The sequence below is a fragment of the Kitasatospora sp. NPDC088160 genome (assembly GCF_044741445.1).
GTDB lineage: Bacteria > Actinomycetota > Actinomycetes > Streptomycetales > Streptomycetaceae > Kitasatospora.
Genome location: NZ_JBIUSS010000003.1, coordinates 118897 through 229286, shown reverse-complemented (window position 1 = coordinate 229286; position 110390 = coordinate 118897). Strand labels below are relative to the sequence as shown.

Here is a 110390-nt window from a genome sequence, read left to right as displayed (position 1 = left end):
CCGGCTCGGCGCGCCCGTGCCGTTCGAGTTCTCCCGGGTGCTGCTGCCCGCCCTCGGCGAACCCGCCTGGTTCAAGGTCTTCGCCCCGCAGCACGCCTACCTGGAGGGCCGGCCCGGCGGCGTCGGCGGCGAACTCACCGTCAGCCCGTTCGCCCTCGACCCGACCGCCAAGTACTTCCTGGTGCTGCTCGCGCTCTGCGAGCCCCGGCTGCGCTCGCCCTCCGCCGCCGTCGTCCCCGGTGTGACGGAGGTGCTGGCCCGGCTGCGCGCCCTGCCCTCCTGCCACGGGCTGACCCGCTCGGCGGTCAACTACCACATCGACTACCTGGTGTGGACGAAGCTGCGGCTGCGCGAGCCCTACGAGGACGGCCCCGGCGGCAAGCGCGAGGAACTCGCGGCCCTGGCGCTGAAGTTCGACCTCGTCCGGGAGGAGCACCTGGCCCTGCTCCCGCCCCGGCGCCCGGCCGCCCGACCGTGAGGCCCGCCGGCCAGGCGCCCGACGGGCAGCCGCCCGACGAGCCGGCGTCCGAGCAGTGGGTGCCGGAGAAGGACCAGCCCCCGCCGGACCAGCAGTTCGAGGTACCGGCCGGCTACCGGCTCGCGGGCTACCGCACCGGCGCCTACCTCGGGGCCGGCGCCTGGGGCAGCGTGTACGCGGCCGAAGGCCCCGACGGTGCCCCGGCCGCCGTCAAACTGCTCAGCCCCGCCCGGCTCAGCCCCGGCCAGCGGCGGACCATGACGGAGGTCGCCCGCAGCGAGATGCGCTTCAGCCGCCGCGCGGACCACCCCCACCTGATCCGCACCCTCGCCGTGACGGTCGTCGACGACCCGGCCCACCCCGGCCTGGACGGCGCCGTCGCCCTGGTGATGGAACGCGCCGCCCGCAGCCTCCAGGACGTCCTCGCCGCCGCCCGCCCCGGCACCCCGGTGCCCGGCGCCGGACGCGTCCTCACCGAGGTCTGCGCCGGGCTCACCCACATGCACCGGGGCGGCTGGGTGCACGGGGATCTCAAACCGGCCAACATCCTGCTGATGCCCGACGGCACCGCCAAGATCGCGGACTTCGGCCTCACCGCCGAACTGGAGGGCACCCACGCCTACACGCCGCCGCTCGGCTCGCCCGACCACGTCCCGCCCGAGTGGTGGTCCGAGCGCACCGGCGCGCGCGGCGTCGCGGTGCGCCCCAGCGCCGACATCTGGGCCTTCGGGGTGATCGCCCACCAGGTGCTCACCGGCGGCCTGCACCCGTTCCTCGGCGCCACCGCCCGGGCCCGCTCGCTGGCCGCCCAGGCGTACGCGCGCGGCGCGGCGCCGCTGCGGCTGGACGAGGCGCTGCCCGGGCCCTGGCGGGCCGTGGTCACCGCCTGCCTGGCCCCCGGGCGGGAGGAGCGGGCCCGCGCCGACCTCGCCGCGCTGGTCGCCCGGGCCGGCGCGCGTCCGGCCTGCCGCCGCGGCGGCGCCCTGCGGGCCGCCACCGGCCTGCTGGCCTGCGCCGCCGCCGTCCTCGCCCTGACCGGGGCCCCCGAGCCGGAGGCCGCGGAGCATGGCGCGGCAGTACCCGCCGTGCGGTCGGCCGCCCGCCCGGCCGCGCCCCCGCCGCCCGGCGCGATCCCGGCCGGCTCCGACGTCCCGGTGGCCTACCGCGGCATGATCGAGGTCGCCGCCCGGCGCTGCCCCGAGCCCGAGATCACCCCGGCGCTGCTGGCCGCGATGCTCAAGGCCGAGAGCGGCTTCGACCCGAACGCGGCCCGCCCCGAGACCGGCGAGTACGGCATCGCCATGTGGACGCCCGCCGTCTTCGACGCCTGGGCGAAGGCCGCGGCCCACGACGGCCCCAAGTCCTACCTGGATCCGGGCGACGCGATCGCCGCGATGGGCAACTACGTCTGCTGGCTGGACCAGCAGCTCAAGCACCGGGGCCTCACCCGCGACCTGCCGGCCCTGGTGACCGCCGCCTACCGGACCAGCGACAAGACCGTGGCGGCCGCCGGAGGCGTCCCGGAACGGGTCCGCCCGCACGTCGACAAGGTGCTCCGGTACCTCGCCGACTACGGCGGGTGAGCGGGCAAAACGGGATGAGTTGTACCACATCCCTACGTATCCCGGCGCGGGCAACCGGGTGGGCGGTCCCCGGTCTGGGATGCTCGGCGGCATGATCACGAAGCTCCGCGCGGCCGCCGCGCAATGGACCGTCGTCGTTCCGGTGGTGTCGTTCGTCGTCCTCGCCCTGACCTGGCACCGGGACCTGCCCGGTTGGGTGGTGGGCGTCGTCGCCTGCTTCCTGGCCGGCGCCGTGCTCGCCGCCGTGCACCACGCCGAGGTGATCGCGCACCGGGTCGGGGAACCCTTCGGATCGCTCGTGCTCGCGGTGGCGGTCACCGTGATCGAGGTCGCGCTGATCGTGACGCTGATGGCCGACGGCGGCTCCAAGTCCGCCACCCTGGCCCGGGACACCGTGTTCGCCGCCGTGATGATCACCTGCAACGGCATCCTCGGCCTGTCCATCCTGGTCGCCGCGATCAAGTACCGGACCGCCGTCTTCAACGCCGAGGGCACCGGCGCCGCGCTCGCCTGCATCGGCACCCTGGCGACCCTCAGCCTGGTGCTGCCGACCTTCACCACCAGCTCCCCGGGCCCGCAGTTCTCCACCACCCAGCTGGTCTTCGCGGCCACCGCCTCGATCGTGCTGTACGGGCTGTTCGTGACCACCCTGACCTTCCGGCACCGGGACTACTTCCTGCCGGTCACCCCCGAGGGCCGGGTGCTCGACGAGGAGGACCACGCCGCGCCGCCGACCGCCAGGGCCGCCTGGATCAGCCTGCTGCTGCTCGGCGTGGCCCTGGTCTCCGTGGTCGGCCTCGCCAAGGGCGTCTCGCCGACCATCGAGTCCGCCGTGGACGACGCCGGACTGCCGCACTCCGTCGTCGGCGTCGTGATCGCCCTGCTCGTCCTGCTGCCGGAGACCATCGCGGCGCTGCGCGCGGCCCTGCGCAACCGGTTGCAGACCAGCCTCAACCTGGCCCTCGGCTCGGCGCTCGCCAGCATCGGCCTGACCATCCCGGCCGTCGCGATCGCCTCCTCCTGGCTCTCCGGCCCGCTCGTCCTCGGCCTCGGCCCGGCGCACATGGTGCTGCTGACCCTGACCATCGTGCTCGGCACCCTGACGGTCATCCCGCGCCGGGCCACCCCGCTCCAGGGCGCCGTGCACCTCGCCGTGCTGGCCGCCTACGTGGTGCTGGCGCTCAACCCCTGACGCCGCCGGTGGCAGTTCCACGGAGCCCTTGCCGTCCGACACCGCCGTCGGAGGCAGGGGTCCCGTGGTCTCCCGGGGGAGCGTGTCGGACGGCGGCCCGCCGACGGGCCGGGCCCCGTCTCCGGCGCGGTGGTCAACGGCGGGCCCCGACCCGGCGGGTGACCGCGCAGCCGCCCCCGTGGCCGGTATTGACCGGTCATCGGGGCGGGCCCGCGTGTCGGGGCGGCGGGCGGGTGCCGTGGTTCTCTATCGTCCGTCTCGGACCGCCGAGTCCGGCCGCGTCCGAATGGCCCCGTCCGAACAACCTGTCCGAATGACCCTGTCCGAGTCCGTCCGGGCAGCCCTGCGGCCCCGGCGGGCCCGCAGTCGATCCGACCCCGTGGGAGTGCGTGATGCCCGGCCCAGAGCAGCAGGTGCCCGCAGACGGCGGCCGGGCCCCCCGGCCCGCCCGGACCGAGGAGAACGCCGACGTCATCGTGGTCGGCGCAGGCCCGGCCGGCTCCACCGCCGCCTACCACCTCGCCCGCACCGGCCTGGACGTCCTGCTGCTGGAGAAGTCCGCGTTCCCGCGCGAGAAGGTCTGCGGCGACGGCCTCACCCCGCGCGCCGTCAAGCAGTTGACCGACCTCGGCATCGACGTCTCCGAGCAGGCCGGCTGGCTGCACAACCAGGGGCTGCGGCTGATCTCGGGCCGGCGCGCGCTGGAGTTCGACTGGCCCGAGCTGTCCGCCTACCCCGGCCACGGACTCGTCCGCCGGCGCGCCGACTTCGACGAACTGCTCGCCCGCCGGGCCGCCTCGGCCGGCGCCCGGCTGATCGAACGGGCCAACGTGGCGGGCCCGTTGGTGGACGAGCGGAGCGGCCGGATCACCGGTGTCACCGCGAAGCTCGGCGACGAACGCCGGCCCGTCAGCTACCAGGCGCCGGTCGTGGTCGCCGCCGACGGCAACTCCACCCGCCTCTCCGTCGCGATGAAGCGCTACCGCCGCACCGACCGCGCCATGGGCGTCGCCTACCGCACCTACTTCACCACCCCCCGCCACCAGGACCGCTACCTGGAGGCCTGGCTCGACCTGCGTGACCCGGGCGACCCCGCCCGCCGCCTGCTGCCCGGCTACGCCTGGGTGTTCGGCATGGGCGACGGCACCGCCAACGTCGGCCTCGGGGTCCTCGACACCGCCCACGTCGACCTCGACTGGCGCGACCTGCTCCGCCGCTGGTGCGACAACCTGCCCCCCGCGTACGGCTACACCCCCGACGCCGTCACCGAGCCCGTCCGCGGCTCCGCCCTCCCGATGGGCCTCAACCGCCAACCCCACTACGCCGACGGCCTGTTGCTCATCGGTGACGCCGGCGGCACGGTCAGCCCCGGCACCGGCGAAGGCATCGCCTACGCGATGGAATCCGGCCGCTACGCCGCCGAGACCATCGTCCAGGCCCTCGCCCGGCGCACCGACCGCGGCCGCGAACTGGCCCTGCGCGCCTACCCGCAGGCGCTGCGCTCCGCCTACGCCGGCTACTTCGCGCTCGGCCGCCTCGCCGCCGACCTGCTCGGCCGGCCCAGGCTGCTCGGCGCGGCCGGCGCCGCCGGGCTCGGCCACCCGGCGCTGCTGAAGGTGGCGTTCCGGCTCATGGTCAACCTCACCGAGCCCAACTCCAAGGACGCCCTCGACCGGCTGCTCCACCTGGTCGGGCGGGTCGCGCCGGGGCGCTGACGGGGCGCTGACGGGGCCGGCCGTCCGGAGTGTCCGGCCGGTGCCGAACCGTTCATTCTTTCGGGTGAACCGGTCCGGCGTCCGGGGGTTGGCCGGAACCGGGGAATTCGGTGCGCCTTCGGCCAAGTCGTGTTGACGGATGATCAGCTGATCCGCTTGCCTGGTGCCGAAACGGACACGGAGGGTGAGCAGGACGCCCCCTCCGTGCGACCCCCCTCACGACGGAGACACCGTGCGCCTTCGCCTTCGCCTGCTCGTCGCGCCACTCGCCGCGGCCGCCGCCCTGATCGCCCCGAGCATCCCGGCCGCCGCGGCCGACACCGCCACCGCGGGCACCTCCGCCCGGGCCGCCACGCCCTCCGACGAGTGCTCCGCCGACTTCTACCAGGGTGACAAGCGGCTCGGCCCCGCCGACCTGCCCACCACCGGCCGGGTCGGCAGGGAACTCGTCGGGTACCAGCGCACCGGCTCCCTGAGCGAGCAGCAGTTCCTCACCACCTACTACGACCCGGCCGGCAACAACGGCGCCGGCGGCTGGATCTACCCGCCGTCCGACGGCTACGTCACCCTGCCCGACGGCACCCCGGTCGAGTTCGATCTCACGCTCTACCCGAACCAGAACATCGACCGCTACGGCAGCGAGTACGGCGCCTTCCTCGCCCCCGAGGGACTGCCCTACTCCACCCGCTCCATCCCGCCGCAGAGCCTCGACGGCACCCCGCCGGCGGGCTGCAACTACCACGACTACAAGGTGGTCAAGCCCTTCAAGGTGCACGCCGGCCCGATCGCCCCGTGGTTCGGCCAGCCCGGCTGGGGCCTGCAGTACCAGCTCGACGCGAGCCTGGTGCCTGGCGGCCCGGCCAAGCTGAACGTGCTCTGGCTGGTCGACAACGGGTACCTGTCCCGGATCGTCTGACCCGGCCGTCCGGGCGGCGCACGGCGGGCCCGCCGTGCGCCGCCCCGCTCACCGGACGTCCCGGGCGTCACCGCTGGGCCGCTCGACCACCGGCCGGGCCGCACGCCCCCGCCGGCCGGGCGGGGGCGGATTGCCGGCCGGGAAAATTCGCTGGCGGGCACCGGAGCGGGCGGGATAGGAAGGCCGGATGAGCACTACCGAGACCTCCGCCGAGCGGCGCGTCCTGCGGCCCGCCACCCTCGACCTGGGCGACGTCGCGCTGCGCCCCTGGGGCAGGGCCCTCGACGTGCCCGGCGGCACCGTCCCCGCCCTGGTGGCGGCCGCGGCCGACCCGGAGATCGCCCGCTGGAACCCGCTGCGCATCGCCGACCCGGCCGGCGCCGAGGCCTACCTCGACCGCTGCGACACCGGCTGGGCCGAGGGGCGCGCGGCCGCCTTCGCGATCACCGACGCCCTCGACGGGACCCTCCACGGCAACGCCTTCCTGGGCTGGACCGACCAGTCGGACGGCATCGCCACGGTCGGCTACTGGCTGCTCCCCACCGTCCGCGGCCGGGGCATCGCCACCCGCGCCGTCACCGCCGTCACCCGCTGGGCCGTCGCCACCGCCGACGCCCGCCGCATCGAGCTCTGGCACGCGGTCGGCAACGAGGCCTCCTGCCGCGTCGCCGACCGCGGCGGCTTCCGCCACGAGGGCACCACCCGGGCCTCCTACCGCTACGGCGACGGCGACTACGTCGACGAACACCTCCACGCCCGCCTCGCCACCGACCCGGACGCCGGGTAGCCGGGTTCGCCGACCGGCTGCCGCGCGGGTCCTCCCGGTGCCGGGAAACCGGTGGGCCGCAGGCTGCGCGCACGGCGGGGGAGCGGCCTAACCTGGAAGGGCGCGTACGGTGCGTGGCCCGGGAAGGGAAACGGTCGGCCATGACGGTGATCTCGGCGGCTCTCTTCGGTACCGATTGGCGCCCTGCGCCGCCCGGTTCCGCCGAACTGCTGCGCGAGTGCGCCGCCCGGGGCTGGACGGTCGTGCTGACCGGGCCCGGGCCGGGCGGGGCACCGGCCCTGACCGTGACCGCCCCCGGGCGTGACCCGGTGCGGGCCGCGCTGGAACTGGTCGGCGGCACACCGCCGCACGCCGTGGCGGTGGCCGGCAGCGTGCGCGAGGTGCTGGCCGCGCGGCGGGCCGGGGTGCCGTGCGTCGCCCTGGCGGCCGGTGCGGACGCCGGCCCCGAGCTGAGGGCGGCGGGCGCGGTCGAGGTCCACCGCGACGCCGACGCCCTGCTGCGCGTCCTGGACGACAGCCTGCTGGCCCGGCCCCGGGCCTTCGGCCCCGTGGGCGCCGCCGCCGGCGCCGCACCACACGCCGCAACCGGCGGCCCCCTGAGCGGTTAGCGCCTGCCCGTACCGGGCAACCGCCCGGGTGCGAGCACGTCACCGGAAGTGTCGGAGGTGACCGAGATGGACGGACCCGCGTTGAGCGGATGGGAGCGACGGCTCCTTGAGGAGATCGAGTCCGATCTGCGCCAGGACACGCGCCTCGACCGGAAGTTGAGCACGATGGGCGCCAAGTCGCCGAGCCGGGCCCGGCGCGTGCTGCGCGGCGTCGGGCGCCGCCTGTCCGCCGGGGTGGTGCTGACCGCCCTGGTGATGTCCGCGATCTGCCTCAGCATCGGCGTGCGGACCCCGACCACCGCGGTGCTGACCGCCCTCGGGCTGGTGTGGGCGGCCTCGGTGGCGGCGGCGATCGCCACCTCGGCGCTGCTGCTGCGCCGCCGGGCCGCGGGCCGGGGTGAGGGCCGGGACCGGGCTGCGGGCCGGGACCGGGGCGAACACCGTGCCGCACCCCCCGACCGGGACGAGCGCCGCGAACGCCGCCCCTGGGACCAACCGGAGGCGTGATGACCACCGACCTGTGGGAGTACCGTCCGGGCCCCCACCACGCTGCCGACCTGAACCTGACCGGGTACGAGGTGCAGGCCACCGACGGCCCGCTCGGCCGGGTCGAACAGGACACCGGGGACCACCTGCTGATCGACGCCGGGCCCTGGGTGGCGGGCACCCGGCTGTCCGTTCCGGTCGGTCTGGTGTCGCGGATCGACCACCTGGAGCTGACCGTCCACCTGGACTGCCCGCGCGCCCGGCTCAGCCCCGCCCCGGCCGCCGCCGTCCACCTGGGTTCCGCCTGCGACCCACACCGGCGCTGAGCCATGGGCTGGCCGTCCACCACGCTCACCGGCCGGACGATCGCCTTCCTGGTCGCGCCGTACGGGGCGGAGCAGGTCGAGCTGACCTCGCCGTGGCAGGCGGTGGCCGAGTCCGGCGGCACCCCGCGGTTGCTGTCCACCGGGCCCGGCCGCGTCCAAGCCGTCCGGCACCGAGCCCCGGGCGACACCTTCGCCGTCGACCTCCTCGTCGCCGGGGCGCGGCCGTCCGCCTTCGACGGCCTGGTCCTGCCCGGCGGCGTCGCGAGCCCCGACGCGCTACGGCTGGACGAGGCCGCGGTGGTCTTCGTCCGCGCCTACTGCGCCTCCGGCCGCCCGGTCGCCGCGATCTGCCACGCCGCCTGGACCCTGATCGAGGCCGACGCCGTCCGCGGCCGCACCCTCACCTCCTGGCCGAGCCTGCGCACCGACCTGCGCAACGCCGGAGCCCACTGGGTGGACGAGGAGGTGCACGTCTGCCGCGCCGGCCCCGGCCCCCTCGTCACCAGCCGCCGACCCGCCGACCTGCCGGTCTTCAACGACACCCTGGTCACCGAGTTCGTCCACGCGGCGAAGCGGCGGAAGGGGTGAACCCGCTTCCCGCCCCGGGGAGTTCCCGGCGTGCCCGGCGCGAGCTGCGCAGGGGGGTCAGTCGCCGCGCAGCCGGACGAAGGCGGCGACGGGTGGGCGGCCGGTGAGGGTCAGTTCGGCGCGCAGCGGTCCGGTGAGGGGGTGGACCGGGCCGTGCTCGGGGTCGGTGACGGGCGGGCCGGCGAGGGGACCGACGGCCTCGGCGACCTCGCGGGCCTGGACCGGGGTGAGCCGGGGAGTGCTGAGGAGCACCCGGCCGTCGTCGAGTTCGAGGACGAGGGCGTGCGGACGGGAGGCCGGACCGGTGAAGGCGCGGACGGTGGCGTCGAGGGTGTCGCTGCGGCGGTACTTGACCCAGGCACGGCCGGTGCCGCGCGGGCGGTAGGGGGAGCCGGCGGCCTTGCAGACCAGGCCCTCGACGCCGGTGTCGGCGAGGCGGGCCATCCAGTCCAGCGCCTCCGTCCGGTCGGTGGTGGCCAGTACCGGCTGGATCGGCGGAGGGACGTCGGCCAGCGCGGCGAGCAGCAGCCGGCGCCGGTCGGTGAGCGGCAGCCGGCGCAGGTCGCGGCCCGGCAGGGCGAGCAGGTCGAAGGCGATCAGGCCGAGGACGACGTCCGGGGCGGCGGCCCGGGCCCGGCGGGTGCGCAGCAGTTCCCCGAAGGCGAACCGGCCGGCCCGCCAGGCGACGAGTTCGGCGTCCAGCACCAGCCCTTCGGGCAGCCGGGCGACGGCGGCGGCGATCGGCGGGAACTCGGGGGCGAGGTCGCGGCCGGTACGGGACTGCAGGACGGGCGGGCGGGCGCCGCGGGCGAAGGCGACGCAGCGGAAGCCGTCCAGCTTCAGCTCGTACTGCACGCCCGCGCCGCCCAGGCCGTCGGCGGGCGGGACGGCGGTGACGGCGGCGGGGCGCATCACCTCGACGGGCGGGTGGAGCACCTGGCGGGGCTGCTCCTGCCGGGTCGCCGGGCCGGTGGGGAGCGGCCGGGCCCGCTCCGGGTCCAGCAGCGGCGCGAACAGGTCGCCGTGGGCGGCGAGGCGCTCCGGCACCTCGGCGAGGGTGAACACCAGGTCGTCCGCCGTGCCGGCGCGCTCCAGCTCGGCCCAGGTCAGCGGGGTGGAGACGGTCGGCAGCGGCCGGGCCCGGAGGGTGTACGGCGCGGCGGTGGTCTTCCTGGCGTTGTTCTGCGACCAGTCGACCAGCACCCGGCCGGCCCGCCGGGCCTTCGCCATGGTGTGCACCACCAGCTCCGGGCGGTCGCCCTCCAAGGCGGCGGCGAGCGCCTTCGCGTACGCCGAGACCCGGGTGCTGGGAGTGGGCTCGATCGGGACCAGCAGGTGCAGGCCCTTGGAGCCGGAGGTCTTCACCCACGCCGCCAGGCCGTCCGCCGCGAGCCGCTCGCGCAGCAGGACGGCGACGGTGCGGCAGGTGAGGACGGACGCGCCCGCACCGGGGTCGAGGTCCAGGACGAGGCGGTCGGCGAGCCCGGGCGCGGCCGCGTGCCACTGCGGGACGTGCAGTTCCAGACAGCCCAGATTGGCGGCCCAGAGCAGCGCGGCGCCGTCGTCGAGGACCACCTGGCGCAGGCCACCGCCGCTGCTCGGCACCTCGACGGTGCGCACCCAGCGCGGGGTGCCGGCCGGCGGGTTCTTGGCGATGAACACCTCGGCCTCCACGCCGTCCGGGCAGCGCAGGAAGGAGACCGGGCGGTCGCGCAGGTGGGGGAGCAGGGCGCCGTGCACGGCGGCGTAGTAGCGCAGCACCTCGCCCTTGAGGGTGCCGGTGCGCGGGTAGTACACCTTGTCGAGGTGGGAGAGCGCGAGGGTGCGCCCGTCCACCGTGAGCTGCGGCATGGGTGCTCCCCGGAGCCTGGGTGGGCCTGTGCGTGGCCCCCGCAGCCAGTCTGCCCGGGCGGCGGCGGGGGCGCAGCCGGTCCACCGGCGTCGGAGGCGGGCCGCTCAGCCCCGCGCGGGGGCGGCGGGCCGCGGCGCACCCCGGTAGGTGCCGAAGTACCACTGGTTGCCCTCCGGGTCGGCGGCGGCGAAGTCGCGCGAACCGTAGTCCGTCTCGGTGAGCGCGGTGGTGATCCGGGCCCCGGCGGCGACGGCGCGGTCGTGCACGCCGTCCGGGTCCGCGGTGACCACGTACGCGGTGAAACCGCCCGGCCGGCCCGGGCAGGGCGCGCCGCCCTCGGGCGTCTCCCGGTCGGAGCCGAGCATCACGCCGCCGCCCTCCGGCCAGGCCAGTTCGGCGTGGGCGACGAACCCGCCCTCACCGTAGGCGACGACCTCCTGGAAGCCGAAGGCGTCGACCAGGAAGCGGATCAGGGCCCGGGCGTCGGTGGCGCGCAGGCTGGGCCAGACCTGCGGGGCGGGGGCGGTGCCGTCCATGGCTGTCTCCTCGGGGGGGCGGGTTGCTTACGCCTCCCACTCTGCGGCCGCCGCACCCGCCCCGCCTTGGACGTTTCGGAACTTCGCCTCCTCCGGCCCCTCCGCCGCCAGCCACGCGCTCGGCGCGGCCCCGGCCAGGGCGCGGAACTCCCGGGCCAGGTGCGCCTGGTCGAAGTACCCGCAGCGGACGGCCAGGTCGCCGAGCCGGGGCGGTGGCGAGGCGGCCAGCAGATGGCGGGCCCGGTCGAAGCGGATCACCCGGGCGGCGGCCTTCGGCGTCAGACCGGTCTCCCGGCGGAACCGCTCCTGGAGGTGCCGGGTGCTCCAGCCGGTCTCCCGGCCCAGCGCCGCCACCGGCAGGGTGCCGTTGCTGCGCCGCAGCGCCCGCCAGGCCCAGCCGACCTCCGGCGGCACCTGCCCGGACGGGCGGGCGGCCCGCAGCAGCGTCCGGTCCAGCACGGCGAAGCGCTCGGACCAGGTGCGCGCGGACTGCAACTGCTCCTGGAGGCGCGGGCCGAGCTGCCCCAGCACCTCCTCCGCCGGGAGGTCGATCCCGGCCAGCTCGCCGGCGGGCAGCCCGAACAGCGCCCGGGCGGCCAGCGGGTGCACGGCGATCTGCACGCCGGACTGCCGGCCGTCGTGGGTGATCAGCGCCGGGCCGGTGTGCAGGCCGCCGAGCAGCGTCGGGTAACTGCCGGGCGGCTGCGCCGGGTCGGGGTGCCCGGTGATCACCAGCGGCTCGTCCAGGGTGAGGATGAACGTCAGGTACGGGGACGGCAGGCCGCGGTGCAGGGCGGGCGGGATGCCGCGCTGGCGGTACCCGGAGTACCAGGCCACGTACGGGCGCAGCGCGGGCGCGGGCCGGGCGCGGACGGCTTCGTCGACCAGGCCGGCGTCGGTGTCGGCGGCCGTGTCTGCGGCCTCGTCGGCTGTGGCTGCGGCCGCGGGCCCGGTTGCGCCGGCTGCGGACGTCTCGGGGGTTTCCGTCGTCACGTTCCCAGTATCGGCGGCCGGTGGCGAGCGTGCCGCGCGGCGGGGGCGGGCGTCTTGGACAAATGCGCACCGGGGCCGCCGAGTTCGGCCGCTCTGCGGGCGTCCCGGTGGGCGCCCCCGGCGAGGCGGCCGTCTCGCCCAGCGGATCATCCTTTCTTGCCAGGCGAGATGGGCGCACACTGGCGGGCATGGGAAAGCAGTACGAGAGCATCGACGGCAGGCTGCGGGAGTTCATCGAACGGCAGCCCCTCTACTTCGTCGCGACCGCGCCCCTCTCCACCGACGGGCACGTCAACGTCTCGCCCAAGGGCCGCTCCGGCACGCTCGTGGTGATCGACGAACTCACCCTCGCCTACCTGGACTTCGGCGGATCCACCGCCGAGACGATCGCCCACCTGCGGGAGAACGGCCGGATCACGCTGATGTGGTGCGCCTTCGACGGCCCGCCGACCGTGGTGCGGGTGCACGGCCGGGGCGAGCCGGTGTTCCGTGACGACCCGCGCTTCGCCGGGCTGTTGGGCCGCTTCGACCCGGCCGCCGACGGCTCCGGGTTGCGTGCGATCGTGCTGGTGCGGGCCGAACGGGTCAGCGACTCCTGCGGGTTCGCCGTCCCGCTGATGGACTACCGCGCCGACCGCGAACTGCACGCGCAGTTCTTCGGCCGCAAGGACGAGGAGGAGTTCAGCACCTACTGCGAGGGCAAGCAGTACGTCGGCACCAGCATCGACGGCCTCCCCGCTCTCCCGCTGCCGCTCCCGCCCCGACCGGACAGGACCTAGCAGGCCCGTCAGGCCCGTGCTACGGGCAGGGTTCCTCGACGCGCATCGCGGTCAGGCCGATCGCCTGCCCGGTCAGCACCTCGCCGGCCGCCGGGCTCTGCCCGCACACCCGCCACTCCCACTGCACCACCACGACCCGCCCCCGCGGACCGGCGTCCCGCACGCTGACCGGGTACCACAGGGGCAGCAGCGCCCGTGCCGCCAGGACGGTCTGGCCGCGCAGCTCGGGCATCGGCGGGTGGGGCGGGCTGGGTGCGGGGATCGCGTAGCCGGGCCGGTCGTCCGGCGGCAGCGTGCGGCCGGGATCGGTGTGCGGATCGCAGGCGGCCAGCCCGAGCGAGGACACGAGCACGAGCAGGGCCCAGGTGCGGCGCATGGTCCCCCCGGTGGAATTCGCCTACGGTCCCGGCGAACCGACCGTACCTGCCGTGCGGTGCGCCGGGTCGGTTCGTGACCGGCTCGCGGCCGGACCGTCGCCACCTCGGTACGCTCCGGGGCCCCGGGCAAGCTCGTGCCGGAGCGGAACGGCGCCGCCGGACTCGCTACGGACGGCATTCATCCGGTTGCCCTGAGTGTCGGACGGGGGGAGCGTGATGGTCATGATACGAACCCTGCGTGCCGCCGCCCTGGCCTCGCTCTCCCTAGTACTCGTGGCCTGGCCGGCTCAGGCCGTCACTGCCCCGCGCGCGGAGCGGTCGGCGACCGCGCGGCTGTCCGTCGAGCTCTGCCCGCCCCGGGGCCCGGTGGTCCCGGGCGAGAACGGGACCCTGGAGGTGCGCGTCACCAACCAGGGCCCGGCGGCGACCACCGATCCGACCCTGGTGGTCGTCCACCTGCCCCCGCCGGGCGTGGTGAAGTCGGCCGACCCGTCGGTGGAGCTGACGTACTTCGGGACGGGCAGCTCCTATTTCGTCCCGGCCGGCCTGGCGCCGGGGGCCACGTCCGTGGAGCGGCTGTCGCTGTACGTCGCGCCGATCACCTCGCCGTTCACCACCATCAGCGGTGACGTGCAGGCCTTCTACCCGGGCGACCCGGACCAGTCCGGCCACACCACGCCGTACAGCTTCACCACCGCCGACACCCGGGCCCACTTCATGGTCGGCGCCTCCTCCGCCTGGCAGGCTGGGCACCCGGTGCCGCAGCCGGGCGACCTCACCGGCGCACCCGGGGCCACCATCGACCTGCCGCTGTGGGTGTACAACGCGGGTCCGTCGTACTCGACCCACCCGATCGACGTGCGGATCACCGTGCCGGAGCACACCACGCTGACCGGCCCGACGCCGTACGACTGCACGGCCGCCGGGCCGCGGACCCTGACCTGCCACTACGGGGTCGGGCCGCGCTACCAGGACGCGATCTTCATCGACCCGGCCGTGGTGATCGATCCGGCGACGACCGCCGGCCAGGTGCTGTCCGGCGGGACGCTGGACGTGTCCGGTCAGGAGGACTGCCCCTCGCCCGACTGGCACACCGACTTCTCGGTGACGGTGGCGGCCGGCCCGCCCGGCGGCGGCCCGGAACGGGCCCCGGTCCGGTAGCCCGACCGCCGCCCGTGGGCGCGGCCCGCAGGCCGGCGCGTGCGGTCGGCCGCAGCGGGCGGGAACGCGACGACGCCGCCGCACCCGGGGAGGGTGCGGCGGCGTCGGGGGCCCGGGACAGGCGGGCCGGGGGGTGGGGACTACTTGCCCAGGCCGGCCTTGACGGAGCAGATCGGCCAGGCGCCGGGGCCCTGGGCGGCGAGGACCTTCTCGCCGATGGCGATCTGCTGCTCCTTGGTGGCCTGGTGGGCCTGCGGGGCGTACGCGGTGCCGCCGAAGGCGGCCCAGGTGCTGGAGGTGAACTGCAGGCCGCCGAAGAAGCCGTTGCCGGAGTTGACGGCCCAGTTGCCGGTGGCCTCGCAGGAGGCGACCTTGTCCCAGACGGTGGCCGGCGCGGCGGAGGCGCTGGTGGCCGTGACGAGGCCGGCGACCGGCAGGGCGGTGATCGCCCCGGCCATCAGAGCCATCCGGACGCGGTTGCGGCGCTTCGGGGTGGCGGTGGTGGTGGTAGCGGCAGTCTCGTTACGGAAGGTCATGCGGTTCCTTTCGGAGGAGGCTGCGAGCGCGCGGAACCAGGCCCTCGGAAGGCCGTTGGTTTCGGGGGACACGTCACTCGCGTGGTCCGGCACCGTTCCGGTTCCGGGGCGGTGAAGCCGACCGGAGCGGAGTGCTTGGTGCAACGGATTCGAAGGTACGGGGGCGGTTGAGGCGGTTTCAAGGATTTGGAGGTTTAGGCACGTCAGGGGGCCGTTACCGGGCGTAAGGATCAAGGAAATGACATGATTTGGCCCGATTTGCCACCATTTTCAAGATCAAACCACCCGCCGAAGTGGCCTGCGTCACGCCGAAAGTCGTGTGAGCCCGCCCACATCGTCGACAGCGCGTGACGTCCCACCAGCCCCCGGTGTCGAAATCGCCGCACCGCCCGGCGCCCCGGGTGGCCCGCGCCACAACCCTCACCGGGAGGGCCCCCTCCGGTCACGCACGGTGGCGGGCATAGCCTCGGGGCCATGAGCAACGAGAGCGATGCAGAGGACGTGGAGGCCGTCGGCGGCGCCGGGGAGCCCAGGGCGGCAGCGGCCCCCGCGGGCTTCGAACTGGGGACGGACGGGCCCAAGGTGATCCTGGCGGGGCTGGACGGCTCCGACTCCTCCTGGCGCGCCACCGCCTACGCCGCCGGGCTGGCCCGCCGCCAGGGCGCCACCCTCGCGGTCGCGTACGTCCAGCCGATCCTGGGCGCGGCCACCGCGCTGGCCGGGGCCGTGGTGGAGGAGACCACTCAGGAGATCGCCGACGAGCTGCTGACCGCCCTGCGCGAGGCCGAGCACCACGTGAAGGAGGTGTGGCGGGTGGAATGGCGCTTCCTCACCATGCGCGGCGACCCCTATACGGGGCTGGCCAAGCTCGCGGACGAACTGCGCGCCGACGCCGTCGTGGTCGGCGCCTCCGAGCAGGCCGGGCACCGGGTGATCGGCTCGGTCGCCGTCCGCCTGGTGAAGGCGGGCCGCTGGCCGGTCACCGTGGTGCCGTAGCGCGGCCGGGCCGCCCGGCAGGGGGCCGGGTGGCGGCGGGTAGGGTGCGTGACCATGACGGAAACGCCGGGCGCGCACCCCACCGGGCCCGCCCACCCGACCGGCAGCGACCTGCACCTCGACCTCCCCGCCGTCGGGGGCCGCCGTGCCGCGCTGATGGCGGCCCTGCGCGAGGCGATCCGCAGCGGCCGGCTCGCCCCCGGCACCCGACTGCCGCCGTACCGCGCGCTCGCCGCCGACCTCGGGCTGGCCCGCAACACCGCCGCCGAGGCGTACGCCGAACTCGTGGCGGAGGGCTGGCTGACCGCCCGTCAGGGCTCCGGCACCGCCGTCGCCGAGCGCGCCGAGCCCGTCCCGCCGAGCCCGTCCCCCCGACCCTCCGTGCGGCCGGGGCCCGTCCACGACCTGCGCCAGGGCCGGCCGGACGCCGCGTCCTTCCCGCGCGCCGCCTGGCTGGCCGCCGCCCGCCGGGCCCTGACCGCGGCGCCCAACGAGGCCTTCGGGCCCGGCGATCCGCAGGGGCGGCGCGAACTGCGCACCGTCCTCGCCGACTACCTGGCCCGCGTCCGCGGGGTGCGCACCGACCCGGACCGGATCGTGGTCTGCTCGGGCTTCGCCCACGCGCTGCGGCTGCTGTTCGCCGGCGGGGCGCCCGCCCTGCCGCCCGAGTCGACCGGGCCGCTGGCCGTCGAGGCGTACGGGCTGGGGTTCCACCGCGGGCTGCTGGCCGCCGCCGGGGTCGCCACCGTGCCCCTTCCGGTCGACGAACACGGCGCCAGGCTCGGCGGGTTGGCGCACCGTCAGGACGTCCGGACGGCCCTGCTCACCCCCGCCCACCAGTTCCCGACCGGCGGACCGCTGCACGCCGGCCGCCGCGCCGCCGTGGTCGACTGGGCGCGCGGGCGCGGCGGCCTGCTGCTGGAGGACGACTACGACGGCGAGTTCCGCTACGACCGCCAGCCGGTCGGCGCCGTCCAGGGGCTCGACCCCGAGCGGGTGGTCTACCTCGGCTCGGTCAGCAAGAGCCTGTCACCGGCGCTGCGGCTCGGCTGGATGGTGCTGCCGGACCATCTGGTCGACCGGGTGCTCGCCGCCAAGGGCGAACGCGAGGGCTGGGCCAGCGCGTTGGACCAGCTGACCCTCGCCGAGCTGATCGACTCCGGCGGCTACGACCGGCACGTGCGGCGGATGCGCCGCCGCTACCGGGAGCGCCGCGACCAGCTGGTGGCCGCGCTGGCGGGGAGCGCCCCGCACATCGGGGTCTCCGGCGTCGCGGCCGGCCTGCACGCCGTCCTGCGGCTGGAGCCCGGCACCGAGCACGCGGTGCTCCAGGCCGCCGCCCGCCGGGGCCTGGGCCTGGACGGGCTCGCCGACTACCGGCACCCGGGGATCGGCCCGGAGGCCATGCCGGCCATGGACGGCCTGGTCGTGGGCTACGCCACGCCGCCCGACCACGCCTACCCGGCGGCGCTCGCCGCGCTCTGCGACATCCTGCCGCCGCCCGCCTGAACCGGCCGGGCCCGGGGCGGCCGGACCGGCACCGGCCTGCCGGGCGACCGGCTCCGGGTGGCCGTCCGGGGCGGCGGGCGAAGCATAGGGCCCCGGGCGGGGCGGTGGGGGCGGAACGCAGCCGGGGTGGTCCGCGGTGTCCGCCCCCGACTCGTGCGTCGGTACGGACCGGGGCGGAGCGGGGCAACGGAACCGGTACCGCGCCCTACGCTCCTTGGTCATGCGCAGAACACATTTGAGCCGTGTCGCCCTCGCCGCGTGCCCGGCCCTCGCCGTCGGTCTGCTCCTCTCCGCCACACCCGCCCAGGCCGACACCCCGCTGCCGTTCACGGCCGTCTCCGACCGGCAAACGACCGTCCGGGGAGGCGAGTTCACCCTGACCCTGACGCTCAGCAACCCGTACGACACGCCGATCCAGTTCGTGTACCAGAGCGTTCAGCCGACCTACCAGACCAGTCTGGAGAACGGCCTCAAGTTCACCGCCACGGCCTGCGGCACCCAGACCAACGGCTGCAGCGACAATGTCCACGGCGGGATCGCCCGGTACAACGTGCCGCTCGCCCCCGGTGCCACGAGCAGCTTCACGGTCACCTACACCGTGGCGCCGGACTCGACCTGCGGCGCGGCGACCAGGATCGACTTCTACTCCTACCTGTACTACGAGTACAAGGGGGGCGAGGCCAAGAACTCCGGCATCGTCGGCATCCCCGGCAGCCAGATCGCCTGCGCCTGACGCATCGCCCGACCGGCGCTCCCTCGCCGCTTCCCCGTCGCACCCCCACTGCGCATCCCCGATCCCCCGTCAGGTGCCGGCCGCCCCCGTCCCGGCACCTGACGGGCCGTTCGCGTGCCCGGATCCCGGTGGCGGGCCGGCGCCCATGGTCGGGGCGCAGCTGACCGGCCCCGTTGCGTCGGCCCCGTTGTGCCGGCCCCCCGTTGACGACCCGCTCCCGCCGATGTCGTACGGGGGGTACGCCGCCTGTCCGCTGTCCGCTGTCCGCGCACGGGGGTCGGTCGCGCGGGATCCGCGGCGGGGAACGGATGTTCTCGCGACCCGGGGCCCGAGCGGAATGGGACTGCTTCAGATTCACCCTATCGGGGGGTAGTCGGCCTCCGTGCGGGCCCGGTCGGGCGCTGGTGATCTAGGGTTCCCGATGGGCCGCCGGGAGACGGTGGCCGTGATCGCGATGAATCGCCAACACCCCCATCGATACGCGTGTCTGATGAGCCGTCATGGCATCAGTCGGGGTGGATCGGGGCGACCCCGTCGCCGTCCTTCCCTGACCGCGTGATCCGACCAGATGAATGGAGACCCCTGCCGATGCCCGTGGACACGAGCCCGGAGACAGCGCAGGTCCCGCAGCAGTCCAGCCTCACGACGGCCGCTGCCCGCAACCTCGCCACCACGACCAAGTCCGCACCGCAGATGCAGGAGATCACCTCCCGCTGGCTGCTCAAGGTGCTTCCCTGGGTACAGGCCGCCGGCGGCGCCTACCGTGTCAACCGACGGCTCACCTACACCGTCGGCAACGGTGTGGTCGAGTTCATCAAGACCGGCTCCCAGGTCCGGGTGATCCCCGCCGAGCTGGGTGAGCTCGCCCTGCTGCGCGGCTTCGAGGACGAGGAGGTGCTGACCGCCCTCGCCGACCGCTGCGAGCAGCGCGACTTCGGCCCCGGCGAGGTGCTCACCACCCAGGGCGGGGCCGCCGACCGGATCTTCCTGATCGCGCACGGCAAGGTCAACAAGATCGGCACCGGCAAGTACGGCGACGACACCGTGGTCGGCGTGGCCGGCGACGGCGACCGCTTCGGCGACGACGCCCTGCTGGACCCGGACGCCGTCTGGGAGTTCACCGCCACGACCGCCACCGCCGGCGTCGCGCTCACGCTGACCCGCCGTGACTTCGCCGCCATCCGGGACAACTCGCCGAGCCTCCAGGAGCACCTGCTCGGGTTCCTGGCCCTGCCGCAGCAGGCCCAGAACGAGCGCGGCGAGGCCGAGATCGCCATGTCGGCCGGCCACCACGGTGAGTTCGAGCTGCCCGGTGCCTTCGTGGACTACGAGCTCAAGCCCCGCGAGTACGAGCTGAGCGTCGCGCAGACCATCCTCAAGGTCCACACCCGCGTCGCCGACCTGTACAACGAGCCGATGAACCAGATCGAGCACCAGCTCCGGCTGACCATCGAGGCGCTGCGCGAGCGCCAGGAGCACGAGCTGGTCAACAACCCGGAGTTCGGCCTGCTCAACAACGCCGACTTCGACCAGCGGATCCAGACCCACTCCGGCCCGCCCACCCCGGACGACCTGGACGAGCTGCTCAACCGCCGCCGCGACCCCGACTACCTGCTCGCCCACCCGCGGACGATCGCCGCGATCGGCCGCGAGTTCAACGCCCGCGGCCTGTACCCCCACCACGTCGACCTCGGCGGGCAGCAGGTGCCGGCCTGGCGCGGGGTGCCGATCCTGCCGTGCAACAAGATCCCGATCACCAAGGAGAACACCAGCTCCATCCTGGTGATCCGTACCGGTGAGGACAACCAGGGCGTCATCGGCCTGCACCAGAACGGCATCCCGGACGAGTACCAGCCGTCGCTGTCGGTCCGCTTCATGGGCATCGACGAGAAGGCGATCATCTCCTACCTGGTCAGCGCCTACTACTCGGCCGCGATCCTGGTGCCGGACGCGGTCGGCGTCCTGGAGAACGTCGAGATCGCGCACCGCCGCCACTGAGGACGGCCGACAACGGGGCCGGGCCGTAACCGGCCGGCTCGAAGATCGTTTGACCTGATGACGGACGGCCCGCCCCTGGAAGGCGGGCCGTCCGCCTGATCGTGCCTCATCACGTCTGATCGCGCCTGCCCGCGTCCTCCTGCGGGCCGGGCGGATCGCCCTGTTCTGATCCCGTCCCCGGCGACCCGAGAGGTGAGTGGAGCCCATGCCGCAGCGCCGGCAGTCCCGACGGATATCGCTGGACGGCGGTGGGGGTGCGGCCTCCGGTCGGCGGACCAGGCTGATCGGCGCCGCGGTCGGAGTGGTCGCGATGTGCGCCCTGGTCGGCGGCGCCTCGGCGTCCGGCACCGAACACCACGGCGGGGAGCAGCAGCACGGCACGACCGTCGACTCCTGCGTCTGCACCGCGACGGACGTGTCGGTGCAGGTCGGGCCGGGCGGGGACGTGAACGTCGGGGTCGACGTGGACGTCCAGGTCGGCGTCACCGTCGCCCCGACGGTCGACGCGCGACACCAGGGGCCCGGGCTCCCGCACCGGCACCACCCTTGCCGCACGCCGAAGGCCGTGCCCGGACCGGCCTCACCACGGCCCTCGGACACCACGGGGGTCCGTGGGCAGCCCGGCCGCCCGGACGACGAGCACGGCGGGTACGGGGGCCACGACGGGGACTGGTGGCACGGGGACTGGTGGCACCACCACCATCACCACCCGCACCCCTGCCCGAGCCCCACGCCGACGCCGACCCCGACGTCGAGCCCCACCCGCACGCCCAGCCCGACGGCGACCCCGACGCCGAGTGCCACGCCGACGCCTTCGCCGACGTCGAAGCCCAGTCCGACTCCGGCACCCGTCCCCACGCAGTCGCCGACCCCCGCGCCGACAACGCCGGCTCCCAGCAGGACACCTGGGCCCACCCCGCCGCCGGCGGCACCCGCGCCGAACCCGCCCGCACCCCCGGCGCCGGCCCCGGCAGCACCGGCGCCCCCACCGGACCCGGTGGCCCCCAGCCCGGACGCGCCGAGCCCGGTGCGCCCGAGCCCGCTGTGGCCGACCCCGGCGGCGCAGCCCGTGTACCACGTGCGGGCGGCGCAGCCGCCGGTCCCGCCGCAGCACCACCACAACGCCCCGGCGACGACCACCATGCTGCTGGTCACCGTGCCCGCCATCCTGGCGGCGGCGGCCCTGCGCCCGGGCCGTGGACGCGGCCGCGGCCGTTCCGGGCGGTCCTGACCGCCCCACCGAGGCGGCCCGCCCCGGCCCCCGGTCCGGCCCTGGAGCCCGACCTGCCTGGCCCGGGGCCGGCCTCGATCCTTTGTTCCGTCACAAGCCGAGCCAGAGAAGGGAGTTCCCATGTCCGAATGGTTGGCATTGGCCATCGCGATGGCGGCGGCCTGTGCCGTCGTGGTGGCGGTGGTGGTGCTGCGGCACCGCCGGGTGGGCACCGAGAAGAACGTCGACGAGACCCCGGACGTCATCGACTACATCACGATGATGATCGGCGTGGTCTACGCGATCGTCCTCGGCCTCGCCCTCGCGGGTGTCTGGGAGGCGCGCGGCGCCGCCCAGGACGACCTGTTCCGGGAGGCGCAGTCGTTGCAGGAGGTGAGCGACCGGGCGGTGGTCTACCCGGCCGAGTTCCGCGACCAGGTCCGGGCCGACGTGGACGCCTACGTCTCGTACGTGGTGAAGGTCGAGTGGGACTACATGCGCAAGAACGGCGAGATCTCCGACAAGGGCACCGAACTGCTGGACAAGCTGCGGGTGGACGTCGCCACCCGGCCGCCGGCCTCCGAGCTGGAGTCGCAGTCCTACCAGCCGATCATGGACCGGATCAGCCAGGCCGACGACGCCCGCAACTCGCGCGGGCAGAACGCCGGGCCGACCATGCCCGGGGTCGTCTGGTTCGGCCTGATCACCGGTGCCGTGGTGACCGTCGGCATGCTGTTCGCGCTGCAGATCCGGCGCACGCCGAGGGAGTTGATCCTGGCGGGCTGCTTCAGCGCGCTGATCGCGTTCCTGCTGTTCATGATCTGGGACTTCGACGATCCGTTCGGCCGGAGCGTCTCGGTGACCACCCAGCCGTTCGTCGACCTGTTCCCCTCCCTCGGGCTCAAGGGCTGAGCAGGGCCCGCCGAACCTCGCCGAAGCGGGTGGGCCCGCGCGGAGATCCGCGCGGGCCCACCGGCGTGCCGGACGTCAGCGCAGGCTGCCGTCCATGGAGTTGAGCAGCGTGCCGGAGGCGTCGTCGTTCTCCAGGGAGAAGGCGAACAGGCCGCCGAGGCCCTTGCTCTTGGTGTAGGCCCCGCGCGCCTGGATGGCCTGCGGGGTGTCGCCGGTCCAGAAGTTGGTGCCGTCGTAGACCCAGCTGCTCTCGGTGACCGGATCCCAGTGGGTGGTGGCGGCGGTCGGGTTGAGCTCCTTCCAGGCGGCCAGTCCGGCCTCCTGGCTCAGCGGCTTGGCGGCCGTCGGGCCGGTCGCGCTCTGGTACAGGCCGTAGTTGGAGCCGGCCGGGACACCCGTCCAGCCGCGCCAGTAGAACGGGATGCCGAGCACCAGCTTGTTGGCCGGGAAGCCGCCGGGGATGCCGTACTCGGGCAGGCCGGTGGTGTACGCGGCGAGCATGGTGTCGACGTTGTACTTGCGGGTGCCGGGGGTGATCGGCGTGGTCGGGTCGGCCGGGCTGTCGTGCAGCGGGTCCTGGTGGTTGGTCGGGCCCTTGGCGTCCCAGGCGCCGTGCATGTCGTAGGACATGACGTCGGCGTAGTCGAGGTAGTTGCCGATCTTGTCGGTCTCCAGCTGGGCGATCTTGTCCTGGCCGCTGGGCAGGGCGGCGGACAGCAGGTAGCGCTTGCCCTGGGCGGAGCCGATCGCGTCCAGCTGGGTGCGGAACTCCTTGAGCAGGAGGGTGAAGTTCTGCTTGTCGGCGGGGGAGTAGTGGTTGCCGGTGTGGCCGCCGGCCGAGCCCGGGTACTCCCAGTCGAGGTCGACGCCGTCGAAGATGCCGGCCGCCGTGGCCGCGCCGCCGGAGGCGTCGCCCGCGACGCCGGTCGGCAGGTTCCCCTTGAGGAACATGTCGACACAGGAGGAGACGAAGGTCTTCCGGGAGGCGTCGGTGGCGGCCGCGTCGGAGAAGTACTTGGAGTACGTCCAGCCGCCGATCGAGATGGTGAACCGCAGGTTCGGGTACTTGGCCTTGAGCTGGCGCAGCTGGTTGAAGTTGCCCTTGAGCGGCTGCTCCCAGGTGTCGCTGCTGCCGTCCACGCTGGTGCCGGAGTTGTAGTCGGACTGGTAGTCGGCGTAGGCGTCGCCCGCGCCGTCACCGGCGTTGGGGTTGTTCTCGTTGGTCGAGTCGGAGGCCTTCACCGCCTGGAAGCAGGTGAGCTTGGTGGGGTCGATGTTGGCGAACGCGTAGTGGATGACGTCCAGCTTGCCCGCGGCGCCGCTGGTGTCGACGTTCTTCGGGTAGTACGCGTTCTCGTAGACGCCCCACTGGTCGAAGTAGGCCGAGCGGACGGGCTGTTGCGCGGGGGCGGCGGCCGTCGTGGTGCTCACCGCGGCGGACTGGGCGGAGGCGTGGGAGCCGGAGTAACCCTGGACGCTGAAGGTGTACGCCTTGCCGGGCAGCAGCGAGCTGACGGCGACGGAGGTGCCCATCGAGGTGGCGACCAGCTGGCCGTTGGACCACACCTTGTAGGCGATCGGGCCGTCGCCGGTGGTCAGGGTGGAGGGCTGCCAGGTGAGCACCACGGCGCCCGCGGTGACCTTGGTGACGGCGACGCCGGTGGGCGTGGTGACCTTGCCGTCCCCGGCCGGGCCGCTGGCGGTGGCCGTCGCGGTCGGGCTGCCGGATCCGGTGGGGCTGCCGCTGGCCGTCGGACTGCCGCTCGCGGTGGGGCTGCCGGACGCGGTCGGACTGCTGGACGCGGTCGGGCTGGTGGAGGCCGTCGGGCTGCCGCTCGCGGTCGGGCTGCCGGTGGAGGTGGGCCCGGCCGGGCCGGTCAGGCTGAGGTCGTCGGCGTAGTAGGCGCCGGTGCCGTACCAGCCGTGGGTGAAGACCGTCACCGAGGTGGTGGTGGCGCTGGTGGTGAAGGTGGTGCTCAGCTGGTTCCAGCCGGTGCCGCCGGGTGTCCAGACCGAGGAGTTGACGCCCGTCCCGGTGGCGCCGAGGTAGACGTAGCTGCCCTGGACGAAGCCGGACAGGGTGTACGTGGTGTTCGGCTGGACGGTGACGGTCTGCTGGCACTGCGCGGTGTCGGAGGCCGAGGCCGCGCCGCTGAGCGCGTAACTCCCGCCGTGCACCGGGGTGGTGACGACGGAGCCGTTGGCGCAGGTCCAGCCGGTCAGGGTGCCGGCCTCGAAGTCGCCGTTGGCCAGCAGGTTCACCGGGGCGGCCGAGGCGGGGCTGAGGGTCAGGGCGAGGGCGGCGCCGCTGGTGCTGAGCGTGGCGGCGAGGGCCAGGGCCATGGCCCGTCTGCGCGGGGCGGTCCGGTGCCCGGCGGCCTGGGCGGGCCGTGCGGGCATGACGCGGTCGTGCATGCGGTTGTCCTCCGGATGTGTGGGGGTTTCCGGCGGTGCGTGGCCCGGGGTGGGCCGGGGGAGCCGCCCGGGCGCTGTGGGGGCGCGCGGGCAGGTGGAGCGTGCCGACGTACGGACGGCGGGCGCGGCGGGTCGGCTGACCCGCTCGCGTCACGACATCACAGATTGGACTGGACCAATATTCGCCGTCAAGGGTGTCCGCCCGCTGGACCGTTCCGGGCCGCCGACGCCCGGGCCCGGTAGGTTGACCGCTGCGGAGCAGGCCCGCCGAACGGAGGACTCGCGATGGACAGCCAGGACTGGGACGACCGCTACGCCGCGACCGAGCTGGTGTGGGGCGCCGAGCCCAACCGCTGGGTGGTCCGCGAACTGACCGGCCTCACCCCGGCCCACGTCCCCGGCCACGCCCTCGACCTGGCCGCCGGCGAAGGCCGCAACGCCATCTGGCTGGCCGGCCGGGGCTGGGAGGTCACCGGGCTGGACTACTCCGCCGTCGCCCTGGAACGTGCCGAGCGGCTCACCGCCGACCTGCCCGACGAGGTCGCCGACCGGCTCACCTGGCGGCACGGCGACGCCCGCACCTTCGAGGCCCCCGCCGCCGGCTACGACCTGATCCTGGTCGCCTACCTCCAGGTCCCCGCCCGGGACCGGCGGGCCGCGCTGCGCCGCGCCGCCGCCGCGCTCGCTCCCGGCGGCACCCTGCTGGTGGTCGGGCACGACCTGAGCAACCTCACCGAGGGCGTCGGCGGCCCGCAGGACCCGGCCGTGCTGTTCACCCCGGAGGACGTCCTCGCCGACCTCGCGGACCGCGGCCTGCGCACCGTCCGGGCCGAACGGGTGCACCGGACGGTCGGCCCGGAGCCCGGGCACAAGGGCGAGGGCGACGGCGTCGCGGTCGACGCGCTGGTGCGCCTGGAGCGGGGTGCCGAGTGACGGGGGACCGAGTGACGGGGCACCGAGTGGCGGGGGACCAGGTGACGGGGGGCCGAGAGATGGAGCACCGAGTGGCGGCGCGGCCGACCCGGCGCACCCTGCTCACCGGCCTGGCGATCGCCGCTCCGGTGCTGCTGGCGGGTTGCTCGGCCTCCTCCGGCAAGGCCGGCAAGAAGGCGGGCAAGGAGGCCGGCGCGGCCAGGGCGAGCGACGCGGGCGGCGAGGCCCTGGTGATGATCATCCGGCACGGCGAGAAGCCGGACGGCGGCCACCCGGGACTGGACGAGAACGGCGGCCACGACGGCAAGTCCCTCACCGAGCGCGGCTGGTCCCGCGCCCGGGCGCTGCCCACCTTGTTCGCCCCGCCCGCGCCCGGCCTGCGCACCCCCGCCCGGATCCTCGCCGCCGCCGACCAGGGCCCACTGGCGGGGGCGCACCGGATGCGGCAGACCGTCACCCCGCTCGCCGCCAAGCTCGGGCTGACCGTCGACACCGGGTACGCCGAGTCCCAGGAGACCGCCCTGGCCGGCGCCGCCCTGGCCGGGCCCCAGCCGGTACTGATCTGCTGGGAGCACTCGGGGATCCCGCGGATCGTCGAGGCGCTCGGCGCCGCCGGCAGCGGCGCACCCGCCACCTGGCCGGACCGCTTCGACCTGGTCTGGGTGTTCGCCCGCCCGGCCGGCGGAGCCTGGACCTTCCAGGAGGTCCGCCAGCACCTGCTGGACGGCGACGCCTGATCCGCCTGCGGGCGTACGCGATGTGACGAAGCGTCAACTAGCTTGTGGGTCATGAGGACTCGCACGTTCTTCGCCGCCGCGGCCGTCACAATGCTGCTGCTGTCCGGCTGCGCCGAATCCGGCTCCGAGGACGGGCCGCAGCCCCGGCCGACCCGGGCCGGCGGCGCGCCGCCGACCGGGGGCGAGCGCCGGGCCGACGGCGCCGAGCTGCTCTACCGGGCCGAGGGTGGCCGCAGCGCCCAGAACCCCGCCTTCGCCCCGGACGGCCGCTCGGTGCTGCTGACCGAGTTCAGCGAGGGCTACAACAAGGGCGCCGCCGCCCTCGGGGTGCTGCCGCTGGACGGCGCCCGCGCGCCGCAGAAGGTCCTGGAGGATCCCGACAAGGCCGCCGTCAACCTCCCGGGCACCAGCTGGAACGCCGCCACCGGCGCCTTCACCTTCGCCACCGACCGGGAGTCCGGCCACGACGAGGTCTGGCTGATGACGCCCGGCGGCAGCCCCGAGCGGGTCACCCGGCACGAGGACGGCAGCGGCTACAGCGAGCCGAGCTTCTCCCCGGACGGCGCGTGGATCGTCTTCCAGCAGAGCTGGGAGCCGGAACACGCCGCCGTGCACGGCGACGACGCCGAACAGGACTCGCTCTGGAAGGTCCGCCGCGACGGCGGCGCCCCCCTCCGGCTGGTCGACGGCAAGGGCACCGGCACCGACAACCGGCAGCCGAACTGGTCGCCCCGGGGCGACCGGATCGTCTTCCAGCGGCGCGCCGCCGGCGGCGAGAACTGGGCGCTGTGGACGGTCGGCGCGGACGGCACCGGCCTGCGCCAGGTCACCGACGTGCCGGGCGAGCACACTGATCCCACCTGGTCCCCGGACGGCCGGTACCTGGTGTTCTCCTCCAACCTCGGCAACCTGCCGAACGCCCAGGTCTTCGTGGTCGCGGCCGACGGCGGACGCCCCGTCCGGGTGACCGGCGACGACGGCTCGTACGACGGCGCGCCGAGCTGGTCCCCGGACGGGAAGTGGATCGCCTTCGAGTCCGCCCCGGGCGGCGAGGCCAACCCCGCCGCCCTCTGGCGCATCCCCGCGCCCGCGCTCTAGCTCACCGTCACCGTCACCACCGAGTACTGCACGACGGTCAGCGGCACGCTGACCGTCGCTCCCGTGACGGTGTACGGGACGGGCTTGGGCGTCGGGTCGGTGCCGTCCGGGGTGGCGACGGTGACGGCCGTGACGGCGGCGCCGACCGGGAGGGCGTAAGAGAGCGCGCAGTTGGCGGGCGTGGTGCGGAAGGCCGCCGGGGTGTCGCCGAAGTTGGTGAAGTTCACCAGGTGGACGACGGCGTCGTTGCCGAGCCGCCGCGCGTCCAGGAAGATCCGGGGGTCCCCGGCCAGGGTGACGGCGGGCGGTGCGGACTGGCGGACGGGGGCGAGCAGTTGGTCGGCCGAGGCCTGGTCGGTCTTGGTGAGGTAGCTGAGTCCGGCCCGGTTGCGGACGTACCAGCAGGTGCCGCTGCCGTAGGGGTTCTGCTTGCCGGCCGGCAGCGGGCTGCCCCGGCGCAGCCCGAGCACGTCGGAGAGCGCGAACTCGGCGCGCTGGCCGCCCAGTTCGTCGAGCGCGGTGGGAGCCGGGCCGGTGATCACGATCGTCCCGCCGGCCGCGACGAACCCCCGCAGCACGGCCGCCTCGGCGTCCGAGACAGCCTGGAGGTCGGGCAGCAGCAGCACCTTGAACCGGGCCAGGTCGGCGGCGGCCAGGCCGGGGCTGGGCACCGTGTCGAACGGGATGTGCGCGTACACCAGCGCCTTCACCGCGCCCCGGAACTCGCCCAGCCAGGGGACGGAGGCGCAGCTCTGCTCCGGGTCGTCGCCGCCCCACCAGTCGCTGATCCCGGCCGGCGCGGTCGCGTTGACGTACATCCCGATGCCCGCGCCCGGGCTGACGTAGTCCCGGGACGGGCTGGAGTGGTAGACGCCGACCTGGGCGGCCGAGGCGGCGTTGTAGAGCCGCTCCTGGTTGGTCTGGACGAAGCGGTACATCCGGGCACGCATCGCCGCGTCCACGGTGTCGTTCTTGTACGGCGTCTTCACCTCGTAGGGGTTGCAGCCGGCCGCGATCAGCTGGGACATCACCAGCGAGGCGTCGTCGGCCTGCCAGCCGTAGGAGAACGCCCAGGCGGGCTTGGTGCCGCTGGCGCCGCGCGCGTACTTGTACATCGAGATGAGACAGACCCAGTCGGAGGCGGTGGCGTGCCGCATGCCGTCGTAGTTGCCGAGGATGTCCACCTCCCAGACCTGGCTGACGGCGCCCTCGGCCTGGCGCAGGTAGCCGCCGTCCAGGCCGATCGAGGTGGCGTAGCGGTAGTCCATCGAGACGGTCTCGACGAAGGTGACCAGGTCGGGGTTGACCGCGCGTCCGGCGGCGGCGATGTCGAGCTGGAACTGGAGCAGGTTGCGGTGGCGCCATTCGAGGTAGCGGCGGAACACCGGGTCGGCGAAGTCGGCGGCCTTGGGCAGGGCGAGGCCGCTGTCGGCCTTGAAGGCGGCCGCGCCCCAGGTGGAGGCGTCGCACCAGGAGAGCACGCCGTCGAAGTAGATCGGGACGTCCGGCCAGATGCCGTCCACACCGGTGGCGGCCACGCCCTTGATCCGCTTGAGGTAGTAGTCCCGCCAGGGCGAGTTGGGGCTGAGCCAGACGCTCTCGTCGCCCGGGTCGACCCAGACCACCACGCTGCCGTAGAACACGTTGGGCTTTCCGGCGAGGTCGCGCTGGACCCAGGCGCCGCCCTGGTCGTTCTTGTAGAACGAGCGGCCCTTCTCGCCGCCGGGGGAGATCAGCTCCAGGGAGGGGTAGTACATGACGACCTTGAGGCCGGCGGCGTGCGCCAGGCCGGTGAAGGTCTTCACCTCGGCCATGTGGGCCGCGAACTCGGCGTCGGTGAGCCAGTTGGAGAGCAGGGTGTCGAGTTCGATGACGCTGACGTTCTGCGCCCTGAGGGCGTCGACGGCGCTCTGCATGTCGGCGGGCTCGTTGAAGGTGCCGTCGCCGACGCGGGCGAACCGGGCCCAGTCCGGCCAGGGTTGCGCCGTGGCGGCGCCGCCGCCGGGGAGGGTGGCGGGTGCGGGCACGGACTCCGGTACGGGCGCGGGCGCGGGCTCCGGGGCGGCGGCCCAGGCCTGGCCGCCGGGCAGCAGGCGGACGGTGGCGAGCGCGCCGCCGGTGCCCAGGCCGGCCCGCAGCAGGCGGCGGCGGCCGAGGCGCGAAGAGGTGGCGGCGGTGGCGGGTGCGGGCGGTGTTCCTTCGTGCTCGGACATGGTGGTCCCCCCAGCGTGGGTTGGCGGATCACGGGAACGTGCGCGGAACGCTCGGTGCGTCGGCGGCCGTTCTCCCGGTCGGCGGCGCCTCCGAGCCGACCCTAGTCCGCGGGCCGCCCGCCTGTTCGGGCCCTGTTCGCGGCTACGCCAGACGTCGGATCGCCGGTTGCCAGGTTGACCGAGCCGGATTGCGCGCCGCCCCGCGCAAGCTCCTCCCCGGGGCGCTTGACAGTGTGCAGACCGCCCCCGGTGGTGACGGCGGGGGGAGTGCGGGGTAGGGGTGCTGGGAGCGCGCCGGTCGGATGATCATAGATGTTCGACAGTGCTGTAGATTCACGGCACGGAGCGGCGGCAGGGACGAGGAGGGCACGATGAGCGTTTCGCTGGCCAAGGGGCAGAAGATCAGCCTGGAGAAGCCGGGCGGCGGTCAGCTGAGTGTGGTCCGGATGGGCCTGGGCTGGAAGGCCGCGCAGCCCAAGGGCTTCTTCGCCAAGCTGCTGGCCGCCGGTCGGGAGATCGACCTGGACGCCTCGGCGGTGCTGTTCTCCCAGGGGCGGCCGGTGGACGTGGTCTTCTTCCAGCACCTCAACAGCAATGACGGTTCCGTCCGGCACAGCGGCGACAACCTGGTCGGCGGCGCGGGCGACGCGACCGACGACGAGTCGATCACCGTCGACCTGACCAAGATGGCCGCCGAGGTCGACCAGATCCTCTTCACCGTCAACTCCTTCACCGGCCAGACCTTCCAGGAGGTCGAGGCGGCCTTCTGTCGGCTGGTCGACGAGCAGACGGGCGCCGAGCTGGCCCGGTACACGCTCACCGGGGGCGGCCCGTACACCGCGCAGATCATGGCCAAGGTGCAGCGCACGCCCGCCGGTTGGCAGATGACCGCGATCGGGCAGCCGGCCAGCGGGCGGACCTTCCAGGACCTGATGCCGGAGCTGGTCAAGCACCTGTGACCCGGCCAGGGGCCGGCCCGCCGTGGCCGGCCCCGTCCGCTTCCCCCGCCGCAGCCCGGGAGTCAGCGCGTTTCGAGGTCGCGGCGCCGGAACCCGGCCAGCGCCAGGGCGATCAGGGCGGCCGCGACCAGGGTGAGCGCCGCGAGCGGCGTCCAGTCCATGGCGGCCGCCGGGAGCCGGGGCACCTGCCCGAACGGGGAGAGCCGGTCCAGGCCCGCCGGGAGCTTCAGCAGCGGGCCCAGGTACCCGATCACGAACGCGTTCGCCGGCACCAGCCAGGCCAGCTGCGTCGCCCGGGGCAGCCAGCCGTACACGGCGGCGGCGAACCCCACCGTCACCCACTGGGCGGGCGCGAACGCCAGGGCCGCGCCGACCAGTCGCGGGAACGCGCCGGCGTCACCGGTGGACAACGCCCCGGCCAGGCCGAAGCCCACCCCCGCCGCGAGCAGCACCGCGGTCGAGCCCAGCAGCGCCGCCGCCAGGTGCCCGCCCAGCCAACCGGACCGGGACACCCCGGTGGCCAGCACCGGCTCGGCCCGCCCGGCGCTCTCCTCGGCGCGCGGGCGCAGCGTCGCCAGCACCGCGTAGACCGCGCCGACCACCGCCACCACCAGCAGGGTCATCGCGGCGAAGGAGTCGGTGAGCGAGCGGCCGCCGAGCCGGGCGAGGGCCTCCTTCAGCTGGTCGACGTCCTTGACCATCGCGTCGGCGCCGCCCAGCAGTGACCCGTACATCGCGCCGAGCAGCAGCAGCGCGACCGCGAAGCCGCCCAGCAGGCCGCGGTGCAGGCGCAGGGCGAGGCCGAGCGGGGTGCCGAGGGCGGGGCGGGCGGTGGGCGGCCCCGGGCGGGCGGCGCGCAGCCCGGCGCCCACGTCCCGTCGGGTGCTCAGTGCGAAGCCGGCCGCCCCGGTGACGGCGGCCAGGGCGAGCGCGGGCAGCAGCGGCCACCAGCGGTCGTCCACGAAGGGGTAGCTGCGCTGGAGCCAGCCGATCGGGGAGGCCCAGGAGAGCCCGTTCGACCCGGCGTCCCCGGCGGCGCGCACCGCGTAGGCGGTGCCGAGCACCGCGAGGGCCAGCCCGGAGGCCGTCCGGGCGTGCGCGGTGACCTGGACGGCGACGGCGGCGACCGCCGCGAACAGCAGTCCGGCGGCGGTGGTCGCGGCCCCGAACAGCAGCGCGCCGCCGGTGTCGAGCCCGGGGACGCCGAGGGCGGGCAGCCCGGCGGCGAGCAGCAGGCCGAGCGCGAGGTCGGCGACGGCTGCGGCGCCGAGGGCGGCCGCGAGCTGGGCGTGCCGGCCGACGGCGGCGGAGCGGACCAGCTCGGCCCGCCCGCTCTCCTCCTCGGCCCGGGTGTGCCGGGTGACGGTCAGCACGCTCATCAGCCCGGCCAGCACCGCCAGCAGGCCGAGCAGCCGGTGGCCGAGCATGGCGCCCCAGGTGTAGTCGGCCAGGTAGTGCCCGGGGCCGGTCATGGCGAGGACGGCCGGGCCGGCGGAGGCGTGGGCGATCGAGGCGCGGTCGGCGGCGGTCGGGTAGAGGGTGTGCACGCTGTTGGCGCTGGCGAGGGTGAGCAGGCCGAGGCCGAGCACCCAGGCGGGGAGGCGGAGCCGGTCACGGCGCAGGGCGAAGCGGAGCAGCGTGGCGGTGCCGGCCAGGGTGGTGCGCGGGCGGGGCGGGCGCGGGGCCGTGGCGGGCGCGCTGGTCGCGGTGGTGGTGGCGGTCATCGGGCGGCCTCGCCGTCGACCGGGTGCCCGTTGGCGGCCAGCTCGTCGCCGTAGTGGCGCAGCATCAGCTCCTCCAGCGTGGGCGGGTGGCTGACCAGGCTGCGCAGCCCGGCCTCGCCGAGGCGGCGGACGGCGGCGTCGAGGTGGGCGCCGTCCACGGCGAAGCGCACCCGGGCGCCCTCGGTGCGGACGGCGTGCACGCCCTCCAGCGTCTCCAGCCCGGTGACGGGGCGGTGGGTCTCGGCCTCGACCGTGGTGCGGGTGAGGTGGCGCAGTTCGCCGAGGCTGCCGGTCTGCACCACCCGGCCGTGGCGGATGATGCTGACCCGGTCGCCGAGCTTCTCCACCTCGTCCAGGATGTGGCTGGACAGCAGGACGGTCCGCCCCTGCCGCCGGGCCTGGAGGACGACGTCCTGGAAGACCACCTCCATCAGCGGGTCGAGGCCGGAGGTCGGCTCGTCGAGCAGCAGCAGTTCGGCGTCGGAGGCGAGCGCGGCGACGATGGCGACCTTCTGCCGGTTGCCCTTGGAGTAGCTGCGGCCCTTCTTGGTGGGGTCGAGGTCGAAGCGCTCGATCAGCTCGTCGCGGCGGCGGCGGTCGAGCCGGCCGCGCAGCCGGGAGAGCAGGTCGATGGCCTCGCCGCCGGTGAGGTTGGGCCACAGTTCGACGTCGCCGGGGACGTAGGCGAGGCGGCGGTGCAGTTCGACGGCGTCGTGCCAGGGGTCCTTGCCGAGCAGCCGGGCGCTGCCGCCGTCGGCGCGCAGCAGACCGAGGAGCACCCGGATGGCGGTGGACTTCCCGGCGCCGTTGGGCCCCAGGAATCCGTGCACCTCGCCGGTCTCGACGGTGAGGTCGAGGCCGTCCAGCGCGGTGGTCCGGCCGAAGGTCTTGCGGAGGCCGGTCAGAGCGATTGCCTTCGTCATGCTGCTGAAGCTACCGTAGTTTCAGAAAAACGTGAATATTGGGAAGGCGTTAAAGTTCAGTCGAGTTGTTGATCACCGGAGAGGGGAAGGCGCGCGTGGTGGAGCGGGAAGCGGAGAAGGAGCGCGACGAGCAGGCGGTGTCGGACTTCGTCGAACGGTTCGCGGCCGAGCTGGTGGCCGCGGGCATGGGCCGGATGCCGGCCCGGCTCTTCTCCTGCCTGATGGCCGAGGAGAGCGGCGTCCTGACCTCCGCCGAGCTCTCCGAACGGCTGCGGATCAGCCCGGCCGCGGTGTCCGGCGGGATGCGTTACCTCACCCAGATCGGCCTGGCCGCCAAGGAGCGCGAGCCGGGCTCGCGGCGCGACCGCTACCGGGTGCTGAACGACGTCTGGTTCGAGTCGCTGACCCGGCGCGACGAGTACCTGCTGCGCTGGGTGCGGGTGCTCAGGGAGGGCGAGGCCACCGTCGGCGCGGGCACCGTCGCGGGGGAGCGGCTGGCGGAGAGCGCGGCCTTCTTCGCGTTCATGGTGGACGAACTGCACGGGATGCTCGCGCGGTGGCGGGTGCACCGGGCGACGCTGGGTCCGGGGGCGCTGCCCAGGGCCGGGGCCGGGTCGGATCCGGCGTAGGTCTCGGTCCAGCTCTCGGTCTCGAGCTCGGTCTCGGGAGCTTGGTGCGGCGGGGTGGGGAACGCGGAAGGCCCGCACCAGGGGTGCGGGCCGTCGGCGGATGGGGCGGTGTCAGCGGGTCGGCGGGGCGGCCGAGGGGGAGAGGCCTGCGCTGGGGGTCGTGCTCGGGGCGGCGGAGGAGGGGGTGCCGCCCGGGGTGGGAGTGCCGCCGGGGGTCGGCGTCGCCGTGGCGCACCCGGGGGCGGCCGGGGTGCCGGACGGCGTGCCGGTCGGGGTGGCCGTCGGGGACGGGCTGCCCGTCGGGGTGGTCGTGGCCGTCGGGCTCGGGCAGTCGGTGGGCGTTCCGGTCGGCGTCGTGGTCGGCGTCGTGGTGGGGGTGCCGGACGGCGTGCCGGTCGGGGTGGCCGTCGAGGACGGGGTGCCCGACGGAGTGGTCGACGGCGTGCCGGACGGCGTGGCCGGCGCGGTCGACGGCGGTGTGGTGCCGGGCGTGCCCGTCGGGGTGGTGCTCGGGTCCGTCGTCGGCTGCGCGGAGGAGGACGGCGTCGGGGCCGGCGAGGTCGGCTGTGCGCTCGGCGAGGGCTGCCCGCCCGGGGGCGGGGTGGTCCCGGGGGCGCTCGGCGTCCCGGGGGTGGCGCCAGGAGTCGTCCCGGTCGGCGGCAGCAGCGGCGCGAGCGGCAGGAGCGGGGAGGGCAACGAGGCCGGCGGGGTCGAGGAGGCCGGGCGGTTCGGCACGGTGGTGACGCTGCCGCTGCCGTAGTGCGCCATCCAGTTGCGGACCGTCCGCAGGTACTCGCCCGAGTTGTTGTAGCTGAGGATCGCCCGGTCGAGCTGCGCCGGGTCGGCGAGGTCGCGCCCGCCCGCGCACAGGTAGCGGGCGGCGCTCTCGGCGGCGTCGAAGATGTTGTTCGGGTCGGCCTTGCCGTCGCCGTTGGCGTCCGTGCCCCAGGTCGCCCAGGTGGAGGGGATGAACTGCATCGGCCCGACGGCGCGGTCCCAGCGCGCGTCGCCGTCGTAGCGCCCGCCGTCGCTGTCGGGTATCGCGGCGAAGCCGTTGCCGTCCAGCGCCGGACCGAGGATCGGGGTGAGGGTCGTCCCCGTCGCGTCCACCTGGCCGCCGTTGGCCTGGCCGGATTCGACCTGGCCGATCGCGGCCAGCAGTTGCCACGGCAGGTGGCAGCCGGGCGAGCGCTGTGCGGCCGAGGCCTCGGCCTGGCGGTAGGCGGCGAGCACGGTCGCGGGCAGGGCCGGGCCGGTGGCGGCGAAGGGGCCGGCGGCGGGCGCGCCGGGCACCGTGCCGGGCGGCTGCGGCAGTTGGACGGTGCCGCCGCCGTCGGCCGGGACGCCGGTGCCGAAGGCGCTGCCGGCGCCGCCGGTCGGGCTGCCGCCGGGCTGGGAGGCGGAGGCGTCCGGCGACGTCACGGCGTCGGCGGCCGCGACCGGGGCGAGCCCGAAGCCCGTCACCTGGGAGCCCGTCAGTGCGGCGAGTGCGGTGAAGGCCGCAGCCGTCCCCGTGACCCGCTTGCCGAGCCGCAGCCCGCGCCCGCCCTGCACCTTGCCGAACCTCGCCGTCATACCGTGCCCCTCCCCGTAGCCGTCCCGACCCTGCCGGAACGGATGAACCGTCGTCATCGTGCCTGCCGCCGGACGGCGGCTCCCGCCGTCGCAACGATTAGTATCACGACGGTCTGACGCGACAGGGGTGGCCGGAGGTTGCCGCGGCCCGGCGCCGACATCGAATACCGCAGGTCAGCAGGGGTGGGGGAATGCCCGCTCGGGCTCGGGCCGGGACTCGATCCGCGTCGCGGCCAGGCTGGCCGACGGCCCGGCCGGGTAAGGGAGTTGGGGTGCGTGCGCGTCCGCCACGGGTTCCGTCCGCGGGCCCGGTGGCGGCACCGGAGGGCTGTGCGGGTCGAGCTTCGACGTTATCTCCCTTTCCTGCCAAGGGAGTTGACCGAGGGCGTGCCGGTGGTGGGCCGGGCGTGCAGGGGCCCGGACCGGCGGTCCGGGGCGCGGGGGTGGTGCGTGCGCGTCGTTCCGGGCTCCCCGGCGGCGCCCGCCTCCGACCCTCCTGACCTGCGTGGATGTCCGCCGCCGGGCGGGCGCTTCCCTACCAGGGCGGGCGTGCGGACACCAGGGGGCGGCCCCAACTCGCCCCTGGACGGGTGACGTTCTGGTGAAAAGGGCATGCCAGGAATCTCCGCCCGGCATGCTGTGCCCCGTGACCATGCGGATGGAGGCCCGGACTGTGAGCGCGAACCTGCCCGAGACCGTCGCCGAGGGAGCGGTCGTCCTTCCGGCCCCCCCTCGGGCGGTCGACGACCTGGCCCGCGACCTGACCCAGGCCGCGGCCGCCGTCCGGGCGGTCTCGCGGGTCGCCCGCAGCGGTGGGGACCTCGCCGTCGCCGCGTACACCGCGGTGGTGTGCACCGGGCGTTCGGCCGCCCGCGTACTGGAGGAGGCCGCCGCCTGGTGCCGGCAGGCCCCCGGGGCCGAGGTGCACTCGCTCGCCTGGGCCCGGGTGCCGGGGCACCGCGAGGACGTGGACGAGTACCGCGTCACCCTCGCCGTCAGCTTTCCCGACGACGAGACCGGCGAGCACCTCGGCGACACCCATCGCGCCCGCCGGTGAGGAATCCGTAGGATGATCCCCATGGGTGATGGGGACACGAAGCAGCTGACGGGCGACCAGGCGCAGGACGCGACGGACGACGGCCCGCGAGAGCTCTCGCGGGCCGCCGCCGTGGCCGTGACGGTGCTCGCCGCCCTCTGCGGCGCCGCCGTCCTGCTGGCCGTCTTCCACTGGCTGGGCTGGAGCGTCCCCTGGGTCGGCTGGATCGTCGCCAAGGCCGGCATCAAGCTCGCCGTCGGGGGCTTCGCCGGGCTCGCCGCCGCCTTCGCCTGGCTCCGGTCGCGGCTGGGGCGTGCGGCGAGCGACTCGCGGTCCTGACGGCGATCCAGGGCCTGTCCGGGCCGGCCGTGCGTCAGCCGGAACGGCCCAGCAGCATCATGAAGAGCGCGTAGTTCGGGATCCGGCTGACCGCGGTGTTCGACAGCGAGAGGAACTTGCCGTCCTTCTTGACCACCAGGTAGCCGTTGACCACGCTGATCGACTTGATGTCGGACCAGGGCACCAGACCGCGCTTCACCGTGCGCAGACCGGCCGAGCTGACCAGCAGGTCGCCGAAGGCCAGTTCCCCTCCGTCCGCCAGCGAGGCCCGGGCCCCGGACAGCTGGGTGGCCGCGACGTAGTGCGCGGCGACCTCGCCCAGTTCCGCCCACCTGCCCAGCTGGGTGCCCCTGTCCCCGCCGCTGAGCTTGGCGCGCCGGGGGTCGCGGTACTTGCCGTCGATCGTGAACGTCTCCCCGTCGTCCCGGATGAACCGGTAGGAGAAGTCCGTTTCGGTGTAGATGTTGTGCGAGTAGTGGGCGACGGTCGCCTGCATCACGGTCGAGACCTCGTCCCAGCGGAAGACCGTGAGCTCCAGGCCCCCGCCCTCGTGCACCAGGCCGTGGTCGAAGTGGTAGACCCGGAGCTTCTCCTCCTCGCGCGGCTTGCCGAACAGCCGTGTCTTCGTCAGCACCAGGAAGCACTGGCGCAGCAGGCCGAGGCCGGCCTGCTGCGCCTGCTCGGCCACTGCGGCGGTGATCTGGGTATCCGTGGTCTCGACGACCTTCACCATGGGCTCGCTCCTGTGTATGGCGACTACGGCCATGGGAGTATTCCCCGGAGCCGGGGGACGTGAGGCACAACAGCGGCCGCCCGCTCGGGCTTTCGCAGTCTTTCGGCCAGTCGCGGGCCGCCTGCTGGACGAACGCGCCCCGAGGGGCGCCGGCACGGCGGGGCGTCGACCCGTGACGGTCGGCGCCCCGCCGTGCCTCACCCGACGCGCGCCCCGACGGCCGCGGTCGAGCGGCCGGGCACTCAACCCGCCTGCGGGGTGGGGCAGACGAGGTCGCGCTCGGGGGCGCGGCCGCCCAGCAGGTAGCTCTCGACGACGTCGGTGACGCAGGAGTTGGCGGTGGGGTACTGGCCGTGGTCGCCGCTCCCGGTGACGGTCACCAGCTTGGAGCCGCGCAGCGCGCGGTGCGCGCCGAGCGCGGCCTCGTAGTACGTCGCCGGGTCGTGCACCGAGTTGAGCATCAGCACCGTCGGCAGGTGGGCGCCGGTCACCTTGACCTTGGGGGCGGGCGCAGTCGGCCAGGCCGCGCAGACCGCGCTGAAGGCCAGCGTGCGCGCGCCCGCCAGCGGATAGCGCGCGGTGTTCTCCGCGCCGCGCTGGACCCAGGTGTCCATGTCCTTGGTCCACGGGGTGTCGTTGCAGGTCACCGAGAAGTACTCGGCGAGGAACTCCGGGCTGAGGTACTGGCCGAACAGCCGCCCGGCCATCGTCCTGGCCGCGGGGTCGGCCCCCTGCCAGTCGTCGACGGCGGTCAGGGCCTGGGCGAGGAAGGGGAAGGTGTCCCGCTCGTAGATCGCGCTGATCGCGCCGTTGTCCAGCTGGTTCGGGCCGATCGTCAGGGAGCCGTCGACGATGGGCTGGTCGTGCAGCGCGGCGCGCCGCTGCTCCCAGTGCGCCTGCACATCCTCGGGGGTGGAGCCCCAGTGGTAGGTGGCGTCGCGGGCCGCCAGCCACGGCACGAAGTCCTCGTCGAAGCGGCGCTGGAAGCTCATCGGCTGGCCCAGTTCGAACTTCTCCCAGGTGCCGTCGAAGCCGATGTTGCTGTCCAGGATCATCCGCTCGACCCGGTGCGGGAAGAGCGTCCCGTAGTAGGCCCCGATCATCGAGGCGTAGGAGGGGCCGAAGTAGCTGAGCTTCTGCTCGCCGAGCAGGCCGCGGAACAGGTCGATGTCGTGGGCGGTCTGTTCGGTGTTCAGGTAGGGCAGCAGGTCGCCCGTGCGCTCCTGGCAACTGGCGGCCAGCTTCTTGGAGTTGGCGACCACCCGGTCGATCGCCGCCGGGGACTGGTCGCGGAAGTCGCCGGCCAGGAAGTCCTGGAACTCCTCCGGCGTCTGGCACACGGCCCGGGTGCTCTCGCCGACCCCGCGCTGGTCGAAGCCCACGATGTCGTACGCGGCGCCGACGGCCGGGGCGGCCGTGGCCAGGTTCGCCGGGCGCAGCAGGCCCGACGCGCCGGGGCCGCCGGCGGCCATCAGCAGCGTGCCCTTGCGCTTGGCCGGGTCGCCGGCGCGGTGCCGGGAGACGGCGATCGTCACGTCGGCGCCGGCGTCGGCGTGGTGCCAGTCGCGCGGGGCGGTCATGGTGGCGCAGTCCAGCGCCGGCTGCTTGGCGCAGGGCTGCCAGGCGAGGGTCTGGTGGGTGTAGCGGGCGGGGGCGACCTCGGCGTCGCCCGGGTTCCGGCCGGCGTCCGGGGCGGCGCTGGCGGTGGCCGGTACGGCGAGGCCGGCCAGGACGGCGGCGGCGACGGCCAGGGCGGCGCGCCGGGTGCGGGAGGCGGTGGCGCCGGCCGCCGGGGTGTGCGAGGCGGTGGTGTTCGGCGCGGTGGTGCTCGGCGTGATGGGGTGCGAGGCCGTGGTGTTCGATGCGTTGGTGTTCACGGGAATGATCCTGTCCGAGCTCGCCCTGACGGTCGATCATGCGGGGTTCCGTGTCCGGGGTGGTGCTGGGTACACCCCGGACACGGAGGATCGCCCCAGGTCAGTAGGCGGCGGTGAAGCGGGTGCGGCGGTGCGCGGGCTGCTCGGCCTCGTCGAGCAGGGCGACGGCGAGGTCCTCCATGGAGATCACCGAGGCGCCCTCGGCGTCCACCAGCAGTTCGTCCCGTCCGAGCCGGAAGCGGCCGGTGCGCTCGCCGGGTTCGAGCAGGGCGGCGGGGCTCAGGTAGGTCCAGTCGACGTCCGGGTCGGCGGCGCGGTAGAGGTCGAGCTGCTCGCGGCAGGCCCGGGCGATCGGCCGGAGCTCGGCGGGGAAGCCGGGGTCGTCGGCGAGGGCCGTCCCGCCGCGGCCGGGGAGGGTGAGGCTGCCCGCGCCGCCGACGGCCATCAGGCGCGCGCCCGTTCCGGCGAGACCGGCCAGCAGGCCCCGGGTGGCGGCGGACAGCTCGTGCTCGCTGCCGGGCGCCGGGCGGGTGGCGGTGATCACCAGGTCCTGCCCGGCGGCGAGGCGGGCGACGTCCTCGGGGTCACGGGCGTCGCCGACACCGAGGGCGACGGCGGCCGGCAGGCCGTGCGGTTTGGCGGGGTCGCGCAGGACGGCGGTGATCCGGTGGCGGCGGGCGAGTGCCTCGGTCACCACCCGGCTGCCGACGTTGCCGGTGGCGCCGAACACGGTGATGTGCATGGAGGTTCTCCTGGTGCGGTGGGTGCCAGCGGCTGCTGGGCGGGGATCGGGGAGTGCGGGAGGGGATTCGGCGGAGACGAGGCGGGGTCAGGCGTTCTCGCGGACGGGCGGTGCGGAGGCGGAGGCGGGGGCGGCCGGGGCGTCCGGGGCGGCGGGCGCGGAGGGCGTGGTGGTGCCGGGGCGGCGCCGGGTCTGGGCCGCGATCAGCGAGCCGAGGACGATCAGTGCGCCGAGCGCCTGGAGCGGGCTGAGGTCCTGCCCGAGGGCCAGCCAGCCGATCGCGGTGGCGACCACCGGGCTGAGCAGCGAGAGGAAGGAGACCGAGGTCGGCGGCAGTGCCCGGATCCCGCGGAACCAGAGCGCGTACGTGAGCGCCGCGCCGATCAGGCTGAGGTAGCCGTAACCGAGCAGGTTGCCGCCGGTGAGGTGGGACGGCGGGGCGCCCTCGACGAACAGTGCGACCGGCACCAGCAGCAGTCCGCCGGCGGTGAGCTGCCAGCCGGTGGTGGCGAGCAGCGGGGCGGGGGAGACCCAGCGCTTGGAGAGGACGACGCCGGTGGCCATGACGACCGCGCCGGCGAACGCGGCGGCCACGCCGACGGCGTCCAGCTGGGCGTTGGCCCGCAGGACCAGCAGGCTGACGCCCGCGATCCCCGCGATGCCGCAGATCACCGTGCGCGGCGTGAGCCGGTCGCCGAGCAGCGCGGCCGAGAGTCCGGCGGTGATCAGCGGCTGGACGGCGCCGACCGTGGCGGCGACCCCGCCGGGGAGGCGGTAGGCGGCTATGAAGAGGAGGGCGAGGAAGGCGCCGATGTTCAGCGCGCCGAGGACCAGTGCGCGCCACCACCAGCTGCCCTTCGGCAGCCGGCGGGTGACGGCGATCAGCAGCAGCCCTGCGGGCAGGGCCCGGAGGACGGCCGCGAGGAGTGGACGGTGGGGCGGGAGCAGTTCGGTGGTGACGATGTACGTCGACCCCCAGACGGCGGGGGCTATCGCCGTCACCAGCACGATTCCGAGGCGATTTCTTAGCACTAAGCAAATGTATCTCAGCGCTAAGGCATCTCTCACCGCTTTGGCGGGGTGGCGTGGCTCACAGTTACCTCATCGCTAAGGAATCCCGCCGGGATCCCCTACCCTGAACCTGTGGCAGATGCAGATCATGTGGACCGAGTAGTCGCGCAATGGGCCGTCGAGCGCCCCGACCTGGACGTCTCTCCGATGGAGGTGTTCGGCCGGCTCAAGCGCCTCTACCGCCTGGTGGACGCGGAGCTCAACCGGACCTTCGGCGAACACGGCCTGGACGCCGCCTCCTTCGACGTCCTCGCCACCCTCAAGCGCAGCGGCCCGCCCTACCGCCTCACCCCCACCGGGCTGATGCAGTCCGCCATGGTCACCTCCGGCGCCATCACCCAGCGCCTCGACCGTCTGGAGGCCCGCGGCCTGGTCACCCGCACCCAGAGTGACCAGGACGGCCGCAGCCGCGTGGTCGCGCTCACCCCCGAGGGCCACGCCCTGATCGACCGCGCCCTCCCCGACCACCTCGCCACCGAGCGCGCCCTCCTCGCCGGCCTCGACGACCCCGGGACCGCCACCCTCGTCGACGCCATGCGCACCCTCCTGGCCGCCCTCGGCGACAGCCCGGAGTGAGCGGGCGGGCGCGCGGGCGGACCTCCCCGCCCGACCGGCCTACGGGTTGACCGCCACCGCCTTGAAGAAGGTGTAGTGAAACGTCCCGCCCGGCTCGGCCGTGCGGCGCAGTTCGGCGATGCCGTGGTCGAAGGCGTCGGGGGTGGTCAGACCGGCGGCCAGCGCCTCGGCGCGGACGGCCTCGACCATCGCGACGAAGGTGCGCCGGGTGAAGCCCTCGACCAGGGCGGGGCGGGCGCCGTCGGCGTGGACGGTGCGGGGGCGGACGGCCACGTCCCGGAAGCCGGCCTCCGTCAGGAGCGGGTACAGGCGGCGCCCGAGCAGGGCGTCACCGCCGGCCGCCGCCTGGAGCCGCACCAGCAGGTCGACCGCGTCGCGGGCCGCCGGGCCCTGCGGGTGGAAGAAGGCCGAGCCGTGGTCGCCCTCGATCACCGTGATCGTGCCGCCCGGCCGCAGCACCCGCCGCAGCGCGGTCAGCGCGGCCACCGGGTCGGCCAGGTGCTCCAGCACGAAGCACACGAAGACGTGGTCGAAGGAGCCGTCCGGGAAGGGGAGCCGGTGCAGGTCGCCGTGGTGCCAGGTGACCCGCGCGGTGGGCGCCTCGGCCGCCACCCGGGCCCGGGCCCGCGCCAGCGAGTCCGCGGAGACGTCCACCGCCGTCAGCAGCACGCCGGGGCCGGCGGCCAGCAGGTGCGCGGTCTGCGCCCCCACCCCGCAGCCCGCCTCCAGCACCCGGCTGCCCGCCGGGTACGCGGTGCCCGCGTGCAGCAGCTCGGCGAGGGTGTCCGCCTGGTCGCCGAGCCGTTGCGCCTCGGTCTCCGAGTAGCCGTGGACGTAACCCGGGGCGTAGTCGTGGCCGGGGCCGGGGCCGGGGCCGGGGCCTGCGGCGTCCTGCCGGTCGTTCAGTGATGCCGTTTCCGTGGTCATGGCCCCACCTTCGCGCCACAATGGCCCGGTGAACAGGTCCAAAGAAGCGCCGGACGGCAGGTCCAAACAGGCGGACCCGGGCGCCGACTTCCTCCAGCTCGACACCGCCGACGCCCCGCCCGGCGGCCTGACCGGCTGGCTCGCCCGCCGGCTGCGCGAGGCCATCGCCGACGGCCGTCTCCCCACGGGCAGCCGGCTGCCCGCCACCCGGGGGCTGGCGGCCGAACTCGGCGTCTCCCGGGGAGTGGTGACCGACGCCTACCGGCGCCTGGCCGAGGAGGGCCAGATCGCCGGCCGGGGCAGGGGCGGCACCGTCGTCGTCGCGGCCCCGGCGCCGCCCGCGCCCCCGGTGTCGGCCACATCCCCGTGGTCGGACAAGTCCCCGGCCTCGTCGCGCGCCCGGCCGGAGCCTGTCCTGTTCCACGCCGACCCCGACCCCGAGGTGTTCGACCTGCTGCGCGGCACGTCCGCCCGGATCGACCTCACCCCCGGTGTGCCCGACCTCGCCGCCTTCCCCCGCGCCGCCTGGCTGCGCGCCGAACGCGCCGTCCTCGACGGCCTCGCCGCCGCGGACCTCGGCTACGGAGACGTCCGCGGTACCCCCGCGCTGCGCCAGGCCGTCGCCCACTGGCTGGCCCGCAACCGGGGCATCCGCGCCGACCCGGACGAGGTGCTGATCGTCGCCGGGACGGCCCAGGCCCTCGCCCTGCTCGGCCGGGCGCTCGGCCGGGTGGGCGTCACCGAGGTCGCCGTCGAGGACCCGGGCTCGCTCGGCGCCCGCCAGCACCTCGCCCACTGGCTCGCCGCGACCCCGCCCGTCCCGGTCGACGCCGAGGGCGTCCGGGTCGACGCGCTGCGCGCCACCGGCGCCCCGGCCGTCCTGCTCACCCCGGCCCACCAGTACCCGACCGGGGTCGTCCTCGGCGGCGAGCGGCGGCGCGAACTGCTGCGCTGGGCGGGCGAGGGCGGCCTGGTCATCGAGGACGACTACGACGCCGAGCACCGCTACGACCGCCCGCCCGTCCCCGCGCTGCGCGCCGCCCTGCCGGAGCAGGTCTGCTACGCGGGCAGCATCTCCAAACTGCTCGCCCCCGCGCTGCGCACCGGCTGGCTGCTGGTGCCGCCGCGGCTGCGCGAGGCCGTCCTGGAGGCCAAGCGGTTCGCCGACCTGGGCAACCCGGTGCTGCCGCAGCTGGTGCTGGCCCGGCTGATGGAGTCCGGCGAACTCGACCGCCACTTGCGGCTGTTGCGCCACCGCCACCGCCGACGACGGGACGCGATGATCGCCGCCGTCCACGCCCACCTCCCCGGCGCCACCGTCCACGGCGCGGCGGCCGGCCTGCACCTGATGCTCACCCTGCCGCCCGGGGCCCGCTGTACGGACACCGAACTGGCCACGGCGGCGCTCGCCGAGGGCGTCAAGGTGCAGCCGCTGTCCTGGCACGCGCGCCTGCCGTACCCGCCGGGGCTGGTGCTCGGCTACGCGGCGGGTGCGCCGGGGGAGATCGCGGAGGGGGTCGCCGTCCTGGGGCGGTTGCTGCGCCGGTAGGGCTGCTGAGGGCGTCCGGCGTCCGGGTCCCCCGTCCGCGCCGGCGCGGGTGTGCTCCTCCGGGGTCCGGGCTATGGTGGCGACGGGCTCGGGTGCCTTGACAGGCGTGGGTGCCTTGACGGGCCGTATCCCGCTGCCGACCTCAGGGAGGCGTGATGGCCGTGCTTCGGCGCACCGTCCAGTTCGGCGCGATGCTGGTGGTGTTGGCGGCCACGCTCGGGCCGGTTCCGGCCGGGTCGGCACCGGCGTCCGCACCGGCGTCGGCACCGGCGTCGGCACCGGTGTCCGCGCCGGCGTCGATACCGGAGTCGATACCGGGGCGCGGAGTTGCCCCGGGAGAGGGGGCGGTGGCGGCGGAGATGGCCGATCAGGACGCGCGGCAGCTCGCTGGGCGCCGGATCGTACTCTCGTACGCCGGTCCGACGCCGCCGCCGGGCGTGCTGCGGACGATCCGGGAGGGGCGGGCGGCCGGGGTCATCCTGTTCGCCGAGAATGTCACGAGCCCGGCGCAACTCGCCGAGGCCGTCGGTCAGTTGCGGGAGGCGGCGGCGCAGTCGCCGGTGCCCGAGGGACTGCTGCTGATGACCGACCAGGAGGGCGGCAAGGTGCGCCGCCTGCCCGGCGCGCCCGAACTCTCCGCCCGCCGGACCGGATCGGACCCCGACCCGCTCGGCGCGGCGGGCCGAGCCGGTGTCGGCGCCGCCGGGACGCTCGCGGACGCGGGGCTCAACGTGAACCTCGCGCCGGTGCTGGACGTCTACGACACCCCGGGCAACTTCATCGACCGCCATGAGCGCTCCTACGGTCAGGACCCGGCCGGTGTAGGCGAGTTGGGCAGCGCCTTCCTCGCCGCCCAGCAGGGCCTGGGCGTGGCCGCCACCGCCAAGCACTTCCCCGGGTTGGGCTCGGCCGCCAACGGCGAGAACACCGATGACCGCCCCGTCACCCTGTCCGTGCCGCTGGACGAGCTGCGCGCCCGCGGCGAGGAGCCCTATCGGGCGGCCATCGCGGCGGGTGTCGGGCTGGTGATGGCCTCCTGGGCGGTCTACCCGGCGCTCGACCCGGACCGCCCGGCCGGGATGTCGCCCGCCGTGGTCCAGGGCGAGCTGCGCGGACGCCTGGGCTTCCAGGGCGTCACGGTCACCGATGCCCTGGAGGCCGAGGCCCTCGCCTCGTACGGCGGCGCGGGCTCCCGTGCGGTCGCTGCCGCCGAGGCCGGGATGGACCTGATCCTCTGCTCCGCCCGCGACCCGCAGCAGGCCGAGGACGCCACCACGGCCCTCGCCGACGCCCTGGACTCCGGCCGTCTCGACCGCGCGGCCTTCGCGGACGCCGTCACCCGGGTCGACGCCCTGCGGGCCTCTCTGGACTGAGCCGGCGGCGGCCGACCGGCGGTGGTCGGCCGGCGGTGGCCGACAGTGGCCCGCCCGTGGGCGCGGGCGCCGTGCGGACCGTCCCCAGGCCGACGCCTGCGAGGCGGGCGACCGCCCCGCGCCGGGCAGACCGGCCGTGGCAGGTGCGCGGATCCCGACCCTCCGGGGTGGGATTACGCCATCGAAGGTCTGGTTTCGGTCGGCTCGGCACTTCGAAGGCAGAATCCCGGTCGTGGCATGGGAATCGCATGGCAAAGTACCGTCATGGCACATGTGAAATGTCACATGTGACCTCACCTGTTCTGATCGTTCCTCGTACCCTCCGAAGGAGAAGACAATGAACCGCATCACCCGGATCGCCTCGGGCGCGGCCGGTGCCGTCGCCCTGCTCGCGGCGCCGGCGCCGGCGCTCGCCGCGTCGGCCGGCGGCGCGGCCGGGACCGTCGCCACGGTGACGACCTGCGGCTACAACGGTCTCCAGGCCGGGCTGTCGACCAAGGTCTGCGCCGAGGTCACCGGCGGCAGTGTCGTGCTCTACGGGCAGATCGGCCTGGCCGGTCCGCCCACCCCGGACACCCCGTGGCCGCCGAAGCCGCAGGAGCTGCTCACCCGCCTGTCGGCCGGGGTGGTCGGCGGCGAGTCGCTCGGCTCGGCGAGCGTGCGCGCCGTGTTCACGACCGCCACCGTGCGGGTCGACGGCATCAGCGTCACCGTGCCGTGCGGTTCGGTCCTTCACGCGACCTTCTCCGTCGAGTCGATCTCGCGGGGTCCGGCCCCGGTCGAGGTGGATGTACCTGTAGGCTGCTGACGGAACCTCACCATGAGCGCCGAGTCCGGGAGTTGGCAGCGTCCCGGGCTCGGCTTCCGGCGTTCCCGCACGCCCTCCGGATGTGACGTGGACCACTCGGGGGCGGCCCCGGCGGGCCGGGCGACCGCCAGGCGACGGCCGGGCGCCCACTGTGACGACTTGAAGAAACCTTCATCTGTGGCGATGATGCTTGCCGGCCGCCGTTGAGGGCGCGGCCGCACGCCCAGCGAGCCGTACCCGAGGGAGGGGCGCCGACGATGCCCGTCCCGCTGTACCAGGCCAAGGCGGAGTTCTTCCGCACCCTCGGCCACCCGGTCCGGATCCGGGTGCTGGAACTGCTCCAGGACGGGCCCCGGCCGGTGCGCGAGCTGCTGGCCGAGATCGAGGTCGAGCCCTCCAACCTCTCCCAGCAGCTCGCGGTGCTGCGCCGTACCCAGCTGGTCGCCGCCACCCGCGAGGGCAACACCGTGGTGTACGCGCTCAGCACCCCGGACGTGGCCGAGCTGCTGCGGGCCGCGCGCCGGATCCTGACCGAGCTGATCACCGACCAGGGCGCGCTGCTCACCGAACTGCGCGAGCCCGGCGGCCGGCCGCACCGTTGAGCCCGCCGAGGCCCTCGGGCCGGCTGAACCCGAGGAGCCCGGCGAGCCCGGCCAGCCCGTTGGACCCGCGCCCGACCCGGCCGGCCGACCCGAGGAGAACCCCCGCCATGAGCGAGAGCACGAGCGACGGCACGCGCGAGGAGAAGCGCCGACGCAAGGCCATGCTCATCCGGGCCGGCATCTACATCTTCGCCACGCACCTGTTCGCCGGCTTCGTGTTGCTGCTGTTCGCGCTCGGCGGCCGCAAGTAGGCACCTCCTACGTCCGAGGGCCGTCCTTCACGAGGTAGCGGTCGCTGGTGCTGGTCCAGGCCTGGACGCCCTCGATGAGCTCCCGGGTGCCGTCCAGGTACCAGCGCCCGGCCGGGTGGCGGCGGCGCAGGTCGCTGCGCAGGGCTTCGTTCTCCCGCCGCAGCCGGGCGACCCGGGAGCGGACGGCGCCGACGGCCCGGCTGCGGGTGCAGCCGCGGATCCGTTGCAGGGTGAGGACGGTGTTGAAGGCGGCCGCGGCCTGGCGCTCCTCCCGCTCCAGTGAGTACAGGTCGTTGATCAGCGTGGCGGCGTCGGCGGTGTTGGCGCGCAGCCGGTGCAGTGCGGGCTCCGCGTGGAGGGCGGCGGGGGCGTCGGCGCCGTGGACCCGTTCCAGTATGTTCATGAACGGGTAGAGGCAGCTGCCGTGGCGGCGCAGCCGCATGGTCTCGGGCAGTCCGAGGGCGGGGACCGTGCCGTGGGCGCGGTGTTCGGCCTCGGCGGGGAAGGTCTCCAGACAGGCCTGCCATTCCCGGGCGGCCCGGACGCGCCAGTTGAGCGACATGCCCTGCGCCTGGCGGCTCCACAGGTCGTGCCAGGCGCGGAGCAGGTGGTCGCCCGAGCGCGGTGCCGGGCCCTCGCCGACCGGCGCGGAGGCGCCCGTCCGATCGGCCCCGGTGCGGCGCAGGGCGTCGATGAGCGGGTCGACGACGTCGCGGGCTTCGGCGGGGCGGCGCCCCGGCGGGCCGTCGAAGCGGTCGTCGAGGATGGTGAACCAGCCCAGCATGTCCACCAGCAGGTCGAGGTTGGCGCCGTGGGCGCGGGGGAAGGCGTGGCCGATCAACTCGTGCAGGGCGTAGGCCCCGTAGCGGGTCATCTCGGGCGGGGTGAGGAGGTTGCGGCCGACCACCCAGGCGGCGTGCCGGGCCGCGGCGGTGCGCAGTTCGCCGGACCGCTGCGGGAGTTGGGGCGCGGCGGGGGCCGGGTCGGGGATGCTCACCGGGCAGCGGGCCGCCGGCGGGGCCTCGACGCCCACCTCGTCGTCCCCCACCCCGTCGTCCCCCACCTGGTCGTCCGGCACCCGGTCGTCCCCCGCCCGGTCGTCCGGCGGGCTGTCCGGGCGGGGCACCCGGGCGCCGCGCGGGGCCAGCCGCACGCGCAGCCCGTGCGCCTGGACCGTCGTCCACACCACCTCCCGGGCCCGGGAGTCGGGGACGGCCACCGGTCGCCAGCGGCGCAGGATCGCGGCCGCCGCGACCGTCAGCTCGGCCCAGGCGAAGGCCTCCCCGATGCACTTGTGCTTGCCGGCCCCGAACGGGAGGAAGGAGTGCCGTCCGGCCCCGCCCGACTGCCAGCGATCCGGGCGGAAGCGCAGCGGGTCCGGGTAGCGGTCCGGGTCGCGGTGCAGCGCGGTGAGGCTGTAGAGCAGTTCGGTGCCGGCCGGGATCCGGTACGGGCCGAGGTCCACCGGCACCTGGGCGGTGCGCATCAGGAAGGCGTTGGGCGCGTGCAGCCGCACCACCTCCTGGGTGACGCTGCGGGTGTAGGTGAGCCTGGCGAGCGCCTCGGGGGTGGGGGCGGCGCCGGCGGGCAGGTGCTCGTCGAGTTCGGCGAGCACCCGGGCCTCCACCTCGGGGTGGCGCAGGAGTTCGTCGAGGAGCCAGGTCAGCGTGGTGGAGACGGTCTCGGTGCCGGCGCCGAACATGGTGATCGCCTCGGACCGGACGTCCGCCTCGGTGAGTGGCCGGCCGGTGCCCGGGTCGGTGGCGGCACGCAGCAGGGCGGGCAGGGTGCCGCCCCGCTCGGCGGACCGGGTGCCCGTCGGCCTGACGGCCTGGTCGACGACTCGGTTGAGCACCCGGACGGCGGCGTCGAAGCGCCGGTTGACGGGCAACGGCAGCCGGGCGAGCGCCGGGTGCGGGTAGAGGGACTGGACGATCTGGCCCTTCACCAGGTCCGGCAGGGCCTGGTGGAAGGCCAGGGTGGCGTCCTCGCTCAGCCGGGCGTCGAACAGCGAGCGGGTGACGATCTCCAGCGCGAGGTGGTTCATCTCCTTGGCCACGTCGAGGACTTGCCCGGGGTGCCAGCGCCCGGCCCGCTCCTCGGTGACCTGGTGCATCACGGCGACGTACTCGGCCATTCGGTCCGGCCCGAAGGCGGGTTGGATGATCCGGCGGCGGTCGCGGTGGGCCTGGCCCTCGGACATCAGCAGGCCGTCGCCGAACGCCGTCTTGAGGGTGTCCTGGACGGCGCCGCGCGGGCAGTCGTAGGCGAGGGCGACGAGCAGGGTGTGGACGAGCGGGGCGTCGGTGACCACGCAGACGGTGCGCGGCCCGAGCCGGATCCGGACGACGCCGCCGTGCCGGGAGAGCGAGCCGAGGAATCCGAGCGGGTCGCGGAGCAGGGCGGCCGCGTGGCCGAGGCCGGGGACCGCGCCGGGGGCGAGCGGGGGGACGGCCGCACGGGTGGTGCGGGGTGCGGTCGGTGCGGTTCTCGGGGGGAGGTCCCGTTGCCGCGTCTCGGTCAGCAGGGTCATGTCAGTACCTCTCATCAGAGGAGCCGGTGCGGACGATACCGGGGGCCCCGACGGGCCGGCCGGGAGGTGGGGGGCCGGCTCGCGCGGATCCGCGCGTGCCCCGGCTGGAGGGGCGCACGTCATGGCAAACGCGCCGGTCCGACGGGCGTTGCGCCGAACGCGGGCGGATCACTCCAACGGTCGATCATCCGCAGTGGCTCCGACCACCCCGGAACGTGCTGCTGACCTGCGGTGAAGGCCCCACCGGAAAGATCCGGGCCGGGCCCCTCGCGCAGGGTCTTTGGACCCTCGCCGCCTGGCCGCCCGAGGGCCAGCATGGTCGGGGAGAAGGAGGACCCTGATGACCAGTCTGCGCCACCGGCCCGCCCTCGACGTCCGGGTGGAGATCCGCGGCGAGCTGCCGCGCGAGGACGCCGAGTACGCCCGGGCGCAGGCACTGGACACGGCGGCCGGGCTCGGCCCCGGAACCCGCGCGCTGCGCATCAGGCTCACCCGCGTGCGCGACCGGGCCATGACCCGGCCCGCCCTCGCGCAGGCCGACGCCGACCTGGCCGGCGTCGGCCCGGTCCGGGTGCAACTCGCCGCGGTCACCGCCCGTGAGGCCGTCGACGTCGCCCTGGGCACCCTCGCCGGCCGGGCCGGCCGGCTGCGCGAGCAGGGCGACATCGGATTCGCCGCCGCCCACGAGAGCGCCTACCGCCCGCAGTACGCCGCCCGACCGCTCGCCGAACGGCGGATCGCCCGGCGCAAGGAGGTCGTCCTCGCCCGCCGCACCCCCGAGCAGGCCACCCGCGAACTGCTCGCGCTGGACCGGCCGTTCCACCTCTTCGCGGACGCCGCGACCGGCCGGGACGCGCTGGTCGACCGCTGCCCGCTCAGCGGCGCGCCCGGGGCGGGCCGGTCCGCGGGCGCCGACCCGGCGGGCCCGCTCGACCTCACCGAGGCGGCCCGGCGGCTCTGGCTGACCGGCGGCCCGTTCGTCTGCTACGCCGACCCCGGCGACGGCCGTGCCCGGGTGCTCTACCGCCGCTACGACGGCCACTACGGCCTGATAACGCCGGTAGCGGAGCCTCGTTGACGGGCAGGAGAACCACCGGGGCGGGCCCACCGGCCCCGATGGCCACGACCGCCACGACCGCCACGACTTCCACGACAGGGGAACCGGGACCATGGACTGCGACGAGGTCATGCTGACCGTCCGGATCACCGCCGCCGAACGCGCGCTGCTGCGGGCCCTCGCGCGCGGCCACGGCGGGGACGTCTCCGAGGTGGTGGTCGACGGCCTGCTGGAGGTCATCCCCGCGCTGCACGACGACGCCTCCGCGCTGCCGCTGCGGCGCGTCCTGGCCCGGCCCGCCCCCTGCGCCCTGACCCTCTGGCTGCCCGCCCCGATCGCGGACCTGCTGCCGCTGCTGGGCGAGCGGATCGCGCGGACCGGCGGCCCGTCGAGCGGACCGGCCAGCGCCGCACTGTCCGCCGCGCTGCGCCTGTGGCTCGCCGGGGATCGGGCGGGGCTGGCCGCCGGGCTGGCCCGACTGCACGGCGGCTGCGCCGGCGGCCGGGCGGCGGCGCAGCAGGCCCCGGTGCGGGCGGCGGCCTGACCGGTGGTTGACGGAACGTCGGTCAGCTGCCCCAGCTGGCATGTCCTGGGCGGGAATTGGCCAGTTCAGGACTCTGTTCAGGGCCCCGTGGCACGCCCTAGCATTTCCTTCACGGCCGTCTGAGCCCAGGCCCCGGGACTCCGGCCGGGTGGCCGCCACCACCCCGTTGCCGGGGAGCGCACACCCCCCGAGTGCGCTTCCCGGCAACGTCACGTCCGGGGCCGTCCCCGGGGTCTCTCGGACCGTCCTCGGTCCGCCCCTCCGGTGTCCTCCGCTCCGCGCGACCCGGCCCGCCGCGCGCGGGCGGCCGAATTCCGCAAGAGGTTTTCGTTATTCCCGTGCGGCCCGCCGCTCTCCTGAGTGCCGGAAGGTTCGGGCCCCGCTCCGCGGGGTGCCCGCACCTCGTACGAGGAGGGGAAACGCGATGGGACGCCGGAGCGCGGAGCCGCGCCCCCTGTAGCGGCAACTCGCCTCCGGTGTCGGCCGGTTCACTTCACGTCGGGTGGCGGCGCGCTGGTGCTCGGGCTCGACGGCCGCTGGTACTACGGTGGTCGGCTAGGGCGGGTCCGACGATTCTCGCAGGGCGCGAACCGTCGGACCCGCCCCGGGGGGAGTTCCAGCAGCCCGAACGGCCGGCCGTGCAACAACCGGCCGCTGCTGAAGGCCTCCTGAGACCGTCCGGCGGCGCCGGGGGCGGGCGCCGCCACCACCCGGCGGCGCCCGCACCCGGCGTCACCGCTCCCTGCCCCTCACCCCTCACGAGGATTTCCCGCCATGCGAACCCGACCCCTCGTCGTCGCCCTCGCCCTCGCCGGTGCGGCCGTGCTGCCCGCCGCCGTGCCGGTTGCCGCCCACGGCGACACCGTCCACCTGGACGTCTCCGGCCAGCGGAACGGCCGCGTCAGCACCATCGCCACCTGGGAGGACGACCACGACCCGGTCACCGGGGAGTTCACCGGCACGCTGGCCGCGACGGCCACCGACGGGCGCACGGTCGGCCCCTGGCGCCTGGTCGCCGTCCCGGGCGAGCCGGGGACGTACACCACCCGGGAGATCCTCCCGGCCGGGCACTGGCGGGTGAGCGTCGACTGCGCGTTCCCCTCGCCGGGGCACGGCGAGGGTGAACTCGACGTCGAGGCCGCGGTGATCGGCGATTCTCCGCTGTCGGGGGCGACGGGCGCGACGACCGGCGCCCCGGCCCCGATACCCGCGCCCGCTCCCACGGCCACACCCACGGTCCCGACCGCCCCGACGGCCGCCGACAGCGCCGCCCGGGCCCGCTCCGCTGCCCGGGACACCCCCTCCGACACCACGCCCGACGCCGCCACCTGGGCCGCGATCGGCACCGCCGTCGCGGCCGTCGTGCTGGTCGCCACCGGATTCTGGCTCCGCCGCCGGTGAGCCCGGCGGCGGAACCATCGAGCGCGAACCACCGTCCCAGAAGCCACCGGGCGCCACCGGGCGCCCGGCCGACCGCAAGGGAGCGTCCGCGCATGAAGAAGGTCCTGATCACCGGCGGCGCGGGATTCATCGGCAGTTCGGTGGTGTTCGCCCTCCTCGACCAGGGCATCACCCCGGTCATCCTGGACGACCTGTCCAAGGGCCGGGCCGAGTTCGTCGAGGGCAAGGTGTTCTACCAGGGCGACGTCGCCGATACGGCCCTGCTCGACCGGATCTTCGCCGAGCACCCGGACATCGACGCCGCCGTGCACTGCGCGGCCAGGATCGTCGTCCCGGACTCGGTGGCCAGGCCGCTGTACTACTACCGGGAGAACGTCGGCAAGACCGTCGAACTGCTCGACGCCCTCCAGCGTCACGGCTGCACCCGCGTCGTCTTCAGCAGCTCCGCCTCCATCTACGCGCCCACCCCGGACGCGCGGGTCGACGAGAGCAGCCCGGTCGAGGCCAACAGCCCCTACGCGCGCACCAAGCTGATGATGGAGCAGGTGCTCCAGGACTGGACCAGGGGGGAGGGCGCCGAGCGGCAGCGGGTCATCTCCCTGCGCTATTTCAACCCGATCGGTGCCGACCCGCGGCTGCGCACCGGACTCCAGGACCTCAACCCCACCCACGCCCTGGGCAAGCTGATCGAGGCGCACACCAACGGCACCCCGTTCACCGTCACCGGTGTCGACTGGGCGACCAGGGACGGCTCCGGCATCCGCGACTACGTCCACGTGCGGGACCTCGCCGAGGCGCACGTCGCGGCGCTGCTCCGCTTCGACGAGGTGATCGCCGAGGGCGCCGAGGACCGCTACCGGGTCATCAACGTGGGCACGGGCGACGGCACCACCGTGCGCGAGCTGATCGCCGCCTTCGAGCAGGCCGTCGGCGTGAAGCTCGACGTCCGCGAGGCGGGCCCCCGGCCGGGCGACGTGATCGGCTGTTACGCGGCCGTCGACACCGCCCGGGAGCTGCTCGGCTGGCAGCCGCGGCGGGGCATCGCCGAGGGCGTCGCCGACGCGCTGGCCTGGCGCGCGCAGTGGGCCGCCCGCCTCGGCGCCAGCTGATCCCCGGCGCGGGGGGGGCCCGGGGGGGGCCCCCCCCCGGGGGGGGCGGGCGGGGCGGGGGGCGGGGGGGGGGCGGCGGCCGGGGGGGGGCCAGGCGCGGGGGGGGGGCCGCCCCCCCCCCGGCCCGCTGCCCCCCGGGGGGGGCCCCCCGGGGGGCGCCCGCGCTACTGGACGGCCGTGCCGGACTTGGCCCAGTTGTCGTGCAGCCGGTCGAGGTAGGACTGCGCCTGGGAGCCCACCTTGACCCCGCGGGCGAAGGCCAGCATGTTGCCCGCGCCGGCGTTGTAGCCGAGGGCGAGGAGCTCGTCGTGGTTCAGCGGCGCGCTCGGCCGCGCCGGGAGCTGCCCGGCCAGGTCGTGCAGGTGCCAGGCGGCGGCCTGGACGGCCAGGTCGCGGTCGTCCGGCAGCTCCTCCCACTTGCGGTCGGCGAAGGGGCGGCCGGGTTTGGTGTCGTCGAAGGCGGCGCGGTGCATGTTGGCGATGCCGAACGAGGCTTCGGGCTTGCCGCGCTGCCAGGCCCGTTCGAGCTCCGGGTCGTGCGGCTTGTAGGACTCGTTGTAGAGGATCGCCATCAGCAGCTGCGGGTTGACCCCGGCCTCGGCGGCGTACCGGCGCACCGGGGCCGCGTAGTCGGCGGGGTCGTAGCGGCCGGACGGCTTCGACGGTTTCGACGGCGCGGTCGAGGCGGACTCGGACGGGGAGGACGCGGACGCGGAGGGCGCGGCACCGTCCGGGGAGGGGGTCGCGGACGGGGAGGCGTCGGACGACGCCGTGGTGGGGTGGTCGCCGCCGTGGACGATGCCCCACCCGGCCGCGACGAGTACGCCGACGACCAGCCAGCGTCCCCAGCGCGACCCCTGCTGCCCCTCGCTCATCGCTGCCGACCCCTCCCCGTGCGCCCGTGTCCTTGTTCGACCGTCGTACTGCCGATCGCGCCGGCGACCGTGCCCGGTGGCAGGCTACTCGGCCGGCTTCTGCTCGCCGTCGAGGTTGCGCAGGAAGCCCTTGGCCTTCTCGACGCCGGTGTCGATCTGGCCGCTGTACTTGCCGTCCGTGCGGTCGTCGATCACGTCGCCGACCTTGTCCAGGCCCTGCCCGAGCACGTCGCTGTGCTCGCGGGCGAGGTCGGTGGCCTTGTCCGCGAGGTTCTTCAGACTCTCAAACATGGTGACGCTCTGCTCCTCTGACGCGTTCCTGATGGTGTGCCGACGTGGCGGGGGATCATGACCATCCTAACGACGGCCCACCGGGCGCTCGGCCGCTGCCGAAGGACGGCGGATGACTTTGCTGAAATGGGTTTGTATGCTCCAGCCCAACTTCTACAGAACTGTAGAAGTTGGGAACCGCCACCAGGACGGAACGCGTCCCGGCACGCACGGCGGCGCGCACGCGCCGCGGCAGCCGAAACGAGCGAGGGAAGTGCGCATGGCCGGGCAGCGGGCGAGAACGCCGTACCAGGACGCGGGACCGCGCACCGAGGACCCCGCCCTGCCCGCGCAGCGCTCGCGCGCGGCCGACCGGGCGGAGCCCGCCGCGCCACCCGCCGCCCGCCCGCCACGGACCGCGGCCTCCCGCCGCCGGCCGCAGGCCCGCCGGGGAGGCCGGCTGACGGTGCTGCTCACCGCCGTCGGCCTGCCCGTCCTCGGCGGTGTCGCGGACGAACTCGGCGGCCCCGGCGTCGGCGTGCTCTTCGCGGTCGGTGCGGTCGGCGGGACGGGCGCCGCGGCGGCGCTGTGCAGCCGGGCCGGCCGCTGGTGGGTCGTCACCGCGGCCCCGCTCGTGGTGCTGCTCGGCGCCGCCGGCATCGAGTACCTGGCGAACCGGGACGCGTACCAGGGCAAGCAGCTCGGCACCGGCGCGCTGCGGTGGGTGGTGGGGGCGTTCCCGGTGATGGCGGCGGCGGTGGGGGTCGCGCTGCTGGTCGTCGCGGTCCGCGTCGCGCTCGACCGCCGACGGCCCCGCAGTGCGGGCACCCCGACCGGAAGGAGCCGTCGTGGCTGATCGCGCCGCCCGCCTCCGCCCGCGCGGCCGCGCCCCGCGCCGCGGCACCGCCCCGCTGACCGTCGCCGGGCGCACCCTTGCCTGCACCGTCTCCGTCGCCGTCCTCGGTGCCAGCGGCTTCACCTGGTACGAGTACCGCAGCCTCGACGACGGCATGACCAAGTCCACCGCGCTGAGCGAGGCCAAGAAGAACGCCCCGCCCCACCTCGACAAGTCCGTCAACCTGCTGCTGATCGGCCTCGACAGCCGCAAGGACATGGACGGCAACGACCTGCCCAAGCAGTTCGTCGAGGACGAACTGCACGCCGGGTCGAGCGAGATCGGCGGCTACAACACCAACGCCCTGATCGTCCTGCACATCCCGGCCAACGGCGGCAAGGTCACCGCGCTGTCCGTCCCGCGCGACGACTACGTGCAGACCGCCGGCGCCGACGGCAAGATGCACAAGATCAAGGAGGCCTACGGCATCGCCAAGGTGGCCGCCGAGCAGAAACTCGCCGGCAAGGGGCTCTCCAAGGCCGACCTGGAACGGCAGAGCCGCGAAGCCGGGCGCTCCGCCACCATCCAGACCGTGCAGAGCTTCCTCGACGTCCCGATCGACCACTTCGCCGAGGTCAACCTGATCGGCTTCTACGACATCGCCAAGGCCGTCGAGCCGATCCAGGTCTGCCTCAACCACCCCGTCGACGATCCGATCATCGCCCGTACCGCCGCCCACGAGGGCGGCGGAACCGGCCTCAAGCTCCCCGCCGGCATCAGCTCCCTCAACGCCGCCCAGGCCCTCTCCTTCGTCCGCCAGCGCCACCACCTCGCCAACGGCGACCTCGACCGCACCCACCGGCAGCAGGCGTTCATCTCCTCCGTCGAGTACCGGCTCAAGCAGCAGGGCATCCTCAACGACTTCGGGCAGATGCAGAAGCTGTTCGGGGTGGTGAAGAAGGACGTCGTCATCGACAACGAGTGGAACATCCTCGACTTCGCCCAGCAGGCGCCCAACCTCACCGGCGGGAACGTCGAGTTCAACACCCTGCCGATCACCGGGTTCAAGACCGTCGGCGGCCAGGAGGTCAACACCGTCAACCCGGAGCTGATCAAGAAGATCGTCCGGCAGCTGTTCAACCGCGAGCCGGCCCCCGTCCAGGCCGTCCCCGCGCCCACCGAGACGGCCGCCGAGACCGCCACCCCCTCGCCGTCCGCGGCTTCCCCGACCGTGACCAGGGCCGTCGTGGACGTCAACGCCGTCGCGGGCGCCGGCGCGGCCGCCACCGAGTCCAAGGCCCTCACCGAACTCGGCTACCAGCCGGGGAAGATCGGCGACGCCGCCGCCAGGACCAGGGCCACCACCGTCACCTACGGCAGCGGCGCCAAGGCCGACGCCCAGCAGCTCGCCACCCGCTACGGCGTCACCGCCACCGCAGCCGCCGTCGTCGCCCCCGGCCACATCGTCGTCACCCTCGCCGTCACCCGCACCCCCAGCCCCTCCGCCGCCACCGGGCCGGGCGACGCGACCACCGACCCCGCCGCCGGCCTCCCCATGCAGGGCCCCGCCGTCAAGGCCGGCGGCATCCCCTGCGTGGACTGACGGGCGGCGGCGGGCGCCGCGCGGCCGCACCCACGAGGCGGCGGGCGAACCGGCCCGGCGGCCGAACCGGCCGTCACGGGAGGGGAGTCCGGCCCCGGGCGCGCTGGACGAGCAGGCCGACCAGCCACAGCAGGACCGCCGTGGCGCCCACCGCGGCCAGCACGTAGGTCGCGGGCATGTCGTCGTTGGGGTAGTGGTCACCGGCCACGCGGACGGTGGCCGGGTCGTCCGCCGCCGCCTCCAGGGGGACGGTCATCCCGACGTGCGGCTTCTCGACCCGTTTGAGGCCGAGCGCCGACGTGCGGTAGTCGCGATCCCCCACCCGGTAGGTGACGGTGTAGAGCCAGCCGCCCTTGCGCAGGGCCACGGCGCTGACCGTCCCGTCCACCCGCAGCGGCGCGGCGTCTATCCGGCTCGCGGCCCGCCACTGCGCGGACGCGGCGAACAGGCTCCAGCAGAGCACCAGCAGCGAGACCACCGCGCCCGCCAACGGAAGGGACCACACCCGGCGTAACACTGCCTTCATGGCCGGGACGATACCCGCCTCGTGACGCGCCGTCGGATCAGGGGGAGGAGCGGTTCGGGGGTTTCGTCAATTCTGCTTCCTGGCAAGCCAGTAGAGCAGTGCGGCCAGGCTGGTGGCCGCGCCGAGGAGGCAGACGGCCGTCCAGCCCCAGCGCTCGTAGACGACGGTGGAGCCGATCGCGCCCGCCGCGCAGCCGGCGGAGTAGAGGAGCATGTACCCGGCGGTGAGCCGGCTCTGCGCCTCGGGGCGGACCTGGTACAGCAGGTGCTGGTTGACCACGTGCACGGACTGCAGGCCGTAGTCGATCACCACCATGGCGAGCACCAGCCACCACACCGAGTGCGGCAGCAGGGCCGCCGGGATCCAGGCGGCGAGCATGGCCAACAGGCCGATGCCGGCGGTACGTTCGGCCCGGCCGCGGTCGGCCTGGCGGCCCGCGTGGCCGGCGCCCAGGGCTCCGGCGGCGCCGGCCAGGCCGAACAGCCCGATCTGGGTGTGACTGAGGCTGAACGGCGGGGCGGCGAGCGGGAGCACCATCGGGGTGAGCAGGACGGTGATGGAGGTGAAGGTGAGCAGCGCGAGGACCGCCCGGGCGCGGAGCACGGGCTCCTCGGCGAAGAGTGTGAACACCGAGCCGATCAGCCGGGGGTAGCTGATCCGTGCGGTCTGCGAGGTCTGCTCGGTCTGCTCGGTCTGCTCGGTCTGCGCCGACGGTCGGTGGCGTTCGGCCGGGAGGACGACCGCGACGGCGAGGGCCATCGCGCCGGTGGCGACGGCGGACACCACGTAGACGGCGCGCCAGCCGGCCAGGTCGCCGATGGTGCCGGCGACGGTGCGGGCGAGCAGGATGCCGACCACGATGCCGCTGGTGACGGTGCCGACCACCCGGCCCCGGTCGGCGGGCGCGGCGAGCGAGGCCGCGTACGCGACGACGACCTGGGCGACCACCGCGAGGACGCCGACGGCAGCCATCGCGGCGAGCATCAGCAACGCGGAGGGGGCGAGCGCGACGGCGGCGAGGGCGAGCACGGAGAGCCCGAGCTGGGCGGTCGTGAGGGTGCGGCGGTTGACGCGGTCGCCGAGCGGGACGAGCAGCAGCAGGCCGAGCGCGTAGCCCGTCTGGGTGAGGGTGCCGACGAGGCCGATGGTGGCCGGGTCGATGCCGTAGTCCGCGGCGATGAGGTCGAGCAGGGGCTGTGAGTAGTAGACGTTGGCGACGGCGAGGCCGCAGGCGACGGAGAGGAGCCAGGCGGCGGCGGGTGGCAGGCCACGTGAGGGTGCTTCGGCGGCGGTGGCGCGGGTGGGCGAGGTCATGGGCGGGTCTTCCTGGTGGCGGGCACGGCCGACTGGTTTCAAAGTGCTACCACGCCACCCTGGCATAATGTGGTTTCAATAAGCAACCGCGCGACTCGCCGATAGGCTGGGCGCCGACCGGTGGAAGGTGGGAGAAGTGCCGAAGCGCACCACGCACGAGGAGTCGACCTGCCCGGTCGCCCGCCCGCTCGACGTCGTCGGCGACGGTTGGACGCTGCTGATCGTCCGCGACGCCTTCGACGGGCTGCGCCGCTTCGGCCAGTTCCAGAAGAACCTGGGCCTCGCCAGGAACATCCTCTCGGCCCGCCTCGCCAACCTGGTCGCCAACGGGGTGTTCGCGCTCGCGCCGGCCGCCGACGGCAGCCCGTACCAGGAGTACGTGCTGACCGAGAAGGGGCGCGCCCTCTTCCCGGTGATCACGGCGCTGCGGCAGTGGGGCGACCAGTGGTTCTTCGCTGAGGGCGAGCCGCGCGCCCGGCTGGTGGAACGCGGGACGGGCGCGCCGATCGAGGCGATGGAGGTCCGTGTGGCCGGCGGCCGGGCGCTGGGGCCCGAGGACGCCGAGGTGCTGCTGCCCTGAGGTGCGCCGCCACCGGCGGCGGATGGGCGGCGGGCGGTGCCGGGGAGTCGGGCGGATCAGCTGGGGGTGGCGCTCCCGGCCGTCGCGGTCTTCGGGGGCTCGGTGGTCGTCGTGGTGGTCGTCGCGGTGGTGCCGTTGGTGGTGTTCGTCGCGGTGGAGCCGGTCGTGCTCTCCGGGGCCTTGGTGCTCGGCGTCTGGGTCGGCGTCTTGGTGGTGGACGACCCCGTGGACGAGCTGGCCGAGGAGCCGGTGGACGCGGACGCGGTGCCGGTCGACCTGGTCGTCCCGGTCGGGGCGCCCGAGGAGGTGGACGACGTTGCCGAGGCGGAGCCCGTCCCGGTCGAGGCGCCCGAGGACGTCGCTCCCGAGGAGGTCGAACCCGAGGTCGTCGCCGAGCCGGACCCGGAGGTCGCCCCGGAGGTCGAGGCGGAGGTCGCCCCGGAGGTCGAGTGCGACGTCGAGGCCGTGCCCGCCGGCGTGGTGGGCGTCATCTTCCCCGGCGGCGGGATGCCGGGCGCCAGCGGCCCCTTGGGCGGTCCGACGTTCCGGTCGACCACGTCGATCCGCCCGGTCAGCCGGGAGAACCAGCCGCCCGTCTCGATGTTCACCAGGATGATCTCGGTCACCGGCTGCGGCGCGGGCACCACGACGACCAGCGTGGTCGGGTGGAAGCCGGCCCATGCCTTCCCGGTGTACTTGGCGTCGCTCACCAGCACCGGCGGCTTCAGCGGGTTGCCGCAGGAGCAGCGCACCCGGGGCACGCCCTGGGCGTCCACCAGGACGGCGGTGCCGGCCTGGAGCGCGGACTGGTACTCGACGACGGCGCCGCTCTTGTAGTTGTGGTTGGTGACCCGGGTGTCCACCCGCAGGTAGGCCGAGGTCAGCGAGCGCAGGTAGGACGGGACGTCGGACTGCTGGACGCCCGCGGCGGAGGCCCAGGCGCGGCCGGCGTCCCCGCTGGAGACCATCCCGATCAGGCGCTCGGTGTCGCAGCTGGGCTTGGTCATCGTCCCGCCGTACAGCCCGGCGGAGCTGCCCTCGACGCTGTGGATCACCGCCGGGGAGGCGGCCGTGGACCGGCCGCCCGGCCCGGACTGCGCTGCCTGGGCGGACTGCGGCGCCTGGGCAGGGGCGGGGGCGCTCACCCCCTGGGTTTCCACCGATGGGGTGAACGGGTCCGGCCCCGGGTCGGCCGGGGCCTGGAGGGCCACCTCGTTGGCGGCCGGCAGGGTGTCGTGGTGACCACCACCCTGGCTGTTCACGATCAGCACCGTGGCCACCGCGGCCACCGCCAGCGTGCCGGCGGCCAACGCGAGCCCCCGCCCGGAGCGCCACCACGGCGTGTGCGGCCCCCGACCGTCCCCGGAGGGCGGGCCGGGCGGACCAGGCGGCCCGGACGGGGGGCCGGACGGACCGGACGGGCCGGATGCCCCGGACGGCGGCCCGAACCGGCCGCCGCCCGACGGGGGACCGGCCAGCGGGCCGGACGGGGGGCCGTGGGGCGGTTCGCTCGGCGGGCCGGACGGCGGCGGTTGGGAACTCATCGAGGCTCCGTTTCGCAGGCGGCCGACGGACGCGCCGACCCGGGAAGCTCCTGCCACTGGCCTCCATTTCCCCCCGGCTCCCCACCCGCCGCAACAGCAGGTGCGGGGGCCGTCGCCGAGCGTGCCCGCCCGCTGTCGGCCACCCTGGAACGCGAAGCCCGACGCACCGAGGAGGCGCCATGCAGCAGCCCACCACCCGGGTCGCGGGCCCGCCCGGCGCCCTGCGCGGCTGGCTGGACGCACTCGCCGTGGTGCTGGCCGGGTTCGCCGCCATGGCGGCGGTGGCCGCGCTCGGTCTCTGGCTGGCCGGCGCCGACGACCTCCCGGGCGGCGGCTTCCCGGCCGTGCTGGCCGGGGCGGTGGCGCTGGCCGTCGGCGGATCCATCCAACTCGACGGTGGGGCTGGGCAGTTCGCCGCAGTGGATGCCGGGATCAGCGCCATGCCGCTGTCCGTCTCGCTGGCCGGCGCGGTGGTGATGGCCGAGGTATTCCTGCGTCAGCTGCGTTTCCGCGCGGTGGCCGGCGGCGGCGAACTGCTCGGCCGGATCGCCCGCACGGTGGTGATCTGGCTGGTCGCCCTCGCGCTGCTCACCCTCGGCGCCCGGCACACCTTCGACGTCCCGCTCGGCGGCGACCTGGCGCAGACCATCGGCGGCGCGCTCGGGCTCACCCCGGAGGTCGGCTTCCACGCGGATGCCCCGAGCACGGTCGGCATCGGGCTGGCCTGGCTGCTCGTCGTCCTCGCGGGCACCTTCGCGGTGTCCCGGCGGGCGCCGCTGCCGCGCGCTCTGCTGCCCTACCAACTGGCCGTCCGCCCGGCCGCGTTCGCGCTCTGGCTGGTCCTGCTGGCGTACCTGGTGATCGGGCTGGCGGCCGGGGTGCTGACCGCGATCGTGCACGGCAACGCCCGGCAGACCCTGGCCGTGCTGCTGCTCGCCCTGCCCGACCTGGTCTGGCTCGCCTTCGGCGTCGGGCTCGGCGCGCAGTGGCACGGGCGGCTCAGCGGCGCGCTCGGCCTGCCGGTGCCCAGGCCGCTCGCCGAGGTGCTGCGGGCACCGGACGGGCAGCAGGCCACCATCAGCCTGGGCACCCTCGCCGACCAGGACGCGCGCAGCTGGTGGCTGCTGCCGCTGGCCGCCGTGCTGCTGCTCGCGGCCGGCTTCCTCGCCGCGTACCGCTCGCCGCGCACCGTCCGGCTCTGGCAGCACGCCGTCCGGTTCGCCCTGGCCGGCGCGGTGACGGTACTGCTGGTCGGGCTCTGGACCAGGGCGGACGCCGACTACGGGCTGTCGGTGCTCGGCGTCGGCGTCGGCCAGGGCGGCCTCGGCGACCTGATCGGCTCGCTCCTCGGCGGCGCCAACCCGCTGGCCGGCCTCGGTGGCGGCAGCCTCACCCTGCGCCCGGTGCTGTGGACGGCCGTCCCGCTGGCGGCGGGCTGGGGCCTGCTGACCGGTGCGCTGGGCGCCCTGCTGGCCGCCCGCACCGGCCGCCGGGGCGAGGTCTCCAGCGGCGATGTCCCCGGCGGCGAGGTTTCGGGTGGTGAAGTGCCCGGCGGCAAGGAAGTGCCCGGGGCGGGCTGACGGCTGCCGGGCGGCGCGCGCTCAGAACGCCTCGGCGATGAGGATCGCCGCCGCCGGCAGCGCCTGGGCGAGGGCGCCGCGCCAGACCTTCGGCTCCGAGGCGAAGAGGGTGATCCCGCCGGCGACCATGAAAGCGGCGACGTAGCTGATCACGGCGCGGCCGGAGGCGGCGTGCCCGGTGTGCAGCAGGACCAGTCCGGCGACCAGGCCGAGCGCCAGGAACAGGTTGTAGAAGCCGACGTTGAAGCGCCACAGTCGGACCTCCGGCGCGTCCGCCGTGCTGCCGGTGAGCAGGAAGCGCACCCGCGGGTGGCCGTACAGGAAGCTCTCCAGCGGCCACGCGAGGAGGTGGACCGCGGCGGCGATCACGGCGAAGACCTGGCTCACGGCGTTCATGGCGGTCGGCTTCCTGGGGGTCGGCTTCCTGGGGGGCGGACGGCGGTGGACGGTACGGCGCTCACCACGGCGGCGGGTGGACGACCGGGGCGGCCCACGCGGGCGGCTCGGGCACGACGGCCGCCGCGGCGAGGCCGGGGACGACCGCCTGGACGACCCGGGTCGGCGGCCCGTTCCCGTTCCCGCTCCACGCCCTTGGCGCGGCGCCGTGGCCGGGCACGACGGCGGTGGCCGCGCGCAGCTCGGCGACGAACTGCAGGCAGCTGGCGTAGCGGTCCTGGGGGGCCTTGGCGAGCGCCCGGGCGACCACCGCCTCGACGGCGGCGGGCAGGTCGGGGCGGTGGTCGCGCAAGGTGGGCGGCGGGTCGTTGAGGTGCGCCCAGAGCAGCGCCACGTCGCTCTCCCGGCGGAACGGCGGGGAGCCCGCGAGCATCTCGAAGACCACGCAGCCGAGGCCGTACTGGTCGCAGCGCCCGTCCAGCGGCCTGCCGGAGATCTGCTCGGGCGCGGCGTAGTCCAGCGTTCCGACGATCTGGCCGACGCTGGTCAGGCCGCTCAGCGAGAGGGACTTCTTGGTGAGGCCGAAGTCCGCCAGGTACAGGTGCTCGGGGTGCTCGCTGTCCGTCCCGGCGGCGACCAGCACGTTGCCGGGCTTGACGTCCCGGTGGACCAGGTCGTGGTCGTGCGCGGCGTCGAGCGCGGAGGCGATCTGCAGGGCCAGTCGGGCGGTCCGCTCGGCCGAGAAGGGGCCTCCCCGGTTCATCAGCCCGCGCAGGTCGCCGCCCTCGACGTGGCGCATCGCGATGAACAGGATGCCGTCGTGCTCGCCGGCCTCGAACACCGGGATGATGTGCGGGTGGTCGATCGCGGCGGCGGCCTCGGACTCGTGCATGAAGCGCTGCCGGAACACCTCGTTGCGGGCCAGTTCGGGGGCGAGCAGTTTGACCGCGACGGTCCGGCCGAGCCGCAGGTCCTTGGCCCGGTACACCACGGCCATGCCGCCGCGGCCGATCTCGCGCTCCAGCCGGTAGCCCGCGATCCGGCGCCCGACCATGCCGGCCGGCAGGCCGGGTGCGGACGGCCGGTCGGGGTGGTCGAGCTGGTCGGGGTGGTCCGGCTGGTCGGCATGGCCGGGGCGGTCGGGGCGGTCTCCGGGCACCCGTTCGGCCGGCTGGGCCGCGGGCCGGGCGGCCGGCCGGTCGAGGGGGCGTTCGGGAGGTCGTTCGGCCGGGGTCACGGCGCGCCCGGCCGGGTGGGGGCGTACGGACCGGGCGCGGGCCCCGGTGGGGCGGCGGGGGCGGGCGACGGGGCGGAGGGCGGTGTGGGCGACGGCCCGGGCACCGGCCGGTCGGTGGCCGCGTACGTCTGGAGCTGGAGCCCGTCGCAGTAGCACCAGCGGTCGCGCACCGCGTCGAACACCCAGAGAGCCTCGGCGTCGACGACCAGGCCGATCCGCAGGCCACGGGTCCGCTCCCGGAAGGCCTCCAGGTCCAGGGCGCCCGCCGCGAGGTCCTCCAGCAGGGCGCGGTAGCGGGCCACCGCGGCCTCGGCCTCCACGAGCGCCGGGCGCGGGTCCGCCGTCCGGGTGGGCGGGCCCCCGGCGGTGGGCGGCGGCTCCGGGAGGGCGACCAGCAGGCGGCCGTCGACCCAGGCCGTCCAGCCGTTGGAGCAGAGGATCTGCGCCCAGTCGCCCTGCCGGGCGACCACCCGCACCGGCAGCAGCGCGTCCAGCCGGGTGGCGGGCCGGGCCGGGTCCGGGGCCGCCCAGGTGGCCATCCCGGCCGGTGGGGCGACGTGGGTGGGGCGGAACGCGAACTCGTCCATGGGCGGCTACATTTCCTCCGCCGCGCGAGCCCGCGGCTGCGCGCGGTCATAGCGATGGGACTCGCACCACAGGTCGCTTCCCATTGTACCGGCGCTGGTCGGCCGGGGCCCGGGGCCGCTGTTCGGGACTCAGCGCCGCATGATCGCGGGCTCGTGCCGCCGCAGCAGGGCCAGCACCAGCAGCCCGTACGCGACCGCGAGGCCGGGCAGCACCGCGATGTCGAGCAGCCAGCCGGCGCGCTCGTGGCGGAACATCGGGTCGGCGGTGATCGAGCTCGGGAAGATGCCGTGCAGCTCGACGGTGCGGGCCATCGCGGCCATGCCCCAGCGGGACGGGATCAGCCAGGCGAACTGCTCCAGCCCGGGCACGCCGTGCAGCTTGAGCATCAGGCCGCTGAAGACGATCTGCACCACCGAGAGGAGCACCAGCAGCGGCATGGTGGCCTCCTCCTTGTCCACGATCGCCGAGACCACCAGGCCGAGCATCATCGCCGAGAACGCCAGCAGCGCGACCGCGATGATCAGTTCGGGCAGCTGCGGCATCACCACCCCGGTCGGCACCGCCCAGGAGAGGTCCACCCCGGCCAGGCCGACCACGGTCAGCACGACGGCCTGGGCGGCCGTGACCGTGCCGAGCACCACCACCTTGGAGACCAGGTACGCGGATCTGGACAGTCCGACCACGCGTTCCCGGCGGTAGATCGCCCGCTCCTTGACCACCTCGCGCACCGAGTTGGCGGCGCCGGTCAGCAGGCCGCCGATGCACAGCGTGAGCAGGCAGTTCACGGCGTTGTCCGGGGTGAGCCGGGAGCCGGCCATCACCCGGCACATCAGGCCGATCACGAAGGGCAGCACCACCATGATGGTCAGGAACAGCCGGTCGGCGGCGAGCACCGCGGTGTACCGGCGTACCAGGGTGCCCAGCTGGGAGAACCAGCCCTGCGGCTTCTCCCAGCCGATCGGGTCCCGCCCGGCCACCGGTGCCCGCGCCGGCTCCGCTGCCGGCCCCGCTGCCCCCGGCGCTCCCGGTGCCGCGGCCGGAGTCAGGGACACCGCCTCGGCGGCGACGTACCGCTCGTACTGCGGGGAGGTGCGGAAGCGGCGCTGCCAGGCCTCGTGGTCCTCGTTCTCGAAGGCCTCGAAGGCCTCCGGCCACTCCGCGAAGCCGAAGAACGCCAGTGCCTCGCCCGGCGGGCCGTAGTAGGCCGTCCGGCCGCCGGGGGCGAGCACCAGCAGGCGGTCGCACACGTTCAGGCTCAGCACGCTGTGCGTCACCACGACCACCGTCCGGCCGTCGTCGGCCAGCCCGCGCAGCATGTGCATCACCGAGCGCTCCATGCCCGGATCCAGACCGGAGGTCGGCTCGTCGAGGAACAGCAGCGAGGGCTTGGTGAGCAGCTCCAGCGCGACGCTGACCCGCTTGCGCTGGCCTCCGGAGAGGCTGCCGATCACCTGGTCGGCCCGGCCGGCCAGACCCAGCTCGTGGACCACCTCGACGACCCGGGCCTCCCGCTCGTGCTTCGCGGTGTCGCCGGGGAAGCGCAGCTCGGCGGCGTAGCCGAGCGCGCGGCGGACGGTGAGCTGGGTGTGCAGGATGTCGTCCTGCGGCACCAGGCCGATCCGGCGGCGCAGTTCGGCGTAGTCGCGGTAGAGGTCGCGCCCGTCGTACAGCACGGTGCCCTCGTCGGCGGGGCGCAGCCCGGTGAGTGCGTTGAGCAGGGTGGACTTGCCGGCGCCGCTCGGGCCGGCCACCGCCAGCAGCGCCTTCTCGGCGAGCGGGAAGCTCACGTCGTCCAGCAGCACCCGGTGGTCGGACCCGACCCGGACCACCAGGTGCCGCACGTCCAGGGAGATCTCGCCGGTGTCGGTGTACTCGACCAGGTGGTCGTCGGCGAGGCAGAGCGCGGAGTGGCCGATGCCGACGATGTCGGCCGGGCCGACCGCTGCCCGCTGCACCGGGCGGCCGTTGTGGTAGGTGCCGTTGTGGCTGTCCAGGTCGACGATCTCGTGGCCGCCGCCGGGCAGTTCGCGCAGTTCGGCGTGGTGGCGGGAGACCACGAGGTCGTCCAGGACCAGGTCGTTGTCGTGCGAGCGGCCGATCCGGACCGTGCGGCCGGGCAGCTGGAGCACCGAGCTAGGGCTGCGGAAGGTGCCGGAGGCCTGCGGGGCGAGCAGGGAGGGCCGTTCGCCGGGGTCGGGGCGGGGCAGGCCGGCGAAGGTCGCGGACGGGCCGTCGGCCGGGTCGCCGAAGCGCAGCCGGGTGCCGGGGCCGATGTCCTCGCGGTCGACCCGGCGGCCCTGGTCGTAGGTGCCGTTGGTGCTGCCGGCGTCCTCCAGCAGCCAGTGCCCGTCGGTGGCCCGCAGCACGGCGTGGTGCCAGGAGACCCGGGGGTCGTCCAGGACGACCTCGCTGGTCGGGTCGCGGCCGAGGTGGTAGGCCAGGGCCGGGTCGATCAGCAGCGACCCGGTGTCGGTGACCAGGACGAGGGGCGGCGCGGTGGGTGCGCCCGGGCGCTCTCCCATGCTGGGCATTCTATCGCCGCAGCAGTCCAGCGGCCTTTCCGGATCCCGGGATTGGACTGGACCACTGTGACGGCGCGGCACTATCGTTCGGCGTGCCCGCACGCCACCCGCCGAACAATCGGGGACGGAACGCATGAGTAGTTGGCCGGTGTTGCGAAGATCCCGGACTGTCAGGGCCGGCCGTGCCCCCGGAACGGTGCTGCACTGCGGCCTGATGGACACCATGCTGGCGGACCTCGCCGTCTCGGTCGTGCTCTACTTCGACCAGGCGCTGGACGAGGACCGGCTGGCCGCCGGGCTGGCCCGCGCGCTCGACCGGGTGCCGGTGTTCGCCGGGCGGCTGCGCACCGGCGGGGGAGGCGCCCTCGAAGCGGTCTGCGACGACTCCGGCGTCCCGCTGGACGTCTACACCGTGGACGGCACGCTCGCCGAGGCGATGGGCCGGGTGACGGCCGCCGGCTCCGAACTGGTCGATCCGGTGGACGCCCCGGCCGCGCGCGGTGGCGGCGTACCACTGCTCACCGTCCGGGTCACCCGCACCGGAGACGGCGGGACGGTGTTGGGCTGCTCCTGGCACCACGCGATCGGCGATCTGCACAGCTTCATGCTGCTGCTGCGGATCTGGTCGGCGGCGGTCGAGGACGAGGAGCTGCCGGAGGCCGAACTGGTCGAGGATCAGGACGAGTTGCTGGACCGGGTGCTCCCCGCCGAGGACTGCGGACGGCCCGGCTTCCGGGTGCCCTCGACGGCGCAGGCGCAGCTGCTGGCCCGCGAGGTGGCGGTCGGTCCGCGGGCCAACCGGACCGTCCAGATCTACTTCGGGGACGCCGAAGTCGAGCGGATGCGCGCGGAGTTCAGCGAGACGGCCGGCCGACGGCTCTCCTCCGGTGACGTGCTATGCGCCCATGTCGTCAGCACCATAAGGGAGTTGGATGGCGACGAGGCGGAGCGCTGGCTGACCGTACCGGTCAACGCCCGGCGCTGGCTCGGACTTTCACCCGCCCTGGTGGGCAACCTGCTGGGCGACGTCCACGTGTCGTACCGGCCCGAGGACGGCCCGGCGGCGCTCGCGGGCGCGCTGCGGGCGGCGGTCGAGGAGTTCCCGGCCGCCCACCTCAACCTGCGTTCCAATCTCGGCTTCCTGGCCTCGCTCGGCCGCTCCCGGTTGCGGGACTGCGTGCCGCTGGGCTTCGACCCGCAGGAGCGCCGGTTCAGCTTCTCGAACTGGAGCCGGTTCGGGGCCTATCGGGTGAGCTTCCAGGGGCACCGGCCGGTGTTCTTCAGCCCGGCCGCCAACTATCCGCTTCCCTGGGTGAGTTGGACGGTCGAGGGGTTCGGCGGCACCGGATACCTGACCACCGTGGTGCTGCCGGCCCGGCTCGCCGCCCGGGTGCGGGGGGCGGAGGGCCGGGCCGCGCTGCACCGCTTCCGGAGGGCGGCGGACGAACTGCCCGCGTCGGCCGCCGCCGTCCCGAAGGTGATCTGAGCCGTACCGCACGTGGCGTGAGTCGTACCGCGACGCGCGGGGTGAGCCGCGCCTGGGCCGCGCCTGGGCCGCGCTACGCGAAGGCGGCCTCGATCGCCGTCCACAGCTGCACCCGGGCGCGCAGCGCGGTGCGGACGGTCTCGGCGCACTCGTCCCACTTGGCCTGGTCGTCGCCGCACAGGTCGATCAGCATCTGCATCGCCATCGGGGTGTGCTGCTCGCCGTCGACCTCGATGTGCCGGGCCAGGTAGTCCTTGAAGACGGTGAGCACGCCGTCCGGGTCGTCGATGCCGACCACCTGCGCGAACATGTCCGGGATCAGGTCCTCGCGGCCGAAGGCGAAGGCGGCGGCCCGGCAGTGCACCGGCGCGTTCTCGATGATCGACCAGGTGGTGCCGGTGAAGTCGACGGCGGCCTGCGGCACCGCGGCGGCCTTCAGCGCCTGCGGGACGGCGGTGCCGGTGCCCAGCAGCCCCAGGAACTCCTCCACCGGGCCCGGGTCGGCGCCGGCCTGCCGCATGCCCTCGACGTACAGCTCGAAGTGGCTGGTGTAGCCCTCCCCGAGTTCGTCGCTCTCCTCGACCAGCACGATCTCGTTGATCAGCCGGCGGCTGGCGGTCGGCCCGCTCGGGACCCACGGGACCTCGACGCTGGTGAGGTCGCGTTGCAGGCTCTTCAGCAGCGACATGAAGTCCCAGACCGCGAAGACGTGGCTGTCCAGGAAGGTGCGGACGCGCCCGATGCTGGTCAGCCCGCCGTAGACGCCGTGGCCGACCACCTCGCGGCGCAGCGGGTCGATGGCCTGCTGGAGGCTGGTCAGGCCGGGGTGCGAACGGTCCCAGTGGTAGCGGTTGGTGGACAAGGCGGCTCCTTCTGCTCAGGGGTGCTTGAGGACGGCGTGCAGGGCATGGCGCAGTTGCTCGCGGCCGGGCTGGAGGGCGCGGTCGAGGGCGGGGGCGAACGGCAGGACGGCGCCGTCGGGGCGGGTGACCCGGCGGGGCGGGGCGATCAGGCGCATCTCCTCGGAGGCGGTGGCCAGCACCTCCGCGGCGAAGCCGCAGCTGCGGTTGGAGTCGTCGAAGACGACCAGCCGGCCGGTGCGTTCCAGCGAGGCTGCGAGCGCGGCCCAATCTAGGGGGTACAGCGTGCGGGGGTCGAGGACTTCGACCGAGATGTCCTCGGCGACCTCGTCCGCCACGGCGAGCGCGTCGTGCACCAGGTGTCCGACGGCGACCACGGTGACGTCGGTGCCGGGGCGGTGGATCCGGGCCCGGCCGAGCGGGATCGGCGCGAGGTCCCAGGTGACGGTCTCGCGCACCGGGAGGGCGGCGGCGGGCGCGAACACCACGACCGGGTCCGGGTCGCGGATCGCCGAGCGCAGCAGCCCGTAGGCGTCGGTCGGGGTGGCGGGCACCACGGTCTTCACCCCGGCGTGCGCGAACAGGCTGTACGGGTGGTCGGAGTGCTGCCCGGCCCAGCCGTCCCGGGAGCCCGATCCGGGCACCAGGCAGGTCAGCGGGACGCTCGCCTGCCCGCCGGTCATCAGCGAGAACTTGTGTGCCTGGTTGACGAGTTGCTCGAAGACCAGGAACAGCAGCGAGGGGATCTGGAACTCCAGCACCGGGCGCCGCCCGGTGAGCGCCGCGCCGATCGCCATGGCGGTGAAGGCCTGCTCGGACAGCGGGGTGTCGACGATCCGCTCGGGCCCGAAGCGGTCCAGCAGGCCGAGCGTCGGGCCGGCCATCCCGGCGCCGATGTCCTCGCCGAAGACGCAGACCGCCGGGTCGTCGGCGAGTTCGTCGGCGATCGCCCGGTTGAGGGCCTTGGTGTACGAGAGCCTGGTCATGCCACCGCCCCGGCCCGGGGCCGCAGGCCGTCGGCGTACAGGTGGTCCAACGCGTCGGCCGGGTCGGGGTGTTCGGAGGCGAGGGCGAACTCCTCGGCGGCGGCGAGCTGGCGGGCCACCGCGTCGTCGAGTTCGGCGACGGCGGGCTGCTCCAGCTGGGCGGCGGCCCGGGGGAGCGGGTCGCGGGCGCGCCAGGCCTCGACCTCCTCGGGGGTGCGGTAGTGCAGCTTCATCCGGCGTTCCATGGTGTGGTGGCCCTCGTAGCGGTAGGTGCGGCATTCCAGGAAGCCGGGGCCGCCGCCGGACCGGGCCCGCTCCACCGCGCGCAGGGCGGCGGCGCGGACGGCCTCGGTGTCCATGCCGTCCACCTCCTCGGCGGGGATGCCGAAGGCGGCGGCCCGCCCGGTCGCGCTGCCCGCGACCGCGGTGGCGGCGGGCAGGGTGGTGGCGTAGCCGTTGTTCTCGCAGACGAACACCACCGGCAGGCGCCACATCGCGGCGAGGTTGAACGACTCCAGCAGCACGCCCTGGTTGAGCGCGCCGTCGCCGAAGAAGGCCACGGCCACCCGGCCGTCCCCGGCCTGGCGGGCGGTCCAGGCGGCGCCGACCGCGATCGGGGCGCCGGCGCCGACGATGCCGTTGGCGCCGAGGATGCCGAGCGAGAGGTCGGCGGCGTGCATCGAGCCGCCCCGGCCGCCGTTCAACCCGTCGACGCGGCCCGCGAGTTCGGCGAGCAGCCGGTGCGGTGCGGCGCCCCGGGCGAGCACGTGGCCGTGGCCGCGGTGGGTGCTGGTGAGCCGGTCGGCGGGGCCGAGCGCCGAGCAGACGCCGACCGCGACGGCCTCCTGCCCGATGTACGGGTGGATGCCGCCGGGGATCGCGCCGGCCTTCACCAGGCCGAGCGCCAGCTCCTCGAAGCCGCGGATCAGCCGCAGCATCCGGTAGCGCTCGGCCGGCGTGTCCAGCGGCGCGCTGCCGGGGGCCGCGGTGCCGGGGGGCAGGGTCGCCGGGGGAGCCGTCACCGGGCCCCCCGCCAGATGGTCGGGCAGAACTGCGGGTCCGCGTAGTCGGGCCGGCCGTCGGCGGTGCGGCGCACCAGCACGTCGTGGTTGTACACCACCGGGCCGCCGTCCGCCCGGGTGTGGCGGCGGTACTCGTTGGCGCCGTCCTGGAGGTGCAGCGAGACGGCCCGGCGGGGGAAGGAGGCCAGGTTGGGGCCGCTGCCGTGGTAGGTGCGGCAGTGGTGGAAGGACATGTGGCCGCGCGGGATGTGCATCGGGACGGTGCGCACCTGCTGCCCGTTGTGGGCGGCGTTGGCGGCCAGGATGTCGTCGAGTTGGGTGCGGTCGCGGTCGGCGAAGTGGCGGGTGGAGTCCTCGCCGGAGTCCAGCTCCCGCCAGCGGTGGCTGCCGTCCACCATGGTGATGGTGCCGTTCTCCTCGCGGCAGTCGTGGAACGGGATGAACGCGGTGAGCATCTCCTCCGAGGTGGAGGTCTGCCAGTAGTGCTTGTCGAAGTGCCAGGGCACCTGGTTGCTCGGCTCCCCGGGCACCGGCGGCTTGTAGATCAGGGTCGCCTGGAACACCCGGATCTCCTCGGCGCCGGCCAGCAGGGCGGCCACCGCGCCGATCAGCGGCTTGCGCAGGATCGCGCCGATGGCGTCGCTCTCGTAGTGCACGTAGTCGTTGTGCCGCTGGATCGGGCCCTGCGAGGGATCCCAGGCGGCCAGGCGCGGCGGGCGGGCGGGCAGTTCGCGGTCGCGGTGGCCGCCGTAGTAGAGCTCGGTGGCGGCCTGGAGGGTGTCCAGTTCCTCGTCGCTGAACAGCTTCCGGGACAGGTACCAGCCGTGCTCGCGGTAGTGGGCCACCTCCTCGGGCGTGGGCAGCAGGGCGTGTTCGGCCTCGCTGAGGCGGAACTCGACGGCGGTGGTCATGGGGTGTGCCCCTTCTTGAGGTGTGGGCGGCGGTCAGACGGCGGCGTCGGAGCTCTGCCGCTCGACGGCCTCGTACAGGGCCTTGATGTTCGCGGTGCCGAAGGTGCCGGCGCCCTGGCGCTCGATCAGCTCCAGGAAGTACGTCCGCCGGGGGTGGGTGGAGCGGACGAAGATCTGGAACAGCTGGCCGCCGTGGTCCTGGTCGACGAGCACGTGCAGGTCGCGCAGGGTCTCCACCGGGATCGCCGTCTCGCCGAACCGCTCGGCCAGGGCGTCGAAGTAGGTGCCCGGGGTGCTCAGGAACTCCACGCCGTTGGCCCGGGCGGTGCGGACGGCGGTGGCGATGTCGCCGGTGCGGAAGGCCAGGTGCTGCACTCCGGCGCCGTCGTGGGAGGCCAGGAACTCGTCGATCTGGCCGGGCCGCCGGGTGGTGTCCGGCTCGATCAGGGTGAAGGTGACCTCGCCGGAGGCGCTCTGCACCACGCTGGAGTCCATGGCCTGCCGGCCGACTTCGATGTACTCGCCGAAGATCCGGTGGAAGCCGAGCGCGGCCTCGCAGAACCGTACGGCGTCGGCGAGTTCGCCGGCCGGGACGCAGATCGCGACGTGGTCCAGGGCGTCCAGCAGGCCCGGCTCGTCGGCGGGTTCGGCCGGGCGCGGCGGTACGAACCTCAGGGCGGTGTCGCCGAAGCCGGCGATCAGCCGGCCGGCCCGGTCCAGCACGCGGGCGCCGTGCCGCTCGGCGCGCTCCAGCGCGGCCTGCGGGTCGGTGCAGGCGAGGGCGAGGGCGGCGACGCCGTCCCCGTGCCGGGCGACGAAGCCGGCCACCGGGTGGTCGGGGTCGGCGGCGGAGGCCAGGTGCATCCGGATCGAGCCCTGGCGCAGCCGGATGGTGCGGGCGCCGTCCGGTGCGGTCTCCGGGGCGTCGGCGGCGAAGCCGAAGTCGGCGCAGAGCCCGGCCGCGGTCTTGTCGGCGTCCGCGCAGTGGAACTCGACGTGGGTGATGGACTGGATGGACAACGGGATCTCCCCCGGAGGGATGGAAGGGCGCGGATCGGCGCGCTACTTGGCGGCCCGGGTGGACGCCGGGCCGAGGATCAGGCTGAGGTTGTGGCCGCCGAAGGCGAAGGCGTTGCTCAGCGCGGCGCGCACCGGTGCGGACCGGGCCCCGCCCCGGACGTGGTCCAGGTCGCAGGCCGGGTCGGGGTCGGTCAGGTTGAGTGTCGGCGGCAGCGTCCCCCTCGCCACCGCCAGGGCGGTCACCGCCGCCTCCAACGCGCCCGCGGCGCCGAGGAGATGGCCGGTGGCACCCTTGGTGGAGCTGACCGCGGGCGGGTGCGCGCCGAAGACGGCGCGCAGGGCGGCGGTCTCGGCCACGTCACCGAGCTTGGTGCCGGTGCCGTGGGCGTTCACGTAGTCGATGTCGCCCGGTGCCAGGCTGGCGTTGGCGAGCGCGGAGCGCATCGCGTCGGCGGCGCCGGAGCCGTCGGGGCGGGGCATGGTCGGGTGGTGGGCGTCGGTCGAGGCGCCCCAGCCGATGACGTCCGCGTACCCGGCGGCGCCGCGGGCGTCGGCGTGGTCGGCGCGTTCCAGGACGAGGACGGCGCTGCCCTCGCCGAGCACGAAGCCGTTGCGGCGGGTGTCGAAGGGCCGGCTGGCCTGCTCCGGATCCTCCCAACCCTGGGCGAGCGCACGGGCGTTGGTGAAGGCGGCGGCGATGGTCGGGTGCAGCGAGGACTCGGTGCCGCCGCACACCACCACGTCCGCGTCGCCGGAGCGGATCAGCCGCAGCCCCTCGGCGACGGCCTGGGCGCCGGCCGCGCAGGCCGTCACCACGGCCGAACTGTAGCCGCGGATGCCGTGTTTGATGGCGATCCGGGCGGTGGCCATGTTGGAGAGCATGCCCGGCAGCAGGTACGGGCTGACGCCGGGGCGGCCGCGTTCCAGCCGGCGGTGCGACTGCTGCTCGAAGGTCTCCAGTCCGCCGCCGCCGGTGGCCAGCACCACGGCGGTGCGGTGCGGGTCGGCGTCCCGGCCGACGACCAGGCCGGCGTCGGCGAGCGCGTCGTCGGCGGCGGCCAGGGCGAGCAGCACGAAGCGGTCCACGCAGCGGGTCTCGGTGGGCGGCAGCACCTCGCGGCCGTCCACGGCGGGGGCGATCCCGGCGGCGGGCAGCCAGCCGTGCGCGGCGTGGCCCTCGGGGACGGCGGTCAGTCCGGAGCGCCCGGCGTTGAGCGCGTCGAACACCTCGGCGGGCTTGCGGCCGAGCGGCGAGACCAGGCCGAGGCCGGTGACGACGGCGCCCTCGCGGCGGGTCATCGGGCACCGGCCGCGGCGTCGAGGTAGCGCTGGCGCAGCAGTACCTTGCGGACCTTGCCGGTGGGGCCGAGCGGGATGTCGTCCCCGGAGACGACCAGCACCTGGCGTACGGTTGCGGCGGCGGCCTCGTCCAGGGCGGCGATGACGTCCTTGGTCCGGTCGGCGGTCGGGTCGGCGTCGGCGGTGAGGATCAGCAGCACGTCGGTGACCACGCGCTCGCCGTCCCGCACGGCGACCACCGTGCAGTCCGCCACGTCCGGGCGGGCGGCCAGCACCCGCTCCTCCGACATGGCGGTGAACAGCCGCTTGCCGTCGCCGAGTTCGACCGAGTCGACGGCCCGGTCGACGTGGTAGTAGTAGCCCTCCCCGTCCCGGTACATCAGGTCGCCGGTGAGGAAGCGGCCGCGGATCCGGGTGCGGAAGGTGGTGGCCGAGTCGTTCCAGTAGCCGAGTGCCAGGGTCGGTGAGGAGGTGGCGAGTTCGCCGACCTCGCCGGGGCCGAGCGGCTCGCCGTCCGGGCCGACCACCTCGCAGTCGACGAAGGCGTGCGGGCGCCCGACGCAGCGCCCGTAGCGCTCGGTGCCGGGGCCGTGGGTGATGAAGAAGTGCGAGTGGCCCATCTCGGTGGAGCCCAGGCCGTCGACGAACAGCGAGCCCGGCGTCCGGGTGCGGCCCGCGCGGGTGACGGACTCCCGGCTGCCGGTGGCGATCAGGCGGCGGATGTGCACCTCGTGCGCGCAGTCGCCGGTGTTCCACCACAGGGCGACGGTGGCGAGGTCCCGGGCGGCGAGGTCGTGGTGGGCGAGTTCGGCCCAGGTGGCGGCGAAGCCGATCACCCCGGTGGGCCGCCACTGCTCGATCGCGTCCAGCACCCCGGCGCCGGACTGCCGTGACAGCACGGCGAGTTCGGTGTGCGAGCTGAGCGCCAGGTTGAGCGCGATCAGGGTGGCGGCGTGCGGCGCGGGCAGTGCGCTGAGCATCCGGTCCTGGCCCTGCGGGCGGGGCAGCCGCAGCCGGTGGCGGATCGCCGCGTACAGGCTCGCGTGCGAGTGGACGACGGCCTTGGGCATTCCGGTGGTGCCGGAGGAGTGGGTGATCGCCACCGGGTCGCCGGACCAGTGCCGGTACGGCTCGGGGGCGGCGTCCGGGTCGCCCGCGCCGAGGGTGGAGATCTCGGGCAGCAGCGGCGCGCCGGGGTCGTGGCCGGCCAGCGCGGCCAGGTGGGCCGGGTCGGCGAGGACGCCGACGGCGCCGAGTCGGGCGATGTAGCGGGCGGCCCGCTCGCCGTCCACGTTGGGGTTGAGCAGCGCGGGGATGGCGCCGAGCCGGGTCAGGGCGAGGAAGGCGAGCACGTGGTCGGCGGCGTCGCTCGCGAAGACCACCACCGGGTCGCGCCGGGTGATGCCGAGGGCGTGCAGGGCGGCGGCGCGGGCCCGGACGGCGCGGTCGAGTTCGCGCAGGGTGAGCGGTTGCCAGGCGGGGTGGTCGTCCACCGGGGTGTCGAAGGTCAGCAGCGGTTCGTCGAGGCCGAGGCCGAGTGCGAGCCGGGCGGTCAGGACGTTGCCGGCGCCCACGTCGGGGTCGTCCGCGATCAGGCTGCGGACACTGCGGATGGTCACGGGGTGGATCCCTCCCTCGGGGCCGGAGACGGCCCGGGCGGCTGATCGGTTGGCGTGGGTCGGGCGGCCGCGCGGGCGGCGAAGGGTGTCGGCGGGTGTCGGTGGGCTGTCGGCGGGTGCGACGGGGCCTGGGTGGGTGACGGGGCCGGGTGCTGGTCTGCCGGGTGCGGCTGCTTCAGTCGTCGGGCCTCGTTCGTGGGTACGGCCGGCGGTGGCCGGACGGTTCAGTCGGTGACTCGGTCGGTGACTGAGTCGGTGACTCGGTCGGTGACCGGGACGTCAGCCGGTGACCAGGACGGCCACCGCGTGTCCGGCGGCCTCGCCCGGTCCGTCGTCGCCCGGTTCGGCGGCGATGACCAGCACCTGGTCGGCGTCGCCGTCCGCGAGGAGCAGCGCTGCGAGGTCGAGCGCGTCCGAGGGCACCTGCCCGGGGACGGCGCGGGCCGGGCTGATCGCCACGACGGGGCCGGTCAGACCCCAGCGGGCGGCGATGTGCCCGAGGACGGCGTTGGGGTTGGACTGGAAGAACAACAGGGGTGCGGGGCGCCGTCCGGGTTCGGCGCTCCGGTCGATGGCCCGCGCGGTGGCGCGGTCGCCGTCGGCGCTGGCCAGCAGCAGTGCGGTCCGCCCGGGGGCGGGCGGGGCGCCGTGGTGGGCGCGCAGGCAGCGGTCGGCGGTGTCGGCGACCAGCGGGTTGAAGCCGGAGGCGGCGAAGCCGGGCAGCGGTGGTGGCGGGCCGGCCAGGTCGGGGTCGGCCGAGCCGGGGTCGGGTCGGCGGGCCTCGGCGAGGACCCGCAGCCGGGCGGCGGCCGGCGCGGGTGCGGCGAAGTTCGTGGCGTCGGGGTCTGTGGCGTCGGTGGTCATGGTGTGGGTGCCGGGGTACGGGGTCGGCGCCGTCGAACGGCGGGCGGGGGCCGGTGGCCGGTCATGCGGGGGCCACCAGCAGGGCGGTGTTGGCGCCGCCGAAGGCGGAGTTGAGGCTGAGTGCGTAGCGGGGGCGGGCGGCGCGGGGGCCGTCGAGGACGAGGTCCAGGCCGACGTCCGGGTCCGGGCCGAGCCAGCCGGCGTTGACCGGGAGCAGGCCGGTGCCCAACGCGCCGATGGTGACGGCGAGTTCGAGCAGGGCGGAGGCTTCCAGGGCGTGCCCGTGGACGGATTTGCTGGAGCTGACCGGGAGTTCGGCGGTGTGCGCGCCGAAGACCCGGCGCAGCGCGCTCGCCTCGGCCTGGTCGGCGAGGGTGGAGCCGGTGCCGTTGGCGTTGACGTAGCCGACCTCGGCCGGGGCGACGCCGGCGCGGGTGAGCGCGGCCTCGACGGCCCGGGCGACTCCGGCGCCGTCCGGTTCGGGGCGGCACACGTGGTGGGCGTCCCCGGCGCGGCCCCAGCCGGCCAGCCGGGCGAGGGCGGTGGCGCCGCGCCGTTCGGCGGCCGGGGCGGCCTCGACCAGCACGGCGGCGGCCGCGTCGCCGAGCAGGGTGCCCGTGCGGCCGGTGCTGAACGGGCGCAGCTCGCCGTCCCGGGCCAGCGCGCGGCCGGCGTCGAAGACGGCGAACACGCCCGGCTCGACCAGGTGCCCGGCCGCGACCAGGACCCGCTCGTGCCGCCCGGTGGCGACCAGCGCCGCGGCGTCCGCGACGGCGGTCGCGGCTGCCACGCAGGCGCCGGTGTACACCCGGGTGACGCCCGCGGTGCCCCAGGCGGCGCGGACGCCGGCGGCCACCGCGTCGGCGGTGCCCCTGGTCCGTTCGTCGCTGTGCAGGGCGAGCAGGACGGGCGTGTCCGCGCCGTCGGCGGCGGTCAGTCCGGCCTGGCGGCAGGCCTGGCCGACGGCGTCGAGCACCGCGCGGGCCAGCGGGAAGGTGTGCGCGAGCGGCACGTCGTCGGGCAGCAGGGCGGCCCGGGTGGCGCGGCGGGCGCTCACGTCGAAGCGGGTGACGGGGCCGAAGGCGGTCTTGCCGTGGGCGGCGGCCTCGGTCAGCGGGCCGAGTCCGCGCCCGGCGGCGCTGAGCACGCCGAGCCCGGTGACCACCGGCCGGCCGCGCGGCCGGTGTGCGGAGGGCGCGCCGGTGGTCATGGCCGGGCGCCCACACGTTCGGCCAGGACGGCCGAACGCAGCAGTTCGGTGGCGTCGTCGACCGTCCGGACGGCGCCGAAGCGGTCGTCGTCGAGGTCCACCTGGATGCCGTAGCGCTGCTCGAACTCGGCTATGAGCCAGGTGAGTTCGAGCGATCCGAGGTCGTCGGGCACGGTGTCGGCGGCGCGCTGCCCGAACGCCGCCAGCATCGCGCGGACCTCGGCCCGGTCGGGGAGGGCGGAGCCGCTCACGCCGGGCTGCCGGCGGTGGCGGTGGCAGTGGCGGCGGTGGTGCTGGCGGCGATCCGCTTGACGACGTCGGCGGTGAACTCGTCGAGCGTCATCAGCGCGGTGGTCTCCATCTCGTCGAGGTCGAACTTGATCCCGAACTCGTCCTCGACCTGCACCGACAGCTCGGCCAGCGCGAGCGATTCGAGGTCCAGCCCGGCCGGGCCGAGGTCGGTGTCCCCGGTGACCTCGGAGACGTCGTACTGCATCTCGGTGAGCGAGGCGAGGACGAACTCGCGGACGCGGTCCTGCATGGTGTGGCTCCTTGTCGGGGTGCGTGCGGTGGATCAGAGCGCGGCGGCCGTGGCGGTGCTGCGCAGGGCGGCCGGGTCGCGCAGGAGTTTTCCGGTGGCGGTACGGGGGAGTCGGGGCAGCAGGGCGAGCCGTCGCGGCCGCTTGTAGGCGGCGAGCCGGCGGGCCAGCCCGTCCTGGACGAGGGCGAGGTCGGCGTCGGGTTCGGTGGCGAGGTAGGCCTCGATCGCGCCGTCCTCGAAGACCACGACGGCCTCGCGGACCTCGGGCAGCGCGGTGAGCGTCTGCTCGACCTCGGTGAGGTCGACCTTGAGGCCGCCGATCGAGACCTGCGAGTCCAGGCGGCCGAGGACGGTGACCAGGCCGGTGGCCGGGTCGAGTTCGGCCGCGTCGCGGGTGTGCAGCCAGCCGTCCGACCAGCGGGTCGGGTCGTCCAGCCCCGGGTAGGGCGAGGATTCCGCGCCGATTCGCAGTTCGCCCGCGACCAGCCGCAGCCGCATCCCGTGGACGGGCTGCTTGGCCGGGTGGAGCGTGCCGGACAGGTCGGTGGCGATGACCCCGGTCTCGGTCATCCCGTACATGGTGCCGAGCGGGACGCCGTAGCGGTCGGCGAACAGCGCGGGCAGGCCCGGGCGGACCAGCTCGCCGGCCACGATCATCCGCCGCAGCCCCGGCAGCGCCGGGGGAGTGACGGCGCCGGCCAGCAGTTCGGCGTGGAAGGGCACTCCGATGACGGTGGTCGGCCGGTCGCCGGCGGCGACCGCGGCGAGGATGCCCGCCGCCGTCATCCGCTCGGGCACGGTGAGCGAGGCCCGGGCGTGCAGACTGTTGAGCAGTCCGCCGACCAGGCCGAGCACGTGCACCACGGAGGACAGCAGGACGACCCGCTCGCCCTCGCCGGGGAACTCCACCAGCCTGTGGTAGCAGTCGAGTTCGCGGAGCAGGTCGGAGGCCGTGCGGGCGATGACCTTGGCCGGGCCGGTGGACCCGGAGCTGAGCTGGATCAGCGCGTGCCCGGTGCGGGCCGGGCGCCCTTCCGGCAGCCGGACGGCCACCGGCTCGACCTCGGAGAAGCCGCGCAGGGCCGCCGCGGGCCGGTGGGCGGAGCCTACCAGGACCTGCGGGGCCAGCCGCGCCACCGCCGCGTCGACCTCGTGGTCCGTCAATCGGTGGTCGAGCAGCGCCACTTGGGCGCCGAGCCGCCAGCACGCCAGCAGCACCGTGACGAACGCCACCGAGGGCGGCAGCCGTAGCGCGGCCGTGCCGCCGGGGCCGAGTCCGGCCGCGGCGAGGTGCGCGGCCTGTTCGTCGACCAGGGCGCGCAGGGCGTCCCGGTCGAGTGGTACGCCGAGATGCAGGCACTCCTCGCCTCCAGGACCGGCCAGCAACAGCCGGTCGACCCAGGCGTCCGGGGCGTCGGCGTGCGGCGGTGAGGAAGGCGGAAGTGAAGAGGGGGAAATGCCGGTCAACACCGCTCCACACAAGTGAGGGGATTTGACATGGACGCCGTTCACAACCAAAACGGTCAATTCCGTTGCCAGACGATTGCACAGACGTTTGGTCAAATCAAGGTCTATACCAATGTGGTTGTTGCTCCTACGCTGCCGAACCGGGGCTGGTCCACGCGTGGCCGCCCGGAATCGAGGATGCCCGTGGGAGAACTCACGCTGGCCGGGATGGAGCGCGCCGCGCGCGCGCAACTTTCCCCGGAAATATGGGACTTCATCGAAGGCGGCAGCGGCACGGAACGCACCGTGGCGGCGAACCGGGAAATGTTCGCGCGCTATGCACTGCGCCCGCGCACGATGGTCGACGTCTCCGACTGCTCGCCCGCGAGCACGCTGCTCGGCGCGCCGCTCGGCCTGCCGGTCGGCATCGCCCCGATGGCCTACCACCGGCTGGTCGACCCGGAGGGCGAGACCGCCACCGCGCGCGCCGCCGGCCGCGCCGGGGCCCTGCTGGTCGCCGGCATGTTCGCCAGCCGCACGCTGGAGGAGATCGCGGCCGCCGCCACCGGTCCGCTCTGGCTCCAGCTGTACTGGCTGCGCGAGCGCGCCGCGCTCGCCGCCCTGGTCGAACGCGCCGAGGCGGCCGGCTACCGCGCGCTCGTCCTGACCGTGGACGCCCCCAGGATCGGCCGCCGCCTGCGCGACCTGCGCAACGGCTTCGCGATCCCGCCCGCCGTCCGCGCCGTCAACCTGGACCAGGACCTGATGTCCGCCAGCCACCGCGCGACGGACGGCGGCTCGGGCATCGCCGAGCACGCCCGCGAACAGTTCGACCCCACCCTGACCTGGGCCGACCTCGACTGGCTGCGCGCCCGCACCCGGCTGCCGCTGGTCCTCAAGGGCATCCTGACCGCCGAGGACGCCCGGCTCGCCGCCGAGCACGGCGCCGACGCCGTCGTGGTCTCCAACCATGGCGGGCGGCAACTCGACGGCGCTCTGCCCTCCCTGGCCGCACTGCCCGAGGTCGTCGACGCCGTACCCGCCGACCTGCCGGTGCTGCTCGACGGCGGGGTGCGCACCGGCGCCGACATCGCCGTCGCGCTCGCCCTCGGCGCCCGCGCCGTCCTGGTCGGCCGTCCGGTGTTCTGGGGCCTCGCCACCGAGGGGGAGGCGGGTGTGCACCGAGTCCTCGACCTGCTGCGCGACGAACTGGAGCACACCATGGCCCTGTTGGGCCGCCCCCGGCTCGCCGACCTGGACCGCACGGCCCTCGCCCCCTGGCCCTGCCCGGCCGGCTGAACCGCGCACCGCCTGCACCACGTTGTCCGTACTGGATGGAGAACAACAGATGACCGAACCGACCCCCGAGACCGAACGCAACGACCCCTTCCCCGGCTGGGACTGGGACGACCCCGACGGCCTCGCCACCCGCCTGGACGCCTTCAGCGAGCAGGTCGCCACCTGCGACACGCTCGAAGCGCACCCCGGCGGGCTGCCCCGCGACCACGCCGGATTCCGCGAACTCGGCCTCACCGGAATCGAGTTCGCCGCCTTCCGGACCGCCCACCCGGAAGGACTCGGCACCGACCTCACCACCCTGCGCAGCCCCGACGCCGCCACCGAACCCGGCACCCTCTACCGGGTCGACGGCGACCGCTGGTTCACCCAGCTCGACATCGGTCGGCCGCTGCCCTTCGCCGACGCCAGCGTCGACTGGGTCTACGCCGAGCACCTGATCGAGCACGTCACCATGCCGGTCGCGGTCGGCTGGCTGCGCGAGGTGCGCCGCGTCCTGCGCCCCGGCGGCGTGCTGCGCCTCACCACCCCGGACCTCGCCCGCTACCTGGCCGGCTACGCCAACGGGGACGGCTTCCTCGCCAAGCACCGCCGCCGCCTCACCACCCTCGGCTTCGGCCCGCCGATGCCCGCCCGCCCGGCCTTCCTGGTCAACCAGATCTTCCGCCACTACGGGCACCAGTGGATCTACGACCTGGACGAGCTGCGCCACGTCCTCACCCTCGCCGGCTTCGAACCCGAGCGGATCCGCCACTGCGCCTACCGCCAGGGCGCCCGCCCCGACGTCGCCGACCTCGACACCGCGTTCCGCACCGACGAGACCGTCTACGTCGAAGCCGACCGCTAGGCCCTCGTGTCCTCAGGCCCATGGACCCCTGGATCCTGAAGCCCTCAGGCCCTGAGTCCGCCCGCCGACGCCTCCGCACCGGATCTGTACCGAACGGGACCACCCATGCCCCTGCACCCCCAGGCCGAGGCGCTGCGCGCCCGGCGCGCGAGCGGCGGTGCGCCGCCGCTCTACACCCTCACCCTGGCCGAGGCCCGCGCCGCCGACCTCGCCGACATCCGCGCCGCGGCCGGGAGCCCCGAGCCGGTCGCCGCCGTCGAGGAGCACCGCATCCCCGGCCCGGGCGGCGAACTCGCCCTGCGGCTCTACCGCCCCGAGCCGCCCGGCCGTCAACTACCGGCCCTGCTGTACCTGTTCGGTGGCGGGTGGGCCCTCGGCTCGCCGGACACCAGCGACGCGATCTGCCGCCGGCTGACCAACGCGGCCGGCTGCGTCACCGCCTCCGTCGGCTACCGGCTCGCCCCCGAACACCCCTTCCCCGCGGCCGTCCACGACTGCCGCGCCGCGCTGTACTGGCTCGCCGCACACGCCGGCGAGCTCGGCGTCGACCCGGGTCGGCTCGCCGTCGGCGGCGACAGCGCCGGCGGCAACCTCACCGCCGCCCTCACCCTGATCGCCCGCGACGAGAACGGCCCGGCCCTGCGCCACCAACTGCTCGTCTACCCGAACACCGACCACGCCGCCGACACCCCCTCGCTGCGCGAGCACGACGACCCGATGCTCTTCAACCGCCGCTCGGTGGCCTGGTACTGGGGCCACTACCTGGCCGACCCCGCCGACGGCGCCCACCCGCACGCCTCCCCGTTGCGCGCCCCCGGCCTGGCCGGACTGCCGCCCGCGACCGTCATCACCGCCGAGTACGACCCGCTGCGCGACGAGGGCGAGCAGTACGCCGAGGCGCTGCGCGCGGCCGGCGTCCCGGTGGAGCGCCGCCGCTACGCCGGCATGCCGCACGGCTTCTTCGCCATGACCGGCACCCTGGACGCGGCCGCCGACGCCCAGCGCTACGCCGCCGAGCGGCTGCGCGAGGCCCTGCGGTGAGCGCGCCCGAGCCCCTGCCCCTGGCCGACCTGCACGCCAGCCTGGCCGACCCGCTGCTGGACGCGATGACCTTCCTCAACGAGGTCACCACCCGTTACCCCGACGCCGTCTCCTTCGCCCCCGGCCGCCCCTACGAGGGCTTCTTCGAACCCGAGGACGTCCCCGCCTACCTGGACACCTACCTCGCCCACCTGGCGGCCCGCGGCCTCGACCGGGACGCCGTGCGCACCGCGCTGTTCCAGTACGGCCCCACCAAGGGGATCATCGCCGACCTGGTCGCCCGCACCCTCGCCAACGACGAGGGCCTGGCGGTGGCCCCCGAGGCCCTGGTGCTGACGGTCGGCGCCCAGGAGGGCATGCTGCTCACCCTGCGCGCGCTGTGCGCCGGCCCGGACGACGTCCTGCTGGTCAGCTCGCCCTGCTACGTCGGGGTCACCGGCGCCGCCCGGCTGCTCGACCTGACCACCCTCCCCGTCCCCGAGGGCCCGGCCGGCGGCCCCGACCCGGAGGCCGTGCGCGCCGCCGCCCGGGCGGTGCGGGCCAAGGGCCGCCGCCCGCGCGCCCTCTACGTCGTCCCGGACTTCGCCAACCCCTCGGGCACCAGCATGCCCGTCGCGGCCCGCACCCGGCTGCTGGAGACGGCCGCCGAGGAGGGCCTGCTCGTCATCGAGGACAACCCGTACGGCTTCTTCGCCCGCGACCCGGGGGAGCGGCCGACGCTCAAGGCGCTCGACCGCCGCCGCCAGGTGGTCTACCTGGGCTCCTTCGCCAAGACCTGCTTCCCCGGCGCCCGCCTCGGCTACGTCGTGGCCGACCAGGAGGTGGCCGGCCCCGGCGGGCGGCGCACCCTGCTGGCGGACGAACTGGCCAAGCTGAAGAGCATGACGACGGTCAACACGCCCGCGCTCAGCCAGGCCGTCATCGGCGGCATGCTGCTGCGCCACGACTGCCGGCTGCGCGCCGCCAACGCCGCCGCCACGGCCCACTACGCGGCGGGCATGGACACCCTGCTGCGGGAGCTGGACCGGCACTTCCCGGCCTCCGAGCGGCGCCGTTCGGGCGTGTCCTGGAACCGGCCCGAGGGCGGCTTCTTCGCCGTGCTGACCGTCCCGTTCGCCGCCGACGACGCGGCGATGGAGCGCTGTGCCCGCGGGTACGGGGTGCTGTGGACGCCGATGGCGCCGTTCCACCCGGCGGGCGGCGGGGAGCACCGCCTGAGGCTCTCGATTAGTTCGCTGACACAGACTCAGATTATCGACGGTGTGGCAAAGTTGGCAGCGTTCATCGCCTCCCGGGCGATCGCTTCCTGAACGACGCTCGCAACAGCAGGAGGGGCCCGGCTCGTGAGCCGGGCCCCTCCTCGTGCACGTGTCCCCGTCCTCGTGCGTCGTGTCTCAGCGCACCCGGGTGGAGAACAACCGGGCCGACCAGTACACCGACAGCACGGTCATCACCACGACGACCAGCAGGCCCTGCCACACCGCACTGTCCCCGAGGTGGCCGGAGAACAGCGCGCGCATGCCCTCCACCGCCCAGTAGAAGGGGTTCCACTTGGCGGTCTGCTGCAGCCAGTGCGGCGCCAGGGTGAGCGGCAGCAGCACCCCCGAGAGCAGCGCGATCGGCTGCGCGATGGTGTTCACCACCGGTGCCATCGCCGCGTCCGTCGGTACCATCAGCGCGATGCCGTAGGAGATCGCCGAGGTCATCAGCGCCAGCAGCCCGAGCAGCAGGTAGGCGAGCAGCAGGTTCAGCGGGCTCACCCGCAGCCCGAACGGCAGCGCGATCAGGGTGATCAGGACGGCCTGCACCAGCAGCGCCACCATCTCCCGCAGCGCCCGCCCGAGCAGCAGCGCCAGCCGGCTCACCGGCGTCACCCGGGAGCGCTCGATGATGCCGGCCCTCAGCTCGCCGAGCAGGCTGAAGCCGGTGAACAGCCCGCCGAAGATGCACAGCACCGCCAGCAGGCCCGGCACGTACACCTGGTAGGCGTCGGCGTAGCTGCTGGCACCGTCGGGGGCGAGCACCTTCTTCAACAGCGGGGCGAACAGCAGCAGGTAGAACACGGGCTGGATGATCCCGACGGCGATCCAGATCGGGGTGCGGATCATCAGCAGCACCTGGCGCTGGAAGACCAGCCAGGTGTCGCGGGCGAGCTTCATGGTCTCCCCAGGAATGGGCGGATCAGGACTGCTGGAGCGAACGGCCGGTGCGGGCCAGGAACACGTCGTCCAGGCTGGGGCGTTGGAGCTGGACGGTGCCGGGCGTCACGCCCGCCCCGTCCAGTGCGCGCAGCAGCTGCGGGATGGCCGCCGCGCCGTCCTCCAGGTAGAGCCGCAGTCCGTCCTCCCCGCTGAACTCCAGCCGGTGCAGGTACGGCTGCGGGCGCAGCACCTCGGCGGCCCGCTCGGCGACGCCCTCTCCGGGCTCCAGCCCGAGCAGCACGACGTCGCCGGAGATCTCGCGCTTGAGCACCTCGGGCGTGCCCTCGGCCACCACCTGGCCGTGGTCGACGATCGCGACCCGGTCGCACAGGGCGTCGGCCTCGTCGAGGTAGTGCGTGGTGACGACGACGGTCATGCCCTCGGTGCGCAGCCGGCGGATCTCCTCCCACACGTACGCCCGGCTGGCCGGGTCCAGCCCGACCGTGGGCTCGTCCAGGAACAGCACCCGGGGCTCGTGGATGACGCCGAGCGCGATGTCCACCCGGCGGCGCTGGCCGCCGGAGTAGGTGGCGCACGGGCGGTCGCCGAATTCGGCCAGGTCGAAGGCCTTGAGCGCGCCCTCGGCGGCCTGGACGGCCTGCGCCTTGGCGACGCCGTACATCCGGGCCTGGAGCACCAGCTCCTCGCGGGCGCTGACGGTGTCGGTGGTGCCGCCGCCCTGGGCGACGTAGCCGATCCGGCGGCGTACACCGGCCGGGTCGGTGAAGAGGTCGGCCCCGGCGATGCTGGCCTGACCGCCGTCCGGGCGGATCAGGGTGGCCAGCATGCGCAGGGTGGTGGTCTTCCCGGCGCCGTTGGGCCCGAGGAAACCGTAGATCTCGCCCGCGTCGACGGACAGGTCGATGCCGCGCACAGCGTCGACGGTGGGGTTCTCGCCGCTCTTGCGGGAGGTCTTCTTGCGATAGGACTTGCGCAGTCCCGTGGTCTCGATCAACCGGAACTCCCGTGCGGGGATGGGCTGCCACGGCACCTGGGAAGGCGGTGCTCGGCACCTGCGAAGGCGGTGCTGGGCGCCACCCTAGGCCGAACTCCGGCCCGGAGACAATGGCCTAGACCAATGGACGTTGATCTTCCGGTCTGCTACAGGGTCCCCAGCCGCGGCTGTCGCAAGTCCTGCCCGGCTCGGGCCGCCAGGGCCTCCAGCCGGTCCGCGGCAGTGGCCGCCCCGCCGCCCGCGCGCAGCGCCTCGCCGACCCGAACCGCGTTGCGCCGGTAGTCGGCCGTGTCCAGCACGGCCCGCAGGGCCCGCGCCAGCCGCTCCGGCGTCACCCGGGCGAACGGCACCCGCAGCCCCGCCCCGGCCGCCGCCACCTGCGCCGCGACGAACGGCTGGTCGTGCCGGATCGGTGCGGTGACCAGCGGCAGGCCGTGCGTCAGGGCCTCGCCGACGGTGTTCATCCCGCCGTGGCACAGCACCGCGTCCAGCGCGCCGCGCGCCATCAGCTCCAGCACCGGCGCCCGGTCCACCGCGACGGCCTGCGGCGGCAGTTCGGGCAGCAGCTCGCGCGGGGCGGCGAACACCGGCTGCACGTCGTCGCCGCACAGCTCCAGCGCCCGGGCGGCCCGCGCGTGGAAGTCCGCGCCCAGCTCGCCGGCCAGTGTGCCCATGGTGACCAGCACCCGCCGGCGCCCGGGCAGCAGCCGCTCCCACGGGAAGTCCGGATCGGCCGGCCGAACGGAGTGGACCGGCCCGACCAGCGCGTGGTGCGGGGGCGGCGCGTCGTCACCGGTCAGCGCGGGACCGGTGGTCGCCAGCACCAGGGCGGGGGAGAAACGCGGGTCCACGTACTCCTGCACGGGCAGCCGGGCGCGCTCCCACAACCCGCGCAGCAGGCCGGTCATCCAGGCCTCCACCTGCGGCAGCGCCCGGTACGGGCGGCCCAGTTCCATCGCCCCGGGCGCGAAGCTCGCCCACGGCAGGCCGTGCCGGTGGGCGGCCAGCGCGCCCGCCGGGGTGTGCTGGTCGACGAGCAGGACGTCCGGCCGGAACTCCCGCACGATCGCGTCCAGCGGCTTCGCGGTGAACCGCGCGTACGGGACGATGAAGCCCTCCCAGAGCGAACGCAGCGCGGCGAGCCCGTGCCCGCCCTGCGCCCGGAACGCCCGGGTGCCGGTGCCGAGCACCTGGGCCCCGGGACCGAGCAGCGGGCGCAGCACCGACTCGGTGCCGGTCCAGGCGACGTCGTGTCCGCGCGCGGTCAACTCGGCGGCGATGCCCGCCGCGGGATTGACGTGGCCGGTCAACGGGGGCATCACCAGCAGGAACCGGGTCATCGCGCACCCTCCTCGGGGATCAGTTTCTGCAGGTCGGCGACGGTCAGCGCTTCCAGGGCGGCCAGGTCCAGCCCGGCGCGCAGCCGGGCCAGGTCGGCCGCCGGGCCGAAGCGTTCGCGCAGGCGCCCGGCGAGCGCGGCCAGTTCGCCCTCGTCGAGCAGCAGGTCGCCGTCCAGCCGGGCGTCCGGGGTCAGCCGGTCGGCCCAGCCGGGCGGCGCTCCGGCGGCCTCGACCAGCAGTGCGACCAGCTCCGGGTGCAACGGCGCGGCGGGGCGGTGCGGTTCACGGTCGGACGACGTGTGAGAAATGGCATCGGACATCGAAGGGGGTCTCCCACCTGCTCGACGGCACGGGGGTGAACGCGCCCGCCCAGGAGGCGGATTCGGCGGCCTCGGAGACGAACGCGATGCTGAAGGGGCCCGAGATCACTTGTGCGACCCGGCGGGCGTCGGAATACTAGCCCGCGTGACAGCACTGGAGGCAGTGGCCGTTCACCTCCCCCCGCACGCCGTGCCCATCGAGGCGGTTGGTGAGCGGATCGGCCTGACCCCACGTCAACTTCGACTCTTCCGCCGCTTCCACGGACTGGACCAGCTCCGCCTGGACCCGTCCGGGACGCTGCCCGACCTGCTTGACTCCGCCCTCGACAACCTGCCTGAGCTGCGCGGACGCGAACGGGACGTCCGCTTCGTGATCCACGCGCGCAGCATGCCGGTGGCGGTGCCCTACCCGCTCAACCCACTGCACGACCTGCTCGCCCCGCGCGGCCTCGCGCACGCCAACGCCTTCACGGTGACCCACCACGCGTGCGCGGTGGGCCTGCTGGCCATCGACCTGGCCGGCCGGCTGCTCGCCGCCGAGCCCGACCCGCGGGCACTGGCGCTCATCCTGGCGGGCGAGAAGACCTTCACCAAGGACGCCCAGGTGGTGCCCGAGACGGGTATCTTCGCCGAGGGCGCGGCCGCCTGTCTGGTGAGCGCCGACGGCGAGCGCCACCGGGTGCTCTCCTTCGCGGTGCGCCAGCGCCCGGAGTTCGACGGCCGGCTGGCCGAGGACGCGGACCTCCTGGCCCGCTACCAGCGCGAGTACCCGAACGTGATGGTGGAGGCGATCGAGGCCGCCCTGGACGAGGCCGGTCTGGACCTCTCCGACCTGGCCGCGGTGCTTCCGCACAACGTCAACCAGGCGTCGTGGCGGATGATAGCGCGCCGGATCGGCTATCCGCTCGACAAGGTGGTGCTGGACAACGTGCTGTCGGTGGGGCACAGTTTCGCTGCGGACAGCCTCATCAATCTTCACACCGCCACCACGCGGGGGCTGCTGCGCCGCGGCGACCACTACCTGATCGCCGCCGCCGGTGTCGGAGCCACCTTCTCCGCGATGGCGGTCCGCTGCTGACGAAGCGTCTACTTCGTCCATCTTTCCCACGCCAGACCACTCTCCCACGTACGACGGGACGGGACACCCATGTCAGAACCTGTGGTCCAGACCACTGACCCCGAGCTGCGCGAGCGGATCCGCACCGGCATCGGCGAGCTGCTGCCCCGAGTCCTCAAGCGCGAACTGCCCGAGATCCCCGAGAACGCCTGCCTCTTCGACGACCTCGGCCTCACCTCCGCCGGCACCATCGAGCTCATCCTGGAGCTGGAGGAGTCGCTCGACATCCAGGTGGACGTCGAGCAGATCACCGAGGACGACCTGCGCTCGGTCACCAAGCTGGCCGACTACGTCGCCGGACACGTCATCCCCGAGGACTGACCGGGTGGCCGACCACGGCCTGCGGATCACCCGGGCGCTCGCGCGGCGCTTCGACGGCCGCTCGGAGGCCTCGCTCCACCCGGACCTGCGGGTGTTCGTCTCCGACCTCGTCCGCCCCTACGGCCTGCCGCTGCGCGAGGACCTGCTGAGCGAGGGCGTCGGCCACTCCTACGAGGAGCTGGCCGCCGGCCTGGTGCGCGAGGCGCTCGCCGAGGACGAGCCCGTCGACCTGCTGATCCTGGCCTTCGACACCCCGGACGTCCGACCGGGTGCGCCGTCCTCGCTGGCGCTCAGCCGATCCTGTCCGGGCACGCCGCTCGCCTTCGCGGTCTGCGACCAGGGCGTCGCAGCGGCCTTCACCGCGCTGCGCCTCGCGGTCGACTACCACCGCACCGGATCCTGCCGCCGGGCGGTCGTGGTGCTCGCCGAGCAGACCGCGCTGCACCACGAGCCGGCCGCGCCGGTGGCGCTGCCGGAGCGGCACGGTGCGGTGGTGCTGGTCTGCGAGGAGGCACCCGGGCCTGACATGACCGTCCACCAGATGCCCGGTGCCGAGCTGTCGGATGCGGCGGTGCGGGCCCGGGCCGCCGAGCTGGGGCCCGACCCGGCGCTCGTGCTCGGCCCCGGGCTGGCCGGTGCCGAGGACTCGGCGGCCCAGCCGTTCACCGGGGCCTGGGCGGAGCTCGCCGAGCAGCTGCCCGCCTGGCGGGCGCAGGGGCGCCCCGTCCTGGTCGCCGACCTGGACCGCAGGCTCGGCGTGCTGAGCGCGTTGACCCTTCCGTAGTCATGGTTCGGTTCATGCCAACTCTCTTGTCTCACACAGGAATTGGCGAATCATCGGTTAGGTGAACGATTGGTCTGGACCAGCGCGCGAGGTCGCTGGTAGCGTCCCGATCGCACCCCGCTGAACCCTTCCCCGGCGAGCCGAAAGGCGCGTACGACGTGACCCCGTACGGCGAGACACAGACCAGTAGACGGATCGAGGTCCGGTACGCGGCCTCGGCCGACGACTCGGCCGGTGGTGCGGCTGTCGATTCGGGGCCGCTCACGCTCGGCCAGGACAACATGATCCGGTGCATCGGGCGCGATGCCCCCGAGCAGATCAACAAGGATTCGCTCTGGCCCGTCCCGGACGGCACCTCGGTGTCGGCCGGGCTGGCCGCCCTGCGCCGACTCGTCGAACGGCACGAGTCGCTGCGCACCTCCTTCCCCGCCGGCCCCGGCGCGGACGGCTTCCCGGAGCGCCAGGTGGTGCACCCGGAAGGCCGGTTCACCGTCACCGTGATCGAGGCGGGCGACCGCAGTGACCCCCAACTGGACGCGCTCGCAGCTGAGTTGGGTCGGGCCGACGTCGCCGTTCCGTTCGACCTGGCGGCCGCCCCGCGGCTGCGCTTCACCCTCGTCACGGACGGGGAGCGACTGCTGCGGCTGGTCGCGGTGGTCTGCCACGCGGGGGCCGACGGCGCCGCCACCGTGCTGCTGATCCAGGACTGGCTGGACCTCGCCGCCGGCAAGGACCTCCCGCCGGTCACCGCCCCGACCCCGCTGCGGATCGCGGACGCGGAACGGAGCGCGCAGGGCCGCCGCAAGTCGGCCGCCGCCCTGCGGTACTGGGCCCGCAGCCTCGCCGCCGGCCCGCAGGTCGTGTTCGCCGACGCGCGGATCACCGGCCCCCCGCACGACCTCTCCGCCGTCCTGGTCCGCTCCCGCACCGCCGCCGAGGACCTCGCCGCCGTCTGCCGCCGCACCGGTGCGAGCCCGTCCGTCGTCCTGCTCGCCGCCTTCGCCGCGCTCGTCGCGCACCGGTCGGGCCGCACCGGGCTGGCGCTCTCGGCGCTCTCCGCGAACCGTCAGCGCGCCGCCCTGGTCGACCACGTCGGCACCCTGGCGCAGGACGCCCTGATCCTGCTCGACACCGGGACTGCCGACCTCGACCAGCTGATCGGCCGGGCCAAGGCGGCCTCGCTGAGCGCCTACTGGCACAGCACCCTGGACGCCGAACAGGTCTGGCGGCTCATCGAGGACTGCGCCCACCTGCGCGGCAGCCGGTTCCCCCGCCACGTCGTGGTCAACGACCTGAGCCTGACCATCCCCGCCGCCGTCGCCGACGCCCAACCCGCCGCGACCGCCGACCCCGAACTGACCCGGCTGCCCGCCCCACAGCTGCCGGTCCGGCTGATGTTCACCATCCTGCGGATCAGCGGCAGCCTCGACTTCGCCCTGATCAGCTGCCCGCAGGTGCTGGACCCGGACGAGACCGACCGGTTCGCGCGGGCGCTGCTCGCCGTCCTGGCCGCCGCCGCCCGCGGGCCCGTGCCGCTCGACGCCCTGCCCGGCGTCGGCGGCGTGCCGACCCCCGACCGGAGCGGGGAGTGGCACCTGGTCGACGGCTCCTGGATCGACCTGGCCGCCGTTCGCGACCTGCTGGAGGCCGCCCTCGGCGCGCGGGCGGAGATCGAGCTGGCGCTGGACGAGGGAAGGCTGACCGCCAGGCTGACCAGCGCGGACCGCGAACTCACCCCGGCCGTCGCCCACCACGCGGTGGTCGCCGCTCTGCCCGGCCGCGACACGGCGATGGCGCCGCACCACTACGTCGTCCGGCACACCGGCTCCGGGGCGGAGGCCGTCACCTCCGGCGGCGGCCGCGACCCGGACATCGCCGCCCGGCAGGCGGTGCTCACCTGAACGGGGGAGCACGGGCAGGCGCGGGCGGGCTCACTCCAACGGGTCCTCGCCGTCCCACCGGACATCCCACGAACACGCCGAGGTCGCCCCCGAGGTGAGCCCCCACGGGCTCGGCACCTCCTCCTCGTCCTCGTCGCCCTGCAACGGCAGCCGGTCGATCACCGCGACCAGCCGCGGCGGCAGTTGCGGCGCCAGCCCGTGGTGGACCCGGGACAGGATGTCGCGCCGCACGTCGTCCGGCAGTAGCGGCCTGGTCATCCGCAACGGCATCGGCCCGGAGGGGCGTCCGGCCGCAACCAGCTGGTCCGACCAGGCCCGCCAGTAGTCGGCGTCGTCGTTCTCGCCGAGCTTCAGATGGTGCAGGTGCAGGCAGTACGCCGCCGTGCCGCAGCCCGATCCGGCGGCGAAGCGCCACCAGAACTCGGCGCCCTCCTCCCTCCCGGTCGCGTAGAGCAGCGCGGCGAACACCTCCGCGCCCTCGGGTTGGATCCGGCGGGCGTTCACCAGGAGGTCGAGCCCCCGGGAGGCGTCCGGTGCGCCCAGTACCAGGGCCACCACCAGGCCCAGTTCGAAGGCGGCCTGCTCGAACTCCGACGGCAGGTGTGTCGGCGCGGCCGTGAGCCGGGCCTGGCGCAGTGCTGCGATGCGCTCGGCGTGCGCGCGCTCCGGCCGGGGCACGTGGACCACCGCACGCCCCCCGCCGCTCGTACCCGCCTCGCCGCTCGTACCCGTCCTGTCGCTCGTGCCCGCCCCGTCGGGCGGGTCCGCTTCCTGCCCGGGCGTCACAGCTGACCCGCGTGGTCCGGCAGTTCACCCGCTCGGTCGGCCGGTTCACCCGAGCGGTCGGGCAGTTCGCCCACGCCGAGCCGGCGCGCCAGTCGCTCCCGCGCGTGCCGCAGGTTGGAGTGCACCGTCGCCACCGGCCGCCCCAGGTAGGCCGCGATCACCTTGACGTGCAGGCCCAGCAGGTACCGCAGGATGATCACATCCCGTTGTCGGTCCGGGAGTTCGAGGATCGCCGCGTACAGCCGCACCTCGTCCGCCTCGCTGTGCAGCAGCCCGTTCGCGACCTGCTTGAACGCGCCGATCACCGCGGCGAAGGTGACGGCCTCCACCGCCACCGGTTCCTCGGCGGACATCCAGTCCGAGACGTGCCGGTTCGCCAACCGCCAGGCGTACGCGGCCGGCTCCTCGAACCGCAGCACCTGAGGCCAGCAGCGGGCCAGGTCCGCCTTCACGGCCTCGACCACCAGTGCGGCGTCCGCCTGGCCGCCTATCCTGGTCAACGCGAGAGCGCGCCAAGCGGGTTCATGGGTCTCGCAGAACGACGCGTAGGTGAGGTCCAGCCGCAGGCCGAGGTCGCCACCGGCCTCCCGGTCCGACTCCGCGCCGTCGGCGCGCTCCAGCGTCGGCCCTCCCCGGTACCCGCGCACGGGGGCGTCCCTGTCGATCGTCATCGAGCCTGCTTTCCGTGGCCGCCGGCAGCTCGGCGGGCCACTCGAGGTTCGGGCTGTCTGCGCCCATCCTCAGTCCATCCGGCTCGTCACTCCAGGCCGCATCCCGAATACAGATCGTCATCCCATGGGATCGCCCGACTGGTTGGAGCGCGGCGGTCCGCGCTCGACCTCCGGATACGGTGGGCACCAATCGACAGGTGTCCGCGACGCCGAGGGGGAACGCGATGAGCCTCTACGACGGAGTCGACCTGCGGCTCAACATGCCGCACTCGGCCCGGATGTACGACTACTACCTCGGCGGCTTCACCAACTTCGCCGCCGACCGCGAGGCCGCCGGGCACGCCCTCGCGGTCGCACCCTGGCTGCGCGTCGCCGCCCGCGCCAACCGGTCCTTCGTCCACCGTTCCACCCGCGCCCTCGCCCGGGCCGGCATCGACCAGTTCCTCGACATCGGCACCGGCATCCCCACCCCGCCCAACCTCCACGAGGTCGCCCAGAGCGTCGAACCGTGCGCCCGCGTCGTCTACGCCGACAACGACCCGATCGTGCTCTCACACGCCCAGGCGCTGCTCACCGGCACCCCCGAAGGCCGCACCGCCTACGTCGAGGCCGACGTCACCGACCCCGCCCGCCTCCTCGCCTCGCCCGGCCTGCGCGACACCATCGACCTCACCCGGCCCGTCGCGCTCTCCCTCAACGCCCTCCTGCACTTCGTCCCCGACACCCGTGGCGCCCACGAGCTCGTCGAGCACCTCAAAGCGGCCCTCGCCCCCGGCAGCGCCCTGGTGATGACCCATGTCACCCCCGACTTCGCCCCGACCGAGATCGCCGGCCTGGTCCGGATCTACGAATCCGCCGGCACCGCCGCCCAGGCCCGCACGCTCCCCGAGTTCACCCGCTTCTTCGACGGCTGGAGCCTCATCGCCCCCGGTACCGTCCCCACCCCCCACTGGCGGCCCACCCCCACCGACCCGCCGGCCACCGCCCCCGACGCCGCCGCCTACGCGGCCGTGGCGCTCAAGCCCTGACCCCGCCCGCCCGGTCGCCCCCGCCCGGTCGCCACCCAACCCCCTCCACCCGTGCGGCCCCGCCGTCCCGGGGACAGACTGGTGGTGGATCGATGCTGCCCGTGAGGCTGGGAGAGGCATGCTGCTGGGACTCACCACCGCCTTGGTCGCGACCGTCTGCTTCGGGTTCGGGGCGGTGTTCCAGGCGCGCGGGGCGCGGTCGGCGCCGCAGGCGGACCGGGTGCGGGCGGGGCTGCTGGCCGCGCTGGCGCGGTCGTGGGAGTTTCTGCTCGGCACGGTGCTGGACATCGTCGGTTTCGCGCTGAGCATCGTGGCGCTGCGCAGCCTGCCCCTGTTCCTCGTGCAGGCCGTCACCAACGCGAGCCTGGCCGTGACGGCGCTCGCCGCCGTCCGGCTGCTCGGGGCGCGGCTGCGCCGGGGGGACGTGACGGGAATCGTCGCCGTGGTGGTCGGCCTGACGCTGCTGGCGTCGGGGTCGGGCCGGGAGGGCCGGGAGCACGCCCCGCCGCTGTTCCACTGGGCGCTGCTCGCGACGACCGCCGTGATGCTGCTGCTGACCCTCGTCCTGGTGCGCCGGGCCGGTACCGTGGCGGCGGCCGGGCTGGGGCTGCTGGCGGGGGTGGGGTTCGGGGTGACGAGCCTGGCGGTGCGGGTGATGGACGCGTCGAGCCTGGTCACCGTCCTCACCGACCCGGCGGCGTACGCGCTCGCGGTGGGCGGCCTCGGCGGCTACCTGGCGTACGCGCTGGCGCTTCAGCGCGGCACGGTCACGGCCGCGACCGCCGCCGGGACGGTCGCCGAGACCTTCGGCCCGGCGCTGGTGGGCGTGGCGGCGCTAGGCGACGCGGCGCGTCCGGGGTTCGAGTGGTGCGCGCTGGCGGGCTTCGCGGTGGCGGTGGGCGGCACCTTCCTGCTGTCCAGGTTCGGGGAGTTGGAGGGGCAGTCCGCGGAGGTGGCCGCCGCGCGGCCGGGCTCGGCGGACCGGGACCCTGAACCGGGCCCGGGCCCGGAGGCGGACGCGGAGCCGGCCGTCCCGCCCCGGTAGCCCGGGTGGCGCCGCCGTGCGAAGGTGACTTGCCGGACAAATCGGACGGTGACACGCCCACGGAGCGGCAGGTGCGCGATGGCGGACGAAGCCCAGCCGGGCCCCCGACGGCCGGGGCCCGCCGACCCTCCGGTCGTGCTCGTCACCGGCGCGTCCTCCGGCATCGGCCTGGCCACGGCCGTCCGCCTGGCCGACGCCGGCTGGCGGACCCTGCTGTCCGGTACGGACGGCGCCCGCCTGGACGAGGTCGCCGCCCGGACCGGCGGCCGCGTCCTGCCCGAGGACCTGAGCAAGCCGGACGGCCCGAGCCGGCTCGCGGAGGCGGCCCTCGCGGAGGCCGGCCGGGTGGACGCGCTGGTCGCCAGTGCGGGCCTGGGGTGGCGCGGACCGTTCGCGGACACCCCCTCGGACGTCCTGGACCGGATGATCGAGGTCAACTTCGCCGCCCCGCTGCGGCTGGTCCGCCTGCTCCTGCCGGGCATGCTGGAGCGCCGCCGGGGCCGGATCGTGCTGCTCGGCTCGATGGCCGGCCAGGTCGGCGTGCGCGACGAGTCGGGGTACGCGGCGACCAAGGGCGGGCTGGCGATGTTCGCGGAGAGCCTCTGGTACGAGCTGCGCGGCACCGGGGTGGGGGTGCGCCTGGTGCTGCCGGGTCCGGTGGACACCCCGTTCTTCGACCGGCGCGGCACGCCCTACCAGCGGGAGCGGCCACGGCCCGTGCCGGCGGAGCGGGTCGCCGACACCGTGGTCGCGACCATCACCACCGGGCGTGACCGGCTCTTCGTGCCGCACTGGCTCGGCTTCCCGGCCCGGATCCACGGCGTGGCGCCGGGCGTGTTCCGGCGCATGGCCTCCCGCTTCGGGTGAGCCCGGTGAACACCGCCACCCGGGTGCTCGCGACGGCGGCCGCCGCCGCGGCCGCGGCGGAGTTCGCGCACCTGGCCCCGGCGGCGGTGCGCCTCCCGGCACTGCGCCGCACGCTGGCCCGTCGAACCGCCGGCCTCGGCGCCGACCCGCACCACGTCGCCCTGACCTTCGACGACGGCCCCGACCCGCGCAGCACCCCGGAGATCCTGGACGCGCTGGACGCGCTGGGCGGTGTCCGGGCCACCTTCTTCCTGCTGGGCTCGATGCTGGAGCGCGCCCCCGCCCTCGGCCGGGAGCTGGTGCTGCGCGGCCACGAGGTGGCCGTCCACGGCTGGCACCACCGGCCGCAGTGGTACCCGGCCCCGGCCCGTGACCTGCGCGAACTGCGCCACGCGACCGAGGCGGTGACCGCGCTGTGCGGGGTGCGCCCGCACTGGTACCGCCCGCCGTACGGGGTGCTGACGGCGGGCCCGGCCCTGGCCGCCCGGCGGCTGGGCCTGCGCCCGGTGCTGTGGACGGCCTGGGGCCGGGACTGGACGGCGGAGGCGACCGGGGCCTCCGTCTACGCGACCGCCCGCCCCGGCCTCACCGGCGGCGCGACCCTCCTCCTGCACGACTCCGACTGCACCTCCGCCCCCGACTCCTGGCGGGCCACCCTCGCCGCCCTTCCGCTGATCGCCGCCCACTGCCGCGCCCACTCCCTCACCCTCGGCCCGCTCCGCGACCACGCCGTCCCGGGGGCCGCCCGCGGCTGACGGCATCGCGCCCGCCGCCGAGCGCCGGGCGGACGGCGAAGCCCCGCCCCGACGGCGGTTTCCCGGGCACCCGATGCGGCTCCCGCACTGCTTGCCCCGGCCCTTGGCTACGCCAGCCCCACCTGTGCCAGGGCCGCGGTGAACCCGGTGCGCCAGCGCTCCGGGGTGGCGCCGGGGGAGGGGGTGGGCGCTGGGCGGGCGAGGGCGGCGAGGGCGTTGCGGACCACCTCGGCGGGGTGCGCGGAGGCGACGTCGGCGTGGCCGAGTTCCAGCTCGTGCTGGAGGTTGTCGCGGCCGTGGCCCTGGACGACGTCGAGCAGCAGCAGCCGCCGCCCGAGGGCGCGGGCCTCGCTGCAGGTGTCGCCGGAGCTGGTGACGACGAGGTCGGCGGCGGCCATCAGGGCGGGGATCCGGTCGGTGTGGCCGAAGGGGTGCAGGCGCGGCTCCCGGCGGGCGGCGGCCCGCAGCCGCCGTTCGAGTTCCCGGTTGCGCCCGGCGACGGCGAGCACGTGCGGACCGGCGGCGGCGAGCGAGGCGGCGGTGCGGGCGAGCGGCCCGAGCCCCCAGGCGCCGGACATCAGCAGCACGCACCGCCCGCCCGCCGGGACGCCCAGTTCGGCGCGCGCCTCGGCCCGGCCGGGCGGCCGGTAGAACGGTTCCCGCAGCGGAGCGGGCAGGACGGTGACGGCGGCGTCCGGCCGGTAGCGGCGCACGGCGCAGGCGGCGACCTCGGAGGTGACCAGGAAGAGGTCGGTGCCCTCCTGCACCCAGAGCCGGTGCGGCGTCACGTCGGTGCAGAACACGAAGTGCCGGAAGTCCCGTCGCGGCAGCCGGTTGACGGCCGAGGTGGCGGTGGCGAACACGGAGACCACCAGCTGCGGCCGCTGCGCCGCGACCAGTTGGCGCAGCGCCGGGACGAGCCGGCTGCGGGCGGCCGCGTCGGCGAGCAGCGCGAGCCGGGCGCCGGGCCGCAACGCCGAGAAGTGGAAGGCGTCGTACACGCCGGGCAGGTCGAGCAGCCGCCGGAACACGGCCTCCCCGGCGGCGCCGGAGCGCTGCCCGAGCAGGGCCATCGCGTCGACCGTGTGGGTGGTCCAGCCGCGGGCCCGCAGGGTGTCGGCGCAGGCCTGGGCCATCACGTCGTGGCCCTGGCCTAGGGAGCCGGAGACGAGCAGGGCGTGCGGCATCGGGCGGCCCGCTCAGGAGGCGGCGGAGGCGGCTGCGGCGGCCCGGTACCAGTCGGCGTAACTCCGCACGCCGTCCGCGAAGTTGGTGTGCGGAGACCAGCCGAGCAGGCGCTTGGCCTGGGCGCAGGAGATCCGCCGCCCGGTGTAGTCGGCCTTGCGGCCGTCGATGTGCTCGATCGAGACCGGCCCCAGCAGGTCGTCGACGGTGTCGGCGATGTCGCGCACCGAGACGGCGGTGGAGCCCTCCAGGGCGAAGGTCCGGTCCTCGGCGGCGGGGGACAGGGCCCGGACGTGGGCGTCGGCGAGGTCCTCGACGTAGACGAAGTTGCGGCTCTGCCGCCCGTCGCCGGCGATGGTGATCGGCCGCCCGGTGAGCGCGGCCTGGACGAACCGGGCGACGACCAGCTCGTCGCGCATCCGGGGCCCGTACGGGATGCCGTAGCGCAGGATGGTGAAGTGCTGCCCGTACAGCTCGCGGTAGCTGTGCACCAGCATCTCGGCGGCGAGCTTGGTGGCCACGTAGAGGTGGCCGCTGTGTTCCAGTTCGATCGGCACGTGCTCGTCCAACTCCTGCTCTCCGCCGTCGAGTTGCTCGTCGGTGAGAGCGGCGCCGTAGACCCAGACGGTGCTCGCCAGCACGGTGCGGCTCAGTCCGCTGCGCCGGGCGGCCTCCAGGACGGCCTCGGTGCCGTCGATGTTGGTCCGCACGGCCCGCACCGGGTCGGCGGAGACCTGTTCGACGTCGGCCATCGCGGCGAGGTGGTACACCACTTCACTGCCGGCCAACGCGGAGGTGAGGGCCGCGAGGTCGAGGATGTCGAGCCGGGCGTGTTCGGCGTCGGGGTTGAGGTACTTGTCGGTCGTGTCCACCGCGAGGACGTCGTGGCCGGCCGCGATCAGGTGGTCCACGACGTGTGACCCGATGAATCCGCATCCCCCGGTGACGGCTATCCGCACGATCTCTCTCCTTGTCGGGCTCCGTGTCGAGCGCCTTCTCGCACTCCGTGTCGAGCGCCTCGGCGCGCCCGCCTGGTTGGGTCGACCCCGCCCCGGCTATCCGGCGAGTCTCCGGTGCACCGCCGAGACGGCCTCGATGACCTGCTCCGTCTCGTCCCCGGTCATGTCGGAGTGCACCGGCAGGCACACCTGCCGCGCGCAGACGTCCTCGGCGACCGGCAGCGGCCCGCGCCGGTAGGGGGCGAGGACGGGTTGCAGGTGCAGCGGCAGGTCGTACACCTCGCCGGAAAGCCGCACGCCGTACTCCTCGGCGACCGCCCGCTTGAACGCGGCGCGCTCCACCCCGGGCGGCAGCAGCGCCACGTACTTGTAGTAGTTGCCGCGGCAGCCGGACGGTTCGAGCACCGGCTCCAGGCCGTCGAGCCCGGCCAGCGCCTCGTCGTAGCGGCGGGCGACGGCCCGGCGGGTCTCGATGAACTCCTTGAGCCGGCGCAGGTGCACGGCGCCGACGGCCGCGCCGAGCTCGCTCATCCGCCAGGCGTGGCCGAGCCGGACGTGGTGGTTGGTGGTGAAGGAGCCCTTGCCCTGGTCGCGGTAGGTGCGGGCCTCGTCGCGCAGCTCGGGCGACTCGGTGAGGATCAGGCCGCCCTCGCCGCTGGTGGTGACCTTGGTCGGGTAGAACGAGAAGGCCCCGGCCAGGCCGAACGTCCCGGCGCAGCGCCCGTCGAGGCTGCTGCCGTGGGCGTGTGCGGCGTCCTCGACCAGCGGGACGCCGTGCCGGTCGCAGAGCGCGCGCAGCTCCTCGACCCGGGGGGTGATCAGTCCGCCGATGTGGACGAGTACGACGGCTGCGGTATCCGGGGTGAGGGCCGCCTCCAGCGTCTCGGGGGAGAGCGCCAGGGTGGCCGGGTCGACGTCGGCGATCACCGGGCGCCCGCCGGCGTGCAGGACGGCGCCGGCGGTCGCGTAGAAGGTGACGGCCGGTACGACGACGTCGCGGCCCCGGACGTCGACCGTGCGCAGGATCACCTCCAGCGCCGCGGTGCCGCTGCTCACCGCGACGGCGTGCGAGGCGCCGTGCTCGGCGGCGAAGGCCTGCTCCAAGCGCTCGGTCCACGGGCCCAGGGTGAGGGCGCCCGTGGTGAGCATCTCCATCACCGCCTCGGCGACGGCCGCGCGGTCGGATTCGTCGAACACGATGCGGGCGGCTGGAACGCCCATGGGCACCTCCGGCGGCGGGCTGGGGTCAGCACCGATCGGGTCAGATGGGTCCGAACCGTACGAAAAGTGTCGGTCCCGGCACATCACGCTACTTCGCCCGCCGGGCCGCGGCCCGTCGTCGCCGCCCGCCCGGGTGACGACGCCCGGCCCCGTCGCCGCCCTGCCGCTGCCCCGCCACCGCCCCGTCGCCACCGCCGGGAGTGCGCCCGACCGCTCCCACCACAGCTGATGCGCTTCCGCCGTCCGGGGAGGGGCCGTACTGCGTCCGCAGTACGCAAACGGCCTGCGCAGGGACGACGACGGAGGAGGGGCCGGCCGTCAAGGATGGGTCATGCTGCGGGCGGTCCGCGCCGAAAGGCGCCGGGGCGGCCGCGGTGCGCACTCTGACCGAGATCCGAAGGAGTCCACTCTTCCGTGGCCACGTTCCTGTACCGCCTGGGCCGCTGGGCCTTCGTCCGACGCCGGCTGGTGACCCTGCTCTGGGTGGCCGTGCTGGCGGTCTGCGGAGTCCTGGCGGCCAAGGCGCCCGCCGCACCCGACGACGGCTTCGCGATGCCCGGTACGGAGGCGCAGAAGGCCTTCGACCTGATGAACGAGCGCTTCCCCGGCGGCCACGCCGACGGCGCCTCGGCCCGCCTGGTGTTCGTCGCCCCGTCCGGGCAGAAGATCACCGCCGAGCCCAACCAGCAGGCGGTGGAGCGGACGGTCGCCGAGCTCGCCCACGCCGACGAGGTCTCCGGCGCGGTCAGCCCGTTCAAGGCCAACACCGTCTCCAAGGACGGCACCACCGCGTACGCGACCGTCAGCTACTCCGTGAAGGCGGGCGAGCTGTCCAAGGGCGCCACCGACGCCCTCGAACAGGCCGCCCAGCACGGGCGGGACGCCGGGCTCAAGGTCGAGGTCGGCGGCAACGCGTTGATGGCCAAGCCCGAGGCCGGCGGCAGCAGCGAGATGATCGGCATGGCGCTGTCCGCGGTCGTCCTGGTGATCACCTTCGGCTCACTCGTGGCCGCGGGCCTGCCGCTGCTCACCGCCGTGATCGGGGTCGGCCTCGGCATGGCCCTGATCACCGGGCTCGGCAGCACGCTCGGCCTGTCCTCCACCACCAGCACGCTGGCGATGATGCTGGGACTCGCGGTCGGCATCGACTACGCGGTGTTCATCGTCTCCCGCTACCGGGCCGAGCTCGCCGAGGGCCGCACCCCGCAGGAGGCGGCCGGCCGGGCCGTCGGCACCGCAGGCTCCGCCGTGGTGTTCGCCGGGCTCACCGTGGTGATCGCCCTGGCCGGGCTCTCGGTGGTCGGCATCCCGATGCTCGCCAAGATGGGCATGGCCGCGGCCGGCACGGTGGTCATCGCCGTCCTGGTCGCGCTCACCCTGGTCCCCGCGCTGCTCGGCTTCATCGGCCGCCGGGTGCTGCCCCGCAAGGCCCGCAAGGGCGCCGTCCAGCCGAAGAAGGAGAACGGCGGCTCCCGCTGGGCCAAGTTCGTGCTGCGCCGCCCGCTCGCGGTGCTGCTCGGCGGCGTGATCGGCCTCGGGGTGCTCGCCGCCCCCGCGCTCGACCTGCGGCTCGGCCTGCCCGGGGACGAGTCGAAGCCGACCTCCACCACCCAGCGCCGCGCCTACGACCTGCTGTCCGAGGGCTTCGGCCCCGGCTTCAACGGGCCGCTGACCGTCATGGTCGACGTCAAGGGCACGCCCGACCCGAAGGCCGCCGCGAGCGAGGTCGCCAAGACGGTCTCCGCGCTGCCCGGCGTGGTCTCCGTCACCCCGCCGATGTTCAACAAGGCGGGGGACACCGCCCTGCTGAACGCCGTCCCGTCCACCGGCCCGAGCGCCGCGGAGACCAAGGACCTGGTCCAGGCCATCCGCGGCCACGCCGCCGGCCTCAAGACGGCCACCGGGGCGACGGTCCTGGTGAGCGGCACGACGGCGATGAACATCGACGTCTCGCAGAAGCTCACCGACGCGCTGGTGCCCTACCTCGCGGTGGTCGTCGGCCTCGCCGTCGTCCTGCTGCTGGTGGTGTTCCGCTCGGTGCTCGTCCCGCTGAAGGCGGCGCTCGGCTTCCTGCTCTCGGTGGCCGCCGCGCTCGGCGCGGTCGTCGCGGTCTTCCAGTGGGGCTGGCTGGCCAACCTGATCGGCGTCGAACAGACCGGCCCGGTGATGAGCATGATGCCGATCTTCATGGTCGGCGTGGTCTTCGGCCTCGCCATGGACTACGAGGTGTTCCTGGTCACCCGGATCCGCGAGGGCTTCGTCCACGGCGAGCAGCCCGACGAGGCCATCGTCACCGGCTTCCGGCACAACGCCCGGGTGGTCACCGCCGCCGCGTTCATCATGATCGCCGTCTTCGCGGGCTTCATCGGCATGGGCGAACCGATGATCAAGATGATGGGTCTGGGCCTCGCCGCGGCCGTCGCCTTCGACGCCTTCGTGGTCCGGATGACCATCGTCCCGGCCGTCCTGGCCCTGCTCGGCCGCCACGCCTGGTGGCTGCCGCGCTGGCTGGACCGGCTCATGCCGGACATCGACGTCGAGGGCAGCAAGCTGCAGACCGCCGCCCCCGAACCGGCCCCGGTCCGGGAGTCCGTCGGCGTCTAGGGCCGACCCCCCGCGGACCAGCCGGGGCCCGTCCCGATCCACGGGGCGGGCCCCGGCCCGGACAATGGTTCGATCCCTACCGTTACCGTTGCTGTCGGGGTCCGCCACGCACACGGCGGCCCCCGACCCGGCCCACCCCGCCCGGCAGGGCGCGGTTCGGCACGAACTGGCAGAACCCGGCGAGGGTGCCGCCAGGGCACCCCCGACCCGGAGAGCACCACGATGAGCGACACCTGGCAGCGGCTGCGCCGCGACCACCCCCGGCTGCTCGACGCCGTCGGCGGCGCCGTGCTGATCGCGATGACCGGCATCGGCGTCACCGTCGACCAGACCGGCCACGTCATCTCCTTCAGGCCGCTCAGCGCCACCATCGCGCTGGTCTCCGCCGTCACCGTGTTCGCCCACCGCCGGCACCCGCGGGCAGTGGTCGTCATCACGCTGATCTGCACGATGGCCCTCATCCTCACCACCCCCCGCCTCACCCCCGGGCTGGCCACCCCGCTGCTGCTCGCCCTCTACTTCCTCGCCGTCCGGACCGACCGCGCCACCGCCCTGCGCGCCTCGATCGCCTCCGCCGTCCTGCTCACCGGCACGTCGCTGATCGGCGACGGCGGCGGCCCGATCGGCCAACGGATCGGTGTCCTCGCCTGGGCCCTGCTGCCCGGCGCCCTCGGCGACTCCATCCGCAACCGCCGCGCCCACCTCGCCGCCATCGAGGAACGCGCCGAACGCGCCGAACGCACCCGCGAGGAGGAGGCCCGCCGCCGGGTCGCGGACGAGCGGATCCGGATCGCCCGCGACCTGCACGACGTCGTCGCCCACCACATCGCCCTCGCCAATGCCCAGGCCGGCATCGCCGTCTACCTCATGGACCGCCACCCCACCCAGGCGCGCGAGGTGCTCAGCCACATCACCGACGCCACCGGCTCCGCGCTCCAGGAGCTGCGCGCCACCGTCGGCCTGCTGCGCCGAGCCGAGGAGCCCGCGCCACTCGAACCGGCCCCCGGCCTCGACCGGCTTCCCGAGCTGATCAACGCCTTCGAACGCACCGGCCTGCCGGTGCGGCTCACCGTCGAGGGCGAGGCTCGCGCGCTCTCGCCCGGCGTGGACCTCACCGCCTACCGGATCGTCCAGGAGTCCCTGACCAACGTCGCCAAGCACGCCCAGGGCGCCGGCGCCGAGATCACCCTCGCCTACAGCGGCAGCCGGGTCGCCGTCAGCGTCGCCAACGGACGCCCGCCGACCAGCGCCCGCCCCCGGCAGGCCCTGCTGCCCCACCCGGCCCCCGGCGAGGGCGGCTTCGGACTGATCGGCATGCGCGAACGGGCCGGCGCGGTCGGCGGCCGCCTCACCGCCGACAGCCGGCCCGACGGCGGCTTCCTGGTCACCGCCGAACTTCCGCTGCGCACCGGCGCCCGGGACGACGGCGCCGGTCGCGGTGGCTGTGCCGTACGGGCGGACCGGGCCGGCCGGGAAGACCGTGCCGTTCGAGTAGACAAGGACCACGCATGACCATCCGGGTACTGCTCGCGGACGACCAGGCGCTGCTGCGCGGTGCGTTCCGGGTGCTGATCGACGCCGAGGACGACATGGAGGTGGTCGGCGAGGCCGCCGACGGCCACCAGGCCGTCGAACTCGCCCGCGCCACCCGCCCCGACATCGTCCTGATGGACATCCGCATGCCCGGCGCCGACGGCCTCGGCGCGACGGCCGCCATCTGCGGCGACGAGGAACTGGCCGGCACCCGGGTACTGATCCTCACCACCTTCGAGATCGACGAGTACGTGGCCCAGGCGCTGCGGGCCGGCGCCGGCGGCTTCCTCGGCAAGGGCGCGGACCCGGCGGAACTGCTCGCGGCCGTCCGCGCCGTCGCCGCCGGGGACGCCCTGCTCTCGCCCGCCGCCACCCGGGCCGTCATCGACCAACTCCTCGCCCAGCCCGATCCGGCGGCCGGCGGCACCGCCGAGCGGCTGTCCGTGCTCACCGCGCGCGAGCGCGAGGTGATGTCGATGGCCGCCACCGGCCTCACCAACGAGGAGATCGCCGAGCGGATGTTCGTCAGCCCGTTCACCGTCCGCACCCACGTCCACCGCGCGATGGCCAAGCTGGACGCCCGGGACCGGGCCCAACTCGTCGCGATCGCCTACCAGTCCGGCCTGGTCCCGCCGGGCCGTCCGGCCTGACCGGCGAAGGCCCGCCCGCCGACCCGTCCGCCGGCCCGCCTGCCGATCCGTCCGTCCAACTCGCCTGGTTTGCGGCGGTAGCAGGACTGATCGACCGTCAAACTCCGGCCATATGTCGGTGATCTGAATTCCAGCCTGCCCGAAAACGACCTCCGAACTGGTGTATCAGCGAGTAGTCTGCCGATGACTCAGGATGAGGAGGGTGTTCGTGGAAACCAAGGACACGGCAGGCGAGGTGCGGATTCTCCAGCCGTTGCCCGGGCGCACGGCGGACGGATCGCAGGAGTTCGACCTGCGGTTGACGCGTTTGCTCCGCCTGCTCGGGGCTGAGGCCGCGCACGGGGCGGACTTCCCGAGCGCGGCCCGGTGGGAGGTCCACAAGGCGCTTTCCGGGCGTACCGACCTGCCCGAGGAGTACTTCGAGGCACTGCTGGAGGCGGCGGTCTACGACCCCAACCCGAGCTTCAACCGGCGCTTCGTCGAGCCGGCCCTGCTCGCTTTCGGCCAGCGCCGGGTACGGCTGACCCTGCTCGGCTACCTGCACACCGGCACCGACGCCGAGCGCGCCGGCGCCGCCCGGGCCTGGTACTGGACGTCCCTGTCGGTCGGGGACGGCCGCAGCACGGCCGCCGCCGACGAGGGGTCGACCGTGCGGGACGCCTGGTACGAGGCCGCGCTGCGGGAGTTCGTCGCCAACGAGGACCTGGACGTGCGGCGCTGCATCCTCCCCGGGCTGCCCCTGGTGCCGCGTGCCTACCCGTCGCGGCTGCACGCCCTGGTGGAGGCCGCGGTGGCCATCGCGAGGGCGCACCCCGACGAGTACATCCGGCACCGCGCCGAGGTCCAGGTCGGTCTCTGACCACCCCTGCCCCCGGCCCCGCTACGCCCCCCGGCGGGGCCGGGGCGGTCAGCCCGTCTTGACGGTGATCTCGCCGATGTTCGTCCCGAGGTCCAGCTTGTACTGGCCGTTCGGGTCGTTCTGGACGCCGATGTGCTTCTCGCCCAGGTCGGTCGAGGCGGTGACGTGGTAGGAGGCGGTCGGCACGGTCACGTTGATCTCGCCGTTGGAGGTCTTCGCCGTGATGTTCTGGGCCTTGCCGGGGGTGAGCTTGATCCCGCCGTTGTCGGTCTTGGCGCTGACCCGGTCACCCTTGAGCGAGGTGCCCTTGATCTCACCGTTGTCGGTGCGCACGTCGACCGGCCCGGCCACGTCGTCGAGCGTGATGTCGCCGGAGCTGGTGTGCACCGAGACGTCGCCGACCTGGGTGAGCTTGATCCCGCCCGCCGACGTCCCCCCGGTGATCGGCAGCCCCGGCGGCAGCTCGACGGTGTAGTCCACCGAGCAGTTGCGTCCGCAGCCGCCGAGCACCAGTAGGCCGCCGTCCACCCGGGTGCTCGCGCCCGGCTTGCCGCTCCGGTACGTGATGTTGCGGTGGACGGCGGCCTGGGTGGCGCCGGCCTTGCCGCGCACGGTCACCTCCCCGGCGTCGCTGTCCAGGCGGATGCCGGTGATCTTGTCCGTGACGGTGGCGTCGTCGGTGAAGTTGGTCCCGATCGGGTTGCAGGCGCTGAGCACCCCGGCGGAGAGCCCGGCGACCACGAGAGCCCCCGCGAAACGGTGGTACCTGCCCATGTTCGTCCCCCATGTGTCCTGCGCTGCTTGTTGCGCGATAGCCCCTGATGACCGCCCCCGTCCGGAGCCGTCCCGACGACAGTAACCGCACGTGGTGGCCCCGGTCGGTGGTATTAACCCCCCTAAAGCGACTCCAGCCAGCCCCCCGGCGCCGCTCCACCCACCCCCACCTGGGCCTACCCGCGCCCGCCGTCGCCCCGGGATGAATCTGTAGACCGGTCGGTATATTCGTTCCGGGGAGCTGTCAGGGCTTGCGACCCACCGCGCCGTAGATGCTGACGCGGTCGGCGCCGGAGGCGGGGGCGGTGTCGGGGCGCCAGAGGGGGACGGTGGTGATGCCGGGGTCGAGGAGGTCGAGGCCGTCGAAGAAGGCGCGGACCTCGTCCCGGGTGCGGCCGACGAGGGGGGCGGTGGCCTTGTCGTAGATGCCGGTGACGCGGTCGCGGACCTCGGCGGGGATGAAGTCGGCAGTGCCGTGCGAGAGGACGAGGTGGCTGCCGGAGGGGAGCGCGTCCATCAGTGTGTCGACCGCCTGATGGGGCTTGTCCTCGTCGCGCAGGAAGTGCAGGACGGCGGCCAGGACGAGGCCGACCGGTCGGGAGAAGTCGAGGAGCCCCGCGGCCTCGACGACGGCGAGTACGGCGGACGGCTCGCGCAGGTCGGCCTGGAGGACGGCGGTCCGCCCCGGGCCCGTGCCGGACATCAGGGCGCGGGCGTGGCTGAGCACGATCGGGTCGTTGTCGACGTAGACGACCTGCGCCCCGGGATCGGCGGCCTGGGCGATCTCGTGGGTGTTGCCGGCGGTGGGGATGCCGGTGCCGACGTCGAGGAACTGGTCGATGCCGAGGTCGGCGACGCAGCGCACCGCGCGGGTGAGGAAGCCCCGGTTGGCCCGCGCGGTGGAGCGGAACTCCGGATTGGCGGCGAGCGCCTTCTCGGCGGCGGCCCGATCGGCGGGGAAGTTGTCCTTTCCCCCGAGGTAGTAGTCGTACATCCGGGCCGGGTGCGGGATGTCGGGCCGCAGGTCGGCCGGGGTTCCGGCCTCGCCGGACTCCCACAGGTCGTCGTGTCCCACGGCCGCTGCCTCCGTCTGTTGACGATCGGGTGATCTGCTTGCAACTCCCTCGGCGGACAGCCTAAAGCCCAGGTCACGGCCCTGGTGGCGGTTGGTCAGGTCACCCCTGTATGTCCGTTTTCGTCGCCCATCGCGCGCCCCTGGTCGTCCCGGCGGAGGATGGGAGGTCCCGGCGGCGAACCGTTGTCGGGCGACGGAAGCGGAAAGACCGGGGAACAGGAGGTCCGACGCTGTGGTGATCGCTATGGCAGACATCCGCGAATGGCGCGGCCACGCCGTGGTCGACGAGAAGAGCCATCGCATCGGCTCGCTGGAGTCCGTCTACGTGGAGACGGCCACCGACCAGCCGTTCTTCGCCACCGTCGCGGTCGGCCTGGTGACCAGGCGCCGCCTGGTGTTCGTCCCGCTCGACGGGGCGGTCGTCGGGCCGGACTACGTCCAGGTGGCGTTCCCGAAGAACCAGGTCAAGCAGGCGCCGTCGATCGGCACCGACGACGTCCTGCCCGCCGAGGACGAACCGACCGTGTTCGCGCACTACGGGCTCCCGTACGAGACCGGCGCCGGTGGCGAGCGCCGCCTCGCCCGCCGCTGAGCACAGCCGCCGAGCAAAGCGGCTGAACACCGTCGCTGAACCGCCGAACACCCCAGTGCCCCCGCCCGCATCGCCCCGCCCGGGAATGGATACCCCACCGGGTACAGTTGTCAGTCGACAGTCGATGCGAAAGGCGGCCCGGACATGCAGGTGGACGAGGAGTCGGTCGGCGCGGTCCTGAACCGGCTGCGCCGTGCCCAGGGCCAGCTGGCCGGGGTGATCGCGATGATCGAGGCGGGCCGTGACTGCAAGGACGTGGTCACCCAGCTCGCGGCGGTCTCGCGCGCCCTGGACCGGGCCGGGTTCAAGATCGTGGCCAGCGGCATGCGCCAGTGCATGGCCGCCTCCGACGAGGACACCCCGCCGATGAGCGAGGCCGAGCTGGAGAAGCTGTTCCTCGCCCTGGCATAAGCCAAGAAGTCAAGAAGCCGAGAAGCGCAGAAGCCGAGAGGCGCAGCAGCGCCGGAGGGGGGGGGGGGGGGGCCCGGCGGGCCCCCCCCCCCCCGGCGCGCCCCCCCCCCCCC

The 110390-nt window shown here is 74.7% G+C and carries 106 protein-coding genes and 1 pseudogene (1 of these 107 running past the window's edge); 58 read left to right on the top strand and 49 right to left on the bottom strand.

Translation table 11 applies throughout. The annotated features are described in order from the left end of the window. The 10 genes from ACIOGZ_RS05855 to ACIOGZ_RS05810 all read left to right on the top strand — a co-directional run. On the top strand, window positions 1-478 hold the 3' portion of the coding sequence (locus ACIOGZ_RS05855; RefSeq protein ID WP_400985014.1) for a serine/threonine protein kinase. 281 nt of this gene lie to the left of the window's left edge; only the last 478 of its 759 coding nucleotides appear in the window; its start codon lies beyond the left edge, outside the window; the stop codon is at window positions 476-478. Next, the gene (locus tag ACIOGZ_RS05850) at window positions 475-2061 is read left to right on the top strand and encodes a protein kinase (protein WP_400985012.1); all 1587 of its coding nucleotides are present in this window, start codon (window positions 475-477) and stop codon (window positions 2059-2061) included. The genes ACIOGZ_RS05855 and ACIOGZ_RS05850 overlap by 4 nt, the downstream gene beginning before the upstream one ends. Before the next feature lie 91 nt (window positions 2062-2152). Then, entirely contained in the window at window positions 2153-3253 is a 1101-nt protein-coding gene (locus tag ACIOGZ_RS05845; RefSeq protein WP_400985010.1) for a calcium:proton antiporter, read from the top strand. Window positions 3254-3645: 392 nt separating this feature from the next. After that, window positions 3646-4968 (top strand): geranylgeranyl reductase family protein, encoded by a 1323-nt coding sequence (locus ACIOGZ_RS05840; protein WP_363586441.1) that lies wholly within the window; start codon window positions 3646-3648, stop codon window positions 4966-4968. A 232-nt stretch (window positions 4969-5200) separates the two neighbouring features. Then, window positions 5201-5884, top strand: coding sequence for a TNT domain-containing protein (locus ACIOGZ_RS05835; protein WP_400985008.1), 684 nt, complete (start codon window positions 5201-5203; stop codon window positions 5882-5884). A 187-nt stretch (window positions 5885-6071) separates the two neighbouring features. Then, window positions 6072-6671, top strand: coding sequence for a GNAT family protein (locus tag ACIOGZ_RS05830; protein ID WP_363587435.1), 600 nt, complete (start codon window positions 6072-6074; stop codon window positions 6669-6671). A 140-nt stretch (window positions 6672-6811) separates the two neighbouring features. Then, on the top strand, window positions 6812-7279 hold the full coding sequence (locus ACIOGZ_RS05825) for a hypothetical protein (RefSeq protein WP_363587437.1): 468 nt from the start codon (window positions 6812-6814) through the stop codon (window positions 7277-7279). A 66-nt stretch (window positions 7280-7345) separates the two neighbouring features. After that, entirely contained in the window at window positions 7346-7786 is a 441-nt protein-coding gene (locus ACIOGZ_RS05820; RefSeq protein ID WP_400985007.1) for a hypothetical protein, read from the top strand. Next, window positions 7786-8091 (top strand): PRC-barrel domain containing protein, encoded by a 306-nt coding sequence (locus ACIOGZ_RS05815; RefSeq protein ID WP_363587441.1) that lies wholly within the window; start codon window positions 7786-7788, stop codon window positions 8089-8091. Before ACIOGZ_RS05820 ends, ACIOGZ_RS05815 begins: the two co-directional genes overlap by 1 nt. 3 nt (window positions 8092-8094) lie before the next feature. Beyond that, on the top strand, window positions 8095-8679 hold the full coding sequence (locus ACIOGZ_RS05810) for a type 1 glutamine amidotransferase domain-containing protein (protein WP_363587443.1): 585 nt from the start codon (window positions 8095-8097) through the stop codon (window positions 8677-8679). A 57-nt stretch (window positions 8680-8736) separates the two neighbouring features. Here the strand turns inward: ACIOGZ_RS05810 and ACIOGZ_RS05805 are convergent, their stop codons facing one another. From ACIOGZ_RS05805 to ACIOGZ_RS05790, 4 genes and pseudogenes are all read right to left on the bottom strand, one after another. Beyond that, entirely contained in the window at window positions 8737-9591 is an 855-nt protein-coding gene (locus ACIOGZ_RS05805; protein ID WP_363587508.1) for a DNA ligase, read from the bottom strand. Between the two features lie 60 nt (window positions 9592-9651). Beyond that, window positions 9652-10530: pseudogene (ligD, locus tag ACIOGZ_RS05800) on the bottom strand (non-homologous end-joining DNA ligase); the annotation flags it as partial. A gap of 105 nt (window positions 10531-10635) precedes the next feature. Next, window positions 10636-11067 (bottom strand): VOC family protein, encoded by a 432-nt coding sequence (locus tag ACIOGZ_RS05795; protein WP_350879418.1) that lies wholly within the window; start codon window positions 11065-11067, stop codon window positions 10636-10638. Window positions 11068-11094: 27 nt separating this feature from the next. Then, window positions 11095-12060 (bottom strand): helix-turn-helix domain-containing protein, encoded by a 966-nt coding sequence (locus ACIOGZ_RS05790; protein WP_363587445.1) that lies wholly within the window; start codon window positions 12058-12060, stop codon window positions 11095-11097. 188 nt (window positions 12061-12248) lie between these two features. Here ACIOGZ_RS05790 and ACIOGZ_RS05785 point away from each other — a divergent pair, with 188 nt between their 5' ends. Then, a complete protein-coding gene (locus tag ACIOGZ_RS05785; protein ID WP_363587447.1) occupies window positions 12249-12839 on the top strand; it encodes a pyridoxamine 5'-phosphate oxidase family protein in 591 nt (196 codons plus the stop codon). A 19-nt stretch (window positions 12840-12858) separates the two neighbouring features. On the opposite strand, the gene ACIOGZ_RS05780 is transcribed toward ACIOGZ_RS05785, so the two are convergent. Beyond that, window positions 12859-13215 (bottom strand): hypothetical protein, encoded by a 357-nt coding sequence (locus ACIOGZ_RS05780; protein ID WP_363587449.1) that lies wholly within the window; start codon window positions 13213-13215, stop codon window positions 12859-12861. 223 nt (window positions 13216-13438) lie between these two features. On the opposite strand from ACIOGZ_RS05780, the gene ACIOGZ_RS05775 reads away from it, so the two are divergent. Beyond that, entirely contained in the window at window positions 13439-14377 is a 939-nt protein-coding gene (locus ACIOGZ_RS05775) for a hypothetical protein (protein ID WP_363587451.1), read from the top strand. A 140-nt stretch (window positions 14378-14517) separates the two neighbouring features. Here the strand turns inward: ACIOGZ_RS05775 and ACIOGZ_RS05770 are convergent, their stop codons facing one another. Next, window positions 14518-14913 carry a transglycosylase family protein gene (locus ACIOGZ_RS05770; protein ID WP_363587453.1) on the bottom strand — a complete coding sequence of 132 codons (396 nt, stop codon included), beginning with the start codon at window positions 14911-14913 and terminating at the stop codon, window positions 14518-14520. A gap of 474 nt (window positions 14914-15387) precedes the next feature. Here ACIOGZ_RS05770 and ACIOGZ_RS05765 point away from each other — a divergent pair, with 474 nt between their 5' ends. From ACIOGZ_RS05765 to ACIOGZ_RS05740, 6 genes are all read left to right on the top strand, one after another. Continuing rightward, on the top strand, window positions 15388-15909 hold the full coding sequence (locus ACIOGZ_RS05765) for a universal stress protein (RefSeq protein ID WP_363587455.1): 522 nt from the start codon (window positions 15388-15390) through the stop codon (window positions 15907-15909). Window positions 15910-15963: 54 nt separating this feature from the next. Continuing rightward, window positions 15964-17418 (top strand): PLP-dependent aminotransferase family protein, encoded by a 1455-nt coding sequence (locus tag ACIOGZ_RS05760; protein WP_363587457.1) that lies wholly within the window; start codon window positions 15964-15966, stop codon window positions 17416-17418. A gap of 220 nt (window positions 17419-17638) precedes the next feature. Next, window positions 17639-18151, top strand: a complete 513-nt coding sequence (locus tag ACIOGZ_RS05755; protein WP_363587458.1) for a hypothetical protein — start codon at window positions 17639-17641, stop codon at window positions 18149-18151. 588 nt (window positions 18152-18739) lie between these two features. Continuing rightward, entirely contained in the window at window positions 18740-20149 is a 1410-nt protein-coding gene (locus tag ACIOGZ_RS05750) for a family 2B encapsulin nanocompartment shell protein (protein ID WP_363587460.1), read from the top strand. Between the two features lie 205 nt (window positions 20150-20354). Continuing rightward, entirely contained in the window at window positions 20355-21380 is a 1026-nt protein-coding gene (locus ACIOGZ_RS05745) for a hypothetical protein (RefSeq protein WP_363587462.1), read from the top strand. 120 nt (window positions 21381-21500) lie between these two features. Continuing rightward, entirely contained in the window at window positions 21501-22271 is a 771-nt protein-coding gene (locus tag ACIOGZ_RS05740) for a DUF4239 domain-containing protein (protein WP_063350621.1), read from the top strand. A gap of 75 nt (window positions 22272-22346) precedes the next feature. Here ACIOGZ_RS05740 and ACIOGZ_RS05735 read toward each other — a convergent pair whose 3' ends face one another. Next, window positions 22347-24686: a glycosyl hydrolase family 18 protein gene (locus tag ACIOGZ_RS05735; protein ID WP_400985002.1), complete on the bottom strand. Its 2340-nt coding sequence runs from the start codon at window positions 24684-24686 to the stop codon at window positions 22347-22349. 285 nt (window positions 24687-24971) lie between these two features. On the opposite strand from ACIOGZ_RS05735, the gene ACIOGZ_RS05730 reads away from it, so the two are divergent. The 3 genes from ACIOGZ_RS05730 to ACIOGZ_RS05720 are packed head-to-tail and all read left to right on the top strand — an operon-like array spanning window position 24972 to window position 27454. Next, window positions 24972-25619 (top strand): class I SAM-dependent methyltransferase, encoded by a 648-nt coding sequence (locus ACIOGZ_RS05730; protein WP_363587464.1) that lies wholly within the window; start codon window positions 24972-24974, stop codon window positions 25617-25619. A 59-nt stretch (window positions 25620-25678) separates the two neighbouring features. Further along, entirely contained in the window at window positions 25679-26356 is a 678-nt protein-coding gene (locus ACIOGZ_RS05725; protein ID WP_363587466.1) for a hypothetical protein, read from the top strand. Between the two features lie 51 nt (window positions 26357-26407). Beyond that, window positions 26408-27454, top strand: coding sequence for a hypothetical protein (locus tag ACIOGZ_RS05720; protein ID WP_363587468.1), 1047 nt, complete (start codon window positions 26408-26410; stop codon window positions 27452-27454). Here ACIOGZ_RS05720 and ACIOGZ_RS05715 read toward each other — a convergent pair. Beyond that, window positions 27451-29667 carry a hypothetical protein gene (locus ACIOGZ_RS05715; RefSeq protein WP_400985000.1) on the bottom strand — a complete coding sequence of 739 codons (2217 nt, stop codon included), beginning with the start codon at window positions 29665-29667 and terminating at the stop codon, window positions 27451-27453. The genes ACIOGZ_RS05720 and ACIOGZ_RS05715 overlap by 4 nt on opposite strands. A gap of 371 nt (window positions 29668-30038) precedes the next feature. Between ACIOGZ_RS05715 and ACIOGZ_RS05710 the strand changes: the two genes are divergently transcribed. After that, on the top strand, window positions 30039-30626 hold the full coding sequence (locus tag ACIOGZ_RS05710; RefSeq protein WP_350879397.1) for a TerD family protein: 588 nt from the start codon (window positions 30039-30041) through the stop codon (window positions 30624-30626). A gap of 62 nt (window positions 30627-30688) precedes the next feature. Here ACIOGZ_RS05710 and ACIOGZ_RS05705 read toward each other — a convergent pair whose 3' ends face one another. Continuing rightward, on the bottom strand, window positions 30689-32350 hold the full coding sequence (locus ACIOGZ_RS05705; RefSeq protein WP_400984999.1) for an ABC transporter permease: 1662 nt from the start codon (window positions 32348-32350) through the stop codon (window positions 30689-30691). Further along, on the bottom strand, window positions 32347-33273 hold the full coding sequence (locus ACIOGZ_RS05700; protein WP_363587474.1) for an ABC transporter ATP-binding protein: 927 nt from the start codon (window positions 33271-33273) through the stop codon (window positions 32347-32349). The genes ACIOGZ_RS05705 and ACIOGZ_RS05700 overlap by 4 nt, the downstream gene beginning before the upstream one ends. Window positions 33274-33368: 95 nt before the next feature. Between ACIOGZ_RS05700 and ACIOGZ_RS05695 the strand changes: the two genes are divergently transcribed. Continuing rightward, window positions 33369-33902, top strand: coding sequence for a MarR family transcriptional regulator (locus tag ACIOGZ_RS05695; protein WP_363587476.1), 534 nt, complete (start codon window positions 33369-33371; stop codon window positions 33900-33902). 111 nt (window positions 33903-34013) lie between these two features. Here the strand turns inward: ACIOGZ_RS05695 and ACIOGZ_RS05690 are convergent, their stop codons facing one another. Beyond that, the gene (locus ACIOGZ_RS05690) at window positions 34014-35477 is read right to left on the bottom strand and encodes a lytic murein transglycosylase (protein ID WP_363587478.1); all 1464 of its coding nucleotides are present in this window, start codon (window positions 35475-35477) and stop codon (window positions 34014-34016) included. Between the two features lie 673 nt (window positions 35478-36150). Between ACIOGZ_RS05690 and ACIOGZ_RS05685 the strand changes: the two genes are divergently transcribed. Both ACIOGZ_RS05685 and ACIOGZ_RS05680 read left to right on the top strand, forming a co-directional pair. Continuing rightward, on the top strand, window positions 36151-36534 hold the full coding sequence (locus tag ACIOGZ_RS05685) for a hypothetical protein (RefSeq protein WP_363587480.1): 384 nt from the start codon (window positions 36151-36153) through the stop codon (window positions 36532-36534). A 21-nt stretch (window positions 36535-36555) separates the two neighbouring features. Beyond that, window positions 36556-36852 carry a hypothetical protein gene (locus ACIOGZ_RS05680; RefSeq protein WP_363587482.1) on the top strand — a complete coding sequence of 99 codons (297 nt, stop codon included), beginning with the start codon at window positions 36556-36558 and terminating at the stop codon, window positions 36850-36852. Between the two features lie 34 nt (window positions 36853-36886). Here the strand turns inward: ACIOGZ_RS05680 and ACIOGZ_RS05675 are convergent, their stop codons facing one another. From ACIOGZ_RS05675 to ACIOGZ_RS05660, 4 genes are all read right to left on the bottom strand, one after another. Further along, a complete protein-coding gene (locus ACIOGZ_RS05675) occupies window positions 36887-37585 on the bottom strand; it encodes a DUF6585 family protein (RefSeq protein WP_363587484.1) in 699 nt (232 codons plus the stop codon). Between the two features lie 242 nt (window positions 37586-37827). Beyond that, complete coding sequence (locus ACIOGZ_RS05670) at window positions 37828-39462, bottom strand: alpha/beta hydrolase (RefSeq protein WP_363587486.1); 1635 nt, start codon at window positions 39460-39462, stop codon at window positions 37828-37830. Window positions 39463-39562: 100 nt separating this feature from the next. Beyond that, entirely contained in the window at window positions 39563-40204 is a 642-nt protein-coding gene (locus ACIOGZ_RS05665; protein ID WP_363587488.1) for an NAD(P)H-binding protein, read from the bottom strand. An 87-nt stretch (window positions 40205-40291) separates the two neighbouring features. Further along, window positions 40292-41236 carry an EamA family transporter gene (locus ACIOGZ_RS05660; RefSeq protein ID WP_400984997.1) on the bottom strand — a complete coding sequence of 315 codons (945 nt, stop codon included), beginning with the start codon at window positions 41234-41236 and terminating at the stop codon, window positions 40292-40294. Window positions 41237-41347: 111 nt separating this feature from the next. Between ACIOGZ_RS05660 and ACIOGZ_RS05655 the strand changes: the two genes are divergently transcribed. Beyond that, the gene (locus ACIOGZ_RS05655) at window positions 41348-41851 is read left to right on the top strand and encodes a MarR family transcriptional regulator (protein ID WP_363587492.1); all 504 of its coding nucleotides are present in this window, start codon (window positions 41348-41350) and stop codon (window positions 41849-41851) included. 39 nt (window positions 41852-41890) lie between these two features. Here ACIOGZ_RS05655 and ACIOGZ_RS05650 read toward each other — a convergent pair whose 3' ends face one another. After that, the gene (locus ACIOGZ_RS05650) at window positions 41891-42778 is read right to left on the bottom strand and encodes an L-histidine N(alpha)-methyltransferase (protein ID WP_400984995.1); all 888 of its coding nucleotides are present in this window, start codon (window positions 42776-42778) and stop codon (window positions 41891-41893) included. Between ACIOGZ_RS05650 and ACIOGZ_RS05645 the strand changes: the two genes are divergently transcribed. From ACIOGZ_RS05645 to ACIOGZ_RS05625, 5 genes are all read left to right on the top strand, one after another. After that, window positions 42777-44327 carry a PLP-dependent aminotransferase family protein gene (locus ACIOGZ_RS05645; protein ID WP_400984993.1) on the top strand — a complete coding sequence of 517 codons (1551 nt, stop codon included), beginning with the start codon at window positions 42777-42779 and terminating at the stop codon, window positions 44325-44327. The two genes, ACIOGZ_RS05650 and ACIOGZ_RS05645, sit on opposite strands and share 2 nt — an antisense overlap. Window positions 44328-44686: 359 nt before the next feature. Next, the gene (locus ACIOGZ_RS05640) at window positions 44687-45700 is read left to right on the top strand and encodes a glycoside hydrolase family 3 N-terminal domain-containing protein (RefSeq protein WP_363587498.1); all 1014 of its coding nucleotides are present in this window, start codon (window positions 44687-44689) and stop codon (window positions 45698-45700) included. A gap of 337 nt (window positions 45701-46037) precedes the next feature. Next, window positions 46038-46508: a hypothetical protein gene (locus tag ACIOGZ_RS05635; protein WP_363587500.1), complete on the top strand. Its 471-nt coding sequence runs from the start codon at window positions 46038-46040 to the stop codon at window positions 46506-46508. Between the two features lie 257 nt (window positions 46509-46765). Next, on the top strand, window positions 46766-47110 hold the full coding sequence (locus tag ACIOGZ_RS05630) for a helix-turn-helix transcriptional regulator (protein WP_063350638.1): 345 nt from the start codon (window positions 46766-46768) through the stop codon (window positions 47108-47110). Between the two features lie 107 nt (window positions 47111-47217). Continuing rightward, window positions 47218-47361, top strand: a complete 144-nt coding sequence (locus ACIOGZ_RS05625) for a DUF6126 family protein (protein WP_159398578.1) — start codon at window positions 47218-47220, stop codon at window positions 47359-47361. Between the two features lie 7 nt (window positions 47362-47368). Here ACIOGZ_RS05625 and ACIOGZ_RS05620 read toward each other — a convergent pair whose 3' ends face one another. After that, the gene (locus ACIOGZ_RS05620) at window positions 47369-49894 is read right to left on the bottom strand and encodes a cytochrome P450 (protein WP_400805840.1); all 2526 of its coding nucleotides are present in this window, start codon (window positions 49892-49894) and stop codon (window positions 47369-47371) included. Between the two features lie 340 nt (window positions 49895-50234). Between ACIOGZ_RS05620 and ACIOGZ_RS05615 the strand changes: the two genes are divergently transcribed. The 4 genes from ACIOGZ_RS05615 to galE all read left to right on the top strand — a co-directional run bounded on the left by ACIOGZ_RS05615 (window position 50235) and on the right by galE (window position 54005). Next, window positions 50235-50972 (top strand): sigma 54 modulation/S30EA ribosomal C-terminal domain-containing protein, encoded by a 738-nt coding sequence (locus tag ACIOGZ_RS05615; RefSeq protein ID WP_400984992.1) that lies wholly within the window; start codon window positions 50235-50237, stop codon window positions 50970-50972. Between the two features lie 91 nt (window positions 50973-51063). Then, window positions 51064-51495, top strand: coding sequence for a hypothetical protein (locus ACIOGZ_RS05610; RefSeq protein WP_063350641.1), 432 nt, complete (start codon window positions 51064-51066; stop codon window positions 51493-51495). A 774-nt stretch (window positions 51496-52269) separates the two neighbouring features. After that, on the top strand, window positions 52270-52896 hold the full coding sequence (locus tag ACIOGZ_RS05605) for a hypothetical protein (protein ID WP_363630550.1): 627 nt from the start codon (window positions 52270-52272) through the stop codon (window positions 52894-52896). A 92-nt stretch (window positions 52897-52988) separates the two neighbouring features. After that, the gene (gene galE, locus ACIOGZ_RS05600; protein ID WP_363582494.1) at window positions 52989-54005 is read left to right on the top strand and encodes a UDP-glucose 4-epimerase GalE; all 1017 of its coding nucleotides are present in this window, start codon (window positions 52989-52991) and stop codon (window positions 54003-54005) included. A gap of 164 nt (window positions 54006-54169) precedes the next feature. Here galE and ACIOGZ_RS05595 read toward each other — a convergent pair whose 3' ends face one another. Both ACIOGZ_RS05595 and ACIOGZ_RS05590 read right to left on the bottom strand, forming a co-directional pair. Further along, window positions 54170-54880: a lytic transglycosylase domain-containing protein gene (locus ACIOGZ_RS05595; protein ID WP_363632622.1), complete on the bottom strand. Its 711-nt coding sequence runs from the start codon at window positions 54878-54880 to the stop codon at window positions 54170-54172. 84 nt (window positions 54881-54964) lie between these two features. Then, window positions 54965-55171 (bottom strand): antitoxin, encoded by a 207-nt coding sequence (locus ACIOGZ_RS05590; RefSeq protein ID WP_280680643.1) that lies wholly within the window; start codon window positions 55169-55171, stop codon window positions 54965-54967. A gap of 259 nt (window positions 55172-55430) precedes the next feature. Between ACIOGZ_RS05590 and ACIOGZ_RS05585 the strand changes: the two genes are divergently transcribed. Continuing rightward, window positions 55431-56006: a DUF6542 domain-containing protein gene (locus tag ACIOGZ_RS05585; protein WP_363582498.1), complete on the top strand. Its 576-nt coding sequence runs from the start codon at window positions 55431-55433 to the stop codon at window positions 56004-56006. After that, window positions 55999-57588, top strand: a complete 1590-nt coding sequence (locus tag ACIOGZ_RS05580) for an LCP family protein (RefSeq protein ID WP_400984990.1) — start codon at window positions 55999-56001, stop codon at window positions 57586-57588. Before ACIOGZ_RS05585 ends, ACIOGZ_RS05580 begins: the two co-directional genes overlap by 8 nt. 73 nt (window positions 57589-57661) lie before the next feature. Here ACIOGZ_RS05580 and ACIOGZ_RS05575 read toward each other — a convergent pair whose 3' ends face one another. Together ACIOGZ_RS05575 and ACIOGZ_RS05570 are read right to left on the bottom strand one after the other, a co-directional pair. Next, a complete protein-coding gene (locus ACIOGZ_RS05575; RefSeq protein ID WP_363582502.1) occupies window positions 57662-58114 on the bottom strand; it encodes a hypothetical protein in 453 nt (150 codons plus the stop codon). A gap of 66 nt (window positions 58115-58180) precedes the next feature. After that, the gene (locus ACIOGZ_RS05570) at window positions 58181-59428 is read right to left on the bottom strand and encodes an MFS transporter (protein WP_400984988.1); all 1248 of its coding nucleotides are present in this window, start codon (window positions 59426-59428) and stop codon (window positions 58181-58183) included. A 136-nt stretch (window positions 59429-59564) separates the two neighbouring features. On the opposite strand from ACIOGZ_RS05570, the gene ACIOGZ_RS05565 reads away from it, so the two are divergent. After that, window positions 59565-60008 carry a winged helix-turn-helix transcriptional regulator gene (locus ACIOGZ_RS05565; RefSeq protein ID WP_400984987.1) on the top strand — a complete coding sequence of 148 codons (444 nt, stop codon included), beginning with the start codon at window positions 59565-59567 and terminating at the stop codon, window positions 60006-60008. A gap of 56 nt (window positions 60009-60064) precedes the next feature. Here ACIOGZ_RS05565 and ACIOGZ_RS05560 read toward each other — a convergent pair whose 3' ends face one another. Continuing rightward, the gene (locus ACIOGZ_RS05560; protein ID WP_400984985.1) at window positions 60065-61318 is read right to left on the bottom strand and encodes a DUF6777 domain-containing protein; all 1254 of its coding nucleotides are present in this window, start codon (window positions 61316-61318) and stop codon (window positions 60065-60067) included. 413 nt (window positions 61319-61731) lie between these two features. On the opposite strand from ACIOGZ_RS05560, the gene ACIOGZ_RS05555 reads away from it, so the two are divergent. Next, window positions 61732-63132, top strand: a complete 1401-nt coding sequence (locus tag ACIOGZ_RS05555; protein ID WP_363582510.1) for a streptophobe family protein — start codon at window positions 61732-61734, stop codon at window positions 63130-63132. A gap of 21 nt (window positions 63133-63153) precedes the next feature. On the opposite strand, the gene ACIOGZ_RS05550 is transcribed toward ACIOGZ_RS05555, so the two are convergent. The 4 genes from ACIOGZ_RS05550 to ACIOGZ_RS05535 form a co-directional block, all read right to left on the bottom strand. Next, a complete protein-coding gene (locus tag ACIOGZ_RS05550; RefSeq protein ID WP_350885526.1) occupies window positions 63154-63528 on the bottom strand; it encodes a DUF1304 family protein in 375 nt (124 codons plus the stop codon). 61 nt (window positions 63529-63589) lie between these two features. Beyond that, window positions 63590-64582 (bottom strand): serine/threonine-protein kinase, encoded by a 993-nt coding sequence (locus ACIOGZ_RS05545; RefSeq protein ID WP_363582767.1) that lies wholly within the window; start codon window positions 64580-64582, stop codon window positions 63590-63592. A 179-nt stretch (window positions 64583-64761) separates the two neighbouring features. After that, window positions 64762-65352 carry a hypothetical protein gene (locus ACIOGZ_RS05540; protein WP_363582512.1) on the bottom strand — a complete coding sequence of 197 codons (591 nt, stop codon included), beginning with the start codon at window positions 65350-65352 and terminating at the stop codon, window positions 64762-64764. A 129-nt stretch (window positions 65353-65481) separates the two neighbouring features. Beyond that, window positions 65482-67875, bottom strand: a complete 2394-nt coding sequence (locus ACIOGZ_RS05535) for an FHA domain-containing protein (protein WP_363582514.1) — start codon at window positions 67873-67875, stop codon at window positions 65482-65484. A gap of 214 nt (window positions 67876-68089) precedes the next feature. On the opposite strand from ACIOGZ_RS05535, the gene ACIOGZ_RS05530 reads away from it, so the two are divergent. Further along, window positions 68090-69361, top strand: coding sequence for an acyltransferase (locus ACIOGZ_RS05530; RefSeq protein WP_363582516.1), 1272 nt, complete (start codon window positions 68090-68092; stop codon window positions 69359-69361). 73 nt (window positions 69362-69434) lie between these two features. Here ACIOGZ_RS05530 and ACIOGZ_RS05525 read toward each other — a convergent pair whose 3' ends face one another. From ACIOGZ_RS05525 to ACIOGZ_RS05470, 12 genes are all read right to left on the bottom strand, one after another. Then, window positions 69435-70223, bottom strand: coding sequence for a DUF3050 domain-containing protein (locus ACIOGZ_RS05525; protein ID WP_363582518.1), 789 nt, complete (start codon window positions 70221-70223; stop codon window positions 69435-69437). 15 nt (window positions 70224-70238) lie between these two features. Next, entirely contained in the window at window positions 70239-71207 is a 969-nt protein-coding gene (locus ACIOGZ_RS05520) for a transketolase C-terminal domain-containing protein (protein WP_363582520.1), read from the bottom strand. Next, window positions 71204-72229, bottom strand: a complete 1026-nt coding sequence (locus ACIOGZ_RS05515) for a thiamine pyrophosphate-dependent dehydrogenase E1 component subunit alpha (protein ID WP_363582522.1) — start codon at window positions 72227-72229, stop codon at window positions 71204-71206. Before ACIOGZ_RS05515 ends, ACIOGZ_RS05520 begins: the two co-directional genes overlap by 4 nt. Further along, window positions 72226-73140 carry a phytanoyl-CoA dioxygenase family protein gene (locus ACIOGZ_RS05510; RefSeq protein WP_363582524.1) on the bottom strand — a complete coding sequence of 305 codons (915 nt, stop codon included), beginning with the start codon at window positions 73138-73140 and terminating at the stop codon, window positions 72226-72228. The genes ACIOGZ_RS05515 and ACIOGZ_RS05510 overlap by 4 nt, the downstream gene beginning before the upstream one ends. A gap of 33 nt (window positions 73141-73173) precedes the next feature. Continuing rightward, window positions 73174-74160, bottom strand: a complete 987-nt coding sequence (hppD, locus tag ACIOGZ_RS05505; protein WP_363582526.1) for a 4-hydroxyphenylpyruvate dioxygenase — start codon at window positions 74158-74160, stop codon at window positions 73174-73176. A 42-nt stretch (window positions 74161-74202) separates the two neighbouring features. Then, complete coding sequence (locus ACIOGZ_RS05500; RefSeq protein WP_363582528.1) at window positions 74203-75459, bottom strand: beta-ketoacyl-[acyl-carrier-protein] synthase family protein; 1257 nt, start codon at window positions 75457-75459, stop codon at window positions 74203-74205. Further along, a complete protein-coding gene (locus ACIOGZ_RS05495) occupies window positions 75456-77078 on the bottom strand; it encodes a class I adenylate-forming enzyme family protein (RefSeq protein WP_363582530.1) in 1623 nt (540 codons plus the stop codon). The genes ACIOGZ_RS05500 and ACIOGZ_RS05495 overlap by 4 nt, the downstream gene beginning before the upstream one ends. Before the next feature lie 279 nt (window positions 77079-77357). Further along, window positions 77358-77942, bottom strand: a complete 585-nt coding sequence (locus ACIOGZ_RS05490; RefSeq protein ID WP_363582532.1) for a hypothetical protein — start codon at window positions 77940-77942, stop codon at window positions 77358-77360. A gap of 61 nt (window positions 77943-78003) precedes the next feature. Then, complete coding sequence (locus tag ACIOGZ_RS05485; RefSeq protein WP_363582534.1) at window positions 78004-79152, bottom strand: beta-ketoacyl synthase N-terminal-like domain-containing protein; 1149 nt, start codon at window positions 79150-79152, stop codon at window positions 78004-78006. Beyond that, on the bottom strand, window positions 79149-79403 hold the full coding sequence (locus tag ACIOGZ_RS05480; protein WP_350885552.1) for an acyl carrier protein: 255 nt from the start codon (window positions 79401-79403) through the stop codon (window positions 79149-79151). The genes ACIOGZ_RS05485 and ACIOGZ_RS05480 overlap by 4 nt, the downstream gene beginning before the upstream one ends. Beyond that, window positions 79400-79693, bottom strand: a complete 294-nt coding sequence (locus tag ACIOGZ_RS05475) for an acyl carrier protein (RefSeq protein ID WP_363582536.1) — start codon at window positions 79691-79693, stop codon at window positions 79400-79402. The genes ACIOGZ_RS05480 and ACIOGZ_RS05475 overlap by 4 nt, the downstream gene beginning before the upstream one ends. A 33-nt stretch (window positions 79694-79726) precedes the next feature. Continuing rightward, window positions 79727-81163 carry an AMP-binding protein gene (locus ACIOGZ_RS05470; RefSeq protein WP_363582538.1) on the bottom strand — a complete coding sequence of 479 codons (1437 nt, stop codon included), beginning with the start codon at window positions 81161-81163 and terminating at the stop codon, window positions 79727-79729. Window positions 81164-81337: 174 nt separating this feature from the next. On the opposite strand from ACIOGZ_RS05470, the gene ACIOGZ_RS05465 reads away from it, so the two are divergent. From ACIOGZ_RS05465 to ACIOGZ_RS05450, 4 genes are all read left to right on the top strand, one after another. After that, entirely contained in the window at window positions 81338-82438 is a 1101-nt protein-coding gene (locus tag ACIOGZ_RS05465; RefSeq protein ID WP_400805801.1) for an alpha-hydroxy acid oxidase, read from the top strand. A gap of 49 nt (window positions 82439-82487) precedes the next feature. Next, complete coding sequence (locus ACIOGZ_RS05460) at window positions 82488-83282, top strand: class I SAM-dependent methyltransferase (RefSeq protein ID WP_400984980.1); 795 nt, start codon at window positions 82488-82490, stop codon at window positions 83280-83282. Window positions 83283-83387: 105 nt separating this feature from the next. After that, window positions 83388-84323, top strand: coding sequence for an alpha/beta hydrolase (locus ACIOGZ_RS05455; protein WP_400984978.1), 936 nt, complete (start codon window positions 83388-83390; stop codon window positions 84321-84323). Next, a complete protein-coding gene (locus ACIOGZ_RS05450; RefSeq protein WP_400984976.1) occupies window positions 84320-85633 on the top strand; it encodes a PLP-dependent aminotransferase family protein in 1314 nt (437 codons plus the stop codon). Before ACIOGZ_RS05455 ends, ACIOGZ_RS05450 begins: the two co-directional genes overlap by 4 nt. Window positions 85634-85717: 84 nt before the next feature. Here ACIOGZ_RS05450 and ACIOGZ_RS05445 read toward each other — a convergent pair whose 3' ends face one another. From ACIOGZ_RS05445 to ACIOGZ_RS05430, 4 genes are all read right to left on the bottom strand, one after another. Beyond that, window positions 85718-86482 (bottom strand): ABC transporter permease, encoded by a 765-nt coding sequence (locus tag ACIOGZ_RS05445; RefSeq protein ID WP_363582548.1) that lies wholly within the window; start codon window positions 86480-86482, stop codon window positions 85718-85720. A gap of 22 nt (window positions 86483-86504) precedes the next feature. After that, window positions 86505-87479, bottom strand: a complete 975-nt coding sequence (locus ACIOGZ_RS05440; protein WP_363582550.1) for an ATP-binding cassette domain-containing protein — start codon at window positions 87477-87479, stop codon at window positions 86505-86507. 146 nt (window positions 87480-87625) lie between these two features. Beyond that, window positions 87626-88819: a glycosyltransferase gene (locus tag ACIOGZ_RS05435; RefSeq protein WP_363582552.1), complete on the bottom strand. Its 1194-nt coding sequence runs from the start codon at window positions 88817-88819 to the stop codon at window positions 87626-87628. Further along, on the bottom strand, window positions 88816-89139 hold the full coding sequence (locus tag ACIOGZ_RS05430; RefSeq protein ID WP_363582553.1) for a hypothetical protein: 324 nt from the start codon (window positions 89137-89139) through the stop codon (window positions 88816-88818). Before ACIOGZ_RS05430 ends, ACIOGZ_RS05435 begins: the two co-directional genes overlap by 4 nt. A gap of 145 nt (window positions 89140-89284) precedes the next feature. Here ACIOGZ_RS05430 and ACIOGZ_RS05425 point away from each other — a divergent pair, with 145 nt between their 5' ends. From ACIOGZ_RS05425 to ACIOGZ_RS05410, 4 genes are all read left to right on the top strand, one after another. Next, a complete protein-coding gene (locus ACIOGZ_RS05425; RefSeq protein WP_363582555.1) occupies window positions 89285-90217 on the top strand; it encodes a 3-oxoacyl-[acyl-carrier-protein] synthase III C-terminal domain-containing protein in 933 nt (310 codons plus the stop codon). A 69-nt stretch (window positions 90218-90286) separates the two neighbouring features. Further along, window positions 90287-90577 (top strand): phosphopantetheine-binding protein, encoded by a 291-nt coding sequence (locus ACIOGZ_RS05420; protein ID WP_079136143.1) that lies wholly within the window; start codon window positions 90287-90289, stop codon window positions 90575-90577. A gap of 4 nt (window positions 90578-90581) precedes the next feature. Next, entirely contained in the window at window positions 90582-91361 is a 780-nt protein-coding gene (locus ACIOGZ_RS05415) for a hypothetical protein (RefSeq protein WP_400984975.1), read from the top strand. Between the two features lie 158 nt (window positions 91362-91519). Continuing rightward, window positions 91520-93262, top strand: a complete 1743-nt coding sequence (locus ACIOGZ_RS05410) for a condensation domain-containing protein (protein WP_400984973.1) — start codon at window positions 91520-91522, stop codon at window positions 93260-93262. Window positions 93263-93292: 30 nt separating this feature from the next. On the opposite strand, the gene ACIOGZ_RS05405 is transcribed toward ACIOGZ_RS05410, so the two are convergent. Both ACIOGZ_RS05405 and ACIOGZ_RS05400 read right to left on the bottom strand, forming a co-directional pair. Then, window positions 93293-93949: a hypothetical protein gene (locus ACIOGZ_RS05405; RefSeq protein ID WP_400984972.1), complete on the bottom strand. Its 657-nt coding sequence runs from the start codon at window positions 93947-93949 to the stop codon at window positions 93293-93295. A 95-nt stretch (window positions 93950-94044) separates the two neighbouring features. Then, window positions 94045-94719 carry an RNA polymerase sigma factor gene (locus tag ACIOGZ_RS05400; RefSeq protein WP_400984970.1) on the bottom strand — a complete coding sequence of 225 codons (675 nt, stop codon included), beginning with the start codon at window positions 94717-94719 and terminating at the stop codon, window positions 94045-94047. 224 nt (window positions 94720-94943) lie between these two features. On the opposite strand from ACIOGZ_RS05400, the gene ACIOGZ_RS05395 reads away from it, so the two are divergent. The 4 genes from ACIOGZ_RS05395 (at window position 94944) to ACIOGZ_RS05380 (ending at window position 98414) form a co-directional block, all read left to right on the top strand. Continuing rightward, complete coding sequence (locus tag ACIOGZ_RS05395; RefSeq protein WP_400805788.1) at window positions 94944-95747, top strand: SAM-dependent methyltransferase; 804 nt, start codon at window positions 94944-94946, stop codon at window positions 95745-95747. A 118-nt stretch (window positions 95748-95865) separates the two neighbouring features. Further along, window positions 95866-96792, top strand: a complete 927-nt coding sequence (locus tag ACIOGZ_RS05390; RefSeq protein ID WP_400984968.1) for a hypothetical protein — start codon at window positions 95866-95868, stop codon at window positions 96790-96792. Between the two features lie 135 nt (window positions 96793-96927). Further along, window positions 96928-97659, top strand: coding sequence for an SDR family oxidoreductase (locus ACIOGZ_RS05385; RefSeq protein ID WP_244293554.1), 732 nt, complete (start codon window positions 96928-96930; stop codon window positions 97657-97659). Between the two features lie 5 nt (window positions 97660-97664). Further along, complete coding sequence (locus ACIOGZ_RS05380) at window positions 97665-98414, top strand: polysaccharide deacetylase family protein (protein WP_400984967.1); 750 nt, start codon at window positions 97665-97667, stop codon at window positions 98412-98414. 107 nt (window positions 98415-98521) lie between these two features. Here the strand turns inward: ACIOGZ_RS05380 and ACIOGZ_RS05375 are convergent, their stop codons facing one another. The 3 genes from ACIOGZ_RS05375 to ACIOGZ_RS05365 all read right to left on the bottom strand — a co-directional run bounded on the left by ACIOGZ_RS05375 (window position 98522) and on the right by ACIOGZ_RS05365 (window position 101779). Beyond that, entirely contained in the window at window positions 98522-99601 is a 1080-nt protein-coding gene (locus tag ACIOGZ_RS05375; protein ID WP_400984965.1) for a hypothetical protein, read from the bottom strand. A 12-nt stretch (window positions 99602-99613) separates the two neighbouring features. After that, the gene (locus ACIOGZ_RS05370; RefSeq protein WP_363582573.1) at window positions 99614-100558 is read right to left on the bottom strand and encodes an NAD-dependent epimerase/dehydratase family protein; all 945 of its coding nucleotides are present in this window, start codon (window positions 100556-100558) and stop codon (window positions 99614-99616) included. Between the two features lie 96 nt (window positions 100559-100654). After that, a complete protein-coding gene (locus tag ACIOGZ_RS05365; protein ID WP_363582575.1) occupies window positions 100655-101779 on the bottom strand; it encodes a DegT/DnrJ/EryC1/StrS family aminotransferase in 1125 nt (374 codons plus the stop codon). Between the two features lie 414 nt (window positions 101780-102193). Here ACIOGZ_RS05365 and ACIOGZ_RS05360 point away from each other — a divergent pair, with 414 nt between their 5' ends. From ACIOGZ_RS05360 to ACIOGZ_RS05345, 4 genes are all read left to right on the top strand, one after another. Further along, the gene (locus tag ACIOGZ_RS05360; protein WP_363582577.1) at window positions 102194-104383 is read left to right on the top strand and encodes an MMPL family transporter; all 2190 of its coding nucleotides are present in this window, start codon (window positions 102194-102196) and stop codon (window positions 104381-104383) included. A 222-nt stretch (window positions 104384-104605) separates the two neighbouring features. Beyond that, window positions 104606-105895, top strand: coding sequence for a histidine kinase (locus ACIOGZ_RS05355; protein ID WP_363582579.1), 1290 nt, complete (start codon window positions 104606-104608; stop codon window positions 105893-105895). Further along, window positions 105892-106566, top strand: a complete 675-nt coding sequence (locus tag ACIOGZ_RS05350) for a response regulator transcription factor (protein WP_363582581.1) — start codon at window positions 105892-105894, stop codon at window positions 106564-106566. Before ACIOGZ_RS05355 ends, ACIOGZ_RS05350 begins: the two co-directional genes overlap by 4 nt. 208 nt (window positions 106567-106774) lie before the next feature. Beyond that, complete coding sequence (locus tag ACIOGZ_RS05345; RefSeq protein WP_363582583.1) at window positions 106775-107425, top strand: hypothetical protein; 651 nt, start codon at window positions 106775-106777, stop codon at window positions 107423-107425. Between the two features lie 48 nt (window positions 107426-107473). Here the strand turns inward: ACIOGZ_RS05345 and ACIOGZ_RS05340 are convergent, their stop codons facing one another. Both ACIOGZ_RS05340 and ACIOGZ_RS05335 read right to left on the bottom strand, forming a co-directional pair. Then, the gene (locus tag ACIOGZ_RS05340; protein ID WP_363582585.1) at window positions 107474-108199 is read right to left on the bottom strand and encodes a DUF4097 family beta strand repeat-containing protein; all 726 of its coding nucleotides are present in this window, start codon (window positions 108197-108199) and stop codon (window positions 107474-107476) included. Between the two features lie 244 nt (window positions 108200-108443). After that, window positions 108444-109274: an SAM-dependent methyltransferase gene (locus tag ACIOGZ_RS05335; protein WP_363582587.1), complete on the bottom strand. Its 831-nt coding sequence runs from the start codon at window positions 109272-109274 to the stop codon at window positions 108444-108446. A gap of 244 nt (window positions 109275-109518) precedes the next feature. Here ACIOGZ_RS05335 and ACIOGZ_RS05330 point away from each other — a divergent pair, with 244 nt between their 5' ends. Beyond that, window positions 109519-109866 carry a PRC-barrel domain-containing protein gene (locus ACIOGZ_RS05330; protein WP_400805768.1) on the top strand — a complete coding sequence of 116 codons (348 nt, stop codon included), beginning with the start codon at window positions 109519-109521 and terminating at the stop codon, window positions 109864-109866. A 144-nt stretch (window positions 109867-110010) separates the two neighbouring features. Continuing rightward, window positions 110011-110277 carry a metal-sensitive transcriptional regulator gene (locus tag ACIOGZ_RS05325; RefSeq protein ID WP_363582589.1) on the top strand — a complete coding sequence of 89 codons (267 nt, stop codon included), beginning with the start codon at window positions 110011-110013 and terminating at the stop codon, window positions 110275-110277. Window positions 110278-110390 lie beyond the last annotated feature (113 nt).

Coding starts and splice junctions, on each gene's coding strand:
- ACIOGZ_RS05455 (WP_400984978.1), top strand. CDS start 83,388: ATGCCCCTGCACCCCCAGGCCGAGGCGCTGCGCGCCCGGCGCGCGAGC.
- ACIOGZ_RS05845 (WP_400985010.1), top strand. CDS start 2,153: ATGATCACGAAGCTCCGCGCGGCCGCCGCGCAATGGACCGTCGTCGTT.
- ACIOGZ_RS05605 (WP_363630550.1), top strand. CDS start 52,270: ATGCGAACCCGACCCCTCGTCGTCGCCCTCGCCCTCGCCGGTGCGGCC.
- ACIOGZ_RS05490 (WP_363582532.1), bottom strand. CDS start 77,942: ATGACCACCGACGCCACAGACCCCGACGCCACGAACTTCGCCGCACCC.
- ACIOGZ_RS05840 (WP_363586441.1), top strand. CDS start 3,646: ATGCCCGGCCCAGAGCAGCAGGTGCCCGCAGACGGCGGCCGGGCCCCC.
- ACIOGZ_RS05615 (WP_400984992.1), top strand. CDS start 50,235: ATGACCAGTCTGCGCCACCGGCCCGCCCTCGACGTCCGGGTGGAGATC.
- ACIOGZ_RS05750 (WP_363587460.1), top strand. CDS start 18,740: ATGCCCGTGGACACGAGCCCGGAGACAGCGCAGGTCCCGCAGCAGTCC.
- ACIOGZ_RS05745 (WP_363587462.1), top strand. CDS start 20,355: ATGCCGCAGCGCCGGCAGTCCCGACGGATATCGCTGGACGGCGGTGGG.
- ACIOGZ_RS05820 (WP_400985007.1), top strand. CDS start 7,346: ATGGACGGACCCGCGTTGAGCGGATGGGAGCGACGGCTCCTTGAGGAG.
- ACIOGZ_RS05630 (WP_063350638.1), top strand. CDS start 46,766: ATGCCCGTCCCGCTGTACCAGGCCAAGGCGGAGTTCTTCCGCACCCTC.
- ACIOGZ_RS05540 (WP_363582512.1), bottom strand. CDS start 65,352: ATGGACGAGTTCGCGTTCCGCCCCACCCACGTCGCCCCACCGGCCGGG.
- ACIOGZ_RS05625 (WP_159398578.1), top strand. CDS start 47,218: ATGAGCGAGAGCACGAGCGACGGCACGCGCGAGGAGAAGCGCCGACGC.
- ACIOGZ_RS05485 (WP_363582534.1), bottom strand. CDS start 79,152: ATGACCACCGGCGCGCCCTCCGCACACCGGCCGCGCGGCCGGCCGGTG.
- ACIOGZ_RS05500 (WP_363582528.1), bottom strand. CDS start 75,459: ATGACCCGCCGCGAGGGCGCCGTCGTCACCGGCCTCGGCCTGGTCTCG.
- ACIOGZ_RS05635 (WP_363587500.1), top strand. CDS start 46,038: ATGAACCGCATCACCCGGATCGCCTCGGGCGCGGCCGGTGCCGTCGCC.
- ACIOGZ_RS05340 (WP_363582585.1), bottom strand. CDS start 108,199: ATGGGCAGGTACCACCGTTTCGCGGGGGCTCTCGTGGTCGCCGGGCTC.
- ACIOGZ_RS05465 (WP_400805801.1), top strand. CDS start 81,338: ATGCCCGTGGGAGAACTCACGCTGGCCGGGATGGAGCGCGCCGCGCGC.
- ACIOGZ_RS05570 (WP_400984988.1), bottom strand. CDS start 59,428: ATGACCTCGCCCACCCGCGCCACCGCCGCCGAAGCACCCTCACGTGGC.
- ACIOGZ_RS05765 (WP_363587455.1), top strand. CDS start 15,388: ATGAGCAACGAGAGCGATGCAGAGGACGTGGAGGCCGTCGGCGGCGCC.
- ACIOGZ_RS05620 (WP_400805840.1), bottom strand. CDS start 49,894: ATGACCCTGCTGACCGAGACGCGGCAACGGGACCTCCCCCCGAGAACC.
- ACIOGZ_RS05420 (WP_079136143.1), top strand. CDS start 90,287: ATGTCAGAACCTGTGGTCCAGACCACTGACCCCGAGCTGCGCGAGCGG.
- ACIOGZ_RS05400 (WP_400984970.1), bottom strand. CDS start 94,719: ATGACGATCGACAGGGACGCCCCCGTGCGCGGGTACCGGGGAGGGCCG.
- ACIOGZ_RS05510 (WP_363582524.1), bottom strand. CDS start 73,140: ATGACCACCGCCGTCGAGTTCCGCCTCAGCGAGGCCGAACACGCCCTG.
- ACIOGZ_RS05650 (WP_400984995.1), bottom strand. CDS start 42,778: ATGACCACGGAAACGGCATCACTGAACGACCGGCAGGACGCCGCAGGC.
- ACIOGZ_RS05795 (WP_350879418.1), bottom strand. CDS start 11,067: ATGGACGGCACCGCCCCCGCCCCGCAGGTCTGGCCCAGCCTGCGCGCC.
- ACIOGZ_RS05675 (WP_363587484.1), bottom strand. CDS start 37,585: ATGGTGAAGGTCGTCGAGACCACGGATACCCAGATCACCGCCGCAGTG.
- ACIOGZ_RS05430 (WP_363582553.1), bottom strand. CDS start 89,139: ATGTCCGATGCCATTTCTCACACGTCGTCCGACCGTGAACCGCACCGC.
- ACIOGZ_RS05535 (WP_363582514.1), bottom strand. CDS start 67,875: ATGGGAGAGCGCCCGGGCGCACCCACCGCGCCGCCCCTCGTCCTGGTC.
- ACIOGZ_RS05530 (WP_363582516.1), top strand. CDS start 68,090: ATGGACACCATGCTGGCGGACCTCGCCGTCTCGGTCGTGCTCTACTTC.
- ACIOGZ_RS05665 (WP_363587488.1), bottom strand. CDS start 40,204: ATGCACATCACCGTGTTCGGCGCCACCGGCAACGTCGGCAGCCGGGTG.
- ACIOGZ_RS05475 (WP_363582536.1), bottom strand. CDS start 79,693: ATGCAGGACCGCGTCCGCGAGTTCGTCCTCGCCTCGCTCACCGAGATG.
- ACIOGZ_RS05595 (WP_363632622.1), bottom strand. CDS start 54,880: ATGAGCGAGGGGCAGCAGGGGTCGCGCTGGGGACGCTGGCTGGTCGTC.
- ACIOGZ_RS05445 (WP_363582548.1), bottom strand. CDS start 86,482: ATGAAGCTCGCCCGCGACACCTGGCTGGTCTTCCAGCGCCAGGTGCTG.
- ACIOGZ_RS05715 (WP_400985000.1), bottom strand. CDS start 29,667: ATGTCCGAGCACGAAGGAACACCGCCCGCACCCGCCACCGCCGCCACC.
- ACIOGZ_RS05735 (WP_400985002.1), bottom strand. CDS start 24,686: ATGCACGACCGCGTCATGCCCGCACGGCCCGCCCAGGCCGCCGGGCAC.
- ACIOGZ_RS05785 (WP_363587447.1), top strand. CDS start 12,249: ATGGGAAAGCAGTACGAGAGCATCGACGGCAGGCTGCGGGAGTTCATC.
- ACIOGZ_RS05740 (WP_063350621.1), top strand. CDS start 21,501: ATGTCCGAATGGTTGGCATTGGCCATCGCGATGGCGGCGGCCTGTGCC.
- ACIOGZ_RS05520 (WP_363582520.1), bottom strand. CDS start 71,207: ATGACCAGGCTCTCGTACACCAAGGCCCTCAACCGGGCGATCGCCGAC.
- ACIOGZ_RS05725 (WP_363587466.1), top strand. CDS start 25,679: ATGGAGCACCGAGTGGCGGCGCGGCCGACCCGGCGCACCCTGCTCACC.
- ACIOGZ_RS05585 (WP_363582498.1), top strand. CDS start 55,431: ATGGCCGGGCAGCGGGCGAGAACGCCGTACCAGGACGCGGGACCGCGC.
- galE (WP_363582494.1), top strand. CDS start 52,989: ATGAAGAAGGTCCTGATCACCGGCGGCGCGGGATTCATCGGCAGTTCG.
- ACIOGZ_RS05705 (WP_400984999.1), bottom strand. CDS start 32,350: ATGACCGCCACCACCACCGCGACCAGCGCGCCCGCCACGGCCCCGCGC.
- ACIOGZ_RS05680 (WP_363587482.1), top strand. CDS start 36,556: ATGGGTGATGGGGACACGAAGCAGCTGACGGGCGACCAGGCGCAGGAC.
- ACIOGZ_RS05395 (WP_400805788.1), top strand. CDS start 94,944: ATGAGCCTCTACGACGGAGTCGACCTGCGGCTCAACATGCCGCACTCG.
- ACIOGZ_RS05545 (WP_363582767.1), bottom strand. CDS start 64,582: ATGGTCGGGCGCCGGATCGCGGGCTACCGGCTGGAGCGCGAGATCGGC.
- ACIOGZ_RS05375 (WP_400984965.1), bottom strand. CDS start 99,601: ATGCCGCACGCCCTGCTCGTCTCCGGCTCCCTAGGCCAGGGCCACGAC.
- ACIOGZ_RS05755 (WP_363587458.1), top strand. CDS start 17,639: ATGCGCAGAACACATTTGAGCCGTGTCGCCCTCGCCGCGTGCCCGGCC.
- ACIOGZ_RS05610 (WP_063350641.1), top strand. CDS start 51,064: ATGGACTGCGACGAGGTCATGCTGACCGTCCGGATCACCGCCGCCGAA.
- ACIOGZ_RS05355 (WP_363582579.1), top strand. CDS start 104,606: ATGAGCGACACCTGGCAGCGGCTGCGCCGCGACCACCCCCGGCTGCTC.
- ACIOGZ_RS05760 (WP_363587457.1), top strand. CDS start 15,964: ATGACGGAAACGCCGGGCGCGCACCCCACCGGGCCCGCCCACCCGACC.
- ACIOGZ_RS05330 (WP_400805768.1), top strand. CDS start 109,519: ATGGCAGACATCCGCGAATGGCGCGGCCACGCCGTGGTCGACGAGAAG.
- ACIOGZ_RS05710 (WP_350879397.1), top strand. CDS start 30,039: ATGAGCGTTTCGCTGGCCAAGGGGCAGAAGATCAGCCTGGAGAAGCCG.
- ACIOGZ_RS05825 (WP_363587437.1), top strand. CDS start 6,812: ATGACGGTGATCTCGGCGGCTCTCTTCGGTACCGATTGGCGCCCTGCG.
- ACIOGZ_RS05805 (WP_363587508.1), bottom strand. CDS start 9,591: ATGCGCCCCGCCGCCGTCACCGCCGTCCCGCCCGCCGACGGCCTGGGC.
- ACIOGZ_RS05325 (WP_363582589.1), top strand. CDS start 110,011: ATGCAGGTGGACGAGGAGTCGGTCGGCGCGGTCCTGAACCGGCTGCGC.
- ACIOGZ_RS05780 (WP_363587449.1), bottom strand. CDS start 13,215: ATGCGCCGCACCTGGGCCCTGCTCGTGCTCGTGTCCTCGCTCGGGCTG.
- ACIOGZ_RS05775 (WP_363587451.1), top strand. CDS start 13,439: ATGATACGAACCCTGCGTGCCGCCGCCCTGGCCTCGCTCTCCCTAGTA.
- ACIOGZ_RS05690 (WP_363587478.1), bottom strand. CDS start 35,477: ATGACGGCGAGGTTCGGCAAGGTGCAGGGCGGGCGCGGGCTGCGGCTC.
- ACIOGZ_RS05815 (WP_363587441.1), top strand. CDS start 7,786: ATGACCACCGACCTGTGGGAGTACCGTCCGGGCCCCCACCACGCTGCC.
- ACIOGZ_RS05550 (WP_350885526.1), bottom strand. CDS start 63,528: ATGAACGCCGTGAGCCAGGTCTTCGCCGTGATCGCCGCCGCGGTCCAC.
- ACIOGZ_RS05460 (WP_400984980.1), top strand. CDS start 82,488: ATGACCGAACCGACCCCCGAGACCGAACGCAACGACCCCTTCCCCGGC.
- ACIOGZ_RS05390 (WP_400984968.1), top strand. CDS start 95,866: ATGCTGCTGGGACTCACCACCGCCTTGGTCGCGACCGTCTGCTTCGGG.
- ACIOGZ_RS05830 (WP_363587435.1), top strand. CDS start 6,072: ATGAGCACTACCGAGACCTCCGCCGAGCGGCGCGTCCTGCGGCCCGCC.
- ACIOGZ_RS05645 (WP_400984993.1), top strand. CDS start 42,777: ATGGCCCCACCTTCGCGCCACAATGGCCCGGTGAACAGGTCCAAAGAA.
- ACIOGZ_RS05770 (WP_363587453.1), bottom strand. CDS start 14,913: ATGACCTTCCGTAACGAGACTGCCGCTACCACCACCACCGCCACCCCG.
- ACIOGZ_RS05555 (WP_363582510.1), top strand. CDS start 61,732: ATGCAGCAGCCCACCACCCGGGTCGCGGGCCCGCCCGGCGCCCTGCGC.
- ACIOGZ_RS05350 (WP_363582581.1), top strand. CDS start 105,892: ATGACCATCCGGGTACTGCTCGCGGACGACCAGGCGCTGCTGCGCGGT.
- ACIOGZ_RS05730 (WP_363587464.1), top strand. CDS start 24,972: ATGGACAGCCAGGACTGGGACGACCGCTACGCCGCGACCGAGCTGGTG.
- ACIOGZ_RS05590 (WP_280680643.1), bottom strand. CDS start 55,171: ATGTTTGAGAGTCTGAAGAACCTCGCGGACAAGGCCACCGACCTCGCC.
- ACIOGZ_RS05810 (WP_363587443.1), top strand. CDS start 8,095: ATGGGCTGGCCGTCCACCACGCTCACCGGCCGGACGATCGCCTTCCTG.
- ACIOGZ_RS05720 (WP_363587468.1), top strand. CDS start 26,408: ATGAGGACTCGCACGTTCTTCGCCGCCGCGGCCGTCACAATGCTGCTG.
- ACIOGZ_RS05700 (WP_363587474.1), bottom strand. CDS start 33,273: ATGACGAAGGCAATCGCTCTGACCGGCCTCCGCAAGACCTTCGGCCGG.
- ACIOGZ_RS05435 (WP_363582552.1), bottom strand. CDS start 88,819: ATGACCCGGTTCCTGCTGGTGATGCCCCCGTTGACCGGCCACGTCAAT.
- ACIOGZ_RS05640 (WP_363587498.1), top strand. CDS start 44,687: ATGGCCGATCAGGACGCGCGGCAGCTCGCTGGGCGCCGGATCGTACTC.
- ACIOGZ_RS05575 (WP_363582502.1), bottom strand. CDS start 58,114: ATGAAGGCAGTGTTACGCCGGGTGTGGTCCCTTCCGTTGGCGGGCGCG.
- ACIOGZ_RS05365 (WP_363582575.1), bottom strand. CDS start 101,779: ATGGGCGTTCCAGCCGCCCGCATCGTGTTCGACGAATCCGACCGCGCG.